A 115,343-nucleotide genomic window follows, 5' to 3' on the forward strand; every position below is an offset into this window, starting at 1 on the left:
CAATGGTGGAGCACTCGGCTGTTAACCGATAGGTTGGAGGTTCGAGTCCTCTTCGCGGAGCCATTTTTTTATAAAAAATGAAAAAATTTTAGTCGAGAAATCGGCTTTTTTTTATTGTATAAAACTCATAAAATAACTATACTATATATAGAAATGAAAAATGTTTTTCAAGGTTAATTTATAGTAGTATAATAACTAAATTCACTAAAATATATGAGGTAGAAAAATGAAGTTTGATAGAAGGAATAATAATAAAATGAAAAATATAAAAAGAGCAAGAACTACTATATTATTTATTATAGTTGCAATATTTGTAATTGTAGGTAGTGCTTTAGCAGCTCAGAAATTTTCAGCGTCAAGACAAGCCGTACAGGCACTTGATGAGGTGAAGGATGATAAAAATCAAAAATTAGACTCAAGTAGTACGCAAGAAGACAAAAATAGTTCAACTGAAACTGCACCTACAAAAGAAAGTAATTCAGGAGTTGAAGATGTTGCATTTGTAGAGAAGTACTTAAATCAGCAAATGAAAGGTCAAAAACCTGATGGAGCGGATGGAAAAAAAGTTGCATATTTAACTTTTGATGATGGCCCATCAGAAACAGTAACTCCTCAAATATTGGATATACTTAAGGCAGAAAATGTGCATGCGACTTTTTTTCTTGTTGGTAAAGAAATAGATGCAAGTGAAACTAATAAAAATTTAGTTAAAAGAGAGTATGCAGAAGGAAATGCTATAGGAAATCATACTTATACACATGATTACAATTATTTGTATCCAAAGAATAAAATAAACGTAAATACTTGTATGTCTGATTTTGAAAAAACAAATCAATCTTTAAAAAATGTTTTAGGGCAAGATTTTTCAACAAGAGCTGTTAGATTCCCTGGAGGACAAATGACTTGGGAGAAAAGTGACCCTCAAGGTACAGTTGCAATAGATAAGGCTTTACATGATAAAGATTATCATCAAATTGATTGGAATGCGCTATCAGGGGATGCAGAAAGTAAAACTAAAAGGACTGCAGAACAGTTAACTCAAGAAGCTATAAAAACTGTAGGTAAAAGAGAAAAAGTTATAATATTAATGCATGATACTTATGGAAAAGAAGAAACCGCAAAGGCTTTACCAGGCATAATAAAATACTTAAAAGATCAAGGGTATGAATTTAAGATATTAAAATAGTTCATGAAATTAATTGTAATAGTTTATAAATAGGCTATGTTATTAACATTAAATAACATAGTCTATTTTTTATTTTAGGATAATAAAAAAATTATGTATAGGTAAAGAATTTAATGGTAAACTGGTAATATATATTAATTTTGATTTTTTATCTTTTTATATATTAGATAGATAAGTTTAATGTAAGGAGGAATTTTATGTTATCAAGAAGTATTGCCCAAGAGGTATTAGAAAAATGTCTAGTAACTGGAGGAGATTTTGCTGAATTATTTGAAGATGATTCAGTTAATAATTCTATAGTTCTAGTTGATGGAAGAGTTGATGATGCAATAGGTGGCAGAAGTTATGGAATAGGAATTAGAATATTTAAGGGATTAAATAGTGTATATGCATATACAAACAATAATAGTTTAAATAGCCTTTTAGATACTGCATATAGAGCAGCTTTAGCCTTAGGAGAAGTAAAAGAAAACAATGGGCTTTCAATTGTTTTAAATGAAAAGAAAATAGAAACTATACATCCAATCCTATATTACCCAAAGGATGTAGCTTATGATAAGAAAATAGCTATATTAAAAAAGGCCTATAAAGGTGCAAAGGAATTTAACACTGATATTTCACAAGTTATTGCTAATTATTCTGATAAAGATCAAAATATTTTAATTGCAAATACTGAGGGTTTATATATTGCAGATAGGAGAATCCGAACAAGACTTGGTGTAAGTGCAATTGCATCAAAAGGAAATGAAAATCAAACTGGTTTTGAAGGACCAGGAAGACATATGGGGATTGAAATGTTTGATAACATAGATCCAGAATATCACGGTAGAGAAGCAGCAAGAGTGGCTCATACTATGTTACATGCTAAGAATTGCCCGGCTGGTAATATGAGTGTTGTAATTGATAATGGATTTGGTGGTGTTATATTCCACGAAGCTTGTGGTCACTCTTTAGAAGCAAGCGCTGTAGCTAAAGGAAATTCGGTTTTTGCTAATAAATTAGGAGAGCAGATTGCATCTACTAAAGTTACCGCAATAGATGATGGTACAATGCCAAATGCTTGGGGATCATTAAACATTGATGATGAAGGAAATAAGACTCGAAAGAATATCTTAATTGAAAATGGTATTTTAAAGGGTTATATGATTGATAAGCTTAATGGTAGACGTATGAACATGGAGGCAACAGGTAGTTCAAGAAGGCAAAGTTATAAATTCCAACCAACTTCAAGAATGACCAATACTTATATAGCAGCTGGTAATGATAATCCGGCAGATATTATTAAATCTGTTGAAGATGGATTATATGCTAAAAAGTTAGGTGGAGGATCTGTTAATCCTGTTACTGGTGAATTTAACTTTGCTGTTCAAGAAGGCTATTTAGTTAAAAATGGTGAAATTCAAGAGCCTGTAAGAGGAGCAAGTCTTATCGGTAAAGGAAGTCAAGTTCTTATGGATATTGATATGGTTGGAAATAATTTAGAGGTGGCTCAAGGGATGTGTGGATCATCCTCAGGAAGTATTCCTACTAATGTAGGTCAGCCTATGATTAGAGTTAAGAAAATGACAGTAGGAGGTAGATAGATATGGATTTTAACTTATTTAAAGAAGAATTATTTAAAGAAGCTAAGAATTCGGGCTTTGAAGAATGTGAAATATATTATTCTGATGCTGAAAGTTTGAGTATAAATATATATGAAGGTGAAGTTGAAAAATATAAATTAAATAATGCTTTTGGATTATCCTTTAGAGGAAAAATAAATGATAAGATGGGATATTCATATACAGAGATTTTAGATGAAGAAGCAATAAAAACTCTGATTACAAATGCTAAAGCTGCAGCACTTTCTATAGAAAATGATGATGTACAATTTATATATGAAGGGGATAAGGAATACAAAGAGATAAATTCCTATAAAAAAGAATTAGATGAAATAAAACCTGATGAACTTATATCCCTTGCTATAGAAATAGAGAAGGAATGTAAAAAGCAATGTGATAAGGTAGTAAGTTTCCAAGGTTGTGGAATAGGATATGGTAAATCTACTTATGGTATCATTAATTCAAAAGGTCTTAATTTACAAAATGAAAGAAATAGCTTAACTGCATATGTTGTTCCAATAGTTGAAGACAATGAGATAAAATATGATGGGACAGGGTACGTGATAGCTAAAAATTTAGGTGAAGTAAAGCCAGAAGTTATAGCTAAACAAGGGCTTGAAGAAGCACTATCAAAAATTGGTGGAAAGAGTATTCCATCAGGAAAATATAAGATGATCATAAATAATGAAGCTATGGTATCTTTACTTGGAACTTTCTCTTCAATATTTAATGCAGAACAAGTACAAAAGGGCTTATCTTTATTAAAGGGAAAAGAAGGAGAAATTATTGCATCAGATATCGTGACTTTAGTAGATGACCCTCATTTAGAAGACGGTCTTGGAACAACTTCTTTTGATGATGAAGGTGTTGCAACTTATAAAAAAGAAATAATCACAAAAGGAAAACTAAATACTTTTTTATATAATTTAAAGACAGCACATAAAGCAGGAGTAAAGTCTACAGGAAATGGATTTAAAAGTTCTTATGCATCTATAGTTGGCATAAGTGCAACAAACTTTTATATAGAGCCAGGAAAGAAATCTTTTGATGAACTTTGTGAAGAAGTTAAAGATGGAGTTATAATAACAGATTTTGCAGGTCTTCATTCAGGGGCTAGTGCAGTTACAGGAGATTTTTCTTTGGCAGCTAAAGGGTTCATGATTGAAGATGGAAAGAAGAGTTTCCCTGTTGAGCAGATAACAGTAGCAGGTAATTTCTTCACTCTATTAAAGGATATAGAAGAAGTGGGCAGTGATTTGAAATTCCCAATGAGCAGTATAGGATGCCCATCTGTAGTTGTAAAGGAACTTTCTGTGGCAGGAAAATAGATAAAAGTATATAGTAATTGAAAAAAATATAATAAGAAATTTATTGAAGAAACTATAATAAATAAGAAGTTTGAAGAAGTGGAGGAAGCATAAGTCCTTCACTTTTTTGATGTTTAAGAAATTAATGATAAATTAGTATGTTATAGGCATTTTTTGTATAAAAACTCTAACAAAATTTAATTATACAGATTATAATAAAGTAGTATGTATGGAACCAATATAAATAAATGCAAGGAGGAAGATGATGAACAAGAACATTTCAATACTTATGTTTATAATGTCATTAATAGGTATACTATACAATATGTTTTTTGTTTCAGATGCTGTTAGTGTGATTATTAGGATAACTTGCATTATAGGAATATTAATTCTTGAATTTTTGAATTATTCTTTTAAGGTAAATGAAAAGATCATTAATTTTCTTCAACTTATTAGTATTTTAATTATTTTAAAGTTAGGGTATTATGAGTTAAATTTCTTTTTGCCCATAATATTGTTTAAAATATTAAATAAGAAGATAAATATATTAGTTAGTATAGGAATTAGCAGTGCAATAATTTTTTACATTTTTAAAGAAAATGTATTTTATATGATAACTTATGCTGTAGTTGTAAATTTGTATTTATTTGAATTAAAAAAACAAAATGAATATAAAGAAAAAATTAAAGAATTTGATAGAGAACAAAGATATGAACATCATTTAATGGAGAGTAAAATTAGAAATCTTGAGCGGTATTTAGAGCAGAATAATGTTGTTACCAGTTTAAGAGAGAGAAATTTTATGGCTCAAAAGCTTCATGATCATTTAGGGCATAGAATAACAAGTTCAATTATGCAGTTAGAAGTAACAAAAGAAACCTTAGGTAAAAATAATGAACTTGCATATAAATATCTAACAACTTCTATGACGAATCTTAGAGAAGGGATGGATGAAATAAGGGAAGTATTAAGGAAGGTAAAGCCAAGGGATAAAGTAATAGGAATTGAAAATATTAAAGAACAATTATTAAAATTTGAATATAGTACAGGAGTAAAAACATCCTTGGTTATTGAAGGTGATACAAGTAGGTTTACTTTAAAATTGTGGATGGCGATACAAGATAATCTTAGTGAAGCATTAACCAATGCTGCAAAATACTCTACAGGGGATGAAATTAGACTAGCTATTTACATATATAATAAAATAGTTAGGATAGAATTCAGAGATAACGGAAAAGGATATAAGACATTAAAAAAAGGACTTGGGCTTAGAGGAATTGATGAAAGAATTCAAAACCTTGGAGGAAGAGTAGAATATTATAATGATAATGGATTTGTAATTAATGCAGTTTTGAATTTGGAGGATAAGCAATGAGTATTAAAATATTAATATGTGATGATGACAGCTTAATTAGAGAAAGTTTAAAAATACTTTTACCTATTAAAGGGGATATAGAAGTGGTTGGGGAGGCTTCAAATGGTAGAGAAGCTATTCAATTTTGTTTAGAAAATCATGTGGATGTAGTATTAATTGATATAAGAATGCCAGAAGTTAATGGTGTTGAAGCTGTTCAGGAAATTGCAAAAAATACTAAAGTTAAATGTTTAATATTAACTACATTTGATGAAGAAGAATATATAAATGAAGCACTCTTAAATGGGGCAAAAGGATACATATTAAAGAATTCTTCGCCAGAGCAGATAGTGAATTCTATAATTTCAGTATATAATAACACAATTGTTATGAATGAAAATATTTTGGACAAGATTCATGGGATGGAGACAGAGCCTGAATTTAAGAGTTATGAATTTACAGACAGAGAAAAAGAAATAATAAAAGCTATAAGCGAAGGTCTAAGTAATAGGGAAATCAGTAATAAATTATTTATTTCAGAGGGTACAATAAAAAATTACATTACAGCAATTTTAGATAAAACAAGTCTTGAACATAGAACGGCATTGGCGGTTAATTATTTAAAGGGAAATTTGTGATTTTACTTAAAATGAGCTTTCAGAGTTAAGGAAAGCTCATTTTTTTATAAGGGTTGTAGTAGAGTTTTAGCAATATCATACAAGAAATATTATTATATTAATGCTATTCTTAGGAAGGATTAAAGCTGTATATCATTTAAATATTACAAATATGGAGGGGGCTAAAATGCGAAAAGAAATTCGAAGTGTATATTTTGATACTGATTTAAATATAGAAGCATATAGTTTAAAGGGAATTGTACAAAAGTTTCCTAATCATTTTCATGATTATTATGTAATTGGCTTTATTGAAAGTGGAAAGCGCCATTTATCTTGCAAAAATAAGTCGTATAATATTGGACCAGGTGATGTGACTATATTTAATCCTAATGATAATCATACTTGTGAACAAATTGACAATTGGCCATTAGATTATCGTAGTATAAACATCAAGTTAGATATAATGAAAAAAGTTGTATATGAGATAACAAACAAAGATTATGTGCCTTACTTTACAGAGAATGTATTGTTTAATAGTGATCTTATAAATTCATTAGGGGAGTTGCATCGCATGATAGTGAAGGAAGAAAAAGAGTTTAAGAAAGAAGAAATTTTTTTCTTTGTCATGGAGCAATTGATAAGTGAATATTCAGATTGCAGCAGAGTCACTAATCTACAAGAGTCAAATATGCAAATAAATGCAATATGTGAATTTTTAGAGGATAATTATACAAGAAATATTACCCTAAATGAGTTAAGTAATTTAACTGGAATTAGTAAATATCATCTATTACGCTCTTTTGCAAAACAAAAAGGCATATCTCCATACAGTTATCTTGAAGCAATTCGTATTAATGAAGCAAAAAAATTTTTAGAGAAGGGCTTTTCACCATTAGAGGTAGCTCTTAAAACAGGATTTACAGATCAAAGCCACTTCACTAATTTCTTTAAAAAATTCATTGGAATTACACCAAAGCAATATATGAAAATATTTTTAGTTAAAGATGAGGAGCAGTTAAATGAAAAATAAACTTATTATAGGTAATTTAATTACTTTATTTACAATGATTATTTGGGGAACTACCTACATTTCTACTAAAATACTGTTGCAGAATCTTCAGCCAATGGAGATATTATTTTATAGATTTATAATTGCTTATTTCATATTGATGCTTATGTATCCTAAATTTAAAAAGATTAGTAGTTTTAAAGAAGAGCTAGTGTTCATGAGCGCTGGAGCTGCAGGAGTTACGTTATATTATTTAATTGAAAATGTAGCATTAAAATATACTCTTGCATCTAATGTAGGCTTATTTAGTGCTATGGCACCCATATTAACTGCGATATTAAGTAATTTTTTTATAGAGCATGAGGACTTTGAAAAAAAGCTATTATATGGATTTGTTATTTCAATAGCAGGTGTGTTTTTAGTTATATTTAATGGGAATTTCATTTTAAAATTAAATCCTTTAGGAGATTTTCTGGCAATATTAGCTTCATTTATTTGGGCAGTTTATTCTATAATCTTAAAAAAACTTAATAACAAATATAAGTATAATTATATATACATCACAAGAAAAATCTTTTTTTATGGAGTAATGTTTATGATACCATTAATGTTTGCATTGAAAGTAAATTTAACACTAGAAAAATTGATCATTCCAAATGTGTTACTCAATATATTATTTCTAAGCCTAATAGCTTCAACACTATGTTTTATTACTTGGAATATAGGTGTGAGTTATATTGGTGCAGTAAAGGCTAGCAACTATATTTATATAGTTCCACTTATAACAACTGTAACATCAATAATAGTATTAAAAGAGCCAATAACTAATATAGTTTTGATAGGAGCAATTCTTATATTATCAGGGTTATACATATCTCAAAATGGTATTAAAAATCCACTTAAGTATTTGAATCCTATCATAAAAAGATAAAAAGGGGTACCATATAGAAACGAAAATCCATTTCCACAGCTTTGGTAATACAAGCAAGTTCTACGCAGCAGTTTAAGCTTAAGATAAATGAAATTTTGTGCAAACCACTTAATGAATTTAAGCTAGAAGATTAATATAAGTCTTTACTTTAATGTATATGTGACAAAAGTAATACGTAAAAGGTGAGTTTTCTAACTATTGGAGACTCATCTTTTTTTATATACTAGTATTATAGAAGATATCAGTTGTGTTGTATTTAATTTTAGAAGAAGATATTTTTTATATATTAATATTATAGAAGAATATGGGAGGTAACAAGAGTGAAAATGCTAGAAATAAAGAAACTTTACAAAGATTATGGAAATCATATAGCTGTTGATGGAATAGATTTAAAAATTGAAAAAGGGCAAATTTATGGAATCCTTGGACCTAATGGAGCTGGAAAGAGTACAACCATAGGGATGATATGTGGGCTTATTAAAAAGACTTCAGGGGAGATAATCTATGAAGAAGAGACAAATAAAATAAGAAAATGGAAAGAAAATATAGGAATAGTTCCTCAAGATTTTGCAGTATATTGGGATTTGACAGCTGAAGATAATATTAGTTTTTTCTGCTCTTTATATGGATTTAAAGGGGAAGAACTTATAAAAAGAACTAATAGAACTTTAGATTTTGTTGGCCTTACAGAGGTGAAAAATAAAAAGGCATCAGAATTTTCGGGTGGTATGAAGCGAAGACTTAATATTGGATGTGCAATAGCTCATTCACCTAAACTCATAATTATGGATGAACCAACTGTTGGTATAGATCCACAATCTAGGAATCATATTTTAGAGTCAGTTAAAAGACTTAGGGAAGAGGGAGCAACAATAATATACACTTCTCACTATATGCAGGAGGTTGATGATATTTGTGATAGGATTGCGGTAATTGATAATGGTCACATTATTGCAGAAGGGACAAGTGAAGAACTTAAAGAATTAATTCAAAATAAAAATAATTTAATTATAAGTGTTGCTAAAAGGATTGATGGATTAGAAGAGAAACTTAAAGAAATTACTGGGGTTGAAAAAGTGATTTTTTTAGATAATGAATATAAGATTTCAACATTGAAGAGTAGTAATTTAATCACGAGTATAGTAGCTGCTATTTCTGAGAATGGTGGAGATATAAAGAATATTATTAATGAAGAACCTAGTCTTGAAACAGTATTCTTAGCATTGACTGGGAAAAACCTTAGGGAAAGTTAGAGGAGGATAGTATGTTTTTTGCAATCGTAAAAAAGGAAATGAAACAGTTACTAATGGCAAAAAAAACTTTAATATTTTTATTCATTTTCCCAATAGTTTTGATTACAACTCTTAGTGTAGGGCTTAAAAATATGATGACATCTGGAGACATTTTTGGTACTGGTAATGAGTATTCAAAGGTATATTATATGCAAAATAAAGATTCAAAGTATAACCAGGGTATTTTAGATTTTAAACAAGGGGTTGAAGGAGCGGTTAATATTAAATTTGAAGAAACTTCTTCAGTGGACAAGGCTAAAGAGGAAGTAGATAAATATGATGCTTTGGCTTATATAGAAGTTACCGATGTGGGGTATAAATTCTACTCATCAAAGAATGGTGAGAAAATGAAGGGAAAGATATTTGAAAGTATTTTTAAATCTATTCTTAATGAGTATGCTTCATATGAAACTATATCTAAATATAATCCAAAGGCTTTTACGAATTTAGTTAAAAATAAGTATGATGACTATGTAGTTAAGAAAGATATTTCTGGTGTAAGAGATATTACGTCTTCTGAATATTATACTTTTACAGAATTGGCTTTAATAATTCTATATATAGCAAGTATTATTGGAGACTCTGTGTATAAAGAAAAGTGGCTTAAAACTACTAATAGGATAAAATTATCTAAGGCTAATGAAAGTACTTTTATATTGGCAAAGATATTTACAGGGATAATTATATCAATATTACAAATTTTAATTGTATATGCGTATTCATCTGTAGTATTAGAGGTCAATTGGGGTGAAAATACACTCAAATTTATAGCTATGTTTTTGGTATTTGGAATTTTTGCTTCAGTATTAGGCGCAGTTTTAGGTATTATAGCAGAAAATTTTGATACAGTATCAGGAATATTAAATTTCGTAACAATAGTGATATGCTTTTTAGGCGGTTGCTATGTGCCACTTCATATGATTATTGGAATATCACCAATAAATAAATTAGTATATTTTAGTCCTATTTACTGGATTAATACAGCTGTAAGCAGTATGCTATGTGGAATAGAATCTAATGCTTTTATGATAGCATTAGGGTTACCAATAGTTTTGTTAGCAATATGTTTTTTAGTATTCATTGGAATATTAAAGAATAAAGGAGGTCTTGCAAATGATTAGTATAATGAAAACTGTAGCTAAAATCTTATTAAAGAGAAGAAGTTTTTTTATTACCACCTTTGTTCTTCCAATAATATTAGTATTTGCTTTTACAGCCTTGAATAATGGCAATTCCACAGTAAAGATATCTATATTAAATAAAGATAAGGGACAATTAGGAAAAGAATTAGAAAATAAGCTATCACAGTTAGATGGAGTAAGTAAAGTAGAAATAAGTAACAAAGACTACATTCAAGATTTAATATATCATCAATATGAAATGGTTATAACTATAGATGATAATTTTACAGAAAGTATATTAAATGATGAGAAGACACAAATCACTTATGAAACTATATCAAATAGTGATCTTGAATATGTTATAAAAGATGTTTTAAATAATGAAGTATCAGCAATGGCTAGAATATGCAATAATGTTGATATTAAATCTGAAGAAATTGACAAGGTTATAAAGACTTTTAGAGATTCACAGCCTCAATATGAAGTGTTAAATAAGATAGATAGAAAACCAAATGTGACTTCATCTTTAGGGATTATATATTTTTTATTATTCATTTCAGCTGCAGGAAGTTGTGGTTTCTTATTAGAAGATGAAAGAGATGGCACTAAAGATAGAATTCTTATGGGAAAAATTACCGAAAGGCAATATTTTGCTGCACAGTGTATCATATTCTTCATATTTACAGCAATACCTTCACTTGAACATTATATTGTATGCAAAGCATTCAATTATGGATTCGGTTTTGAAAATACAATATTGTTGCTTGTTTGTTCCTTACTTATGTCTTTGCTTGCTGTTACCTTTAGCATAATGATTACTTCATTAATAAAGAATAAGTCAACTTTTGCTCTAGTTAATTCAACCTTTACAATACCTATATTTATGTTAAGTGGTGCATACTGGGATTTTGACATGATGAGTTCTGGCTTACAAAAGATAGGAAATGTACTTCCAATAAGGTGGATTATCATGTCAATAAGTAACTTACAAGAGGGAAAAGGAATCGAATCTATAATTCCTATGCTAAGTGGAGTGCTTGCATTATCAATTTTATTTTTACTATTAAGTATATTTTTCACTAGAAATAAAATGGTATTAATTAAACAAAACGATTAATTACATTATTGTAGATAAAAACAAAGAAATTAGAACTCTATGCAGATGCTCTAATTTCTTTTGTTTATGTTTTTATTTAATTTTGATCATGTCTGTAATTTGCACGTATCATCTTATCAGAAATATCTAGAGATTTTTTATAAACTTCTTTTTCTTTATCTGTAAGATTTTCTCCACCTTTAAGAGTTCCATTAGTTATTACAGCAAAGGATTTATTTGTATTTAATAGATTTTTGCCTAAAGCAGTATCTTCATATTTAGATTTATCAACACCTAAGTAATAAAGTAGTGTTGGCATTACATCTATTTGACCATTATACAATTTATCAAATTTCTTTCCTTCTTTAGTAGATGGATCATAAAGGATAAATGGAACTGTTGGATTTCCAGTGTTTAGATACCAATCTTCCTTATGAGATAATTGATTAATACTGTCGTCATAATATTTATGTACGCCTGTATGATCACCCATAATAGCAATTATACTGTTTTGAAGAAGTCCTTCTTTATCAAGCATATCAAGGAAATAACCTATTTGCTTATCAGTGTAATGAACGCTTTCAAAATATCCACCCATTTTGCTATCATTTAATTCTTGATCTAGTCCAAGCTCTCTATATTGTTGTGGAAGATCAAAAGGACCATGACTGCTAATAGTTACAGTTTCAGTATAAAATGGTTGCTTTTGTTCTTTTAACATAGGAACAACTTGTTCAAAGTATCTTTTATCACTGATTCCGAGTCCTATTACTTCATCTACATTGAAGGAATAATAATCAGTGAATTTATCAAAGCCAATTCCAGTTAAGCCAGCTGCATAATTCCAGAATGAACCTTTATCTGGATGAATTGCACGGGTACTATAGCCTTGATCTTCTAATATATTTGGTAGTGAATTATAATTGGTATTTGGATATCTAAAGAAGGTACTTCCTTGTCTTAATGGCAGCATAGAAGTATTAACCATCAAATCTGCATCGGAGCTTGTCCCTTCATTAACTTGCTCAAAGGTATTTGGAAAGTATAAAGAATTCTTAACCAATTTATTTAAGTTAGGTGTTATTTCCTTTCCATTTACTGTTTTATCGATGACAAAGTTTTCTAAGGATTCTACTTGAATATATATTAAATTTTTACCCTTTGCTTTACCGAAGTATTCATTGTTAGGCAAGTTTTCATTTTTAGTTTCAAAATATTCATTAATATCAGCTTTATCTTCAGCAGTTAACTGATAAGGCTTAGAATCACGATATACTGTATACAAATCCATAATATGATATCCAATAGGAGAGAAATATTTCGCTGTATTAGATTTATCGTAATTACTAAATAAATAGGCGTTATGAACATCTGCATTATTGAATACATTTATACTAATAGGGACATAAATTATAAATACTACAGGAAAAATAAATGTACATAAAAAGGTTTTAATAGCTCGTCTATGTTTTTGGGTAAAAGATTTTCTAGCTAAAATAACATATAATGCTAACACTATAAAATCCAATAGAAATATAAAATCTAAATTACTCATCATAGATAATACACTTCCAGTCATATTATCTAAATTAGAAGTTTGTTTTAATACTATTGCTGATGGTACAGTTAAAAAACCTCTGAAGTACCACATGTCGATTATTATTAAAAGCGTTAAAACAAAATTAATAACGAAGGTATATATTATTCTGCCACGCCCCTTAAATAAAAGAGAAAAGCTTAAAAATACTAAAGCAAAAGCTATATAGTAATTTAAAAAAGGATCAGCAGCTTCATAACCGGCAGAAAAACTGAAAACATAAGGATCTTTGCTGGAAGCAAAACCTTGAAACAGAATTCCTTTCAAGACTATAGAAGCTACAGCTATTAAAAAGAAGAGTATTCTTATAACTGAATCTTTTGTTAAGTTATTTTTTAGAAACTTATTTAATATAGAGTTAAAAAAACTCATTTCTTCACCTCAATTCAACATTTCACTACATTATAGTATACATAAATTTATGAAATAAACAAATATAATTGTATCATACATAGCTAGCTAAAAGATAACTGAAAAAATTAAGAAAATATGAAGAAATATATAAAACTTACGTGGTATACTATTAATAGTAAATATAACATTGAAAAGAGGCTATAGGATATGAAAGAGATAGATTGTAGAGGATTATCGTATTTGCAAATAATAAGGGAGATTAAGAAATATTTTAATTCAATTGGTGAGGGTGAAGCAATTGTAAGAGTAAGCAGTGAATTGGAACATGATAATGTCATGAGATATTCAACTCACAAAGGCTATAAGGTGTATGAAAATGATGATGAAAATAAATATATGATAAGAATAGAAAAAAGAGGCTGTTTGGAATTAGAAGAAGAGGAGAATATTTTTTCAATATTAATAACAAATGATAAACTTGGAGATGCTGATGAAACTTTAGGAAAAATTTTAATGAAAGAATACTTTGAAGCCTTAAATGAGTATGATGAACTTCCTAGAGCAATATTATTTTTAAATTCTGGTGTTAAGCTATTTAGCAATGGTTCTAAAGTATCAGAAGATTTAAAGCTGCTATATGATAAAGGAGTAAAAATATTAATAAATGACACTTCTTTAGATTATTATGATATGAGAAAAGATATTACCTTTGGTGAAATAGTAAGTATGTATGATATGATTGTTACTATGAAAAAATCTAAGAGGTTAATTAAGTTATAGTATTTATGGTGGAGGGAATTTTTAATGCCAAAGTATGATTTAATTATTATTGGAGCTGGAATAGCGGGAATGACAGCAGCTATGGGGGCTGCACAGGAAGGAATAGAAAAAATACTTATAATAGAAAGAGAATCAAGGGCTGGGGGAATAATAAATCAATTCATCCATAATGGGTTTGGAGAAAAGTTTTTAGGCCAGCTAGTAACAGGCCCTGAATATATTGATTTTATAGAAAAAAAACTAGATCAATTAGGTATTGAAATTGTATTAAATACGTCTGTATTAGAAATTAGTAAGGAAAAAATAGTTACATATGTAAATGGAGAAACTGGGGTTACTGAAGCATCTGCTGATGCAGTGATATTAGCTATGGGTGCTAAAGAAACTTATTCAGGAAATGTTATCATTCCGGTAAATGGACTTACAGGAATTTTTACGATTGGTGAAGCTCATAGAATGGTTAACCTAGAAGGGTATCTTCCAGGAAAAAGAACTGTAATTATAGCTAAAGATAAGTGGGCATTTCTAGTAGCAAGAAGATTATTAATAGAAGGTGGAAAAATTGAAGGAGTAATCATTGAAAAAAACTTTAGTGAAATAGCAGATGAGCAAATACAAGATATCATTGACGGTTTTGATATTCCTATAATTGAAAATTCTAGAATAGTTCAAATTGAAGGAGAAACTAGAATTGAAAAAGCGAAGATAGAAAATATAAATACTAAAATAATATCAGAAAGAGAATGTGATTCTTTATTATTATCTGTAGGCTTTGTTCCAGATATATCTGTAATTAAAAATTTAAAACTTAATATAAATGCTGAAACATCAGGGCTTGAGGTAGTTGAGTATAAAACTTCTATGGAAGGTTTTTTTGCATGTGGAAACATTATATATGGAGAAAAATCACCACATTTGAGAGAAGTTAATGGAATTGAATGTGGAATAAAAGCAGCTAAATACTTAAGAAAGTAGTAGTTAATAATCAGTAGGGAATAACTAGGTAGAAAAGTTCGAGAAGCAAAGTTTTATATTTTGCTATTCGAGCTTTCTTTGTGAACTTTAAACAGGAATTATTTATCATTCATTAAAAAAAGGCAAAGCTTTTTCATACATAAGTTCATGTCCAGAAGAAGTTAAATGAATTCCATCTAAATATAGAGAACAATCTAATATCAAATCATAAAAGTCTATATATGGTATTTTATAATTTGAACACAATTTAATAAGCTGATCTTTCAACTGCTCAAGGCCATTTTCTGCATATGTATATAAGTGAGAGGGAGAAAAAAGCGAGTTAGCCATAGTACCGATAATTTTAGGTGGAATTCCTAAAATTATTTTTGAATTAGAATTTAATGCATCCTTAATCATTAATTCTATATTATCAATTATTGAAATAATAGGTCTCCCAAGCAAAAGATCATTTGAACCTCCCATAAGAAAAATCTTTTGTGGCTGGTGAATTAAAACATCATTATAGAATCTAGTAAGCATTCCAGTAGTAGTTTCACCATTGCAAGCTTTGTTTAATGAATTGGAAGAAAGTTTGTGTGTGAGTTTATAAACCCAGGAATCTTGTTTTACAACTCCATATCCAAAAGTCAAACTATCTCCAAAGAAAATAATATCTATATTCATGAGTAACTCCTTTTTAAAATAACTTACTAAAGCATTTTTTGCAGATTAAAGTTTTTCCTCCATCAGCTTTGACATAATCATCTGATGGAATAGCTTTATTGCATATATTACATACTTTGACTGTGTTAACTATATGAGAATTTTGAGCATTTTTAGTTTTGGTACTTTTTTCTGCATTAGCGGAATTAGAATTTAATAAGGTTTTTTTTATTGGAGAATACATTTTAGGACGTAATGGCGTAATCTTTTTTGTTATTGTATATCCGAAATCATATTGACTTTCAGCAAATAGTTCTAGTTCAAACCGTGGATTTTCTTTATCATAATATTCTTCAGTAAATATTTTCACTATTTGAGCGTCATTTACAATTAAACCGCTTTTTTCAATTCCGTCAAAAATGCTTTTTGTAATGTTTATAGTATCAGGATGGCGCTTTTGACTTTTATAATATACTTTTAATATGGCTATTAGGCTTTCTGATAAGATAGTATCAGGATTTTGACTTCTTGCTAGTAAGGCAATTTCCTGCTCATATAGAGCATATCTATCATGATATTTTCCAGAACTATGCGGTAAAATAGCTCGACCATTTGTGTTATGTAATTTAAAATTAGATTTTGTAATGGGTGACCCGTTAATTATCACTTTAGCGTAATTTGACATATAAATTCTCCTTGAATAATGCTTATATATGTTCAATTATCAATTATGAATTATTAAATGTCAATCAATGACGAAAGTACTATGAGGCGATAGGAAAATATTTTTATATTAATATAAAGTAGCCTTTGATAATAATTCATATATAAAGTATAATATTTAGGGATTTATGGATAAAAATAATATATCATATATATTAAGAAAATATTAAAATTACAAGTGTATGTAGGAATTTTAATTAAATATAAGATAAAATATATATATTGTCAAAAGAATTGTTCAAAATTTAATGATCTCCAAAGGAAATTAATCTTCAATTGAGTATTGAACATTGATAATCGCAATATATAGATTATAGTTAAATAAAATGTTAATTGGAAGTTTGTCATTAGAAATTAAGAGTTAATGTTTTAGGTGATTTTTAATAAAAAAGAGGTATTAAAAATGGATAAAAAAATAATTTTAGCAATAGAATCAAGCTGTGATGAAACTGCTGCAGCTGTTGTAGTTAATGGTAGAGAAATATTATCAAATGTAATAGCATCTCAAATAGACACACATAAAAAATATGGTGGGGTAGTACCAGAAGTTGCATCTAGAATGCATATTGAAGCCGTGGACAGTGTAGTAAAAGCAGCACTTGCAGAGGCAGAAGTTTCTTTAGAAGAGGTTGACGCTATAGGTGTTACTTATGGTCCTGGGCTTGTTGGTGCTCTTTTAGTTGGACTTCAATATGCAAAAGGCTTGGCTCTTGGTTCAAAAAAGCCATTAATAGGAGTTAATCATATTCAGGGACATATCAGTGCAAACTTTATTGAACATAAAGATTTAAAACCACCTTTTGTATCCTTAGTAGTTTCAGGAGGACATACTTTTATTGTTCATGTTAAAGGTTATAGAGAGTTTGAAGTTATTGGTCAAACAAGGGATGATGCAGCAGGCGAAGCTTATGATAAAGTAGCAAGAGCATTAGATCTTGGCTACCCAGGTGGCCCTAAAATTGATAAGTTAGCAAAAGAAGGAAATGAAGATGCAATAGAATTTCCAAGAGCTAAATTTCAAGACGATACATTAGATTTTTCTTTTAGCGGAGTTAAATCAGCAGTATTAAATTATTTAAATAAAGCTAAGATGAAGGAAGTTGAAGTAAATAAAGCTGATGTTGCAGCATCTTTTCAAAAAGCAATAGTTGATGTTTTAAAGACTAATTTATTTTTGACTTGTGAAAGAAGAGGTATAAATAAAATTGCAGTAGCAGGTGGCGTTGCATCTAACTCATGCTTAAGAGAAACACTTCAAAAAGAAGGTAAAAAGAGAGGTATTGATATTCTTTTCCCATCACCAATACTATGTACAGACAATGCAGCAATGATAGGTAGTGCCGCTTATTTTAACTACCAAGAGGGAATAATATCTGATTTGGACATAAATGCAAGGCCTAACTTAAAATTAGGGGAGATGTAGGATAAAATGAAGTTACTATCGCATTCTAATGGTGTTCATAAATTAGACAGAGAAAAGGTTAGTAAAGCAAAATATTTTAAAGTTGTTGCTTTAGTTATAGTTGGAATAATAGTTTTTGGTTTTGTTGCCCAAGTTATTACTAATATCATTGATAATACAAAATTAAAATCTAAGTTTAAATATGTAACAATTGAAGGCTATAAAATGGAGTATAGACTAAAAACTGGTGGAAACTATACTGTAGTGTTTGATGGATCTATAGGTAATACTATGTTTGAATGGGAAAAGGTATGTAGTTCATTAGAAGAAAAGAAAATCTCTACTTTTATTTATAACAGAAGAGGTTATGGCTTCAATGATGGAGTAGATGCTAGAACTCCAGAAGATCAAGCAAAAGATTTGAAGGTTTTACTTAAAAAAGCTGGGGCTCCACAGCCATATATTTTGGTAGGAGAGGAGTATGGGAGTCTGGTAATGACCAATTTCAGTAAACTTTATCCCGACTCAGTAGCTGGAGTTGTTTTAGTTAACCCACTTTCGGAAGAAAAAATAAAAACTCAAGAGTATAAAGATAAGCTTAAGCCTTTATATTATAAGAGTGAATTTGAAGCAATGGGAACTTATTTTAGTTTAACCTCCTTGTTAAGTAGCATGGGAGTAACTACTGAAAATAAGACTTTTAAGGAAAACATATCTCAAAATGAATTAGAAGAATTTAATAGTTTTGAAAATAAGAAGTATTATAGATCAGCAGTTTCTAATGAATTAGGTAACTTGTATAACGGTGATTCCAATAGTCAAACTGCTGGAATGTTAGGAAATAAACCATTCTATTTAATTACGAATAATGAAGATGACTCTATAAAGAAACTAGGAGGAGAAGAAACTACTACAATATATAAAGAAGAAAAACAAGAAGCTCCTATATCATTATTAGATTCAAATTCAATTGTAAATGGTGTAAATAGTATTATTAAGGATTTAAAGAAATTAGAAAAAAAACAATAATATTTATAGATTCTTGTCATTTGTTTGACACATAATGATTTTATACTAAGACTATAAAGTTGATACCAATACAAGATTAGCAGACATTAGATAATTTAATCACTAGTAAAATAAACATAAGAATATTGAATATGTTTAGAACAGTATTTACTTTTGCTATTTATAATTAATATGTAGGAGGATAAATATATGAATGATAATCAAAAATTTATTGATGTAGAATCATTGCCAGTAGATAAAGGTGAACAAGTTGCATGGGAAAATTGTTTTAAAAATAATAATGGAAATAACGAGCCTAAGAAAAAGAGAAGAGGTCTACGCTTATTAGGAAAAATTGCAGGAATGTTAACTCTTACAATAACAGGTGGAGTAATCGGAGGCGGAGTTACTTATTCTGCAATGAAATCTAATAACACTGTTGCTACACAGCAAATAAGTTATGTTCCACAATCTTTCACAGCAAGCAGTTCTGATGCAATGTCAGCAGCTGACGCATTTAATAAAGTAGCTCCAGCAGTTGTTATTGTTTCAACTAAGAGTCAATCAGGTAATGTGTTTTCTGGTAATGGTGAAGTTGATGGTATGGGATCAGGCTTCATTATAAATCAAGAAGGATATATATTAACTAATTATCATGTAATTGCAGGTGCTAAAGAGATTACAGTTACTTTAAGTGATAATACAGAAGCAAGTGCATCTGTAGTAAACTATGATGATAAGAAAGATATTGCAATGATTAAATTAAAAGAAGGAACTAAGGTTCCAGCTGTTGCAGAACTTGGAGATTCAGATGAAATGTATCCAGGAGCAGAAGTAATAGCAATCGGAACACCTCTTTCAAAGGATTTTGCGCAAACACTTACAAAAGGTGTTATAAGTGGCAGGAACAGAACAATTCCAGGTCAAGACGGCTCAACAAGTGTGAATTTAATTCAAACAGATGCAGCAATTAATCCAGGAAATAGTGGAGGACCATTAGTAAATACTAAGGGTCAGGTTATAGGAATAAATTCTATGAAGATAGGTGCTCAAGCAGCTGGAGAAGCTGGAGTAGAAGGTATAGGGTTTGCAATTCCTATAAATGAAGTAAAGAGTAAAATAGATTCCTTATCTAAACAAATATTAAATTTAGGAATACAAATAAGAGAAATTGATAGTGCCACAGCTAAGAAATATAGTATATCAGAAGGTGTTTATGTCGCTGGAGTAGATGAATTTTCACCAGGTGAAAAAGGCGGACTAAAAATTGGAGATATTATTGTAAAAGCTGATGGAAAAGATGTTAAGACAGTTGATCAATTAAAACAAGTAAAAGAAGGAAAAAATGCTGGTGATACTATTAAATTAGAAGTTGTGCGAGATAAGAAAAATGTCAGTTTATCAGTAGTATTGGAAGCGCAAAAGTAAATAATTCTATTAATAAGGATTGGCTATATCAAAGGATTAGGTCAATCCTTATTTTATTATTCTTTAAAAGTTTATAGAAAAGTAGTAAAATTAAACATTATAGTGGAAAGATCTTTAAGTAGTTTTGCTTTGAATTTTGGCGAAAGAAGGTATAATGTTATGGAAGAGATAATACTTAATATAATAATGCATAGTGGAGAGGCACGAAACTATTCAATGGAAGCGATTTCTCTAGCTAAAGCAGGAGATAGTGAAAAAGCAAGAGAATTACTCATAAAAGCTGATGAGGAATTAGGATATGCGCAAAGTTCTCAAACAGGCTTAATACAAGGAGAATCAGCAAGTAGCAAAGTAGAATTTTCTTTACTTTTAGTGCATGCACAAGATCATCTAATGACAACAATGACTTTTAAAGATTTAGCTTCAGAAATAATAGAAGTTCATGAAAGAATTAACTCAATTACTAATTAGAGGTGTTTATGAAGAATAAAGTAAAATACATTATTATTTTTTCAATATTATTAGTTATAGGGATAATAAGCATTAATTTGTTTCAACCTAATAAAGAGCAACAAGTCAAAGGGACTATAGAAATATTTGCAAGTGAGGATTCGTATGATTATCTAGCTGAATGTGCTAATAATTTTATGAAGCAAAATGAAAAGGCACTTATTACTGTAACAAAATTGGAGGATTATAGTCAAATAACTTCTGGTAAGCAGGATACAAAAGTTAAAAATAAAGTGGTTAATATAACTCAAATTAGCAGATCTAATTTTGAACAATTGAAATTTAATGATTATGTTAATAATGATAAAATTTTAAACGATTATGCTAAGAATTTTTCCAAATATAGGATATCTCAAGTTAAAGATGGTGATAATTATATAGGAATACCGCTAACTTCTAGACCATTAGCCTTGTATGTTAGAGAAGATATGTTAAAAACTTACGGATATAAAAGAGCTGATATGAATACCTGGGATGATTTTATTACAATAGGTAAGGATATTTATAATAAAAGTAATGGAACAGTCAAAATCTTAAATGCAACAGGTCAAGACTATGAGGATATATTAGATTTGCTAACTATGGAAAATATGAATAGCGATAAGAATGTAGAGCAAATAAAATTAGATGTACAAACAATGCTTACAAATTTAAAGAATAACAACATTTTGAATTTAGAAGATGGTGGACAATTTTTATCAAGAATATCATCAATTAATGGTATGAGAGAATTAATGTCTTTAAAGGATGCTTGTGAGTGGAGCACAGGAAATGTGCCTAGTATCAAGGCAGGAACAAATAAGTTTTTTGCTGCCGAAGGCGATAATTTAGTAATAGTAAATCAAGATAGTGATAATGAAAAACTAGTTGAAAAATTTATGACTTATATTATAACCGATAATGATGATACTGTTAAATATGTGAAGCAAGGAAAATTCTTTTCAAGCTATTTAAATACTTATGCTAGTAAGGATATTGAAGAACAAAGGAAAAATTTTGTTGGGAATAGTCCTTTAGTAGTATTGAGTAATATAGAAGAAAAGGCTCCTGAAATAAGCGATTATGATAAATATACTAAGGTAAGGAAAGAACTTAGAGGAAATTAGAGTGAATATCTAATTTAGTAATAAGGAAAGAGGGCAAAAAATTTTGCCCTCTTAAAAGTCTTCATTTTCAACTAGTTCTATGTCTTTGATATCTATCACTAGACTTTCAAATTAGGTTGATTTAAAATCTTCCTTAATAAAGTTTTACGCTCCTTTTAACTTGTAAGTTTCATTATCTAAATAGTATACAAAAGCTCTTTTAGACATTGGAGATACAATTTTGGTATATAATTTTTTCAATTTCTAGCCGTCAATTAGCTGCTAACTTTTCGTATGCCTCTAAGGTATTTTTAGCAGTTTTCCTCCAATTAAATTCAAGGCTTCTTAAATAACCTTTTTGTTTCAAGATAGACTTTAAATTTTCATCATTCAAAAGCTTAACCAAGGCTGCTTCTAATTCACTAATGTTATTTGGATTAATTAAAATAGCATTATCTCCTGTTACTTCAGGAATTGAAGTTAAGCAGGAAGTGATGACGGGTGCTTTACAGCTCATAGCTTCTAGTGGTGGTAGTCCAAAGCCTTCATAGAAAGATGGATAAACAAAGGCATCGCAGCCACTATAGAGAACAGGTAAAATATCATCTTCTAAGTATCCGCAAAAAATAATCTTATCATCTAAATTATTTTCTTTTACAAAAGTAAATAGTTTCTCACCTTCATCTTTTATTGGGCCACCAAGTAGAAGCTTATAAGGTTTATTTAAATCTTTATAAACTTTATGGAAAGCTTTGATTAAACCTAAAACGTTTTTTCTTTGGCTGAAACCACCTATATATAATATATATGGGTCTTCTATTTTATAAGTTTTCTCCACATACAATTTGCAATTATTCTTATTTAGTGGTTTGAAATTAGTATTTGCAGCTAATGGAGTTACGAAGATTTTATCCTCAGGATAAAAGCTGAAGAATTTTAATATATCCTTTTTGGAGTATTCAGAAACAGTCAATATTCCACAGGAATTAGATATTATATCAGGCATATCACGTAGAAATCTTTCTAGATAGCCTTTACCAACAGTCTCAGGCATTATATATGGGATTAAATCATGTATTGTAACAACCGTTGGAATTTTTGTATCAAAATCAAAACCTATCCCATTTTGAGGAATATGGTATAAATCAGCATAAATTTTATTTAGTGCGTTAGGAATATAATACTTCTCATAAAAACCGCCATGTCTACCTGAAGAAAATACTATATTAGTATTGTATCTATCAAAATTTTTATTGAATTTTCCAGTACAGAATAGTGTGAATTCATCTTTTGAATTTAAAGAAATGAGCTCTGATATAACATTAGTTGTATAAGTACCAATTCCAGTTCCTTGGTGTAAAGTTGAACTACGAGCGTCAATGGCAATTTTCATATGAACACCTCAATAAACACATATATAGTACAAGGTATTAATTAATTTTAATTTTTGTGAATATAAATCACAATAAATTCTTTGAAGACATATAATAAAAATAAATAATGGCTGGTAGGAAAGTTTTATGGAGAATAGTAAGGAGATACTTAAAATTAAAGGCTATATTGAAGAAAATTATAGCTTAGATATAGAAAACATAGAAAAGGTGAAGAACAGCTATAAAATCATTACAAAAGATAATAAATATTGTTTAAAGATGATAAAATATGAGTTTCCTCATTTCTATTTTATTTTGTCTGCAATAAAACACCTACAAAGAAATGGATTTATTAATATCCCAAGTTTTATTATGAATAAAGAAAAAAGTGAATATGGTTGTATAAATGGCAAATATGTTTATCTAACAAAATGGATACCTTCTAGGGAAAGTAATTATGATAATCCATTGGAACTAGCTATGGTAGCAAGTGCTTTATCAAAGCTGCATAAGTGCAGTAAAGGTTTTACTCTTGGAAGTGGAATGAAACCTAGAATTGGGTGGTTTTCGTGGTTAAAAGTTTTTGAAACACGTAAGAATGAAATACTTGATTTTAAAAATAGAATAAATCAGAAGGCTTATAAATCTGATTTTGATTTATTATATTTAGATAATATTGAAGCAGAAATTAAACGAGCAGAAAAAAGTATTGCAGGTCTTCAAAAAAATAATTATGTAAAATTAATGGAGAAAGAAGTATTCGAGAGAGGGTTTTGTCATCATGATTATGCTCACCACAATATTTTGATTGACTCGAGCAAGAGGATTAATATTATAGATTTTGACTACTGCATATTGGATTCTCATCTTCATGATTTAGGGTCTCTATTAATAAGAACTATGAAGGAGGGAAAGTGGGAAATGGAAAAAGCAGATTTGATTTTTAAATCCTACAAGGAAAATATGGAGGTTAGTAAGGAAGAGCTTCCTATAATAAGAGAATTCATAAGATTCCCTCAAGCATTTTGGCAGATTGGTTTACAAGTATATTGGGAACAACAGCCATGGGGAGAAGAATTTTTTATAAATAAGCTAGTAAAATACTTGGAGGATCGTGGGCTTAGAGAAAAGTTTATTGATAGTTATTTTGTTGGAGGAAATTAAGGTGGAAGAATTATTAATAAATCAATATTTAAGAAAAAAGGGGATTATAGTTAACGGTAAGTATTTTGGTACAGATAAAAATTTAGAATGGAAGGATGTTATTTCTCAAATTGAAATTATAGTGGAACTTCATAAAACTTTAATAAGGTGTAAATTTGAAGAGATAAGCGGAATTAGAAGCATTATAGGTAAAGAGGTGGAAAGCTATAAAGTACAGATAAAGAAATTACAAATGCATTATGATTATATAGTTAGCAAAGCGTCACCTAATGAAGTTGAAAAATTAATTTTATCAGAGGGTAAGATAATGCTAAGACAAGCTAAAATAGCATTAAAATATATCTATGAACATGATTATTTCGGAGTAATAAAACGTAGCATGAATAGAGAGGAAATTTGTATTGGCAGAGTTGACAGTAGTAATTTGAAAAAAGTCGAAGGTGAATTTAAAATAGGCACTTTAAAAGGTATGTCGTACAATTTAGTTGAAGAGGACTTATATAATTATATTAAGAAACTACAAAGAAAAGGTGCAGATATAGATGAAGTTGAATTAATCAAAAATTTTGTTTATAAATCTCATCTATCTTATAATAGTTTGGATTATTTAAAGGGGTTATGCAGCTACCCTAAAGATTTTTTGAAAGCTTGGAATAGGTACAAGGAAAGGAAAAAGGAAAAAACTGATGATGAGGTAGCATTGGAATTAAAGAAGAGTCTAAGTTATGAAAGTAAAAGTTTCATTATTAATGGTCAATGATAAATTATCAATTGCCGATGATCAATGATCAACTGATAATTAAAGTATTAATTATGAACTTTAATTTGAGAACTCAAAAGATGTGCAAACTGAAGGTTGATAATTGAATTGACAATGCCCAAAGCTTGATTTATTAGGAGGAAGAGTATGAATAAATTAAAGTATTCAGAAAAAAACTATTTATGTGAGTATGATTTGAGTTTAAGATTTTTTGAGGATTTGGGTGTGAAAGTAAATGATATTGTACCACTAAGAAAAGTTTTTGTTATATACACAGAGGAAGGAAATAAAATTTTAAAGAAAGTTAATTGCAATATTGATAGAATTAATTTAATAAGTGATTCCTTAGATTATGTGAAAAAAAGTTACGGAAATGTAGTAACATACAATAAATTCAAAGATGGCTTATGTTATAAGCTTTGGAAGGATCAGATTTATGTTGTTATGGATATCTTAGATGGCAGGGAAGCCTCTTTTACTAATCCAATAGAAATTGACCTTTGTGCAGAAAATATTGCATTAATGCATAAAGGTTCTAAGGGCTTAAGGGAATATTTGAAGAAGAAATATAATAAGGATTTTTTAGATATATCCCTAAAGAATAAGATTCAAAAGGCATATGATGAATTAACTTATATGAAAAAATTAATAAATAGTTTTAAATATCAAAATCAATTTGACAAATTATTTATGGATAATGTAGATAAGTATTTACTTGAAATTAAAGAGGTTCAAGCAGAATTAGAAAATAGTAAGTATGAAACTTTAAGAAGCGATGAGAATATGATTTGCCTTTGTCATAATGATTTAGCCTATCATAATTTTTTGACTAAAAATGATGAAATAAATATAATAGATTTTGATTATATGACTTTAGATTTACGGATAATGGATATAGAAAATTTTATAACGAAATCAATAAAAAATGCTGCTTTCGATATAGAGAAGATGTTAGCCTGCATTAATGGATATGAAAAGATTTTAACATTAAAACAGGAAGAAAAAGAATTGTTATATATACTGATAAAATTTCCAAGAGATTTTTATACTATATCTAGGGCCTATTATTATAAGAGAAAGAAATGGGATTATGAGGTTTATTTAAATAGATTTGAAACAAAATTAAGTAATGAAAAATTTAGATATGAATTTTTGAAATTATATAAAAATCGAGTACTATAGATATTAAATATTTTATAATAAGATCCACTATAAATTAGAAATAGTGGATCTTATATATTAGGAATTAATTGACCAATCTTCACAATTCCAAATATTTGTTACAATGTCCTTATAAAATTCTGGCTCATGACATACAAGGAGTATAGTGCCATCATATGCCTTTAAGGCTCTTTTAAGTTCATTCTTAGCGTAGAGGTCTAGATGATTTGTTGGCTCGTCCAAAACTAAAATATTAGTGGGTTTATTAATGAGCTTACATAAGCGTACTTTTGCTTGTTCCCCTCCACTTAAGCGGTTAATAGGACTATCTATATGTTGTCTTGTTAGACCACATTGTGCTAAGCTTCTTCGTACTTCAGTTTGAGTAAAGTGGGGAAATGCGTCCCAAATTTCAGTTAAAACTGTATTTGTATTAATTTCCATAATTTCTTGTTCAAAATATCCTATTTTATTGTATTCGCTTAAAGTTATGTCTCCATTTAATGGTTTTAATAATCCTAGCAAACTTTTGAGAAGAGTGGTTTTACCCAAACCATTAGCTCCTGTTATTGCGATTTTTTCTCCTCTTCTTAGCTCTAAATTTAATGTGGTGCTTAATGGACTATTATACCCAATTACTAAATTTTCTGCTTGAAATATTATTTTTTCAGGCATTTTTACATTGTGGAAATCAAAATGTGGCTTTATAGTTTCCTTCTTAATTTCTATTCTTTCAATTTTGTTAAGCTTCTTTTCTCTTGATTTGGCTATTCTTGCAGTTGAAGTTTTCACTTTATTTTTTCTTATATAGTCTTCAAGCTTAGCAATTTCATTTTGTTGTTCTTTATATTCAATTAGCAACTGTTGTTTTCTTATCTCATAGAGTCTGAGAAAATAATCATAATTTCCTTGATATCTTGTTAAGATTTTATGCTCAAGATGATATATTACAGTTGAGATGCTATTTAAGAAGCTATTATCATGAGAGATTAATATGAATGCATTTTGATAATTTATAAGATAATTTTTCAACCATTCCACATGTTCTTCATCCAAGTAATTTGTTGGTTCATCTAATAATAATATATCTGGTTTCTCTAAAAGAAGCTTGGTTAGCAAGACTTTAGTTTTTTGACCACCACTTAAAGTAGAAACATCTGCATCTAAAAGCTCTTTAATTCCAAGTCCAGCTGCAGCTGCAAGTATTCTTGAATTAATACTGTAAAAATCACTTTTATCTAAGATTTCTTGAAGATTAGCAATCTTTTTTAAAGCTTTCTCCATTTCATTTTCATCAATAGTACCAAGTTTATCGTATAAATAATTTATCTTATTTTCTATATCAAATAAATTTGAAAAAGCTTCTTTTAAAAAAGATATAGTTGTATTTCCAGCCTTCAAATTAATATGTTGGTCCATATAACCAATACTAAATTTATTATTCCAATCAATATCAGCATTATCAGGTAAAATTTCATTAGTTATTATTTTCATAAAAGTTGATTTGCCTTCACCGTTAGCGCCAACAAGACCAATGTGTTCACCTTGTAATAATCTAAAAGATGTATTATTAAATATTACTTTGTCACCAAATGAGTGACTCATATTTTCAATTGTTAAAATACTCATAGTTTATCTACTTCCTTTGCCTTGTCTTCATAATGAATCATAGCATCGTAGGAGATAAATACCAAGTTCATATATGGTTCTGTAATATTTGTGTTCATAAAAAAAGAAAATGCATTATATAAAATAAATACATTTTCTTTATATGCTAATCATAATTTTTTTGTTTTCTAATTATTCTTCTAATACTGTGCTCAGTTAGAAAATATTGTTGAGACAATATTTTGACAGACAATCCAGAGGAATACTTATTAAAAATCTCGTTATCTCTTATTTTTAAATAGTTTTTTGTTTCAGTATTTTCTCCCCAAGATTTTTTGTTGTCATCTTTTCTGGGGATATAAATATATCCACCATCAGTATAGTTTTGAATTATTTCAATTATTTGCTGAGGCAGTATGTTTTGTGCTTTCTCATATTTCATGATATCTCCGCTCCGATCTACATTTAGTTTGTAAATGAAGAAGCAAAGATTTATTAAATATGAAAAACTAAGTTGTTGTAGATATTCGCTCCAAGCTAAAGTTTTTCATACTTTACAATCTTTGCATGGAGCTAACTGCTATAACTAAAAACATTTTGATTCACTTCCTTATATTATTATCCGATTTTTGTCTTTATATTTAAAATAAGTATAATATAATTATTATTAATATTCAATTATCAATTGTCAATTAATTATTAAGGTTCCATAATAGAAAAAAAGCAGTAGTTGTGGGTAACTACTGCTTTTTTTTATAACAAATTATTATAAGTGGATTATATGTAGTTTAAGCCCAAAAAACTACGACTTTTTTTGCTGTGTTATCCACATATGTCATATATCTAATAGAACTTTCAAACTCGCTTCTAGACATTGATATTAATTCAGAAGTATCCCATGGATTTATTACTACAACTGTGTCTTTAGTTACACTTTGTATTGAATAAGAATGTTCACCATTTCCGAGAATTCCTTTATCTGGATCAGCTATGGCAAAATCACAGGCAGCTGTAATTCCATCACCTGAAGCACATTTTGAAGCCATAGTATTCATTAGATTAGTTTTAGAAGTAGTGCCCCTAACTTGACTTTGTTTAAAGCCTGTAATTGTTGTAAACACATCACAAGCAAAACAGCCATTATAAACATTCATAGCGTTTTGTAATCCAGCTTCTATAACTCTAGCATCAAGATCTCCAGTTATACCTGCATTGTCTACATCTGTTTGTGATACAGATTGTATTCCAGATTTGAAATTAACTGTATAGCTATCATCACCATTAACTGTAATCATTGTGCGTAATAAGCTTCTACCATATTTACTATTAGCTAAAGCTTGTATTCCAGAAACGGCACCACAATCACCAATATCTCCTTGGTAGAAGGTGCTTAATTTACCATCAATCTGATTTGATGGATCACCCATTGTTCTTGCAGAAACAGAAACTGGTGAAAACAAAGAACCTGCCACTAATATTAAAGATAAACCTAATGTAACGATTTTCATTTTAATTTTTTTCATTTTAATTCTCCTCATCATTTTATATTTATTTGAAATTACGACTAAATATAACATAAATATCCAAAACAGTAAACACATATTGCATTAAAAGTCGTATTTTGGGAATTAAAATACAGTATAATTCATTAAAAGTCGTGATTTAGGAACGAAAATCAATACTATATGAATTTATCTTTACATTAGTATTTTCAAAAGGTATAATTGGATTGTAATTTGTAAATATATATAGGTTCCAATTTATAGTGATTGATTAAATCCTTTCAGGATTTCTAAAACTAAGTTTAGAATTTAAATCAAAAGATATATATTATAATTAAAAATGTTTAAGTGTGTTGAAGAAGAAGAGTAAATAGTATTTTAAATTTAAGAGATCTGGGGATGGTGGAAGCCCAGAATTTAGAACTATTGAAGGAAGCTTTGGAGTAATAAATAGAAAGCCGTTTGGCGTAGTATATTTATGGGGTTATTCCCTTAAAGATAATTGAGTGGATTAAGTTATTTTCATAGCTTGGTCAATCTAGGTGGTAACGCGGAAGATGATATGCCTTTCGTCCTAAGTTTTTTAGGATGAGAGGCTTTTTAATGTCTATAAAAGTATATAATTTCAGAAATCTGAGAGGCTTATGAAATCTAGGGTTATCAAAAGTGAATGATGAATGAGAAGGAAAAACTATGGCTTTTCTTAAAAAATTAAAACAAAGTCTAGGACATAATTTCGAATTGGCAATTGATAATTGAAAACCGACAATTAACATTTAATGCTATGTATATATCGCCATGACAAGGGGCCTTTAATACCTTGTGCATAAAAAATAAAGGAGAGATATAAAATGAGTTTTGAAAAATTAGCAGGTATGATATTTGGTAATTTAGAGCATAATACTGAATATTATATTCAAAAATATCCAAAGAGAAATCTTAAAGAAGGTGCAAGAGTTACAAGATATGCACCGAGTCCAACTGGCTTCCAACATATTGGTGGAGTATTTGCTGCATTAATAAATGAAAGATTAGCAAGTCAAAGTGAAGGTGTATTTTATTTAAGAATAGAAGATACTGACCAAAAGAGAGAAGTTGAAGGTGCAATAGAAGATACTATAGCAACTATGCATAATTTTGGTATGGATTTTAATGAAGGTATGACAGGAGAAGATACTTTTAAAGGTGAATATGGTCCATATAGACAAAGTCAAAGAGCTGAAATATATAATACTTTTGCAAAAGAGTTACTTATAAAAGGATTGGCTTACCCAGATTTCTGTACTCCAGAAGAATTGGCAGAACTTAGAGAAAGACAAGTTGCTAATAAGATTACGCCAGGTTACTATGGAGAATATGCTAAATATAGAAATATAACTGAAGAAGAAGCTATAAAGAGAATTGAAAAAGGAGAAAAATATATTATAAGATTAAAATCACCAGGAAACCCTGAAAAGAGAGTTGAGTTCCATGATTTAATTAAAGGTGATATATCTTTCCCAGAAAATAATCAAGATGTAGTACTTATTAAAGGTGATGGACTTCCAACTTATCACTTTGCTCATGCAATAGACGACTTCTTAATGAGAACTACTGATGTAATAAGGGGAGAAGAGTGGTTATCATCACTTCCTATACACGTTCAATTATTTGAAGTTTTAGGTTTTGAAGCACCAAGATATGCTCACATTCCAACAATAATGAAGCAAGATGGTGGATCAAAGAGAAAGCTTTCAAAGAGAAAAGATGCTGAAGCTGCTGTTTCATATTATAAGGAAGTTGGATTCCCAATAGTATCAGTAGTAGAGTATTTACTTAACATAGTAAATTCTACTTATGAAGAATGGAGAGCTGAAAATCCAAAAACTGATTATCATGAATTTGAAGTTCATTTAGAAAAGATGGGTAAAGCTGGAGCTTTATTTGATTTAGTAAAGTTAAATGATGTATCTAAAGATCGTATAGCTGCTATGAAAGCTACTGATGTTTATGATAATTTTGTGGCATGGGCTAAGGAGTATGATGAAGAAATTTTCAAATTAGTTTCAGGAAATGAAGCTATGGCAAAGGAAATCTTCAACATAGATAAAGAAGGTCCAAAGCCAAGAAAAGATTTTGCTAAATGGGATGAAGTAAAAGATAAGATTTTCTATTTCTTTGATGAATTATTTGACAAAGAAGCAGTAGATAAAATTGAACTTCCAAAGGGTGTTACCTTAGAAGCTGCAAAAGAAGTTGTAGAAACTTATAAGAAAGAATTCAAATTTGATGTAGACAGCCAAGAAGCTTGGTTTGAAGATTTAAAAGAAATTGGTCTTAGACTTGGATATTGCGCTAATAGAAAAGACTTTAAAGCAAATCCAGATCAATATAAGGGTATGATTTCTGATGTTGCTGGAGCTGTTAGAGCAGCCTTAACTCATAGAACAAACTCACCTGATATTTACACTATAATGCAAATAATAGGTGAAGAAAATACTAGACACAGATTTGATAAATTTTTAAGTTTATAAGATAAAGAGGCATATAAGCTGATATAGATTTCAGCTTATATGCCTTTTTTATGACCAAAGTCTAGGAATTTTGGAGTTTAGGAGAATGAATGATGAACTATATTGCAAATAAAGTTCTTGCTCTCTTTTTTATTCAAATATAAATTAAAATTACTAAAAATCCATTATTATAGAATTTAACACAATATATTCTATATAAATTATAGATAATGTGGTAAAATATATAACATTGGGGATTAATTGTATGAAGTGTATTAATTCATATAAGAAGTAATATTGAGGTTTTTTAATTAGTATAAAAATCTGAACTATCTAATGGTAAAAAGGGTAGAGTATGAGTTTGTTAGTTGGTTGATAAATATTTTAATTTAGGGGTATTTATCATGATAATTAAACATAATATTAGTGCAAGCAATGCAAATAGAATGCTTGGAATTAACAACAATAATGTGGCCAAATCAATTGAAAAAATAAGTTCAGGCTATAGAATAAATAGAGCAGCAGATGATGCAGCAGGTCTTGCAATATCTGAAAAGATGAGATCACGAATAAGAGGATTAGATCAAGGATCAATAAATTCACAAGATGGGATTTCATTATTACAAACTGCTGATGGAGGAATGCAAGAGATTCAGGATATGCTACAAAGATGTAGAGAATTATCAGTTAAATCGGCTACAGGAACGTATAATGATGAAGATAGAAACTCAATACAAGAGGAAGTCTCACAATTAATAGATGAAATAGATAGAACAGCCAATGAAACTGAGTTTAATGGTTATGCATTACTTTCAGGTAATTTCGATAAAAAGGGCAATACAGGAACATCAGACTCTATAGCTAATTATGTAAGCTATATTACCACTACTGGTGGGGTAACTGATAAATATACATATACCGATGGGACAAAATATGCTAGTGCTGTTATTGATTTTAGCAAAATTAATTCATCTAGTGATGTAGCTAATCTAGTTGGTAAAGGGGTTAATTATACTTGTTGTACTTGCAACAAAGTATATAGTATTAAGTTTGTAAATGGAACTCCAAATACCTCACGTTTAAATGATAGCAATCCAGTTATGGAAGTTGATGTGAGTTCGATTACAAATGGAACTGATTTAGTAAATAAAATAATTGAAACAGGATATGGTCAGCCGGGATTTGTATATAATCCAACAATACCTAATGGTGGGGAACCTACTCCAGGAACAGATGTACCTGCGACTGCCACAAGTTTTGTAACACATTACTCTCAGCTAGCTGCTAGTGGAGCAAAATTATATGTATATGATGATAGAATATCAGAAGCTGGTGGAAGCTGGCCTAGTAGTTCTGGAAGAGGAGCATTTAATCTTAGTGTATACGGAGAAACCCCACAAGAGAAAGGTAAATTTTTTTATGCTGATATACAAGTTGGGGATGAAGCAGGTGAAAGTGTCAGGATAGAGGTTCAAAATGTAACACCTAAAGAACTTGGCGTCGATAAATTGCTTGTAAACACTAAAACGAATGCACAGTCAGCTATTGATAAAATTGATAATGCCATAAGTATTGTGTCAAATTCAAGGTCAATTGTAGGTGCACATGAAAATAGACTAGGAAGTACTATTGCTTCAACTAATAATACATCTGAAAATTTGCAAAGTGCAGAAAGTAGAATAAGAGATGTTGATGTAGCAAAGGAAATGATGAAAATGGCAACAAATAGTATATTGCAACAATCATCGGAAAGTGTATTAAATCAATCTAATAAAATGCTTGAGAGTGTTTTGAACTTAATGAAACAATGGCAACAAAGTTAAGTAGATGTATTTCACATTATAGATAAGTAAGTATATAATAAATATTAATTTTAAGTTTATAAAAAAGAATAGAAGCAGATTTGATAAATTTTTAAGTTTATAAGATAAAGAGGCATAGAAGCTGGAAAGTATTTCAGATTCTATGTCTTTATTATCGTAGTAAAGTATAAAAATAAATCAACTAATAAGGATTAGCAACTTTTATAATTAATAAAATGTAGAAAAATGCAGAACGATTTTGTTGGAAATTTAATATGATTAATTGACACTGTATAATAAGGTGGTATATTATTGAAATATATGGTATAAAATGAGAAATACATAAGAAGGAGGAGTTTTTATGATAGGTCTTGTGGTCAGTACTTGGATAAAAACAAGTGTTAATCTTTATGGTAAAGAAAAAGTTAATATTGCTCTTGATAAGGTAGGAATAAAAACTGATAAGAAATTTAGTCCTATGGAAGTTGTAGATGATGAAAAAATTAATACTATTATTAAAGAATTGGCAGAAGTAAATAATACAACCGTTGAAAAAATATGGGCAGATATTGGAGAGGAAAATTTAAAAGTTTTTACAAAGAGATATCCTCTATTTTTTATTCATAAAAATGCTTATGGTTTACTAAAATCCTTGCAATCAATACATAAAACTATAGTAGAAAGAATGCCAACTTCTAAACCACCATCAGTAGAAGTAACACCTATAGGAGCAAAAACAGCAATGTTTGAATATGCCTCTGAAAGAGGATTAAGTGAGTACATGCTGTCTATGTTAAAATCAGCAATAAGCTACTATAATGAAGAGGTTAAAATTGAAATTGTTGAAAAGAACAGTAAGTATGTAAAAATTAAACTTACATTTAATTATGAAATTTTTACAAAAAGAATTTTTAGATTCAATAAATTTTTATCATTTGGATTTATTAAATCGGTCGAAATTAAGATAGCTATTTTAACATTAATATCATTACTAATAGCACATGTTAGTGTAGAATATATTTTAAAATCCGAAATCTTTTTTTTAGAAGGAATTATAGGGACTATTCTTGTTTCGATAATGTCTTATTTTTTGCTTTCACCATTAAGAGAAGTTAAAAAGCAATTAAGCGATTTGGAGGGTAAGAATTACTTGAGTGATATGAAAATTGAAACTGGAGATTATATTGAAGAATTTTCAGTAGATGTTAGAAATGTGGCAAAAAGTTTTAATGAGACATTAATATCAATGGAAAGTGTTGCAGATGAAGTTAGAGAATATAATGGACAATTTACAGATAGACTGGAAAGTTCTTCTGCCATATTCACTGAAATAAATGGAGCTGTTGAGCAAGTTACACAAGGAGCCATACAGCAAGAGCAAGAAATTGAGAAAACTGTTGAATTTTTAAATGAAAATACTAAATCTTTAAATCATATAATTGAGGAGCAAAATTATAGCCAATCTAAATTAATTAATGTTGTCAGTGAAATTAAGGAAAATCAAAAACTAATAAAATCAACAGCTGATAGTATTCAAAATATTACTGAAAGTTTTGCAGAGCTTGATAGAAAGAGTAATGCGCTTCAAGAAGAAGTAAAGGGAATTTTAAATATTGTTTCAGCAGTAAGCTCTATAGCAGAGGAGACAAGCCTTCTATCATTAAATGCATCAATTGAAGCAGCACGTGCTGGAGAAGCTGGTAAGGGATTTGCAGTAGTTGCCGAAGAAGTAGGTAAGTTATCTATGAGCTCTAAAGATTCAGCATTGGATATAGAGCGATCATTGAGTAAGTTTACAGACAAAATTAAAGAACTTACTGACAGTGTAAATAGCCAATATAATATTCTTAATGATGGTAACTTAAAGCTAAATAATGTTTCTGATTCAACTGAACTTACTACAACTAAAATTGATGATGTAATGAATGATGTGCTTAATGTAGTAGAAAAGGTAAAAACTAGAGCAATTGAAAATGAAAAAATATTTAATAAGGCAGAAAGTTTGGTTGCAATTGGAGAAGAAAATGCGGCAATGGCTGAAGAAGTAAGAAGTAGTGTTACTAGCTACCTTGAGGAGCTTAATGATATAATCAAGAATGTACATGAATTAAAAGATGTCACAAATAAATTTGCTGATGAAATGAATCAATATGTAATTTAAGATAACTTTTGTAAGTATACCCCCTCCGTGTAACACGACAGGGGGTATCTATATTAGAGATATTTATAAATAGGTGTTTTGAGAGGGTTTAGTATTATAAAAGGTGAACAGTATCATAGATAAAGGATAATATGTAAAATTAAAGGATTATATTATGACAAAAGTGACTAGATTTATCCAGTTTACGCAAAAGTATTTACATCGATTAATAATTAAAAGGAGAAAATTACCACTTATAATTATTAATAGTGGTAATTTTCAAATATAAATCTTATATTTGCTAATTATACATAAATTTAATTACAATCTATGTAACAACAATTTACTATAATCAATAGACTGCTGTTGCAGTAATGCAACAACATAGATTAGTAAATTTTGTTTATTTATTTTTATTTTAACCACAACAAACTGGAGTGTTATTCATACACATGATGGTATTACATCCACATTCCATCATGCTCATCATACACTCACAGCATTCATGAATCATTTCACACATCATAGTGTCGCCACTTGACCAAGTTATACACATTCCTTCCTCTGTCATTTCAGACTTACACATTCCCATCAGCATGTTACAATTCATTATCATCATTCCATTCATCATCATGCACATACTTGTCATACCGCCCGAAAGCATTGTACAGAGATTTTGCATCATTGCACAAGTAGCTGTATCTGTTGTCATACACATGACTTTCATGCCATCTTCACATTTGTCCATTTTCATAGTTGCACGAGGAATCATCATCATATTCATTTGATTTGTAGGCATTGACATATTCATTCCCATACATGTATTATTGCCCATCATCATACCTCTTTTTGAATCCATCATTGTAGTTACGTCCATTGTTAAAGCCTCCTCAATTTTTTATATCATCAATTTTTACTTGATGTCCAAAATAAATAATTTTTGAATACCTTATTCATTATAAAAACTATCATAACTATCTTAAGCGTGAGTTTTTGTTCTTTATTTTCCAGGTTAAATACATAAAGTTGTTATAATGAATTAAATCATCTTCAGTTAATCTTTAATTAAATACTTGAGTAATATAATTAGTACTCAATATAAATATGTCCGAACAAGTTTTATTATGACAATAAAAATTTTTATATTTATTCAAAATGCAATGGATACGCTAAAGGCTGGAATAAACGAATATAATACTAAAGTAATATCAATGTACGATAAAGATGGAGATATAATATTTGATAAGATACTAAAATAAATAAGATTAGTGAAAAAATAGATAATGAATACAGGCATGACATGGAATCAATGTTGCATGCATTTGTAGATAAATTTTTGGATGGCAAGGATTTAGAAAGGAAACCCGATTTGTATCCATTTCAATTTAAGAGAGAGATAAGTAGAACTAAATTAGGGGCAATGTTGGTTGAAAAAGGAAAAGAACAACAAGAAACTATAAAGCAATAAAAAAGTGTTATCACTTACTACTGATACGGTGAACCATATCATAAATAAAGGTTAACAATTAAATGTAAGATAAGTTTTTGAATTCAGAATTATTGTTTTAGATTCTGTATGTTATAATTTTATTAATATGTAAATAGAGGAGTTAGAAAGGAGTAATTACTTTGAAAAAACTATTTGATGAAACCTATGAATACAACAGAACGATATGGTATCTGTTTGAGGAAGATGATAATTTTATAAACTATATTTTTAGTGAACCAAACGAATATGGAGGAAGGGTGATTACTCCAAGTGATTATTCGATACTGGTTGACAGTTTAAAAGGTTTGATGGATGATGATTTGAAGGAGAATATTGAAAAGGAGAAGATGGAAACTCACTGGATTTTTTACAGCAGCAGAATTGATGAAGATGCAATCAGCGACAAAGTTAGATTTTCTATATTAGTTAGGTTGAAAGAGGGAATATATTCTTGTAACATAAATGTGAGTGATTATCTATTTTCAACTTCATTTGATGAAATAATAAAAATCAGAAATATAATTGAAGCAACTTTAAATAAGTAAGGGGGAAGAACCAAATCCAGATGGAACTGGAGGCGGTTCTCCTTCTTATTTTGTTTCTAGAAGAAAGTTGAGGCTAAATCCTGTTAACATAACTATATTAGTTGAAAGTTGGGGTAAAAAATGTATATTTTATAATCCCCAAAATTTATTGAAAAGTGGTATGTATATTTTAACTATAAAAGAAAAAGATGGGAAAAACAATAAAGCTTGTAATCTTAATAGAGAAAACACATTTCGTGTTAACTTAGGATTGAGAAAACAAACGTTTAACGACCAAGATATAGCAAATATTATTTCTGTAAACGATTGATATAAACCTCTATTTATTGTATAATTAAGGAATAAATTCTATAAATTGAAAGGTGGTTTTTCTATGAATTTGAAAAAGAAAGTATTTTATTTAGCTTTCTCTAGTTTATTTATATCTTGTATAAGTAGTGAACCTTTAACAGTCACAACTTTTGCTGATACAAGTGTAGCAGAAACAAATTTGAAAGATGCTGGACAACAATTACAATTTACAGGAAGTGGTGTACAAGCTAGTGCTGAGTATGCGGTTCCATATGGTTTTGATACTAATAAACCTAATGTAAAATATGGAAAGCTAGAAGAAGTGTCATATTATTCAAAAACAACTGGAACTACAAGGAAGTGTTATGTCCTATTGCCAGTTAATTACTCGGCCAGCAAAAAATATCCAGTTTTATATTTATTACATGGTATAGGTGGTACAGATTCAGAATGGCTAAATGGAAACCCAACTGCAATAATAGGAAACTTAGTATCTGAAAATAAAGCATCGGATATGATTGTAGTAATGCCTAATGTTCGTGCAGCTGCTGATGATTCAGTGCCTAAAAATATTTATGGTCAAGAGAACATAAATGCTTTTGACAATTTTATAAATGATTTAAATAATGATTTAATGCCTTTTATTAATTCGAAATACTCAGTTAAAAATGGAAGAGAAAATACTGCTATAGCCGGACTTTCAATGGGTGGAAGAGAATCCTTATTTATAGGATTTAAAAATCTAGATAAGTTTGGCTATATAGGTGCATTTTCTCCAGCACCTGGACTACTCCCAGATAGTGCATTAAATTACCCAGGTCAACTAACTAAAGAGCAATTTTCTATTCCAAAAAACTCTGTTAATATACCTAAACTTATAATGATATGTTGTGGAAATAACGATAGTGTTGTTAAAAATACACCTAACACGTATCATCAAACACTAGTTGAAAATAAAGTTAATCATATTTGGTACACAATTGATGGTGATCATAACTTTACTGTTTGGAAGCACGGTCTCTACAACTTTGCAAAGAGGATTTTTAAATAAATTATACCCCCACACAATCGCTGTGGGGGTATTTTACATTATTAATTATGCTGATGTTTTTAATAGTGAAGAAGCAGTATATGCTTGATGAATACCGCCAATAAATAATCTATATTTACTTTAATGCTTATCTTCTCTTTTTGCAAGCAAGCGTTTAATAATTTTATTTGAAGAGGTAAGTAATTCTATAGCTTCATTAATTTTTGGATTAACATTATAAATATTAAAATTAACTTCTTCTTCAACTTCAGAAGAGATGATGTTTATGTTAACTTTCATTTTTACACTCCTAGAATTAAACAGTTATTATCTTTATTTATATATTGTAAAGTTTTAACTTTGATAGGTCTATAATTTTATTTTAATATTTGTGAACCTATGGAACTAAGGGGGGATAATTAAAATAGTTATATTTTATACAGTGATTTAAGAAAAAACAAATAATGATGTTGAAAATCATTATCAATTATGATAGAATAAACAGCATTACGGGATAAAACAACTTAAGGAGGAAACCATTAGTGTTAATATTAATTTCTATTTTAATCGTAGCTATGTTTATTATTCTATTTCATAAGAAAATAAAAAAGCATGCCAATATTTTTTACATAATTTCAGGTCTAATTGCAATAGGATTTGTCCTATATTTCCAATTTAACTTAGGTAATCAAGTACCTAAGGATATAAATAAGTATGTTGTAACAATTTTCTCAAGAAGTGCTGTTTCAACAGCTTTGTTTACTATTGTAATGTATACGGGTGTTCTTGATAAGAAGCTCAATATAACAAAAAAATTATTAAGCGTACGTGGGGAGCTATCAATAATTGCATGTATTTTAACCTTAGGACATAATGTTCTATATGGGAAAACATATTTTGTGACACTATTTGTAGATCACACGGCACTTACATGGGGCAAATTAATAGCAGCTTTAATATCTTTAGTTTTAATTGCTATGATGCTACCATTAATGATAACGTCATTTCCTAGTGTTAGAAAGAAAATTCCATTTAAAAAGTGGAAAGCAATTCAAAGATTAGCATATGTTTTTTATGGATTAATATATGTCCATGTTATGGTTTTGTTTCTTCCTAAAATCCAAAAAGATAAGCTTTTTGACATAGCAATTTATACTGTTATATTTGGCTTATATTTTGTAGCTCGTGTATACAGATATTTGAAAGATAAAGAAATCAAAGCTAATAGAAAATTGAAACTTAGCCCTAGCGTATAAGTTGCTGGTCTTATTAGTTATTACAATAGTTTCTTGCTACTATTCATATTGGGTATATAATAAACAGGTGAGTTGTAATTTTACTTGAAGTTCACATATAATAAACCTTATCATTTACTGTTAAATGATAAGGCTTATTTTGATTTTATTATCGATATCAAAATTAATACTCAAACTTATAAATGTAATAAATGTGTGTTTAATTTCGGTAAGTTCCGCATATGTCTAATTCTTGCTTTGGATATCTATATATTAATAAAAATATACTCATTAAAGTGAAAATAATTATATTTATGATAAAATGAGTATAGTATAAAAGAAAGACAGAAGTTATTGGCAAAGGAAGGAACGCTAAATGGAGAAAACTATGATAAATGAAAGTTTGAGAATTAACTGTGAAAAATGCTTTGGATTTTGCTGTGTTGCACTATATTTTTCAGCTTCTGAAGGTTTTCCAACTAACAAAGAAGCAGGTAAGCCTTGCTTAAATTTAAAATCAGATTTCACATGCAAGATACATAAAAATCTTAGAAAAAAAGGACTTAAGGGCTGTACTGCCTATGACTGCTTTGGCGCAGGGCAAAAGGTTGCTCAAGTTACATATGCTGGACAAGACTGGCAGAAGGCTCCAGCAGTAGCTGAAGAAATGTTTGAAGTGTTTTTGATTATGAGACAGCTTCATGAAATGTTATGGTATTTAACACAAGCAGCTAATGTGCAAACTGAGGAAAAGATTAAAACTAAGCTTAATTCTTTAATAAGTGAGATGAATAATATAACACAGAGCACTCCAGAGGTGATTATTAAATTAGATGTAGAAGCTTATAGAGATAAGGTTAATTATTTACTTAAGCAGACCAGCGAAGCTGTTAGAAGTAAAGTTCTTAAAGGTCAAAAATCTTCATTAAAACATAAAAAAACAATCGCTGGAAGGGCAGATTTTTTTGGAGCAAATCTTAAGAAAATTAGTTTAAGAGGAGCTGATTTGCGAGGAGCCTTTCTTATTGCAGCAAATCTTAGCGAAAATGACTTAACTGGAGCAGATCTTATTGGCGCTGATTTGAGAGATGCTGATCTTAGTGGAACAAACTTAGAAAATGCTATATTTGTTACACAAGCTCAAATCAATACGGCTAAGGGAAATGCTAGTACAAAGTTACCAAAGGGTATAACAAGACCTATGCATTGGGACAAATAATTAGTTATAAGAAGCGAGAATGGCTAAATACGGAGTTTTAATGGGATATGTTATAGAATAAATAATTAATTATAAGAAGCTAAAAGCTATAAATTTATTGGGGAAGAGGAAGAGAAATGGATATTATAATTGAACTAGGTAAGAAAAGTGACATTGATGAATTAGAACAACTGTATAATGATATAAATGACCATTTAGCTAGGGGAATAAATTACCCTGGATGGAGAAAGGATATATATCCTGTTAGAGAAAATGCAGTTAATGGAGTTGCAGCAAACAATTTATATGTGGCAAGACATAATGGGAAAATTGCGGGAACAATTATTTTAAGTCATGAACCTGAGCCTGCATATGATGAAGTTACATGGGGAATAGAAGCTGGTTATTCAGAGATTTTTGTTATACATACTTTTGTTGTACATCCAGATTATTTGAAATGTGGTATTGGTAGAAGGCTAATGGATTTTGCAATAGAACACAGTATTAAAGCTAAGGCAAAAGCCATTCGTTTAGACGTTTATGAAAATAACAAACCTGCAATACATTTATATGAAAAGTGTGGATTTATATACATTGATAGAGTTGACTTAGGATATAGAGAATATGGCTTAGATTGGTTTAAGTTATATGAAAAGTTGTTATAATAGAGTGAAAATCCCACATGCACAGATCTAGAGATAGATTTGTGTATGTGGGATTTTGTATAAGAAATATTAATCAGTCATCATTACTTATTCATTAAGTTACGAACTAAAAAGTGAGAATCCAAATCTTGTATTTGGTTATTCGAACTTTCTCTGTAAGCTTAAACCAAAGTTATTCAGTATTAATTATTACTTATTAATCAATTAGAAAAGCCAATTACGTGTTACAGTCACTTTATTTTGAATATATTAGCTTAATTTAAATGATGATTTTAAAGGCACTATTCTATTAAATACTAATTTATCAGAAGTAGTGTATTTAGTATCAACATTAAAGAAACCATTTCTAACCATTTGGAATTTATCCTGTGGTTTTGCATCCTTAAAGGCAGTTGGCTCAATGAAGCCTTGTAATACTTCCATTGAATGTGGATTTATTTGTTCTAGGAAGTGCTTTCCTTCATTTTCTGGAGCGTCATCTAGAATTAGTGGCTCATATAATCTAAATTCAGCAGGAATGCAAGTTTTTGCATCTACCCAGTGAATAGTTCCTTTAACTTTTCTTCCTGTAAAGCCTGATCCACTCTTAGTTTCTGGATCATAAGTACAGTGAACCTCGATTACTTCACCATTTTCATCTTTGATTATGTCAGTGCATTTAACAAAATATGCACCTTTTAATCTAACTTCATTACCAGGGAATAATCTGAAGTATTTCTTTGGAGGGATCTCCATAAAATCTTCTTTTTCAATATATAATTCTCTAGAAAATGGAACTTCTCTTGTACCTTGAGTTTCATCTTTAGCATTGTTTTCTATAACAAGCATTTCTGATTCATTTTCAGGATAATTAGTTATTACAAGTTTTAAAGGATTTAATACTGCCATAGCAAGTGGTGCTTTAAGCTGTAAATCTTCTCTTATAAAGTAATCTAACATTTGAGAATCAACAATAGAATTAGCCTTAGCTACTCCAATAGCAGTACAGAAGTTCTTTAAAGCTTCAGGAGTGCAGCCCTTTCTTCTTAGACCACAAATAGTAGGCATTCTAGGATCATCCCAGCCATCAACAACATTTTCATCAACTAATTGTTTTAGCTTTCTTTTACTCATAACTGTATTAGTCATGTTTAATCTTGCGAATTCTATTTGTCTTGGAGTAGCTTCCATTTCACATTCACTTACAACCCAATCGTAAAGTGGTCTATGATCTTCAAACTCTAAAGTACAAATAGAGTGAGTTACGTGTTCAATAGCATCTTCTAATGGATGAGCAAAGTCATACATAGGATAGATGCACCATTTGTCACCAGTATTGTGATGAGTTGAATGAGATATTCTGTAAATGATAGGATCTCTCATATTTATATTTGCTGAAGCCATATCGATTTTAGCTCTAAGAACTTTTTCACCATCAGCAAATTCCCCATTCTTCATTCTTTCAAATAAATCTAAGTTTTCTTCGACAGATCTATTTCTGTAAGGACTTTCAATGCCAGGTTTTGTTAATGTTCCCTTATATTCTTTAGATTCTTCAGGGGATAAATCACAAACATAAGCTTTACCTTTTTTAATTAAAAGAATAGCTCTTTTGTACATTTCATCAAAATAATCAGATGCAAAGAATAGCTCATTCCAATTTCCACCAAGCCATTTTACATCTTCTTTTATTGATTCAACATACTCTGTGTCTTCTTTAACGGGATTTGTATCATCAAATCTCAAATGAGTTTTACCTTTGAACTCTTCAGCTAAACCAAAATTTAAAAGAATGGATTTAGCATGACCTATATGTAGGTAACCGTTTGGTTCAGGTGGGAAACGAGTTATTATTTCTTTGTGTTTTCCACTTTCTAAATCTTCAACGACGATGTTTCTTATAAAATTAGAAGAATTAATTTCATTTGACATAATTTTACCTCACTTATTAACAGCATTAATAATTGTCAATTTTCAATTATAACTGACCCTTGAGCAATGACAATTGTTTTTATTGTTATTTTTCACTTAATAATAATTTTAATCTAATATAGAGAAAAAATAAAGATAAATAAGGTTGTTTGATAACTAATTTTTACAAGTTTTATTTATTTAGCAGTCTATAAATAATAAAAGCCTCTATACTATAAGCTTATTTTATTAGGCTTATAATATAGAGAACTCTTATTATTTAGCTAAAAAGGAAAGTATTAAGCTAACTTTCCTTTTTAAGATTTCCAGTTCAATGACAATTGATAATTGAGCATTGATTATATATTTAAAGTAAGAATTTTATGTTTAGGAATGAGCAAATTAATTATCATTTTTTTATTATTTTAAAGGTAAATTATTTTACAGTTGGACTATTTGTTACTGTAGCGCCTGAAAGGTCATTTTTTCCACCGCCTGAAGATGTACAATTATCTATTATAGCTTTAGCAAATGTAACTTGATATCCTAAAGCCGATGGTTTACCTGTAAGAGGCCATTTGTAATTTCCTAAAGCATTATTTATTGCAGTACAACCTGTCATAGTAACAACACCATTTTGATTGTTTCTATCAAAGCCAGCACCTGTGTTTCCGGTTGCTGTACAATTAGTTAGAACATGTTTTAATGGATCTAGATGAGCAGCTTGACCAGGAGTTTTATTATCTACACCTCCAAGTTTAAAGCCATTACCATCACCTTTTATTCCACCACAATTTCCGTTATTTATTGCTTTACAATGGTCAAACTTTACAGCTCCATGAGCAGCATATAAATCATATCCGTCATCTGAATTTCCTTCAGCTGTACAATAATATAATTCATTTCCTACACCTGAATGTAACTTAATAGCAAAACCATCAGCATTTTCACCAGTTGCATCTGCATTGCTGTAAGAGTAAACACGAGTTAAAATGTTGTTTGCAGCTCCATTTGATAATTGAACTCCAGCATCTTTATTATTGTGAACATCTAAATCTGTAAGGTTATTACCAGAACCTTCAATATAGATTCCATTATCAGCTGCACCTGAAATATCTAAATTTTGGATAGTTGATCCATTAGTTTTTATTGATAAGCCTTTTCCTGAGTTCCCAGAGGTTGAAGAAAATACTAATTTATCAGTGTTCTTTCCAGTCTTTCCTTTAAGCGTAATACCAGCAGGTACATTTATTGTGCCTGATTTTATAGTTCCAGAAATAAGAATAGTATCTCCTTTAGTGGCTTTTCCTAAGTCACTTGTTAATTCTGCTGTTGTAGTAGCGGTATAAGTTGTAGCAGCATAAGCAGGTGCACCCTGTAGTAAGCTTCCTCCTGTAACAATAGCTCCTAAAGCTGCGATTAGACATAAATTTTTGATTTTTTTCATTATAAAGATCCCCCTTATATTAATCAGTTTAAATTATTGGTATAATGAATCTAAGAAAAATAATTTTATCAAATGTTAACGTGAACACAAACGTTAACATAGACATGTTCAAGATGACCACCTATACATATATATTCTCATATTATTTATTATTTTAAAAGACCTTTTCCACCAAACGTCGAAAATTTGGTATTAAAAGAAATTTCCAGTTGTAGCATTTGAAAGTTTTGATTTTTATTCCTAAAAATCAACTTTTTATGCAAGAGTATTGATTTTTTTGTAAGAAATATATAAATATTAGTCACATAGAAGTAAATTATTAATTGATATAATAATATTTTCATTAATAGTGAAGTTTGAATAATACTGCATAATATTGTATTATATAAGTGAAAAACATAGTTATTTATCAATTTTAATAAATATTAATTCAAGCGTATTTAAAATTGAAGGAGAGAATGGGATGTGATATCGTGTATTCAATTATCTTAGTAGAAGATGATATTATGCAAAGAGAAATATTAAAAAAAATGATTTTACAAATGCATGAATTTATAAAAATTTATGAAGCGGATAGTGAGAAATCAGCTTTGGATATAATCGAGAATAATGATGTCGATATGTTTTTGATTGATATTAGTTTAAAGGAATCCTCGGGATTAGACCTTGCAATGAATATTAGAAAAATTCCAAAATACGAATTTAGGCAAATTATTTTTCTAACAACTCATATGGAATATATCACACAAGCATTTAAACAAACCCATTGTTATGACTATATATTAAAACCATATGATAAAGATGAAGTTCAAACTATGATTAATAAGATTATTCTTAATGAAACTAATAAACTTAATAGTAAACCAAAGGAAGTTAATGTTGAAGATACTAAGGAAGTAGTTGTAACCCTTAAAAGTGGTGTGTTTTTAGGAATTAAAATAAAAGATATTATTTTTATAGAAGTTAAAGGGAAAAATTGCGAAATAAATACTACTAATGGAATGTATGTTGTTAACAACACAACTTTAAAGAAAATGATGAAATTAATAAACTGTGAATACATAATTCAAAGCCATAGATCTTATGCAATAAATAAAAAATATATATCAGTAATAGAAAAACAAGATTTTAAGCTGAGTAAGGTGTATTTTAATAATTATGAAGGTACAGCATTATTAGGCTATAAATTTAAGGATGATGTTATATCTGAATTTAAAAAAGGGAAAGTGATAATATGTTAAGCAGCATTATTTTAAATGGTTTAGATATGGTGAATATTATCTATTTGTGGGATGTATTAAATAAAAAAGATCGTGATATTTTAAAACTAGTATCAAGCATAATGTTAGCAACGCTATTAACAACAATAGTCCAGCACTTAAATTTGAATTTTGTTTTTGAGTACCTGATGATTGTTATGTCAATAAAGATTATGTATAGAATGAAGTTAAAAGATATTATATTAGCATTTCTTTTAGCTTTGCTTATAATTATGAGTTTACAACTAATACTTACAGTGTTTATTGATAGTTTTATATATAATAATACTGCTAAGATAATTGCTATAGAATTAATTATTTTATTAAGTATAATAATATTCTCAAAAACTAATTTAGGAAGAAATATTACTTTTAAGGATATAGATAATAATATTATATTTAATTTTGTTTTAATATGTAGTATTTATACAATAACTCTTAAAATTATTTGGGATTATGATAAAAATATAATTTTAAATAATATAGCTACTATTTCTGCAATGTTGAGTGCATTAGTAGTTTTTCAAATATTGACTTATTCAAGCATTGTTAAATTAACAAAAGAAAAATTAAAGTTAGAGGTTTCAAATGAGTATAATGAAGTTATTGAAGAGATAGTCCAGGAAATAAAACAAAGACAGCATGACTTTATTAATTATAAAAATACAATAAAAGGTATAGTAGGAGTTGTGGATGAAAAGGATATCAAAGAAGCAATTAATAACTATATTAAAGATGAGGATGTATATGGAGATAAGATAAATGCTCTTATTTATATTGATAATGTAGTTATTAGATCAATAGTATATAGAAATATGTGCAAATTTAAAAAATATAATATTAATTTCGATTATGAAATTGAAAATAACGTCTTAGATGATGTTTTAAGTTATCGTGAATTATCAAATGTGTTGAATAATTTATTAAATAATGCTTTTGAAGAAGTATCTAAAGAAGAGTGCAAAAATAAGAATATTAAAATTAAAATTTTTAATAAGAGTGGAACAGCTAATTTAATAATAGAAAATCAAGTGGTGGATATTAATAATATTAATTTAAATGAAATATTTACAAGAGGATATTCAACTAAAAATACTGGCACAAGAGGGTATGGACTTTACAATGTACAAGCCATAGTAATTTCACATAAAGGGTATATAAAGATTAATGTTGAAGATGGGAAAATTATTTTTAATATAACTTTTAATAGATCAGTAAAATAGTACACATAAGTAATTGTGGCCTGTAAAAAATACAAGCCACAATTTACTGTCAAAAGAAATATTATAATATTAATGTAGAATGTAGAATGAGGAATGTAGAGAATTTTACTTTAATATTTCTTCAGGACATTCTGGTTCTCCATACAATGTAGCACAGCTTACATTTAATCTTACATTAAATACTTTAAGTAAGATGGCTGCTAGAGAGTTTGTGAACTTTTCCATTTGAAACAACTCCTTTTATGTATAAAATGATTAGTTGAATTATTTGAAGAAAAGTACTCATTAATATACAGTTACTAATTTTTGTATCTTGTATTTGAAAAAAGATAATCATCCAAAAGGTAAATGATATTAACGAAAGCACTTTTAACTTGGCTTTATTTTTTATAGGTCTATTTGTATTAACGCAAGGAGCATATAGTCCAATTATAACTAGGGATATTATAAAGAAAATTACATAGTAATAAGTGCTTAGCTTTGGAAATAATACACTAAATATTACTACTATTAAAAAATGCAGAATACTGGACGTTAAACATCCAACAAAAGTTTTAGAATGAATGCCACCAGCTATTGGTCTTGTCGAAAACAGAATAACATAAGAAAATAAGAATAATGAGAACTGATTTAAAGATATAAATATTAACGAGATTATTATAAGCTTTGCTAAATCTCCTAAAATCATCTGTATTGCATAATCAATTTTCATTAAGTCTGTTAGGGACAAAGAAGCATTATTTTTACGTAAGTATCCAGTTATAAAATTTGAAACTGACTTAATCATTTTAACTCCTTTAGTTAAAGAATTAATTTATGTTATATAAGTTATATACATCATGGGACAGAAAAATACAATATAGTTGGAATGAAAAGCAGTTTTTAGGGAATGAAAAGAAGTAATTGGGATAAATAGGATGAAAGAGCGAAATGCTTATCTTTCATTCCATATTTCGTTCGTTTGGAGGAATTTGTATTTACATAGTTTAATTATTGTGCAAATATATAGATGTGGGAGAATTATAATTCAATAATGGTATAAGGGATTGTAATAAAGGATTTTATTTTCTATTCAATGAGGCAGAACTCATTGAATACCAAAATAAAATCTGAAAGAAATGAGAAGGTTGTATACTATATACAGTTATTCTCTAAAACGCATTAATAAACCAAACCCAATAAAATCATATAATACTATCAAATTAGCTATAGTTAAAAAATCACTTGAGATTGGTCATCTTAAGTGATTTTTTATATATTAAGAATTAATTATAGCTTCATAAGCTGAGATAGTATTAAGAGCTGTCTTATTCCAAGAGAAAGTTTTACTTCTAGTAAGGCTTTTTTTTACCATAGTGAGCTTTAATAAACTATTACTTAAAACTCTTTCAATATCATAAGATAATGCATCTATGTCATTAGGATCTATAAAAAGTGCAGATTCATAGCATACTTCTGGAAGAGAAGTGACATTAGATGCAATTACAGGAGTTCCACAAGCCATAGCTTCTATTGGGGGAAGTCCAAAGCCTTCATAAAAAGATGGGTAAACTAAAACCTCTGTAGCATTATAAAATAACGGCATATCTTCAATAGGAATAAAATCTGTAAATACCACATTATTAGAAATGTGCAATTCTTCAGCTCTGTTTTTGTATTTAGAATATGAAGGGCCTTTTCTACCTGTAATAACTAACTTAAAGGTTTCTTTTAATTTATTAGGAAGGGCAGAATAGGCTTCAATTAAACCTAAAATATTTTTTCTTGGACTAAATCCGCCAACATATAATATAAAGTCTTCTTGAATTCCATATTTTTGTGTAATAATGCTTTTAGATTGGCATTTACTCATAGGCCTATAGATATCTTCGGCAGCAAGTGGTGTTACATAAATTTTATCAGCAGGAAATTTGAATTCATTAGCAATATCAGCTTTGGAAAAATTAGAAACTGTAATTATTCCATCGCAGCTATCCAAAATTTTAGGTAATTCATCATTAAATATTTTTAAATATCTATCACTAACGGTTTCAGGCATTTTTAAGGGAATTATATCATGAAGAGTAATAACCTTTTTGCATTGAATATTATCTGAAAGTCCAACGCCATTTTGAGGAACATGGTAAAGCTCTATATCTGCATTGTTTAATATATTTGGAACATTTATATCATCCCAAAAACTTTTAGAAGGAGCTGATTCAACAAGTTCCATTTTAAAATTACTTTGTAAATTATCAATAGAGTCACATTGTGGTATAAAAATTAAATAGTTATTATCACAATCAACTTTGCTTAAACTTTTTATCAATTGATTAGTATATGTGCCTATGCCAGTACCATGATACCACTTTGCAGCCCTACCATCTATTCCTATTTTCATCATTAAATCCTTTCATAGAATTTGTGTTACTGTATTATATTAAAAGAATATAAAAAATGTTAATAAAAGAATTAATATACACATATAAATATACAGGAGGTGAGAAAGATGATGAGGGAATTTGAAATAGAAAGACAATTCAACGTTAAGATAGAAAAAATCAAGGCTAACAAAGGGGTTTACTATCTTAAAACAGATAAGGGCGAAAGATGTTTAAAAAAGATAAATTATGGACCTCAAAAATTATTATTTGTGTATGGTGCTAAAGAGCACTTAAGGAAAAATGGTTTTGATAATTTAGATAAATACTATTTAAACATAAATGGAGAGCCCTTTGCATTAGTAAATGAAGATTTATACACTTTATCAGAATGGCTGGAAGGAAGAGAATGTGACTTTCATAACATAGAGGAAGTTAAATTAGCAGCTAAGACTCTAGCCAATCTTCATGAGGCATCTAAGGGATATGACCCACCTGAAAATTCTAAATTAAAAAGTGACCTTGGAAGATGGACACATTTAATAGAGAAAAGGATTAAATCATTAGATAAAATGAGAGACATGGTGAGGAAAAAAAGTATAAAAAGTGATTTTGACATGCTTTATTTAAAATCTATGGAATTTTATAAGGAAATAGGGAAAGAATCGTTACAAACTTTGAATGAATCAGATTACTATGAATTATGTATGCTTGCAGAAAATGAAAAGAGTTTTTGCCATCATGATTTTACGTATCATAATATAATTTTAAGTGATGATATGGGTGTACATGTTATAGATTTTGATTACTGCAAGAGAGAGGTTAGAACCTTCGATATAAGCAACTTTATGATAAAAGTTTTAAAGAGAGTTGAATGGAATATAGACTTTGCAAATGCCATTATAGATTCATATAATTCAGTATCTCCATTGAAAAAGGAAGAATATAAGGTTTTATATTCTTATCTTCAATTTCCACAAAGATATTGGAGACTTGCTAATAGGTATTATTATAACGAAGTCAATTGGGCACAAAATACCTTTGCAAGTAAGTTAGAAACAATAATAAATGAGAAGGAAAAACAATTAGATTTCTTAGAAAAATTCAAGAATGAATATAATATATAGATATTGTAAAATAAAGCTGCTTAAAAGTGATTAAAAACTATTAAGCAGTTTTTATTTTGAGAATAGGCAAATGCTTTGTTAATTGTAACTTATAATTATTAAAGCCATATTATAAGTTATAAAGGAATATGTAGGAGAAAACTATGGAGATTGGTGATATTGTTGTAAGGAAATCCTATAATAAAGATGTTACCTTTAAGGTTATTGATATAAGAGAAGAGGATGGAGAATATAATATTATTTTAAAGGGGATTAATATAAGAATAATTGCTGATGCAAGTATGGAAGATCTTGAACTTGCAGATGAAAATAGTGGCTCTAAAGATAAAATTTTAAATACAAGAGTGAATGAAGCTATAAAGCAAGCGATGATACTTAGAAGCGATTTTAGGGATAAGGTTGAAAAATCCCCTAAAATAAAAAATAAAAATGAGCTTATGTTTGGAAGGCCAGGGAAAATATTGCATGTAGATGGTGATAGTGAGTATATGGAAACTTGCTTGAAGGTATATAAACAACTGTCCTTGGATGCAGTTGGAAGAGCTATAGCTGAAGCAGACCAACCAAGGGTAATAGTGGATTTAGTTAAGGAAATTAAGCCAGATATAGTAGTGTTGACTGGACATGATAGTGTACTAAAACAACCTAGAGACTATTTGGATTTAGATAATTATAGAAATTCAAAATACTATTTAGAATCAGTAAAAAATTTGAGAAATTATAATTCAAGTTATGATGAATTAGTAATATTTGCGGGGGCCTGTCAAAGCTGCTATGAAAGAATTTTGGATGTAGGTGCTAATTTTGCCTCAAGCCCTAATAGAGTTTTAATCCACTGCTTAGACCCTGTCTTTGTATGTGAGAAGATTGCTTATACTAGAATAGATAAGGTGGTTTCTATAACAGATGTAATTGAAAATACCATAACTGGAATAAGGGGTGTTGGAGGATTGCAGACTAGGGGGAAGTATAGGGAAGGGTATCCTAAGTCGCCGTACATTTAATTTTGGCAGCCTTAATTGGCTGCTTTTTTAGACTGCTAGGCAGAGTGGTGAAACACGAAGCAGGGGGAGTTAACCTGAAGGAGGATATATGTAAAAATTGAGAATATTCTAATATGGTAATATTCCTCACCATATTTAATCTTTAGAATATTACCATAGAAGAATATATATTCTTAAGAATATACTTTAAGAATGTGGCGGAAAGGATTCTAGTATAAAAAATAGGATTTAAATTTGATTGTGTCTAATAGAGAGCACGACGACTACCGACGAGAATAAATATCAAAATTAAATATGTATTAAAACATAAATTAAAGCTGAAAGTTATGGGGTAGATAGTTTTCAGCTTTTATCAAGTTTGGAGATTTTTATAGTGATTTTAATTCTTTTAGCCGTAAATTTAGTTTTATATTTAAGGAATCTCTTAACAGTAGGAATAGATACATTTAAAATTTCAGCACATTGAGCATTAGTATATCCCATTTTATTTTTCCAAGCCTTAAATTTTATAGGTACATCGTTATAGTTTATATATATGACCGTATTGGAGAAATCCAATACGTTTTTTTAGGCAAAAGATTAAGTTTTATAATTAATAAAATAATGTGGCACAAATTGATAAAATCGTGGCGCATGATGATGTTAAAATCTGATGAGATAAATAATATAATCCTAACATAAGATGAAGTTAATTTTGTTTATGCAATAGATAACTATTACATCTATAAAATATAGGAGGGTTATATATGAGTAAAAAAGTAGCACTAATTACAGGTGCATCTTCAGGTATTGGAAAATCAACTGCGATCGAACTTAACAAAAGAGGTTTTATAGTTTATGGAGCAGCTAGGCGAAAAGATATGATGCAAGACCTTGAGGTAAAAGGAATACATACAATTTCTTTAGACGTGACAAATGATGAGTCTATGGTTAAATGTGTTAATGAGATACTTAATAATGAGGGCAGAATTGATGTACTTGTAAATAATGCAGGATATGGTTCATATGGAGCAATAGAGGATGTACCAATGGAAGAAGCACGTCGTCAGGTCGAAGTTAATGTGTTTGGGCTTGCTCGAATGGTACAACTTGTAGTGCCAAGTATGAGAAAAAATAAATCTGGTAGAATTGTCAACATTTCCTCTATGGGTGGAAAAGTATGGACTAAATTTGGTGGCTGGTACCATGCAACCAAGTTCGCAGTAGAAGGTTTTTCGGATTGTTTGCGATTGGAACTAGAACCATTTGGAATTGATGTAGTTGTTGTTGAGCCAGGCGGAATAACAACTGATTGGGGTATTATTGCCGCAGAAAAACTCCGAGATGCATCAGCAAAGGGGGCATATGCACAAGCAGCCAGCAAAACAGCAGATGGTATGATTAAGAATTATACCGGAAATCAAATGTCGAAACCAGAATTGATTGCGAGTTGTATTGGTAAAGCTGTAACTGTAAGAAGGCCTAAAACACGTTATCTAGTAGGTTATTTTGCAAAACCGATGGTAATCATGAAAACAGTTTTTGGGGATCGTGCTTATGATAGGATTATCAAAATGTTCAGTTAGTATAGTTTTAGAATTACGGTGTAGTCCTAATGAAAAAGGATTTAGATGAGAGAAAGATTAAAATAAATATTAGATTTGGAGAGATGATTTATATATGGATAATGTATTGTATATATTTAAAAATAAAACAGATCCCTATAATTTGAATTACACAATCAGTGGATATTTTTATCTGGCAAACTTCATTACCCATATTTTAAAGAAAAGATTGTAAAAATGACGTAAGAAGCAGAAAAGGCATCTATTCAGGCTTTTGCAGAGACAGAGCGAATTGCAGATTCAATTAAGGAACAGGGTGAATCGATGCAGAATTCTGATGCAATTCTTGAACAGCTACTATGTTTGTCAAGAGAATTGTCTGAGCAAAAAGAGATGGTATAATCAGAAGGTTTATTCTTAATAATAGGAGGTTAGAAGTGAAAAAGCTTGTAATATATTACTCTCATGATGGAAATACAAAGTTTATTGCAGAAACGATTGCAAGAGAAATTAATGCAGATATCACTGAATTAAAGACGAAAAAAACTATGAATGCGTCAGGTCTGATGAAGGTTGGATGGGGCGTTAGGCAACTTGTTAGTCAAAGTGAACCTGTTTTATGTGCAATGGAAAAAAATCCAACAGATTATGATTTAATAATTATTGGTTCACCTGTATGGACTTATACATTTGCTCCCCCAATAAGGACTTTTTTAAAAAATTATTCTATGTTAGGAAAAAAAATTGGGCTCTTTTGTTGCCATGGTGGACAGAAGGGTAAAACACTAGAGAACATGAAAAAATTATTGGACGGAAACATGATAATAGGAGAGTGTGAGTTTTTGGAACCACTAAGCTACGAGAAAGAGAATAATAAGAAAAAGGCGATTGTTTGGGCTAAGAAGATAGTGAACGAATAAGACACAATTCTTGGAATAAAGAGAGATGATGTGGCAGAAAAATTAGGATTTAGCAAAATGATGCTTATGGTACACTAATAGTAGCTTATGTAGCTGTATATATTCAACTATATAAGCTGCTTTTTATAATTAATAAGAAATATCGTGGCGCAAATTGACAAAATCATGGCGTATAATGATGTTAAAATTCAATAAAATAGAGAATATAATCTTAACATAGGATTAAGTTAAATTTGTTGATGCAATAGATGACTATTATATCTGTAAAATATAGGAGCATTATTTATGAGTAAAAAATAAGCATTAATTACAGGAGCATCTAGTGGAATAGGAAGAGAATTTTCTCGTATTCACGCAGCAAATGGTGGAGACCTTGTTATAATTGCAAGAAGAGAGGATCAATTAAATTAACTGAAACAAGAATTAGAAAAGAAATATAATATTAAAGTAAAAGTTATTGCAAAGGACTTAACATTGCCACAGGCACCTAGTGAGATTTATAATGAAGTAAAAGATGCAGGCATCGAAGTATCTGATATGAGTAATACACCTTTATTTGCAAAGACAGTAAGCCCACATATTGTTGCAAAAGATGGCTATAATGCAATGTTGCAAGGTAAATTAGATATTATTGCAGGGGTTACAGTTCCTCAAAAAGTTATGATGAGTATGTTACAATTTATGCCTAAAAAATTAATGTTAAAACAAATATATCAAATACAACAATAAAATAAAAATGAATAAATTCAAAAGAGAGATACACTAATCCGTATTTTAAATAAATATCTAATGATAGATATGGAGGGAGTTTAAATGTCTACTAATAAATTTATACTAGATAGAAAATTTGCAGATTTAATCGAAAATCTTGGCATATCAATTGCAGAAGTACTAAAAAAATCTAACTTACCTGAAGATTTATTTAGTCATCAGATGCCTTCTTTAACGGCAATTGAATATATTAATTTTATGGAAATATTAAAAGAGTTATCAAATGATGAGTGTATCCCAATAAGGATTGGTACAATAGAAAATATAGAAACATTTTCTCCACCTATATTTGCAGCTTATTGCAGTAGGAATGTATTGACTTGTATGAAAAGAATATCAACATATAAGAAACTTATATGTCCATTAGTATTCCTAGTTAATGAAAATAAAGATAATATAACATTGGAGATGACTTTTGAAAATACAGAAAATGAATTACCAGAGTTTTTAGTTGCAATAGAAATGGTATTTTTAGTACAACTCATTAGAAATGCTACTAAAACTCGTATTATCCCTAAAGAAGTTGTGACAAAGCATAAGATAGATAACGATAATTATGAAAAGTTTTTTGGAATAAGACCCAAAGTAGGAACCAGAAACATATTGACAATATCAAAAGAAGATGCACTTCGTTCTTTTATAAGTCAAAATGATGCTATGTGGGAATATTTTGAGCCTGAACTAAGAAGACGACTTAGCGAATTGGATATAGATGACACTTATGCAGCTAGAGTTAGAAGTGCACTTATAGAACTTTTACCGGCAGGAGAAGGAAGTATAGATGATGTGTCATCAAAATTAGGCTGTAGCACAAGAACTCTTCAAAGAAAGTTAAAGGAAGAAGATACTACATTCCAAAAACAGCTAAACCATACCAGAGAACTACTTGCAAGGCATTATTTAAAAAATTCAGCTATATCGAGTGATGATATAGCTTACCTATTAGGGTATCAAGATTTAAATTCTTTTGTAAGAGCATTTCATATATGGACTGGCATGACAATAAGTGAGTATAAAAAGAAAACAAATTAATTTAAAAATTCATGTGATAGCTATGGATTTTTATTTGTATCTAATATCACTGCTTATATTTTTGATATTTCTTTTTTTAAGCTATGTACAGAATATGAGATTTTATTTTAGGTTTAATAATATAGTAGCAAATTAATTGAATTTACATAGACGACTAGCTATAATTAACAATATAATGCTTTGCTTTAGGAAATATATACATCACCATCGCCAACCACTATTATTTTGTAACTAGATTTTAATGGCGTTAAGTCATATTTAATAGATTTAGGATTAAGTTTTATAGATTGAAGTGTAGCTAAGTTATCATCTAAAACAATTATTAATGAACTTTTATTTGTAGAGACGTTTTGAATTTCATAAATTTTATCTGTCAAAAGGGCTTCAAAATCACTTAAGTTATAAATACCTTCCTTAAATACATTTGTTGTAATAGGAGTAGTAGCGCCTATTATAACAAATGATAAAATAAGAAATACAAAAATAATTTTTTTCATTTCTAAAACCACCTTTCATACTTATTATGCTATTTTGATTTTATAATATGTATTATTAATTGTTGTTTTTTTAGAGTTTATGTTAACAAAGCCAGTGATAAAAGGGTATGTAATAAATAAACTCAATACAATAATAAAAGCAAGCAAAAACCTTCCATATCCATGAATTTTCTTTTTAAGTTTATTAGTATTGATTTGGTTGTTAATACAAATCTCCCCATTCAATATTATATTTTTTAACTTAAGTTCATTACATAAACGGTATAAATTATTATAAATATTGTATCAACAAAAACTATCCAATTTATGTTTTGAAATATATTTAATTTCTTGATTTTAACAAAAAATAAATGTAGTGAAGAAAATAATATTTAGTTTGACTAAGCCCTTAGAGTTGGATCTATAATTTATGTTTAAATAAATTCAAATATGGTAGAATAAAAGATAAGATTGCTTATAAATAATTAAAGGTAGGTGGTTAGCACATGGATAAAGAGCAAATAATAGATAAATTGAAGTCAAATGAATTTGTTGATTTTATAAATAAATACAACATCATAACTGTGATTTTGTTTGGCAGTATAAATGGAAATGACTTTAATGAAGAATCAGATGTAGATTTAGCCATGATAGCTGATACTGAAATTGAATTGGATAAGGTTTTAGATATAGAATTATTTTTACAAAACCTATTGGATAGAGAAATAGATGTTTTAGACTTAAGAAACGATGAAGTAGATTTATTCGTAAAGATAAACATTTTAAATAACGGTAAGGTAATTTATTCTTTAGATAATAATGAAGCATTGGAAGCTATATATAATGAAACTGATAGAATTTATAAGGAAAATGAAAATTTCATGTATTTTAGAAGAGGAGATGTTCTATATTGAATAAAGAAAGACTAATTAAAATAATAGAAGATATGCAAGAATGTATTGTGGATATAAACGAATGTCTAGAATTATTAGCAACTAGAAAAGATGACAAATTGATCATTAAATTATCAAAATCAAGCTTGCGACAATTATTCGTTAGCTTTCATACAATATTAGAAGACTTGTGTTCTATAGTTCTTAAAGAAATAAAGAAATATAAAATAGGAATTACTCTACATGACAGCTTAATCATTCTAAAAGAAAATGGAATCATAAATGAAGAAACTTATGTATTTCTTGAAAAGTCAAGATTACTTAGAAATAGAATCTCGCATAGATACAAAGAGCCAAAGCATGAAGAATTAATTGAACATATTTTAACTTATAATAATAAATTTGAGGAAATAGTTAAGATAGCAAAAGCGTATTTAAGAGACTAAATTTTGTGACATTTGGTGCTATAAGCTGGGGCTGTGAAATCCGGAGTAGGGATAATAGAAGCAAGATAAAATTGAAAACCTGTAGATCCTTTATTTTAGAGGATTTACAGGTTTATTTGGGTTGTATATTGGGAATTTATGAGATTTAAAGTAGAATTAACCACGACTTAACAGTGATTTAAACTAAAAGGAGTAACTTTTTTATTAGGGACAAATTATTTATTGAGGTGGTAATACTATATGAGAATTAATAAAAATGTTAAATTTATTCTTCCAATTGCTGTAGCTACGGTTATGGCTACATCAGCTTGTATACCTTTCATAACAAATGTTAATGCTGAGATTACAGGTAACTCAGGAATTCAAGGTTTTTCATTACCTAAGGTGACAGGAGCATACAACATTAATTCAGGTGTTGGTTCAGATCCAAAAGAACTTGATTTTGCTTGGTTTACACAAGCTTCTGGAAAAGCACAAATAAAGATTGCACGTACAGCTGATATGAAGGGTACAGACTTTCCTTCATCTGCAACTATTCAAGATGCAGACCAGATGGCTGTAAAAGCAACACAATCCATTGATCAAAAGTATACAGTTCTTGCTGATATTAAAGGAGTAGGTAATCCTGCTAATGAGGGGGATAATGTCTATAATGGGAAAAAGGCATTAAATGCTCCAACTGGTGAATATTCAAACAAAGCTAAAGTAAAAGACTTAGACTCAGACACACAATATTCCTACTCTGTAAGTGATGGACAAGGAAATTGGAGTCCAATTTATACTATTAATACATTGCCAGCAGATAAAGTAACCTTTGCTGCTTTTGGTGATCCACAAATTGGTGCCTTTGATAATTCAAAGGGTACTGCTAAATCAAATGCTACAGGTGGTCATAAGAATTTAAGCGATGACAAAACAGCATGGAAAAATATGCTTAAACTAGTGACTCAAAATAAAGATTTAAACTTCCTTTTTACAATGGGAGATCAAATTAATGACTATAATTACTTGATTCAACCTTCAAATGCATCGGATGGACAATGGTATCAATATAGAGACTTTTTCAATCCTGATGATTCAGTAAATTATATGCAAAGTATGCCTTTAGCTGCTTTCTCAGGTAATCACGATCATCAAATGGGTGAATATTATGGGTACCACTATAATCAACCAAACTTAGGTAAGCTTGGTGCTACTCAATATGGAAATGATGGTGACTATTGGTTTACAGCAGGCCCAGTACTTTTCATGGTATTGAATGCAAATAATTATGGTACTGCTGATCATGATCAATTTATAGCTGAAGCTATTAAGGCTAACCCTAATGCAAAATGGAAAGTGGCTTCATGGCATCAATCAGCATATAGCGAAGCTAATCACAATACTAAAAATGAAATTGATGATCCAGTTTTAACAATACGTAATACTTGGACAAAAATGATGGATAAATATAAGATCGATGTTGTATTACAAGGACACGATCATTATTATACTCGTACTGCACAAATGTTAAACGGAAATGTTGTTGATCCTAGTACTGGAGCTCCTGAAACTTTGAAGAATAATGGAAGCGCTCAAGCACCAGGTACTTCAAATCCAAATGCTACTTACGCAACAAAAGAATATCCAAATAGTGTAACTAACCCTAAAGGAACAGTTTACTTTACTCTTGATACAGGTACAGGAAGTAAATATTATGATGTAAACAAAGGTAATAATGATTCAATTGGCGGAAGTGCTGATCACTCCTTTAGTGTTGTTGGATGGCAAGGATATGTTCCATCTTATTCTGATATAAGTTTTACAAATGATACTTTCACAATTAAAACATATGCAACAAGTGATTTTACAGTTGAAAATCAAACACTAATTGACAGCTACACAATTACAAAGAAATAAAGATATTTTAGTGAAGCACAAGCAGTCAAGTTTATATTCTATAGACTAGGCTGCTTGTTACATAAAATTAAGCTGCATTTTATAAGAGCAGTACATTAAGTAGGAGAAGCAAAATGAAGGTAAATTTAAATTGGAATTCATCTATAAAAATATGTGGTAAAATTATTGGACCTATTGCCGTTTTATTAATTTATATCGTAATGGCTGTGAGTTTTAGTTCACATACGCCGATTTATAATCCATATAGCTCAGGGGCTGGAGGAGAAATGCATTACGAAAAAGGTAAGGTTGTTTCAATCGATGAGCAGGTAATAAACCCTTCAGGTTTCTCCGAACTATATATTGGGAGACAAATTGTTAATGTGCTTATAGAAAGTGGACAATATGAAGGGCAGACTTTTCAAGTTAATAATGCTCTTAATTATGACACTAACTTTGTGCTTCATAAGGGTCAGGATATTGTAGTATCTATTAATACCTCTACTGGAGATAAATCACTGGTAAATGTTTATATGTTTGCTCCATCTAGAGTTGTTCCTTTGCTTGTGCTTATAGGTATTTTTATTGGAGTAATGTGTTTAGTAGGAGGCTGGCGTGGTTTTCATTCTATACTAGGGATTATATTTACTTTGACTACAGTTTTATTTATATTTATTCCACTACTTTTCCATGGAGTATCCGTGGTTTTAGGAACTATTTTACTTGTTATAATAACTTCCTGTGTAACCCTATTTTTAGTTGGAGGTTTTGACCGCAAAAGTATATCTGCAATATTAGGAACAGTAGCAGGTGTAATTGTATCAGTTATCATTATGCTTATTTTCAGTAAGCTTTTAGGCATATCTGGCTATACTTCTACAGATGCAGATGCAATGCTTAATATTGCAAGTCAAACTAAACTTCAAGTGAAGGATCTTCTGTTCACAGGAATTATAATTGCTTCACTGGGAGCTGTAATGGATATTGCTATTTCCATTGCAACATCTATAAATGAGCTTAAGAAGCAAAAGGAAGATGCTACTTTTAAGGAATTATTCAGCTCAGGAATGAATATTGGGCGAGACATGATGGGAACTATGAGTAATACGCTTATTTTAGCATTTTTAGGGGAATCTATTTTCTCTTTCATTTTGATGTATTCTTATCAAGTACAGTTTAGGCAATTGTTTAATTCTAATAGTATTGCAATTGATATTCTTAATGCTATTTGCGGAAGTTTAGCAGTTGTTTTAACAGTGCCAATTGTAGCTGCTATTGCAGCAAAGCTGCTTCAAGGAAGTCAAAGTTCTTATAAAGCGCAAGATGGAGAATTAGCAGAAAATAAGGAAATGACAAGTACTTTGAAAAATGGGTATGCTTTAGAAATGAGCAGAAAGTAATTTAAAAAGTGTTTATTAAAGAATTATATATTGTAAAAAAAGCTGAGAACTATGGGGGTGATAGTATTCAGCTTTTTTTGTTGGGGACTGTCACTTGGAAGTTGTTGGAGACTTGTGGTTTGCTAGAGAGGTGATAATTTTACTATTCATGTTTTTGTTTATGTTTAAAAAAAGCTAAATATGGTAGAATAAAATATATGATGGAATGAGGAAGTGAATTGATATATGAGAAAAAAGTTTAATGTAACGGGAACTTGTATACCTAACAAACATTACATGGTAAATACTTCGAATAAAATGAAAAAAATAATAAGGTTAATTGAAGATGAAGAATATTTTATTATAAATAGACCAAGACAGTACGGAAAGACTACAACATTGTACCTACTTGAAAAACTTTTGAATGAGGATAGTGAATATTTAGTTATATCTATAAGTTTTGAAGGTATTGGAGATTTAATTTTTGAAGAAGAAAAAAGGTTCTCAAAAGGCTTTTTAAATTTAATTGAAAGAACTCTTTTCATGGGTAATGAAGAAATATCAGAATTTGTAAAAAATGAAAAAAATGATGTAGAAACTATGGATGATTTATCGCACTTTTTAACAAAGTTTATATTAAAGTGTAATAGGAAAGTAATTTTAATGATAGATGAAGTTGATAAAAGTAGCAATAATCAATTGTTTTTGAGTTTTTTAGGAATGCTTAGAAATAAGTACTTATTAAGAAACACTGGTAAAGATTATACCTTTTATAGTGTAATACTTGCAGGAGTCCATGATGTAAAAAGTTTAAAACTGAAAATAAGACCAGAGGAAGAAAGTAAATACAATAGTCCATGGAATATAGCTTCTGATTTTAATGTAGATATGAGCTTTTCAGAAGAAGAAATAGGTACAATGCTTGATGATTACACTGAAAATAAAGGTGTAGTTTTAGATAAAGCTTACTTTGCAGAAAGGCTTTATTTTTATACTTCTGGATATCCATTTTTAGTTAGTAAGCTTTGCAAAATTATAGATGAAAAGATAATGGCAGAAGAGGAATTGAAATGGGAAAAAGATTATATGGAGCTGGCAGTTAAAGAAATCTTAAAAGAGAGCAATACTAATTTTGATAGTCTTATTAAGAATATAGAAAATAATAATGATTTAAAAGTATTAGTTAAAAGAATAATTTTAGACGGTACAGATATTACTTATAATCAAGATAATTTAATTATTAATATGGCAATAATGTACGGTATATTCAAAAATAATAATGGAAAAGTTAACATTCATAATAGAATATATGAGCAAAGAATATATAATTATATGAGCTCATTAATAGAAACTTCAACAGAGGTAGGAGCTTATAATCAAAGTGCAAAATTCATAAAAGCAAATGGAGATTTAGATATAGAAAAAATACTTGTAAAGTTTCAGGAATTTTTAAAACATGAGTATTCAGAAAAGCGAGAAGAGTTTCTAGAGGCAGATGGAAGATTGGTTTTTCTAGCGTTTATAAGTCCTGTCATAAATGGAACTGGGTTCGCATTTAAAGAAGTGCAGGGTGGGGAAGAAAAGCGCTTTGATATAGTTATAACTTATAACAAGAAGATGTATATTTTGGAGTTGAAGAAGTGGAATGGAGAAGAATATCATAAAAAGGGTATGCTTCAATTAGCTGAATATCTTGAGCAGTATAGTTTAGAAGAAGGGTATCTCTTAATATTTGATTTCAGAAAACTTAAGGGTGAAGCAGGAAATGTGGCAAGGAGTACTGTGACTTTTGAGGGGAAAAAGAAAGAGATAGTCGAAGTTTATTGTTAAGGTGCTACTAAAAATTTAGGAGAATAGTAAGAAATTAATAATATAATTTACCAGACAAAAAAAGTTTTTGAAGATACATAGAGTTAGATGTGGCAATGGATTAAGGAGTTAGTTTCTATAAATGAAATTATGTAAGGATTACTTGGTAAATTTATTGTGAAGGTATTATACTGATTGGGATATGAGATTTATTTTGATATGGAAATGGGCTTTTTTCTTTGGATTAACATTAACATGGGATGTATTTAAATAGTTAAAAACATAACTGAAAAGCCAAAGTCCAAACGATTAACATTAACATGGGATGTATTTAAATATTTGCTTTTGAATTGCTTTAAATAATTCCATGTTTGATTAACATTAACATGGGATGTATTTAAATTATTGGGTCATTCCTTGATCTTCTCTGAGCTTCTTGATTAACTTTAACATGAGATGTATTTAAATGTTATTCTAAATTCTTCTTCTATGATATTCCAACACGATTAACTTCAACATAAGATGTATTTAAATTAGCTAAAGGTAATTACACTGAAGTCTTGATCCTGGATTAACATTAACATGAGATGTATTAAGTTTATATATAAAAAATTACAGTAAAAATAGTAGAATTGTAACCAAGGTTATTATTTCTTATTAAAACTTAAATTTTATCCCAGGCATAAAGAAAGATAAATTCTATTAATGTAAGTAAAACTGAGGCATTAAGAAGGACTTTTTGAGTGCTAGCTAAAATTCATAAAACGGTTGGTAAATTTTTGCGTGAAAGTTGATTCTAAGAGGGATGAATGGTATTATTTATTTTAAGGAATGGCTATTTTGCTATGGATTAACTTTAACATAAGATGTATTTAAATTCTGTTCTGCAAAAGCGACCATTTCATCATTACCAGAGATTAACTTTAACATAAGATGTATTTAAATGTAAATTGTTTTGCATTAGCTTTTGTAATATAACCGATTAACTTTAACATAAGATGTATTTAAATAGAAAAGAGGATTGTAAATGAGTAAAAAGCAAATGAGATTAACTTTAACATAAGATGTATTTAAATTTATTTACATAAACAAGACTTAAAATATCAGCAGCTGATTAACTTTAACATAAGATGTATTTAAATAGATTCAATTCATTTTTAATTTCTTTTAAACGACGATTAACTTTAACATAAGATGTATTTAAATTAATGATTAGGATATATACTTTGTTTAACTGGATGATTAATTTTAACATAAGATGTATTTAAATAGTCAAATTGTTCTATTCCATCGCCGCTTTGCATTGTGATTAACTTTAACATAAGGTGTATTTAAATGAATCTCCGTCTAAATCATTCCAGTAAGGCATATTAAGATTAACTTTAACATAAGATGTATTTAAATTTTAATCTTGATTTAATCCTAAATCTCCTATCCTGATTAACTTTAACATAAGATGTATTTAAATGATGATAATTTTATATTTGAAATGTGTCCTTCAAGCGATTAACTTCAGCATAAGATGTTTTAAGTTAAAATATAATAAAGTACAGCAAAAAAATAGTGTGCCTGTAACCCAGCATTCTATTTCTTGCTTTTTAATTAATTTTATTAGAATTGAAAATAGAATCCGAATGTTATATAATAATAACAATAAATTTTAGGAGGAAATATTATGAAAGCATTTAATATGAAAATAGTAGATTTCATACATCATCACTAGCAAGACTTGGTCTGTTAAAAAGCAGATGCAAGTCTATAATTCGTAGGCTTGTATCTGCTGGTGATAATGAATTAGATGTTAGTAGTAATTTGTTAAACCATGTAGGATATATGCCTGCATGGTTTTTTGCATATGTAATGTTTAAAGATTAAAGGAAATATGAGGAGGAGAATGAACTATGAAAAATAATAAAATACAACCAAGTATATTACCAGGCTTTATGGAGCTATTACCAAAGGAACAGCAAATATTTAGAGATATGGTAAGAAAGATAACTAATGTATATGAGCAAAATGGATTTTTAGAAATGGACACCCCAATTATTGAAAAATCTGAGGTGCTACTTGCGAAGAGTGCAGGTGAAACTGAAAAACAAGTATATAGATTTAATAGGGGGAGTAATGATCTATCTTTAAGATTTGATTTAACAGTACCATTTGCTAGATTTTCAGCTCAATATTTCAATGAATTAACCTTCCCATTTAAAAGATATCAAATTGGCAAAGTATATAGAGGAGAGAGAAATCAAAGAGGAAGATACAGAGAATTTTATCAATGTGATATAGATATTATAGGAAATAATAAGCTTAGTGTTAATAATGATGCATTGGTAATTAGTATGGTATCTAAGGGGTTTAAGGCTATTGGTTTAAAAGATTATAAATTTCAAATAAGCAATAGAAAAATACTATCAGCTATTTTGGAAAAACTAGAAATTATTAATGCTATTGAAGTCATGGTTTTAATTGATAAGTATGACAAAATAGGAAAGGAAGAGTTTTTAAATTCATTAGTTGAATTAATAGGGCAAGAAAAAGCTGATGATATTAATAAAGCCATTAATATCAATGGAAGTAATGAAGAAATAATGAAACAATTAAGAGAACTAGATATAAATTCAGAGGAGTTTGAAAAGGGACTTGAGGAACTTTCTGTAGTTAGAAATATGCTAAAGATTTTTGGAGTAGAGGAGGATGAGTATGTAATAAATTTAAAAATTATAAGAGGCCTTGATTACTATACAGGAACTGTGTTTGAAACTTTTTTTATAGGAAATGAAAGATATGGTTCAATATGTTCTGGTGGAAGATATGATAATTTGGCTCAAAATTACACAGATAATATTTTACCAGGTGTAGGAATATCTATTGGACTTACAAGATTGTTTTTTGTATTGAAAGAAATAGGGTTCTTAAAGGATTATAAGGTAGAAAAATCAATAGAATATTTAATAATACCAATTGGTGATACGTTAGAATACTGTGCAGAGGTTTATAATAAATTATTAAACAAAGGGAAATATGCTGAAATATATCTTGAGGATGATAAATTAAAGAAAAAACTTAACTATGCTAATAAGTTAGGAATACCAAAGGTAATACTAATTGGTGAAGATGAAGTTTTAAATAAACAAGTGAAAGTTAAAAATATGGTTAATGGAGAAGAAACAATAGTTGGTGCTGAGGATTGATTCTAGGTGAATTTTTAGGAATATCGATGACTTCTTGTTTATGTTTAAATAAACTTAAATATAGTAGAATAAATTATTTTATATAAACAAGCCATGTTTTTTTAATAACATACGTGAATATTATTATGGTTGCTACATAAAATAAAGCTGAAAGGTGGATTGATAATGAAAAAATTTACTATTTTATTCTTAATATTATTATGTTTATCATTTAATATAATGACTATTTTACCTCTAGCACAAACTAGTGGCATTAAAGAAGGCTTATATACAGCATCTGATTTAAAACTTGCACCAAATAGTACTTATGTGATACAAAATCAATCCTCAGCTGATAGTGTCTTTGTACTTGTCTTTAATGAAAATAATGTTGTACAACAATCTTTACGCTTAGAGACTAAATCACCAAAATTTAATTTATTTCCTCTTAAATCAGAGTATAAAATATTGATAATTGGTAATGGCGACGTATCTATCTCTGAAACATAATTTTAGAGAATGTATTTTATATTTTAATAGGACATTTTTCTTTAGTAAATATAATTAAAATATTTATTACACACACTAAAGCGGAAGGTGGAAATTATAGTGAAGAATTTTTTCATTTCATTGCTAATTTTATTATTCTTATCATTTAATATTACTTTAATACCTTTAGCTATAGGCAATATCTTTAAGGAAGGCTTATATACACCATCGGATCTTAATCTATCATCAAAACCTATTTATAATATTCAAAATATTTCTAGTACTGATAATGTCTATGTACTTGTTTTTGATAAAACACATTCTTTATATCAATCTATACGAATGGAACCTAATTCTCCAAAGTATGTGTTATCTTTTGACCCAGACTTCAGAATAGCAGTAATTGGTAAAGGAGAAGTATTTTTCTCTTAAAAGACACTTTTTGAGTGTCTTTTTTATTTTTTCCTTTACCCTAAATTCTACGCGATATCTATAGAATATACATTCCACATGCGAATCATAAGGACACATTAAAATTAAAGTTTATATAAACATATGTTAAGTTTATACTTATACTTATGTCATTGATTTTCAATCGTATTACTTTTATCTAATCCATTATCTACAAGAATCGCATACAACGTACCATCTGCTTTCATCTCATTAATTTTTTCATTTAGATTATTTAATAATGTGATATCGCTTTTTTTAACTGCTATTCCTACAAGTCCATGTATTTCAGGAGTATAATCACTTAATATCTTTAAATAGAAGCTATTGTTTTTTAAAGAATATTCTACCAAAGCAGAATCAGATACACCTGCATCAATTTCCCCATTATTTATAGCATTCAATAAATTAGTATTATCTTCGAAAAACAGCACATTTTTTACTAAGTTATTTTTCTTCCAATCTTGTATTAAATCCGCAAATTTCGTACCTCTTATAGTTCCAACCACTGCATTTTTCAAATCATCCTTAAAATTAATTTTTGAAGCTTTTGGAACAATAACAACTTCTGATTCCTTATATAGCGGCTGAGTAAATGATACTATCTCTTCACGCTCAGGAGTTATATATATTCCATCTGCTGCCAGATCTATACTATCATCAGTATTTAGTTGGTTTAATAGATCTGCAAATTTTATTTTCTTTTCTTCAATTTTATTAATTCCAAGTCGCTTTGCAATTTCAGCTATGATATCAGCATCAATTCCGCTTAGCTTATTTGTTTCAGGATTTATATAAGCAAAAGGCGGGGCATCTGCTGAAACAAAAGTTAGTGTCCCTTTTTCTTTTATTGTTTGTAATCTATCCTTTACTGATGCAATATTGGTTATTGTAATTTTACTACTATTCGTATCACATCCAATTATTGCAATAAGACCTATAATAACAATTAAAGTGAATATTTTTTTCATAAGTAAAAATCTCCTTAAAACGTGAACTATTTTTTATAGTTATTGTTTGAAATTAAAATATGACTTATTCATGTTTTAAAGAATTTCAAATTTAAAAAAGAATGGTTTTATTGTTTGCTACATATAATCTACGATTTATTTTTGCTACGTCAAATCTACATGTTATACAGAGATTAATTTTAATATAAGATGTATTAAGTTTAGATATAGTAGAGAGCAGTAAACAAACAGTATACCTGTAACCAAAGACATTATTTCTTACTCTTGCATGAATTTTATTTCACTAGCTACATCATATCTGGCATTAGATAGAATATAAATTAATAAGTTTTTTATTAGTTTATAATTCAATATTTCTAAATTTTATCCCAGGCATAAAGCAAGATAAATTCCATTAAAGTAAGTAAAAATAAGGACTTAAGAAGAATTTTTTGAATGTTAGCTAAAATTTATAAAACGGCTGGTAAATTTTTTTGTGGAAGTTGATTCTAAGAGGGATGAATGGTATTATTTATTTTAAGGAATGGCTATTTTGCTATAGATTAACTTCAACATGAGATGTATTTAAATAATAGAAACTAGATTATTGGGCATTACAGGCATATTGATTAACTTCAACATGAGATGTATTTAAATTCTGCTTCAAACTCTCTTAAGCTTGTACTTTTTCCGATTAACTTCAACATGAGATGTATTTAAATATCCCACTTGCAATAAGATTATAATCAGTGCTTACGATTAACTTCAACATGAGATGTATTTAAATAGAGAATCAATACAAGAAATGTTATATGATATTGGATTAACTTCAACATTAGATGTATGTAAATCTAACTAGTTAGTACAAGTTATTCTAGTATTACGCAAAAAATCACCCTATTCATTTTTTAGTTGAATAATGTAATTTTTAAATCAGTTATTAAATTTTATATAATCTATAAATTCAAAGTTCTTGCTGATTCATAGAACAAGCTGAAATTTCTGTAATTATTCCCTGATGAATTTTATATCTGAAGAAGGAACACCTACAGCATCGGAAACATATCGCTCAACCTTCATGTGCAGATCATACTTGTTTCTTAAATGTGCAATAGTTGTCATCATTGGTGAAGCATGATGGGCGTCAATTGCATTCTGATCTCTCCAACTATCGATAAGTAAAACTGTTTCAGGATCATTCATCGGAAAGAAATATTCATATTTTTCATTTCCATCTTCGTTACGGATGGCGGTAGCAGTACCGCTGTTTTCCATTTCTTCTGCAAATTTTCTGGCATTTCCGTTTATTCCTGTATAGTATAAATTTACAGTGATACTCACTATATTCACTCCTTCTTCAAGTTATAATGTATATAATAAATTATAACATATTTATAAAATATCTCATTATTCAGTTTTCAAAGAACATATTTATTATTTATTACATCAAACTGCTAATTTAAGCATATTTTTACCAATATAAGGTTTAGGCACTTCCATTTGAAAAAGCCACAGTGCATTTATACAGGACATAGTTTAAAATCAAGTTGATCATGTGATTTAAGGTAATGAATATATTTTGATTGTTATTTTCAAGATAAAAATAAGTTTAACTGAACACCTTATCAATAGTAGAATAAGTGTACATTTGTATATGTAGGTGATATAATATTTATATAGTGAATATTATAATATTTTGTGATATAATGTCATGAAAAGTTGGAAACGATGATGAGTTCTTTTATTTGGGCACCTTAAGAATTCGTAGTTAGTGGTGCAACCCGCCAACAATTAAGTTATTAATTGTTGGCGGGTTTTTTTGAAATTTTAAGTATAAGGATGGGAGAGTAAAAAATGAGATGGCTTAATAATTTAAAGGTAGGTAGAAAATTAACATTACTTATAATATGTTCTTTAATAGGGTTATTTGCAGTAGGCATAACCGGATATTACTTTTTACTATCATCCAGTAAAAGTGTTGATTCTATGTATAATGAAAGGTTATTATCGAGTGAATGGTTGAGCGAATCTAGAGTACATGCAAGAGCTGTTACAGCTGATATCTATAGACTTATGGTAACAACGGACAATGCAGAAAATGAGAGTTTGATTAAAGATATTGATAATCGTGCTGAACAATTTAATAATTATATGAATCAGTATAAAAGTTTAAAGTTGGATTCATTTGAAACAAGTAAAATAAAAGAAATAGAAGATAACTTATCAAAGTATAGAGAAGGTAGAAAAATTGTTATTAGTTTAGCTAAAGAAAATAAAAATCAGGAAGCATATGAGTATTATGGAAGAAATGTTGATACATATGTACAAGCTTTCATGAATAGTTTAGTTGAACTTGGTGAACATAATAGACAAATTGCTGAAGAAATAAATAATACAGATAAATTAAATTTTAAGATTGCAGTAGTAACGTTTTTAATTATAGTTATTACAGCATCAATTTTCATAATTGTATTAGGTGTACTTATAACAAAACGTATTACTAAGAGATTAAATGATTTTGTAATATTTATAGGTGCTTTATCCAAAGGTGATTTTTCATTAAAGATAAAACCAGAGAATCTTGAAGATAAAAGTGAGTTTGGTATAGTATCAAATGCTTTAGATAAGATGACAAATAATATCAGAGAATTAGTTAAGCAATTAGGAGATACATCAAAACAATTAGTATCATCTTCAGAAGAATTAACTGCAAGTGCTGAACAATCAGCAGATGCATCAAATCTTGTTGCTACTGCTGTGACTACTATGGCGAATGGTGCAGATGATCAACTCGCATTTGCTAATAGTACTACTAAAGTAGTTGAAAATATATCTGATAAAATAAATGTAGTATCTGAAAATACAAAATCAGTTTCAACATTAACGGATAATGCTCAAACTTCTGCAAATGCTGGTGAAGAAGCAGTAGAAAAAGCTATTAATCAAATGGAAATAATAGAGAGAAAGACTAATGAAACGTCAATAATTATTAGTGAGCTTGAAGAAAAGTCAGTAAAGATTGGGCAAATTATTGATACAATTGAAGGTATTTCAGAACAAACCAACCTACTTGCATTAAATGCAGCTATAGAATCTGCAAGAGCAGGGGAAGCAGGGAAAGGCTTCAGTGTAGTAGCAGATGAAATTAGAAAATTAGCAGAACAGTCACAAGAAGCCACTAAAGAAATAGCCAAAATTATTAACGATGTTCAAAATAAAACTAACAGTGCAGTTTCAGTTATGAATGAAAACTCAAAAGAGGTTGATACAGGAGCAATGGTTGTAAATGTTGCAGGAACAAGTTTCCGTGAAATACTTCAAATGATAATAGCAATATCTGAACAAATTCACGAAATATCAAAGTCCATCAATGAAATAAGTGTTGGAACTAAAGCATCAGTTACTTCAGTGAATAATATTCAAAACATAAGTATGAAAATAGCAGATGAAACACAAACAGTATCAGCAGCAGCAGAAGAACAATTAGCATCTGTTGAGGAAATAGCTTCATCTAGTAAAATTTTATCTCAGATGTCTGAAGATTTAGGAAGTATTATAACTAAATTTAAAATATAATTTATGGTAGCTTGTTTATAATTATTTAGAAATTTAAATTATAAAGTCAAGTGAGGATGCCGTAGAAAACAACATTATTAAAAATTGAATAGTGAAAAAAGAAATTGTTTTGGAAGTCTAGTAGTAATGAATTTGAATTGATTACTACTAGGCTTTTTTAATTTAATTTTATTTTAATTAGTATTTTCGATTAATAATAACATTTTGATGTATTTAAATGAATCTGCAATCAGAGCTGCATTAATTTTCATTTTGATTAATTTAAATACTAGAAGAAGGACTATAGCATATTCCAAATACAAATGAGCTACATAATAATGGGAGGAGTATATATAATGTATGTGATATTTTGTAAAATATGTTAAGATAAGAGTTGTGTGAAATTATAATCTAAGAAATAATAGTAGTTAGGTGGGAACTGAAGATACTTAATATTTTATGTAGGAGGTTACAGAATGAGTTGTAAAATGTGTGAAAAGCAAAAAAATATTAAAGATGACCCATATTTTATTATGGAACTTGAAACAGGATATGTAATTTTAGGATGGTTCCAGAGGTTCAAGGGTTATACGGTTTTCAATTGTAAAGAGCATGGTCCTGAATTACACAACTTAGAACATTCTTTTAAAATAAAACATCTTGAAGAAATGTCTATAGTAGCAGAGGCTGTTTCTAATATATTTAAGCCTGATAAGATGAATTATGAACTACTTGGAAATGGATGTTCTCATATACATTGGCATTTATATCCGAGAGTGAAAGGTGATACTCCTATAGTTAGCTCAGTATATCAATTGTCAAATGAGGAATTGTTTGATGAATCTACAAGACCGAATGAGGAGCAGAGAGAAGAAATGAAAGAGAAGATTAAAAATGAAATTGTACGTCTACTTTCAAGATAAGTATTAATCGAAAAAAGAATTGTAGAAATGGCTTTAAGAGGGGTAATAAGCGAATATACAATAAAATTAAACTTTGAACTAATTCTATTTTTTAAAGCTTAAATATAGAAATATAGTTATAGTTAATATTCCTATTTCTATCAGGTTACCTTCTGTGACTAAGTATGCCACAATTAATAAAGGAATAAATACTATTATATAAGCAATTATATGTATTGTTTTCAATATAGAATTTTTTTCATATTTAAATTTAAATTCTATTAATCTACTTATATACATCATACTTAAAATAGTAATAGTGAAAACTATTATGAATGGAATCATGCCTATCCCCCCAAGAACTATAATTGCATTAATTATAACACTTATTCAATTTTCAAAGAACATTTTTTAGTGGTTTTACAATTCAATATTCCTAAATTTTATCCCAGCTGTAAAACAAGAAAAATTTCTTGAAAGTCGCTAAAAATAAGGCATCAAGAAGAACTTTTTGAGTGGTAGCTAAAATTCATAAAACAGCTGGTAAATTTCTATGAAAAAGTTGATTCTAAGCGGGATGGATGATATTATTGATTTTAAGGAATGGCTATTTTGCTATGGATTAACTTCAACAATAGATGTATTTAAATAGTATTATTTCTAAGTCAATGTTTGTACATACAATGATTAACTCAAACATTAGATGTATTTAAATCCACACTTTCGGTAGTAGTTCCGTAGGCACTTGTAAGATTAACTTCAACATGAGATGTATTTAAATTCCATTTGAAAATATAAGCATCCAGTTTCATTTCTGAACAACTTTAACATGGGATGTATTTAAATGTTGGTACTGGTGCAAATCCATTTCCTAATCCAACAGATTAACTTTAACATTAGATGTATTTAAATCCCAATAGTTAGTACGTCCTATTATTTTGTAATAAAAAATATCACGATATTCATATATTATTCTGAATATTGTGATATTAAAAATTGTTGTTTACAATTTAGTAACTTATTTAATTTATAGTTAATATTCATTCAAATAAGTCTGTAATAGATCTGCTAACTTTCCGATATGTATTCCATCGACAAATGAATGATGTGCTTGTATGGAAAATGGAAGCATCATTTTTCCATCTTTCTCGGAATATTTTCCCCAATCAAATAATGGTGTGGCATTATCCTTTTTACCAGAATTAGTATGTGAAATATGTGTATAAGATATCCATGGTAAAGGTGAAAATTGAAATATATCATTACCTAATGGACCTGTAAAGTACTCCTTTTGGTTTGAAGCTGCCTTAGTAGCCTCAATTATCCATTTCTTTTACTTTAACTTGATTATGAATCATTTAATTCTTTAATGGAAAATATAAATAAGAATCATTTTATTTATAGTGTTTACTGTTAATTAATAAAACTTATATATTTATATAAAATTAAAGAAAGGGGGATATAAAAGTTTATGAGTATAATATTTAAAATCTATACGAGGGATATAAAAAAAATAATAGCAAATACTCCTCTCATGATTATAATAGTGGGATTACTTTTAGTTCCAGCCTTATATGCTTGGATTAATATAATAGCTTCTTGGGACCCATATGGTAATACCAAAGGTCTGTTAGTGGCAACTGTAAACAATGATAAAGGTGCTGAAATTAAAAATATGGAAATTAATGTAGGTAAGGAAGTAATAGATAAATTAAAAGATAATCAAAGCATTGGCTGGACATTTGTTGAACAAAATGAAGCAGAAAATGGAGTGAGATATGGTAAATATTATGCAAGTATAACCATACCAGAAGATTTTTCAAGCAGCCTTCTTTCTGTTGCAGCAAATGGTGAACCTAATAGAGCTAAACTAATTTATTCTGTTAACGAAAAAATTAATGCCATTGCGCCAAAGATTACAAAAAGCGGACTAACCAGCTTACAAAGTGAAATAACCAAGTCTGTTACTGAAGAGGTAAGTAACACAATACTTAACTATATGAATGCCTATGGTACTGAGTTAGAGCAGATTAAACCTCAGTTGGAGAATTTTATAAATGTGGTAAGTGATATAGATACTAATCTTCCCCAAATTGGAGAAAGCATAAACAATGCTTATAATGGGGCTGTAAATATGAATAATTTTATAAAAAATATTCAAGGAAATATATACAATATAACAAATTCTCTAGATAATGCTCAAAATGTTATTAAAGCTAGTAATGATTTTTTTACTAAATTCAATAGTACCATAAAAAATATCTCTCCATATATCAAATCTGATTTAGCTGGGATAAAAGCTAATGTAAATGGAGCAAAAGACAACCTTAACAGCTTTAAGAATTCTGTAGATACAGATGCTAAAGGAGCGCAGGAGGCTTTAAAGGCAGCTGATGCTAATGTGGAAAACGCAATATCTGTTATTAATAATGATATAAATATACTTCAATCTATAAATGATATTTTACATAGTGATTTACTTTCAAGTTTCATAAACAAAATGCAGAATATTAGAGATCAACTAGTACAAAATAAATTAAATATAGATAATCTTATAAAGACTCTAAGTAACGGTAGTAAAAATTCTTCTGATGCAGTAGCTTATGTAATACAAAATATAGATAAAATATCTCAGTTTATGGATGATTCAATAGGAAATTTTGATAACACTATTTCTCCACAAATTAGTAGGTTGGTAAATAATACTACAGACATGGCAAATAATTCGTTAGGACTTTTAGAAAGTGAAAAAAATACTATGCCTTTAATAAATAATTTACTAAAAGATGCTGACATTGGGACTGCTTTAGGAGAAGAACATATTAAAAGTATTAAAGATAAATTTCCACAGATTGAGGAGAGTATTCATGCTAATACGGAAAAGCTTAAAAATTTGAATGATGATGAAAAATTCAATGAGCTTGCGACTTTTTTGCAGAAGAATACAAAAAACGTAAGCAGCTTTTTAGCAGATCCAATTGAGTTAGTGCAAAATAGAGTATTTCCTATCCCCAATTATGGGTCAGCTATGGCTCCATTTTACAGCACTCTTGCTATTTGGGTGGGAGGATTTACATTACTTTCTATATTATCAGTGTATGTAGAGCCATTTGAGAAGGTTAAAAATTTAGGAGCAACAAAAATGTTTTTTGGGAGATTTTTAACTCTTGCTACGCTCTCAGTGCTTCAAACTATTATCATTATTTTAGGAAATCTTTTTTTCATTAAAACTTATACGGTAAATCCAGCGATGTTGTTAATATTTTCCATATATGTAGGCCTGGTATTTATCATGATTATCTATACACTGGTATCTGTATTTGGAAATGTAGGCAAGGCCTTAGCTTTGATTATAATGGTGCTTCAAGTTTCTGCCTCAGGAGGAACCTTTCCAATACAGCTCACACCTAAATTTTTTCAAAATATAAGTCCAATGCTGCCTTTTACGTATGCTATAGGAGGAATGAGAGAGGCTGAAGGAGGAATTATTTGGAGTTCTTTATATTACAATATAGGAATTTTATCTATATATTTTTTTATTTCAATAATAATTGCTATTTTTCTAAAGGAAAAGGTGAATAAAAAATCTGAAAAGTTCGTTAATAAGATGCGAGAAAGTGGATTAGTTGGAGAATAAATACATGTTTAAATATCATATTATTATATATAAATTTTATAAGAGGTGCTTGCAGAATGTAGGTACATTTTACTATTGTTACATAATTGGAAAAAAAGTATTTAGGATAATTAACTTCAGCAATTTTATACCAGCCATAAAGCAAGAGAAATTATAATGAAAGTCAGTGAAAATAAGGCATTAAGAAGAACTTTTTGAATGGCAGCTAAAATCCATAAAACAGCTGGAAATTTCTATGGAAAAGTTGATTCTAAGTGGGATGGATGGTATTATTGATTTTAAGGAATGGCTATTTTGCTATGAATTAACTTTAACATGAGATGTATTTAAATGTACCTATAGGCATTTTCATAGCCTCGATTATATTGATTAACTTTAACATTAGATGTATTTAAATTCTGTTTTATCATTCGTAAAAAGTTTATAAAATGTGATTAATTTTAACATGAGATGTATTTAAATAAAGTAACATTTTTTAAATTCATATCTTCATAAAGATTAACTTTAACATGAGATGTATTTAAATTTTCTTTCATAGTCATAGATGAACATATGTAAGTTTGATTAACTTCAACATAAGATGTATTTGAATTTTAAGAGTATAATACTGGAAAATAAGTGTATGCTGACAAGAGAGCAATCGATAAAATGTATTTGATTTTTTATCAATTGCTTATTTTAATTAAGGTAGCATGTATTGATGATTATTAGTAAAATTAAGGTTTATCATAAAGTCATATGTTTATTAAAAATAGTTTATAGGATATAATATTAGCAATGAGAAGCAACTTATATTGATATGGAATGAGATAGAATATTTGCATGAAATGGAAGTGACAATATGGATTTTAAGCCATTACCAATAGGAATAGATAATTTTGAAATGCTAATTACTAGAGGGTATTATTTTGTAGATAAAACTTTGTTCATAAAAGATTTATTAGATAATAAAGCAGCAGTTAATTTATTTACAAGACCAAGACGTTTTGGTAAAACTTTAAATATGAGTATGCTTCAGTATTTTTTTGAGAATAGTAATAAGGATAATTCTTATTTATTTGAGAATTTAAATATAATGAAGGCAGGAGATCATTATACGTCACATATGGGAAAATATCCTGTGATTAATTTGTCTTTAAAATCTGCTAAGCAGCCAACCTTTCAAATGGCATATGAATGTATAATTGATGAAATTAGTAAGGAATATACAAGACATATTTATATATTAGAAAATGATAAATTATTAGATAATGAAAAAGAAAATTTTTTAAATATCATGAACAAGAAAGCAAAGGATTCAGATTATGTAAAGGCGATGCAATTTTTATCCAACTGCTTGGAAAAGTATCATGAAAAGAAAGTAATAATACTTATAGATGAATATGATGTTCCTCTTGAAAATGCATTTTTTGAAGGATTTTATGATAGAATGGTCAAATTCATAAGATCATTGTTTGAATCAGCGTTAAAGACAAACTCGTCTTTAGAATTTGCTGTTATAACAGGATGTTTACGAATTTCAAGAGAAAGTATTTTTACAGGATTAAACAATTTGGATATTATATCAATCTTAAACGAATATTATGATGAATATTTTGGATTTACTCAAAATGAAGTAAGAAAAATGCTTAATGATTATGAACTTGAGGAAAAAGAGGAATTAATTAAAAATTGGTATAATGGTTATATTTTTGGTAAGGTACAGGTTTACAATCCATGGAGTGTTGTGAAGTTTGTTAAAGATTTGTATAAAAATAAAAATGTATTACCTACATCATATTGGGCAAATACAAGTTCAAATAGTATAGTTAAAAGTTTAATTGAAAGGTCAGACACGGCAGCTAAAGAGGAAATTGAATTATTAATAGAAGGAAAGACAATTGAAAAGCCAGTTCATGAAGATATAACTTATGATGAAATCTACGATAGTCTTGATAATCTGTGGAATTTTATGTTTTTCACGGGATACTTTAAAAAAATTAGTGAAAGAATGAGTGAAACAAATCAAAAGTATGTAACACTAGAGATTCCGAATGAAGAGATAAAATATATATTTAGAACAAAAATTTTAAAATGGTTCTATGACAAAGTGAAAGCTAGAGATTTAAGCAAAATGTATAGTGCAGTAATAGCTGGAGATGCTGATGTTTTTGAAGCTGAACTTGGAAAATTATTAATAGAAACCATAAGCTTCAATGATGCTTATGAAAACTTCTACCATGGTTTTCTAACTGGTACTTTAGCTAATATGCATGATTATATAGTAAAATCAAATAGAGAAGGTGGATCAGGAAGAAGTGACTTATTCATAAAATCAGTTTCTCTTAGAGGTATTGCAATAGTTATTGAATTAAAAGTGGCGAAGAATATAGATGAACTAGAAGTTAAGGCAGAAGAAGCTATAAAACAGATAGAGGTAAAAGGATATGATTCAGAACTTAGAAGTGAAGGCTATAAAAATATTTTAAAGTATGGAATAAGCTTTTATAGGAAAGATTGTTTTGTTATCAAGAAAGAAGGTTAATTTTCCATTCCTAAATTTTATCTCAGCTATAAGTATGGTAAAAATAAACGAAAGTCAGTAAAAATAAGGCATTAAGAAGAATTTTTTAAGTGGTAGTTAAAATTCATAAACGGCTGGTAAATTTTTGTGCGGAAGTTGATTATAAGAGAGATGGATGGTATTATTGATTTTAGGGAATGGCTATTTTGATATGGGATTAACTTCAACATGGGATGTATTTAAATCTAGGACAAAGCTTTATATATGACACATCATTATTAAGATTAACTTTAACATAGGATGTATTTAAATTCAAATAACCACATATCTAATTCGCCATTGTCATCAAAATTAACTTTAACATGGGATGTATTTAAATGTTGGAATTATTGGATCAAGCCGTAATACTATTTGGATTAACTTCAACATGGGATGTATTTAAATCCATAATCAATATCCATATCTACAAGACAAACTCTTGATTAACTTTAACATTAGATGTATTTAAATGGTAGTGCAGCAGGAATTCAAGCCGAAAGAGATAGATGATTAACTTCAACATAAGATGTATTTAAATTCCTCTGGGGTTAGACCTACATCTGGATTTAAATTGATTAACACTAATAGTTTAAATACTGATAAAATTTCTTTTAATATATTATTTCTGTAATAAAAGGGAATAAACAATTATAAGGATGGATTATTATGTTTAGGCAGTTGATTTTGAGGGTAGAAATAAAATAATGGTACCTAAATATTTCTTATCAATCTTAAATGAATACAAGGTAATTTGCAAAATATGCTATGGTAGTAGGAGGTAAGTATGGGGAATCCTAATTTAAAAACTCTTTTTTATAATTTACAAAATCAAATGAATTCAAGATTAACAACTAACAGAATAAATATTTTACATCCTGGTATAAAAGGGGATGCATCTGAACTAAATTGGATTGAATGGCTGAAAACATATCTTCCTAAGAGATATTGCGTTGATAAAGCGTGTGTAATTGACTGTGAAAATAATATTAGTGATCAAATAGATGTAGTTATTTATGATCAACAGTATTGTCCGTTTGTATTAAATCAAGATTCAGCAATATATATTCCAGCGGAAAGTGTTTATACAGTTTTTGAAGTTAAACAAGAGTTTAATAAGGAATATATAGAGTATGCTGGGGATAAAGCTGAAAGTGTAAGAAGACTTAAAAGGACGTCAGTGCCTATTCCGCATGCTGGAGGGTGCTATCCACCAAAACCTCATAATAAGATATTAGCTGGAATTTTAACGCTTTCAAGTACATGGGTTGACCCATTAGGGGAGAGTTTCGTTAAGTGCATAAAAAATCTTTCTGAAGACCAAAGAATTGATATGGGTTGTGTACTGCAGTCAGGTTCATTTAACATTAAATATTCAGGTAGTGACATAGAAGTTAAAAAAAGTAATTCAGAAGAAGCATTTATTTACTTTTTCCTGACTTTGTTAATAGAACTTCAGAAGTTGGGAACAATACCAGCAATTGATATAGAAGCATATGCTCAAGTACTTGATTCAATATAATAATTTCAATGGCTGAAAATTAAATATTATTAATTATATTAATACCATTATTGTAATAAAACACTAATGGTATTTTTGTTGTTTTTATAGGTAAAATAAGGTATTATAAGGATATATAGGTAAAGAGAATAATATTATTGAAAAATAAAGCATGTTGTGTCTAAAAATTATTTGTGTTTTTGGGGACATTGAATAATACACCAACAGTTTATTATTTTAATGAAGATGAAGAAACTGTTATTGATGGATAAGTGCATTTTGAAAAGGTATTTAAAGATGTAAGATTTAGAAAATATAGAATGGAATATTTTATATGTGTTAAGGTGGGGAAAATTTATGAATGAAGATAAAAGAGAATACAAAAGTCAATTATATCCTTCTGAAGATACTAGCTTATTAAGAAAAGCGGAAGAAAAGAGATGGATGTATAAGGCAAATAAAGAGGAACTTGTTCCAGCTGAATATGATGTTGAGAAAATGTATTACATAATATCAAAGCTTAAAAATGAAACTTTAGAAATTAATGAAATAGAACAACGTTTTAAGGACTATAACAGTGATGAGGTAAAAGACTTTTTAAGGGCAATTTATTTAAATTCTTCAGAAATCGATAAAGAGAAAGAAAAATTTGAGTGGGCACGTGATATTAAAATTGATGTGGTTAAAGGATCAATTTATAAAATAAAAAAATATTTCTTAGAAAACAATAATTTAAAAACTATTCGAGGTGGAAGTGTATTAATTGACTATTTAAATAATGATGTTGTTAAAGAAGAGTTATTGATACAAGGATATTCAGAAAAAAACATAATATATTGTGGTGGTGGAAATATATTCATTGTTGTTTCAGGTGGAGAAGGTCAGAAAGTATGTGAGCATCTTGAAAAAAAGTTTAGAGATATTTCATTAACTGCTATGAATGCCTTTGAAAGTATTACTGTTTCACTACATGAATTTGCTTTTGATTTTAAACATATAACAAATAAGCTAAATGAGAAATTAGAAGAGAGAACAAAGGTTAAATTATACAATATAAATCCAGATAATGTACTAGGTGTTGTCAAAATAAAAGGAGAAAATATTAACTTTGGTAAATACAAAGAAGCTGAAGAATTAAGAGATAGTGGAGTAGTTTGCGAATTATGTGATATTCGTGATGCTAAATATTTAATTGATGAAAGTAAAAACTCAGTTGCAGCGTGTCCATCCTGCTTAAGAAAGCATTTTGCAGGAAAAGAAAAAAGTATGTTTAATGATGAATTTGAGGAATATACGTCTGTAAAACTTGAAGAAAATAATATTAAATCAATTGATGATATTTCAAAAGATATTGCTGTCATTTATGGTGATGGAAATAACATGGGAAAAGTAGTTATGGAAATACAGAACGTTTTTGAGATGATGTATTTTAGTAGAAAAACTGATGAAATAACAAAACGTTCAGTATATGAAGCAATCAATGAAACCATGGGAAAAGATGCAAAATTTGAAGTTATAGCTTTAGGTGGGGATGATATATTTATAATTGTTCCAGCAAAAGATTCTTTTAATATAGCGACAAAAATAATTGATAAATTTGATAAAGGTTTTAATAATAAAATTACTATGTCTGTAGGGGTGGTAATTTCTAAAAGTAACACGCCAATAGCAAGTTTATTTAGCATTGCTCAGCAGAAATTAAAAAGTGCAAAAACTCTTATTAAAAAAGGTGAAAATATTAAAGAAGGCAGTATTGATATAGTTGAAATTTTAGGGAATATGCATATTAATTTTGGAGATAAAGGTTTATTTCCAATGACTAATTCAAAATTTAAAAAAGTATTGAAAGAACTTACAGATAATAATAGTGCAAATTCTCAGTTTCATAAGATTAGTTATGCTAAGAAAACAATGATAGAAGATGAGTTTAATTTATTTTATTACTATCAAGAAAGCAAGAAAAAGAAGGAAGAAAGCATAGATCAGCTTATAAAGCGTATTTATGGAAATTCAGAAGAAAGAGCCTTGCCATATCAAATAAACTGGGATGATTTAATACTGATATCTAAATGGTGCAAAGGAGGGCAATAATATGAGCATTGAAATTTATAAGCTAACAATAAAAACTAAAACGCCCTTTAATATAAGTTCTGGAAACCAAGAAAGTGGAATTGTAAAAAGTACTTCGATTAAAGATGTAAATGGAAACCCATATATATCAGGAAGCACAGTAAAGGGAAAAATAAGAGAACAGTATAGAATGATAACAGATGAAGAAAGAACAAAAGAATTATTCGGAGATGGAGGTTATAAACCATCAAAAGTTATTGTGGATAATTTTTATCTTTCAAATAATGAATATTCAACAAGTATTAGATATGGAAATGCCATTGATAGATATAGAAAAGTAACTATAGATGGTGCACTTTATTCAAAAGAAGTTATAAGTGGAATTTTTGTAGGGGAAATAGAAGTTAACTATGGCAGCGATAATTCAATAAAAGATGATTTGAAATTAGCAATTAAGATGATTTCTTCAATTGGAGGAAGTACAAGTAGTGGACTTGGAAAAGTAGAAATTGATATAGAAGAGGTGGTAGAATGAGGGTTTTATTAGATTTTAAATCACCTTTATTGATAGGAAGTAAAAAGCGTTCTCATAACTTTATTGAAAGTGATGAGGTAATTAAGGGAAGTGTTGTTAGAGCTGCGTTTTCAAAAGTAATTTTAGATAATTGCTATGAAAGAAATGAAGATGATATTGTTGAGGTAAATGGACAAAAGAAAAATAATTGGGTTTATTTTAGAGATAAACAAGGCTGTAATGGATGTCAATTTAATAATATATGTAAGAGTTTTTCTAATATAAAATTCTCATATTTTTATCCAAAGGGAGCAGAAATAATACCTCAAACAGCAATGGTTTGTAAGACAGAAGAAGAACACGGCTTTGTTGACTTACTTGTTGATGATACCAAGAGCGGCTGTAAAGATTGTGATTCAAGAGTGGAATTTCCTAGTGGATTAAGAACTACTGGAGAAAACAAAAAGCCATATAAGGTTATAAAAAGTATAGTAACTAAAAACAAAATTAATCCATATTCAAAGACATCTTCAGATGGAATGCTTTATAGTGTAGAAATGATATCTAGTACACCAATTGAAAAATATGATCTAGAAAATTCAAAGGAAATACAAGTAGATAAAAGCAAACTTCAATATGAGGGCGTTATAGATGGGATAGCTGAAAAAGATTTACTTTTATTTAGGAGATTAAGAGTTGGTGGAGATATTACAACTGGACTTGGAAAATGCAATCTTCTAAAACTAGAAGAAGGAGAAGAGAAAGATCTTAAATCACAAGATGTAGAAAAATTTTCAGAGGCCTATAAAGCAGCTAATAATTATAAAGACTTATTTAATGCGGAAGCAAATTATATTGCAATCAAATTTATAGGAGACTGCATATTAGATTTTGATTTTGACGGGGAAAAGTTTTTAAGTACAGTAGACTTAAAAGAACTTTGGAGGAAACCATTAGAACTTGATGAGAATATTAAGATAGAAAAGATTTATACAGAAGTTGTTAACTACAGAGGCTACGATAATTCAAATGTATCTGAAGATAAAAGGGAAAAAGCAGTGACCTTAATATCTAAAGGAACTGTTATAGTTTTCTCAAGTGAAGAATCTGTTGATTATATATTTTCTTATTTTAAAGCAAAACAAAAATATGGATTTGGGTTTGAAAATGAAAATGGCTTTGGGGCTTTTGAAATTTATTTAGGGAGGTAATTAATGTGGAGATGGTTGATTATAAAAAAGAAATAATAGGAATGGTTAATGAGTTTGGAAAAGACGAAGAATTTTGGAATAAGAAAAATAATAAGGGGAAACTTTTAAAAGGAACTGAAAGCGAGCTTGGTTCTAGTAATATAAGAAGTGTAGCGGCTGCATGTGAAAAAGCTGATTGTTATGAAGAAATAAGACTTTTTATTCAATATAAAATTGGGAAAGGTAATGGATGGGAATATAGATTATCTAACAATGAAGTATTTGGGAAAGTTGTTATAAAAGATATGGATAAGATCTATGAAATGGCAAACAAAAATGATGAAGAAGCACTTAAAATTATTTCATTGTATTTCGGATATCTTTTTTGGAAAAAGACTGCAATAGAAAAAGGTGAGATTTAGGAAAGGGGATGTCTTAATGTATTTGTTAGATAAATTTAATAATAAGTATATTATTAAAGGAATTTTGAGGGCTGAAGCACCAATACATATTGGTACAGGTGAAATGGATTTTTCGCCAACAGCAGTAGACAATTCTGTAATAAAAGATGAAGATGGAAATCCATTTATACCAGGGAGCTCTTTAAAAGGTGTACTAAGGTCTTTTATGGAGAGACTTTTTAATTCTGGAATTTTTGAAGAATATAGAAGTTGCAATGTATTTGATAGAAATTCAGAAATGAAAATGAAACAATGCATCTCCGATGGAGAAGTAGAAATAATAAAACAAAAATATAAAGATGATAGTAGAAAAGAAGAAAAAATTGCTACTGATATTTATAAAAAGCAATGTGATGTATGCAAATTATTTGGTGGACACTATTTTTCATCAAAACTAAATATTTCAGATGCAACCTTAATAGGTGAAAAGGCTTATATTTATCAAAGAGATGGAGTTGCTATTGATAGAGATACATTAACAGCTGCAGATAAGAAAAAGTATACGTTTGAAGCAGTGGCAGCAGGGACAGAATTTAAATTTGAGATGACAATTGATAATTTAGAAGAGGAGCACATAAATTTATTAAAAATAATGTTTAATTTTCTTCAAGAAGGAGAAATGAAGGTTGGAGGTAAAACTTCAGCAGGATTAGGTAATGTAAAATTAATTTCAAAGTCTATCTATTTAATAAATAAAGATAATATGCGAGAGTACTTTGTTAATGGGATTAATGATAGTAATAAAGGTACTTTGGAGGTGAACTTATAATGTTTGGTCAGATAAAAAACGAAGCAGTTTTAACATTTGATATAATTACTCAAGGTCCACTATTTATTCGAGAAGGTGGAGATAATTCATTAGATCCAGCAGCAGTTGATGGAAAATATATTACTTCATATAAAGACGGAAAACTTGAACCTTTTATTCCAGGGACGAGCTTAAAGGGAGCATTTAGAAGTAGGGCTGAAAGAATATTAAGAAATAATGGAGCTTGTGATATTATAAACAAAAAAGATTGTATTCCAAACAATAAATATAAACCTCAAACTGGAATTGAACGTTATAAAAAGAGTTGTCCAATCTGTAGACTATTTGGGTCAAATGTTATTAAAAGCAGAATTACTTTTGGAGATGCACACGTGGTTGGTGAGTATAAAGTTGGTCAAAGAACCTGTGTTGCTATAGATAGAATAACTGGAGCAAGTAAAAACAAAGCACTTTATAGTTTTGAATATCTTGAAAATGCTACATTTAAAGAGAAGATATTGCTTCAAAATTTTGAGCCGTATCAAATAAAATTACTTTTAGAATTAATAAAAGTAATGAATGAAGGATTTTTAACTTTAGGTGGATTAACTTCAAAAGGATTTGGATGTGTAAAGGCAGAAAATTTAGAGCTGAAAATAAAACAATATTGCAAGGAAGATCTTTCGTCTAAGAACTATGAATTTAAAGACTACTATAATATAAAAACTATTAAAGGATTTGATGAGATTCTAAAATTAGTATCTTATATAGATCTTACAAAGCTAAAAAGAGATGGTGATACAGATGAGCAAACCATATAACTTTATTCCGTTTTTAGAAACAAAATATACTGAAATGAATTTGGATAATTGTAGATTAAAAGGGAAAATCGATTTGGAAATAAAGGTGCTTAATGCCATACATATTTCTGAAGATTCTTATGATATGAATGAAGATGAGACTTTATACAAAAAATTTTATACAATTGGAGATAATTATGCAGTCCCTGGGACAAGCTTAAAGGGAATGGTAAGAAATTTAGCAGAAATGGTTTCAAACAGCTGTATATCTGCAACAAAGGAGGAACAAAGGTTTTTACCAAAGGGAAAAGAAAAGTCATGTGGCTTTCTGCAGAAGTGCATAATATGCGATATTTTTGGAGCTATGGGTAAGAGAAGTAAAATTAAGTTTTCTAATTTCGTATGTAACAAAAATAGTGGAGCAGTGGATATAATAGGTCTCCCAGCATTAAGGCCTCCTAATGTAAAAGTATCTAGTATATATTTGGAGTCAGGCGTACTTAGAGGATATAAGATATATAATCATGGAATAGAGTCTATATTAAAAAAAGGTGAGCATAATTGCGAATGTCTAATGAAAAATTCTACATTTAAAGGATCAGTATTATATGAAGATTTAGATGAAGAAGAATTAAGACTACTATGTTACTCATTAGGACTTGCAGGTGATTTTAATCATAAATTGGGCTATGGTAAACCAGCTTATTATGGTTCAATAGAAATAATAGCAAAAGATAATAAATATGTACAATATGCGAAAGATTATATAGTAGAGTGTCCAGATGATATTAAAAAGAATATAGGTTTACTAAGTAAGATATATAGTTTTAAAAATGCTAAAAAAACACCAGATTATGAAGGTTTAGTATATTAGTAGGGGGAGATTTCTTTGAATATAGATAGAAAAAAAGAACTGTTACTATTAGTTGATTCAATTGCAAAAGATATTAGAAATGATAATTGCGGAAATTATACTCCTAAAATAATCAATGCTATAGAGATTGCTAAGAAATATAATGATATAAATAAATTTGAATTTGTGTTAAAAAAGCTAAAAAGTAGCACCTTTGGAGGAAATTCAGAAAAAGAAGGCTATGGGAATTTTGTTGATAATATCGTAAATAAGAGAGAATACAAAATAAATTCTTTAAGCTTTGAAGAATTAGAATTTGTTTTTTCATGGGTTGGAAGAATTATTAAGACTAAAAAAAGTAATGAAAACTACGATAACAAGAATAAAAATTTTAATGCTAGAAATAAAAATAATAATTATCATAATAATAATTTCAATAAATCTAATACAAATAAATATAATAATGAGAAAACTAAATCGTATTCACCTGTAAAAAGTGATAGTAATGAGGGATTAAATAGTGCGCTGGCAGAGCAACTTATGAAGTGGAAAAGTCAATAAGAAAATAGGTAGATTAAATAGAAAATTACCAAGTGATAATTACAGTTATCCTACATTGGCAAATCTAGATACCGTAGGCATAGGGATATAAATTAAATAGGGCTAATTTGTATATTCACTTGGTAAAATTTTATGAATGTGTTATTAGTGCATACGTGTAGAGATTGTTTTGTTACAATAATGACTGATTTTTGTAGGATTAATATTAACATGTAATGCATTTAAACTGGAATATGATAACTGCCTGTCTTGTTTCTTATCCAAGATGAACTCTAACATAGGATGTATTTAAATATGAATGTACCATTATCTTGTATTTTTCCAATTACGAGCAACTTTAAAATGAAAAGTATTTAAATTTTTGTAAATCAAAGATATAATTGCAATCATTAACAGATTAACATTAACATGAGATGTATTTAAAGGTGTGAACATCTGCTCCATTTTCAACAAGATATTGATTAATTGTAATATTGGACATAAGAAAGGTGAAATAAAAATGAAAGTATTCGAAATCCTATTAAAAGTATATCTACTAGAAGATATAGAATTAAATGATTCTCAGAATAAAATTCTAAAATTAATTGATAAGACATTAGCACAAGAAGAAAGAACTTTAGAATTACATAATAAAAATGATTTTAAAAATTATTGTTTTAATTCCTTTTATCCATTAGAGAAAGATGGGGTATATAAGGAAGGAAACATTTATACAATAACTATAAGAACAGTTGATAAATACTTAGTGACTTATTTTAATAATAAGCTTCCTAATGCATATACATCTTCAATAAAAGGCTTAAAATCAGAACTAAGAGTAATCCCCATAAAGAAATTAAAAAAGATTTATTCTATTACTCCATTGATAATAAAAAATGATGATGGATATTGGAAAGACTTAATAAGTTTAGATAATTTTCAAAGGAGAATTAAAGAAAATCTAATAAAGAAGCATAATAACATTTTTCAAGAAAAAATAGATGAAAGTTTTAAATTATATTCATCTATAGAATTAAGAAATAATAAGCCAATAGGAACTCCATATAAAGGTAGAACATTATTAGGAGATAAAATTTTATTGGATATTTTAGAAGATGATATTTCGCAATATGTGGCGTATATGGCATTAGGAGTTGGTATGGGGGAAATGAACGCTAGAGGCTTTGGTTTTATGGGATATCGCTGGGTATAGTAAAAAATTGTTATTAAAATATAAATGTCTTTTTTTATTCCAGCCATAGAACTGGTAAAACTTGATGAAAGTCAGTAAAAGTAAGGACTTAAGAAGAACTTTTTTAGTGTTAGCTAAAATTCATAAAACAGCTGATAAATTTTTATGAGAAAGTTGATTATAAGAGGGCTGGATGATATTATTGACTTTAAGGAATATGGATTAACTTTAACATGAGATGTATTTAAATACTGCTTCTATACCTCTGACTTCGGAAACAACAGGCGATTAATTTTAACATTGGATGTATTTAAATACCATAGCTGGTGTTACAAGAGCTGTTGGACGCTTATGATTAACTTTAACATGTGATGTATTAAATTTGTATGTGATTAAGTACAGTACAAATTAGTGAACTTGTTATCAAGTCTATTATTTCTTGATTGAGATTGAATTTTTTCCCAGGCATAAGGTGATTTGAATTTCATGAAAGTAAGTAAAAATAAAGCTTTAAGAAGAAAGTTTTTAGTATTACCTAAAACTTATAAAACGGTTGGTAAATTTTTATGCAAAAGTTGATTCTAAAAGAGATGAATGATATTATTGATTTTAAGGAATGGCTATTTTGCTATGGATTAACTTTAACATTGGATGTATTTAAATTAATTTTTATTTGTTATACCTTCAGGATAGATTCGGATTAACTTTAACATTGGATGTATTTAAATTCAGTTCCAAATGCAACACTTATATTGCTATTCCGGATTAACTTTAACATTTGATGTATTTAAATGCTAATGATAAAAAGGCTTCTGAAGTTTTTATATTTGATTAACTTCAACATGAGATGTATTTAATAAAATGAGAGTTACCAATAAGCTACATTTAATAATCTTAATAAGAACTATAAAATTGAATAATCTTTAAAACTCTAAGCCAACCTAAAATCTATATTTAAGTTGGCTTAGAGTTTTCCATTATCTAAATGAAATCACAAATGATCAATCTGAGTTCTAATAATTCTTTTGATACCTTGAGTTCAATTGCAACTTAAACTAAAGTTTTTCCTGCAAGCATATCTTCGGTGATAATAGGTGTTTCAAAGAGTGATGAAAAAATATCTGTTTGTTTTTCTAGTTCATTTACATTTGTATAAGTGCTAGTTTTAAGATAAGCACAATTGTAATTTTTATGAATAAGAGCATGTCCTAACTCGTGATCACATGTAATAAGCTTATCATTTCCATTTAATTTTCCTAAAGGATATATGGCCAAATTTCAGTTGTTGCATAAATTGATAAAAATAAATTAACGTTGCGGGTATTATTTGCTATAATTTTCATGTGGAGAAGAATTTTGGAGGGAAATAAATAATGATGAGTGAATTAATCATTAACGTATAGGAGGGGAAAAGGTGAAATCACTACTAAATGTATTTATTCTTTTAGCACTTATATTAGCGTTACTCTTGGCCATTATTGCTATAATACGAGGATATAAAGGAATGAAGATGAGTAAAAACTTTGATACAGCTGATAAAAAGATAAAATTTGCTTATTGGCTACTTTCAGCTATACATATGTGGGTTGGCATTGTAGTAACTTTGTGTTATGTGATTGCCGGAATGTTAATCTTGAATAGATTATAAGGAGGAGATTTGATGGGCATTATACTTTTACCATTTATTGCTGCTATAATTGGAATTATCATTTTTCTTATTTGCTTTATAGGAGCATGTCTGATAATTATCGGTGGTACAGGCATGGCAATGAATAAAATATACTTTAAACAAATAAAAACAAATAATGTTTTATTAAAACCTCAATTTAATATAAGTTCGATAATTTTAGGAATTATATTTATAATATTTCCGTTAGGATGTGTTTTATCTGGGGTTATTTATTCATTAACATAATCTTTATATTATGAGAAGACTTTTAATACAATATTTAATTAATAAAAATAGCTACACTGTTTATAAGAAAGGTGTAGCTATTTTATATGCATTTAATTTTTAAAACTACTTTACCTGTCGTAGTAATTGTGTTGTACTTTACTACCGATAGATGAAGTAATCTTTTAATAAGGAGGAATATATTTGATTAGTAGCGATGTTATAAGAGGTTACAATGACACCATTATACTGAGTATACTTTTGGAAGGGGATTCCTATGGATACGAGATTTCAAAAATAAATTTGCTATTATAATTGGAGTTTGTTTTTGTGTTTTATCTCCTGTAGCTGCTGTTATTGGCAGTATGTTTGGAGTTAGGGGATAAAACTATGGTTCAGTTATTCTACTATTAATAATTGCAGCTGCAGTTTCTATATTTATTAGATTCGGTTCAGAGAATGATGCTTATAAAAAATTACTAATGATAAATAGATACTATTATTCAGTAAATAGAAAAAATAATAGAGTTATTGGTGCCGTATCTCATATTGTATTTCCTCTTGCAACTTGTGTATTTCTAGTATGGGGCTTTCTTTTCCATGGATGGAGGATATGCTGGATTGTCTACCCTATAACTGGAATTTTGTTCAGTGCTTTTGCTAGAACTTACAGTTTAATGAATGGTGCTAATAAATAGTTTTTTAAATAACAGCTTCAAGGTGAAGAGTAACCTTGAAGCTGTTTGACTTTTATAAATGATAGATGTTTCAAATAATAATGCATTAAGCTATATTAATCAACTACAAAAAGATAAGCTTCTACAGCATTCACAGTTTCTTCTAATAGACGCTTTCGGGAAATTTTATTTTTTGAAAAGACTATTTGATCTACAATGGAATTGATTAATGAAAAAGTAATTGAGGTAGCCGCCTCGATGTCGTGTACCTTGATTTTATCTTTGATTTTTTGAAAATAGCGAAGTACGGCATTTTCAACATGTGTCTGCTGAGTTTCAAGAATTTCTGCAACTTTAGGATTTGAAAAGCTGAGAATTTGTATTTCTTGGTTAAGTGCTTTTGACTCTTCATGATTTTTAATGATAACTTCCATTAACTTCATGAGAAAATCTCTAAAATTATCATTCAAATTTTCCATTTCGCTTAAAAAAGTTTCATGGATAGCCAAGAAAGATTGATGATACCTATCTAATATTTCAAGAAATATAGTTTCTTTGTTAGGAAAATAGAAATAGAGATTTCCTATGGATATATTTGCACAAGTTGCAATTTCATTTGTGGTAGTTTTATAGTAGCCCTTCTGGCAAAATAGTTCCAAGGCAGTATCTAAAATTTTACTTCTAGTAAGTTCACTTCTTTTTTGTCTTGGTGCATGTGTTTCCTGTTCCTGGTTCATATAATCAATCCTCACTTTTTAAGTCTGTGTATATAAATACTATTAAATATTTTAAATGGTAGCAATAGTTTTTTCAATCCAGTTAAATATACGATCGTTAGCGTAAATACGGCATCCTACTTGGCAATGGTATCCTGCACCTTCATTATTGGTGAAAAATAAATAATCTTTTGGACATTCCAATTTATCATAAAGAATTTTTGACTGAGTATTCCAAGCTTTTTTATCACTTTCATTCCCTATAACAAGAACTGGACAGGATATTTTTGAAGTTACACCATCTAAGCAGAAATTTTTATAACTAAGCACATATTCGGCTGGAGTATCAACTCCAAATGTTAAAAAACCATGTCTAAATCTCCAATCAAGAGCTACACTCATTTTCATAAGCATACGAGATATTAGGTTAAAAGTTGTTGCATGTTTATGAATTTTGTTTAATGTAGCCTCACGCTTTTTAGGATTTAAACTAAGGCAGTCATATAAGCCTCCATTTGCAATGCAGGCTGAAATTCTTTTTTCAAAGGCTGCTGCACGAGGTGCAAAATAACCGCCAAGGCTTTCTCCCCATAAAATTATTCGGTCATGGTCTACAGATAAATCTTTAAGAACAAAGTCAACTGCAGGGGAAATAGCTGTTTCATAATTATATCGGAAGGGGATATTACGTCTACGGATACTTTCTCCTTGTCCTGGTCCGTCAAAAGCTAAGCAATTCATACCACGTTTAATTGCAGCAATACCAATAGCATATAATTCTTCCTTAGTGCCGTCATTTCCAGATATGACTATGATAGTTGGAGCAGGTCCTTTGGTGTCTGCATGATAAAAATGACCTGGTAGGCTAATCCCTTCGAAGGGTATTTCTACTGGTTCTATATGATAAGGTCCATACTTAATTGCAAGGTTAAAGCACTGTGTGCTTAACGTATTTATTTTATCCATATATTCTTTGTTACTTCCGTAGTTGAGATAAAATTCTGCTGTTCTGTAATAGTTGGAAGCACGAAGAAAAGATTCAGAGGCACTTGTTTCCAAGCCTTCTTTTAAACACTCTTCTCCAAATTTACGAACTCGATCAGCTGTTTTTTCCCATTCGGTACACCAACTGGAGCAGCTTCCATTCTTTATTTTTTGGCTTGTAGCTGTAACTTCAGAGATATCTGCTTGGCCTACAGGTGTAGTTCCAAGAGTACGGAGAGCTTGATAATCAAAATGTTTGTTTTTAAATAAAAATCCCATAGAATTAAACCTTCTTTTTGTAAAATTAGGGCTCTTACTCTAAAAATAATACTTTTGGAATACCTTGTCAATATATTTAGAGTAAATACTCTAAATATATTGATGGAATACTTTACAGTTGATTATGAATTAATGTATATAATTCTATAAGGTATAACATGTTTGATTATTTTGAGAATTTCCTGAATAATTAAAGAGTGGAGAACTTAATTCAAATTCAAAAGTTTCTCTATTAACTAGTCCAATTACTTCATTGCTATCATATAATTTAAGTAAAAAATCAGCCATTTGTTTGCTAGTATGGTAAGTACTAAAAGACTTATCATAATCATATTTTTGTACATTATTGGCTATGTTTCCGAAGTTTGTTTTAGTGGCAGCTGGTGCAAGTACTTTTGCTTGCAGTTTAGCATTGCAGGCTTTTAATTCTCTTGCTAAGCCTTCAGTAAAGGTGCTTACGAAAAATTTGCTAGCACAGTAGGTAACAGCATTTGGAACAATAATATATCCACCACTTGAAGAAATATTTATAAGCTGTGAACCAGTCACATCTTTATAGTCACGCACGAATAGTGAGGATAATATTACTAAAGCATCTATATTCAAGCGAAGCATAGTTTCAATTTTTTCCATATCTTGATCAGCTACACTAGAATAATTACCAAAACCAGCATTATTAATTAAAGTCTCTATACAATAGGGTTTCAATTCTTCGTAAAGTTGATGTACATTCGATGTTATAGATAAATCAACACATTTAATTATTACATCTAATGATGGATTCTCCTGTAAGATTTCTTCTTTCAATTTTTCTAAATTCTCTTTACTGCGAGCAACAATAACTAAATTCTTATTGCGTTTTGCAAAGGCTTTTGCAGTCTCATATCCTATCCCTGAACTTGCACCTGTAATAACTATATATTTTTGTTTTTCCTTCATTTGAATCACTCCCATTTTTATGATATATTGAAATTGTACAATGTGGAGTTAACTCCAGGTCAAGCAATTTTGGAGCTTATCGTTAGAGCTTAAAAGGAGAATCTAAAAATGAATTATTCAATAGGAGAATTTTCAAAACTTACTAATCTGAGTATAGATACCTTACGTTACTATGAAAAAGAAGGTTTAATTGCTCCAGAGCGTAAAGAAAATGGAAGGCGTTATTATAGTGAAAAAGATGTAACTTGGATAGCGTTTATAAAAAGATTAAAAGAAACAAGAATGCCTATTAAGGAGATTCAGGAATATGCAAAGCTACGAGCTATTGGGGATAAAACTATGGCTGAAAGAATGGAGATGCTTATAAGACATAGAACTGCCTTAGAGGAAGAAATCATGAGAGCTAATGAAAATCTTCAAAAATTAAATGAAAAAATTGATTTTTATAGATCAGCTATTGATGAAAAATTAATATTATGATAAAATTAGCCTACAGTTTTAAACTTGTAAAAAGTAAATTAATTATATATTTAAGTTTTCTAGGGTTCCGCAGTTTGTAACTGGCAGGTCCGAGAGAAAACACACGGATAACTGTGGACACGGAAGGATAAAAGCCTGGGAGATATTTAATGATATCTCCCAGGCTTTTTTTATTTTTAAGGAGGAAAAAGTGATGAATAATTTTAGTTACAAAGATATTTATATGGAAGATGGGAGAAGGGTGTTGGAAGTTAATGTACTTCCAGAAAACATTGTAATTTCGATTGTATATTTTGTCCAATTGGAAGGTCGCAAAATAAAGTGGATACACAAAAATCCTTTGATGGAATAGATAGTTCATTGGTTGAATTAGAAAGCAAAATAGAGAATGGAAAAGCGGAATTAATATTTATTAATTCAAAGGGAGAAGCATTAGTAAATGATAAAATTGATGATATTATTGATTTTGTTAAAGCTAAAGGCCTGCAAGTAAGACTGCTTTCTAATGGATATTTATTAAGCAGGGAGGAATATATAGAAATTGCTAATAAATGTGATGAAGTGGTTGGAGAGATAAAAGTAATAACAGAAGAAGATTTTCAAAAAGTTCAAAGACCAATTGAAGGATATACCTTAGCAGAATATATTTCTAATATGGCTTCTTTTAATAAGCAATACAAAGGGAAATTTATATTTGAAATTACTATAATTAAAGGCTACAATGATGATGAAAAATCAATTGAGAAGATAAAAGCTGTAATTAAGGAAATATCTCCTGATGAGATAATTGTTGCAAGAATGGAAGAGGATAGATTTAAGAAAAAACTTGGTATAACTGATGAAAGATATGGGGAAATTTCAAGGGCATTACTAGATGATGCATGGAAGTTTTAAATCATATTGTAAAAGTAATGCTAAAGTAATAAAATAAGATAATTACAAAGATAAATTATAGCATGGGGAGGAAAACATTATGTTAGAATATAGATATGATACACAATTGCTAATTGAGGGAGAAAATCTCGATGAGGATAAAATTAATGAGTATTTCACAAAGAATTTCAAAGGAGATTGCTTACTTGCTGTAGGAGATGAGGAATTAATTAAGATTCATTACCATACTAATGAGCCATGGAAGGTATTAGAGTATTGTGCTTCTTTAGGAGAAATCTATGATATTGTAATTGAAGATATGGAACGTCAATCAAAGGGACTTAAAGGTTAATAATTGTATAATAATAGCAGTTTTAAAATTTATTTTTTGGAACTGCTATTTTTTTATAACTATTGACTTTAACGTAACGTGATAGTGTATTTTATAAATATACTTTAGAAAAGAGGTGAAGAAATGAAAATTAATGAAGTAGCAAAATTAACGGGGATAACTACAAGAACTCTCCATTACTATGATGAAATAGGACTACTTAAACCTAGTCAAATTACAGATGCTGGTTATCGTTTATATGATGAAAATAGTCTATCTGAATTACAGCAGATATTATTTTTTAGAGAATTGAATTTTCCCCTTAATGAAATCAAAGAAATAATGACTAATTCTGAATATGATAAGACTGAAGCATTAAAAAAGCACAAAGAGTTATTGCTAAAAAAGCGTGAACGTATTGATAAATTGGTAACTCTTGTTGAAAATACAATAAAAGGAGATGGAGAAATGAGTTTTAAAGAATTTGATATGACTGAAATTGAAAGTGCTAAAAAGAAGTATGCAAAAGAAGTTAAGGAACGTTTTGGTAATACTGAGGCTTATGCTGAAAGTGAAGAAAAAGCAAAAAATTATGGTAAGGAGCAATGGCGTGAAATAGATGCTGAAAGTAAAAAGCTATTAAAAGCTTTTGCTGATAATATGGATAAAACACCTGATAGTGAAGATGTACAGAAGTTGGTTAAGGAGTGGCAGAATTTCATTACTAAGAGCTTTTATAAATGTACAAATGAGATTTTACAAGGTTTAGGCATGATGTATGTTGAAGATGAAAGGTTTAAGAAAAATATTGATAGTAATGGTGAGGGAACAGCAGAATTTATTTCAAAAGCAATTGAAATTTACTGCCTAAATAACAAGATAAAATAATTGCTGACAATTTATGCTATAATTAATCTATGATGGAAAATAAAATAGTATAGAGGTATAAGTTAGTATGAAGGATTTTGAAAGTATAATTAATTACTATAAAAATGAATTGAAGTGGAATCCACCATTTGCTGAAGCACTTTCTAAGTATTCTCCAGATGGGTTAAAAGGATATTTGGTAATGCGTGAGTCAATTGAAAATGGACATTTACCTAAAAAGACTAGAGAATTAATTTTTACTATATTAGATAGTTTGGATGATGAAGTGAGCGGTGCAAAGGCACATGCTGTTGCAGCTATAGAAGCAGGATTAACTATGGAAGAATTAGTAGAAGCCTTTGTAATTGTAACTATTGTTAAAGGTATCAATGTATTATGTAAAGCAGGGGTTGAAGCAATCAATGCAGCAGAAAAAAAGGCTCAGGAGATGAATTTAAATAAATAAATTTATATATGTTACAAAAAGAATTATTCAAGATATAAAGATCTCAGAAGGAAATCAACATTCATTGAGTGTTGTTAATTGAAATATACAAATTTTATGGAGGAGATATGAAATTATTATTGATAAGACACGGAGAAACCGAATGGAATATAAAAGGGAAGATACAGGGAAGTTGCGATATTGAACTTAATGCTACTGGCATCAGACAAGCAGAAGAATTGAGTAGTAAGATGTTGGAAAACAAATATAACTTCTCAAAGATTTACTCAAGTAAACAAAAAAGAGCAAGTAAGACAGCAGAAATTTTAAGTAAAGCTACTAATGTAGAGTATGCAGTAATAGAAGGATTAGAAGAAATGAATCTAGGAGTATGGGAAGGCTTATCTTGGGCAGAAGTCAAAGAAAAATATCCGACTGAATATGAGGAATGGTACATAAATCGAAGATACACTAAAACTCCTAAAGGAGAATCCTATGAGGATATGTTAAAGCGTGTTTTTGCTGCAATAAAGAATATTATTAAGGAAAATTGTGAGGATGTTGTAATTGTAACTCATAGTGCTGTAATCATGAGTATACAATGCTTCTTAACTAACACTCCATTTGATGAAATGACTAAATTCAAAACAGAGAATACTTCAATTACAGAGGTAGATAGTGATTTGTTGCTGCAATTGCAATCTAACATATAAATACTTTAAGTTTATTTAGTATATTGTAAGCATTGTGTTCAGTAGAAAATAAGGGGATAAGATTATGATAAAAAACTTTTCGAAGAAAATTATGGTTCTAGCAATACTTATTGCATTAATTATTTGTTATGCAGCTAAAGATGTAATTTGTAATTATTACCATACAAATTTTAGTGAAGCATATGCAGATCCAATAAGTAGCGAAGCAGATTTTAAATTTGATTCGAAAACAGGAGAAATAATAAAATATATAGGGAAGCAAACTAAAGTAGTTATACCAGATACAATTAATGGCGAAGCAGTGACAGGTATAAGGAAAAATGCATTTGCAGATTGCAGTAAATTAGAAAAGATAACAATTTCTGATAGCATAAAGAATATAGGGATTAATGCCTTTGGAAACTGTGTTAATTTAAAGAATATACTTGTGAAATATAATAATAAATATTATACGAGCATTGATGGGGTGTTGTTCAATAAGCTGAAGATTGAAATAATAAAATATCCTGAAGGAAAAAAAGAGACAAACTATACAATTCCGAAAAGTGTTGTAAGTATTGGAGATGGGACATTTATATCCTCTCATAATCTAACCAGTATAACAATTCCTAATAGTGTAACAAGTATTGGAGAAAAAGCCTTTAATGGTTGTAATGGCTTAGCAAGTATAAATATACCTGATGGTGTGACTAATATAGGCAATAATGCCTTTGGTCATTGTAATAAATTGATAAACATAAAAATTCCGAGTGGTGTAACGGATATAAGCAGTAGTGAATTTGCAGATTGTATTAGCTTAGAAAGTGTAACAATTTCTAATAGTGTAGTAAGTATAGGGGATAGTGCGTTTTATGGTTGTATTGGCTTAAAAAGCATTGAAATTCCGGACAGCGTTACAAGTATTGGAAGTGGCGCATTTTATGGCTGCAGTAATCTGGAAAAGGTAACTATTCCAAATGGATTAGTGAGTATAGAAAAATATGCGTTTTATGAATGTGTTAGTTTAGCAGATGTAACAATCCCAAGTAGTGTAACAAGTATAGGGAAAAATGCATTTTTGGGCTGTGTTAATACTATATTTTATTTGGAAAATGAAAAAACTAAAGAATTGCTCCTTCAGCTAGAGGATAATTCAGCTACATATATGGATAGTAGTAAGATAGTAATAAAATAATATAAATATTGCTATATCTTTAATAGTTATTTCTATCGTGACGAATAAGCTCAAGAACTGCTAGAATAATCATTACAGGTATTATAATCCAATACATAAAATCACAACCCTTCATTATTATTGGTAAAATATAGAGTATTTTATATAATTATAACACCTATTCGGAAAAATACAATTTGCTTATTAGTTGTAATGCGTATATCATAACTAGTAAGCAAATTGCATTTGTATTAAAAATCTAATGAGGTGAAAATAAATGTGGATAGTATGGATAATTATAGTTATGGTTTTAATATTTGCAGCGTTTAAAGCATTAAAGACCCATTTTGTGTGCACTAAATGTGGAAAGAATTTCAAAATAGGTATTATGAAATATATATTTACTATACATATATTAGGAAAGCGTCTAGTTAAGTGTCCAGAGTGTGGACATATTGAACTTCTATTGCCTGAATGGGATAAAGAGCAGTAGAAAGAGGAACTTAAAAAAAGAATAAATGAACTTTATAAAGATGACATATAGGTGTCATCTTTTTAGTTATACAATACTTTAAGAAAGGAAGGGTTACAATTTGTTCTTGAATTATAAATCAGAAGAAAAAATTGATGAATGGTATAATTTTAATAAGATGGGTTTTTATAAACGGTAGAACGGGATATCAAATATATTATGTAGGAGATGAGTGAAATTATGGCTTATAAATTAAAAGAAGTAACAATAAGAACTAATAATTCTGAAGAAGGAATGAAAGGGATTGGTGAGCTGTGGGAAGCTATTGTGAGTGGAGAACTTCCACTACTATTTGATAGCCAGCATGAGTTTCAGCAAGGTGTATCGCCAGTTTCGAGATATAGTAATTATTCTAGTGATGAAAGTGGAGATTATGATCTTACTGTGATGGCTGTAACTGCAGACTTCTTTGAAAAAATTGAGGTGGCAGTAATCAAAGGTTTGTATAAAAAATATGATGAAAAAGACGAAAATGGAGACATAGGTGCGTGTACAAGAAAAGCTTGGGAAAAAGTATGGCGGCAGCAAAAAGCAGGGGATATAAATAGATCTTTTACAGAGGATTATGAAAGTACAGTTCCTGTTGAATATACTAAAGATGGAAAGGCACATTGTTATTTATACATTGCTATTCAGTAGAACGAAAATAAAATTCTAGCTTGTCACATCATTGCCATAAATATCTTATATTATAAATGTATAAGATATTTAAATATTATTTACCCCTTATTAAATAAATAATAATTAGTAGTGAGAATGATCTATTACCCCTTAGTAGATCATTCTTTTTTTGTTATTTGTTATTATATGAGAGAAAATATTTTTATTTACGTTATATAATATGTAAGAGCTTTTACGAAACTAATTGATTGGAGAAATTTTAATGAGGTGTACCGAAAAAAATTATATTAGTAGATTAAAAAGAGGGAAAGAAGATGCACTAGAATTTATAGTAGATAAATATTTAGGACTAGTTAAATCGGCTGTATATAAAGTGTTAGCAAGTATTGATAAGAATGAGCTTATTGAAGAATGTATAAATGATGTTTTTCTTTCAATATGGAACAATTCGGATAAATTTACTGGTGAAGAGGTTGATTTTAAGAAATGGATATTTAAAATAGCAAAATTTAAAGCTATTGATTATTACAGAAGAGAAGTTAAAAATATAGATTTAAGTATAGAAGATAGAGAAATTAGTTCAAATGAATTAGTTGAAGAAGAAATTATTAAGGCAGAGGAGAGAAGTGAACTATTAAATTTAATCAATGCTCTTGAGCCTATGGATAGAGATATATTTGTTATGAAGTTTTTTCTAGGAATAAAGTCTGAGGATATTGCTAAGAAGTTAGGACTTACAAGAGCAGCAATAGATAATAGAATTTATAGAGGAAAGAAGAAGCTTGGTGAGAAAATAACCAGATTAAATTTGGAGGTAGTGTAGTATGAAGGACATTTATGAAATATTAAATGAAGTTGATATAGAGGAAGCTGAAATGGAAATGATGAATGTATCTGATATTGAAAAAGCAAAGGTGAAAAAATATTTAAAGAAGTCTATAAATAAAAAGAAAACATGGAAAAGGAAGTGGATGGCTGCAGCGGTTTTAGTTTTTTCTTTAATTAGCGGTACAGGAATCTTTGGAATTGCATATCCATCCTATGCGGCAGAAGTTCCAATAGTTGGAGATATATTTAGGTTTATAGATAATGGGAGAACAGGGGCTTATGATAAATATAAGGAATATTCAGATATAGTAGGAGCTACACAAGAAAGCAATGGTATTAAAGTTACTATAAAAGAAGCGATTTTTGATGGAAGAACTTTGACTTACACTTATGAAATAATAAGTGATAAGGATTTGGGGGATAATCCATTCTTCAACATGAATGGACCAAGAATTAATATAAAAGATTATAGTGGCGGATCAGGAGGCAGTTCTGGAGTAAAGAAAGTTGCTAAGAATACTTATGTAGGCCAAGATACTGTTACCATTAATGAAGAAAGAAAGGCCATAAGCTTTGAACTAAACTTTACGGATATAGGAGATATGAGTTCAGAGAATTCTAAAGAAACAAAGGGAGAGTGGAAGTTTAAAATTAATTTGAAAGCATTAAATAGTGTCAATCAATTAATTAATAAGACAACTGAAAAAGATGGGGTTAAATTAAACCTAGAAAGCATTTCTAAAACTCCCGTATCCTTTACTTTAAACTATTCTCAAGAAGTGTCAAAAGAGCTACAGGAAAAATATTTTGTTGTGGATATTCCAATAGAAGAAGTAAAAGATGATTTTGGGAATGTTTATAAAGCAACCAATATTTTAACAAATGAAGGTAGTGAAGGAAGAAATTCTGGAAAATCAATGTCAAGTTTTGGAGTGTTAAATCCTAATGCAACTAAACTAATAATAACTCCTAAAGTGCATTTATCAAATAATGTTCATCAAGAATCGAGTGATGGAGAGGGACATGTAGTTAATACAAGTCCTATTATAGATAAGGAACATCCTATAAGTGGCGGAATTACATTGGACGATATTGTTATTGATCTAGAAAAATAATTATAACTTGTCACATTATTGCCACAAATATCTTATATTATAAGTGTATAAGATATATATACATTATTTACCCCTTATTAAATAAATAATAGTTAGTAGTTAGAATGATCTATTACCCCTAGTAGATCATTCTTTTTTTGTTTAAAAAGTTAAAGATAAAAAAAGACTTCAAATAAAGAAGAAGTTTCTTTACTTAAAGCCTTTGTTATTAATCTAACTTTATATGACAGTAACCATTTGGATTCTTCTTAAGGTATTTTTGGTGATATTCTTCAGCAGCATAGAAACCTTTCAAGGGCATTACTTCAGTTACTATATCTTTAGTATAGTTTTTTTGAAGAGACGTTTTGCTTTGCATAATTAAGTCTTTATCATTTTCGTCAATATAATAAATTCCTGTTCTGTATTGGCTGCCTATATCATTTCCTTGTTTATTAAAACTTGTAGGGTCTATTATTTCCCAATATTTATCTAGTAAAGTGGTTAAACTTATTTTAGTTTCATCATAAGTTATATAACAAGCTTCAGTATGGCCAGTGCTTCCGCTACAAACTTCTTCGTATGTAGGATTTGCTGTGGTTCCATTTGCATAACCAACTTTGGTTTCGACTATGCCATCTATTCTAGAAATAAATTCCTCTACACCCCAAAAACATCCGCCTGCTAATACTATTTTTTTCATTTCAAATCACCTCTTTATTAAATTATTATGAGATTTTATAAATAAGATTATTCTTAATTCCAATATAGTATAAAGTCAATACTATTTTCAAGAGCAAAATATATTTTTTTGTTATGTAGAATAATAATGTTTATTTTTGTAGTGTATGTTAATTGAAAGGATAACATTAATAAGCTAACGGGCGGAAGGATAATGTTTCTTTTGTAGAATATTAAATTTTATAGTATAATAATGTTGAAGAGCAAAGTTAGTTCTAAATATGGGAATTAAATATTATTTCCTATTGTGTATATAAATATAGTGATAATGACAACATAAATAAGTAATGGATTGTTACTGATAATGCAGGCGATACCTAAGTGATATAGAATAAATATTTTATCTATATTCCTTGGGTATTTTTTATAAAAAAATATAAAATTTAGGAGGAATTATTATGGCAATTAAGTTTCCAGAAGGATTTTTATGGGGAGGAGCTACTGCTGCTAACCAATTTGAAGGTGCATATAATGAAGATGGTAAGGGATTATCAACTCAAGATATAGCTCCAAAAGGATTAATGGGTCCGTTAACAGATGAACCTACAGAAGATAATATGAAGCTTATAGGAATTGATTTTTATCACAGATACAAGGAAGACATCAAATTATTTGCTGAAATGGGCTTCAAGACTTTTAGATTATCTATAGCATGGTCAAGAATATTCCCAAATGGTGATGATAAAGAACCAAATGAAAAGGGATTACAATTCTATGATAACGTATTTGATGAATTAGCTAAGTATGGAATTGAACCTTTAGTTACAATTTCGCATTATGAAACTCCACTTGCTTTAGCTAAGAATTATGATGGATGGGCTAACAGAAAGCTTGTTGGATTTTTTGAAAACTATGTTAGAACAATTTTTACAAGATATAAAGATAAAGTAAAGTATTGGCTTACTTTTAATGAAATTAACTCAGCAATCCATGCACCTTATATGAGCGCTGGTATATGGACTCCAAAAGAAAAATTAAGTAAGCAGGATTTATATCAAGCAATGCATCATGAATTAGTTGCAAGTGCTTTAGCAGTTAAAATTGGACATGAAATAAATCCAGGATTTAAAATTGGATGTATGATTCTTGGAGTACCAAATTATCCATTAACTCCAATGCCAAGTGATGTACTTAAGGCAATGGAGAAGGATAGAGAAAATCTTTTCTTTGCAGATATTCATGCAAGAGGAGAATATCCAAAATATATGAATAGATTCTTTAAAGAAAATAATATAGAAATAAAAATGGAGCCAGAAGATAAAGAAATTTTAAAGAATACAGTTGATTTTATTTCTTTTAGTTATTATGTAAGTTCATGTGCAACAGCAGATCCAGAGAAGAATAAAGCTGGGGAAGGTAATCTTATATTTGGAGTACCAAATCCATATTTAAAAGCTTCAGAATGGGGATGGCAAATAGATCCTGAAGGATTAAGATATATTCTTAACCAATTCTATGATAGATATCAAAAACCATTATTTATAGTTGAAAATGGACTAGGTGCAGTGGATGAATTAATAACTGATGAAAATGGTAATAAGACAGTAAATGATGATTACAGAATTAAGTATTTAAATGACCACTTAGTTCAAGTTGCAGAAGCTATTGAAGATGGTGTTGAGCTTATGGGGTATACTACATGGGGTTGTATAGACTTAGTTAGCGCATCAACAGCTGAACTTAAGAAGAGATATGGTTTTATATATGTTGATAGACATGATGATGGAAGTGGAACTTTAGAAAGATATAAGAAGAAGAGCTTTAATTGGTATAAAGAAGTTATATCTACTAATGGAGCAAGTTTAAAAAAATAAAAAATATAAAATTAAGGTACTGAATAATTTTTCAGTGCCTTAATTTTGGTTATAAAAAATTTGAGAAGCATATTTACTAATTCATTAATTGTTACTTATTTATAAAAAAAGAGAATAATAATTTTGAAAATACAAATAATATAATGAAGTAAATTAAAAAAATGATATAAATACGAAGTTTATCTTGACAATATATATATGTAAATGATAAAATATATGTTTTGCTTGACAAAAATAAGTAGGTGGTATATAATATACAGTGAAAGAGGGTGTTTACGTGGAAAAAGTAAAAACTATTGCTTCCATAAAAAATGACATAGAGAGACATGTTGGTCAGAAGGTCACTCTAAAGGCTAATGGTGGAAGGAAAAAGATTTTAGTTAATGATGGTATCATTGAAAGTGTGTATCCAAGTATTTTCGTCATAAGATTAAAAGATGACACCCAAAGGACTGTGACTTATAGTTATTCAGATGTATTAACAAAGACTGTACAATTGGTATTTCCAACTATAATATAAACTTCGATTAAATCGGGGTTTTTTTTATTTTCTAGGAAAATACATGATTTTTGAAGTATGAAAGGCTGATGGTATAAAGGGCTTTAACAATTAATAATAAACTCCCCTAAAGGAGTTTATTATTATATTTTCAAAGAAATAACTTTAATGTTTAAATATATATGTTTTACTTCAAATATAAGGAGTATAATTAAATGAATATAGAGAATTACAAAATAAGGTGATTTTAAAGGAGGATGATTCAATGATAGTTGTTACAACAGAAAACATTGTAGGGTATAAGGTAAAGGAAGTAAAGGGGCAGGCTTTTGGATTGATAGTAAGAAGTCGTGGACTAGGTGGAAACATAGTTGCTAGCTTAAGAAGTATTGTTGGCGGTGAAATTCATGAGTATACAGAAATGCTTGAAGATGCACGTAAACAAGCTGTTGACCGTCTAGTTAAAAACGCATCTGCAATGGGAGCAAATGCAGTGGTAATGATGAGATTTGACTCTAGTGAGATTGGCCAGAATATGAGTGAAGTATTAGCATTTGGTACTGCAGTAGTAATTGAGAAGGAATAGATAACATGTACAAAATGTTTGATATTTATGTTTTAGTTGAAGTGGGAATTGTGATATTTGCTGTTGTTTCATTCGTATTTTTAGATAAGAGATATAAAAAAAATCATGGCTCAAAAGTTCCAAATGGGTTTAAGAGGACTGAGGAGGTAACAATAGATCCTACAACTAATAAAAGACTTAGGGTTTATTATAATTCTGCTACTGGAGAAAGATTTTATCATGAAGAAGAGGATGAAGGTTAAATTTTGAAGCTTACCTCTAAGAAAAGGCAAGATATTATATCATCTTTCTTCTAAAAGATGGATTAAAAAAATTTTTTGATTACTTTTTAAAATGTAATGTATTATTAAAATCTTTTTTAACAAAGTTTTTTTATAAAATAAAAAAGAAAGATGGTGGGTTTCCATCTTTCAACTATGGTATAAAAGGGTATTGAGAATTTATGAGAGGTTATATGGTCAATAACCACTTCCTATATTACGACATATTGAATCATATGTCAAGCAAAAAAATAAAAAAAAATAAAAGAATTTTGAAATATGTAAAATAAATATGTATATTAGTAGCTATGAAGCTGGTAAATGTCAGTTATTAAGCCATTTTAGGGAAATATTATTAAAAATAAGAAAAATGCATTTGGCATAATTTTTAATTACAAAGTATATAAATGAATAGTAGGAATTTTATGGAGGTAAAAATATGGCAGATATAGATGTTATAAAGGAAAATGTTCAATGTGAACAATTGCTCAGAGAAAATAATACGAATACATTACTAAAAGATGAATATTTAATCCCAGATACACATCCTGATGTACAAGAAATATTAACTGTTGAAGCAAGACCAATGATAATGAGTAAAGATTTAATTGGAGATAAGATAGTAATAGAAGGAAAGGTTGAATATACTGTAATATATTTAGCAAGAGAAGATGGACTTATTGCTAATTCGGTTAACTATACTCAAAATTTTTCAAATAATATTGATTTGAAGCAAGGCGAAAATAGAGTTATTTGTGAGGCTGAATGTAATGTTGATCACATTGATGCCAATATAATGAATGAAAGGAAAATAGCTATTCAAGGGATTATCAACATAGATTGGGAACTTTATAAGAGCAATGAGTTTGAATTTGTAAAAGATATAGAAGGCAATGATGATGTGGAAGTTTTAAAAAATACTGAAACAATAAATAAGATTAATGCAGCACAAGATATAGAGATGACTGGTAAATCTATGATTAGAGTTGGCATGGATAAACCTCAGATAAATAAAATATTAAAATGTTCTATGTTATTGCATAAGAAGGAAGCAAAGATTGTAGATGATAAAATTCAACTTGGCTGTTACTGCAAGCTAAATATTTTGTATAAGGGTGAAGACTCAAAAGACATACTTCCATTAGAAGATGATGTGTACTTATCAAAGGAAGAAGCAATAAGTGGTATTACATCAGATATGTTCCCAACAGCTACTTATGAAATTACTAATAATAATTTGATGTTAGAAGAAGATGATTTGGGAGAAGTCAGGATTATAAATGATGAAATTGTAGTCAAGGTAAATGTTAAAATATTCTCTAAAGAAAACATAGATACAATTAAAGATGCATATTCACCAAAGTGTTTACTAGGGCTTCAAAAAGAAGATCATGACATTGGAATTCTTCAAGGAATGAATAATACAGAAGCAATAGTTAAGCATAACATTCAATTGAAGGAGAATGATTTAAGACCAGAACATATTATAGCAGTTAATGGAAATATTATTTTAACTGATAAGCAGATAATGAGAGATAGAGTAGCTGTAGAAGGAATTATTAAGGTGGACATACTGTATAAAACTACTGATGAAGACAGGTATATGGCAAGTATTAAAGCAGAAGTGCCATTTTCTGCTATGATTGATATTTCAGGTGCTGATGAAAATATGAAATCTATTGTTAAGGCATATTTAGATAATATAGATGCATTTATTGAAGGCAATAGCATAGCAATAAAAGCGAACATAATATTAAATGGTAAAATTTTATACGAAATGAATAAAGAGTTTATTTCAGATATAATCGAAGAAGAAGGAAATGTTCCAGAAAAGAAGGCAAGCATAACTATCTATGTCTTAGGCGAAGGTGATAACCTTTGGAATTTGGCAAAAAGATATAATACAACTGTAGGTGATTTGATTAAAGTCAATAAGATAGAAGAACCAGAACATATGGTACCGGGTCAAAAAATAATAATTCCGGGACGAGCAATTTTTTAAGATAGAATAGTCAATTATCAATTAGAAACTTAGAGATTCATTAAAATAAATTTTAGTTTATTTTAATGAATCTTTTTTTTGAATAATTATTTGATAGTGGGTCATAATATGTAATGCATGATATGAGGTGATAATTTTTGGAAAACATATTAAGTGGAAATTTAATAATAATCGGGGGGGCTGAAGATAAAGAAGGAAAAAAAGAAATATTAAAACGAGTGTGTGATTCAATTGATAAGGAAAAGGATATATTAGTAATTGCAACAATTGCAACTGAATATCCTAAAGAGGTAGCAGCAAAATATAAAGAGGTTTTTGGAAACCTTAATGTCAGAAATATCAAAGTGTTGGATATTGCTGAAAGATGTGATGCTTATGAAGAGGGAAATGTAAATATAATCAGAGAGTCTGCATTAATTTTTTTTACTGGTGGAGATCAATTGAGAATAACTAGTTTAATTGGTGGGACACCTATTTATGATGAATTGAAAGAGGCATGCAATAAAGGAAAATTTATAGTTGGAACATCCGCTGGAGCATCAGTTATGAGCGATACTATGGTGGTTCAAGGTGATGATGATGATTCTCCTAGAAAGTGTACTTTAAAGATGTCGCCTGGGTTTGGATTGATTAAAGGTGTTATTATTGATCAGCATTTTGCTCAAAGAGGAAGGATAGGAAGACTTTTGGCTGGAATTGCTCAAAATCCTGAAATTTTGGGGATAGGAATAGATGAAAATACAGGAATAATAGTTAATCAGACTGGCACTATTGAGGTTATAGGAGAAGGTGCAGTTTATTTTATTGATGGCAGTACAATTACATATACAAATGTATCAGAATTGCATGCAGATGAAATCTTGAGCATGCATAACGTAAAATTACATGTTTTAACGAATGGCAATAAGTTTGATTTTATAAAAAAGTCACCTTTTGAGGAGGAAAAAATTAATCATGAAGATAATACAAAAGAGAATATATGAAGGGCAAAATATCTATTCTCATAAAAAGTGTATAAGAATCGATGTTGATTTAGAAGGATATTCAGAAATTTCAAGTGCTGAAATACCTAACTTTAATATTAATCTTATTAAAATCATTCCAGAACTTAAAAAGCATAGATGTGGAATTGATGAAAATGGTGGTTTTGTTAAAAGACTTGAGGAAGGGACATATTTAGCTCATATTTGTGAACATATAATGATAGCAATACAAAACAATTTAGGCATAGATGTATCTTATGGTAAGGCAAGAGAGGTTAGTGGAGACATATACTATGTTATAGTACAATACGAATATAAAAATACTGTGCATGAAGTAGCTAATTTAGCAATTGATTTAATAAATTCTTTAATTAGGCAAATGCCTTTAAATTATGAGCAGAGAATAAAAATAATTAAAGGAATATTGCAAAAAGAGCATATGGGGACCACTACAAAGGCAATTTGTGATGCAGCTAAAGAATATAAACTTCCAGTTATGCAGCTTGGGGATAGTAACATATACCAGATTGGATATGGTAAAAAGGCTAAAATAATTGAAGCATCCATAGGTGATAAAACAAGCTGTGTGGGGGTAGATATATCCTGTGATAAGCTTTTGACTAAAGAGTTGCTTAGAAATCAAAATATCCCAGTGGCAGAGGGGCATAAAGTGCATAATTTATTTTCGTTATTACAGGAGGCAGAAAAAATTGGATATCCTGTGGTATTGAAGCCTCAATGTGGTAATAAAGGAAATGGAGTGATCCTAAATATTAAAAATCATAAACAGTTAGTTGATGCGTATATTAACTTACAAAAAATTCATAAAGATATTATTATAGAAAAATATTATCAAGGAAAAGACTATAGGGTTTGTGTAGTTAATTATAAAGTTGAAGCAGTGGCATTGAGAATAGCTCCTTTTGTTATTGGAAATGGAAAAGATAATTTGAAAATGCTTATTGATATTATAAATGAAGATCCATTAAGAGGGGAGGATCATGAAAAAGCATTAACTAAGATAAAAATTGATTCTGAATTAATTTCATGTCTTTTAAAGAGAGGTTTTGAATTAGATTATATTCCTAAGAAGGGTGAAAAAATAGTATTACGAGAAAATGCGAATCTTTCAACTGGTGGTATGGCAATTGATTGTACTGAGAAAATTTGTGATAAAAATATAGAATATTGCATAAATGCAGCTAAAATATTGGGATTAGATATATGTGGAATAGATATTTGTACAAAAGATATAAGTATCCCTCTTGATGAAGGTAATGGGATAATATTAGAAGTAAATGCAGCTCCAGGAATACGAATGCATCATTATCCTTCAAAGGGGAAAAGGCGTGATGTAGGAAAAGCAATATTTGAAATGCTTTATGATGAAGAACCAAGCAACATATCTGTAATCTCTATTACTGGTACTAATGGAAAAACAACAACAACAAGATTGATAAGTCATGTTTTAAAGAAAATAGGAAATGATGTAGGAATGACATCAACTGATGGTGTTTATTTAAATGATAAGTGCATCCATAAAGGTGATGATACAGGCTTTGATAGTGCAAGAACAATACTAATGAATAAAGATGTAGATATAGCTGTTTTAGAAACTGCAAGAGGGGGATTGGTTAAGAGAGGTTTAGCATATGATCTAGCTGATGTTGCAATCATAACCAATATAACCAATGATCACTTGGGATTAGATGGTATTGATTCTATGGAGCAATTGTGTTTCGTAAAAGCACTAGTTGGAGAAGCTGTAAAAGAAAATGGATTTGTTGTTATAAATGCTGATGATGAATATAGTAAGACCATAATAAATAGATTCACGGCAGAAAAAATATATTTTTCGAAATTTAAAGATAATCCATTGGTACAAGAAAATATAGCTACAGGTAAAATAGCAATATTTATTGAAAATGATAAGATAATTGTAGTTAATAATAAGAGAAAATATGAGATCGTTTCTATTAAGGACTTGCCAATAACTTATGATGGAAACTTAGAATATAATATAGAAAATGCAATGGCAGCGTGTGGAGGATTAGTTGCTCTAGAAGTTGATTATTGTATGATTACAAAAGGATTCATGGAGTTTGGATTAGGCAATAACTCTAATGTAGGAAGATTTAATGTGTATGACTACAAAAATAGAAAAATAATTTTAGATTATGCACATAACATTGAGGGTTATAAAGCTGTAATATCATCGTTAATAGGTATGAAAAAAGAAAATGATTTGATTGGGGTGATTGGGATACCAGGAGATAGACAAAATGAAATTGGATATGCAATTGGTGAAATATGTGCAAATACTTTAGATAAAATAGTTATAAAGGAAGATAGGGATAAGCGAGGAAGGAAACCAGGAGAAATAGCAGAACTTTTAAAAGAAGCAGTTTTGAAGGTTAATAAAAATGCAAATTTAATGATATGTTTAGAAGAGGTGGAAGCCTTAAATAATGCAATTAATATAAGCAATCCTGGAGATACAATTGTAGTATTCTATGAAAAATTGGAGCCGCTTTTAGAGTTTGTAAGTAAAGAAAAAATAAATGAAATAAATACTTTTGAAAAATGTAAAACAGTATAAAGTAGATGTAAATTAATTTGAAAATAGAAATGCTTTTATATTATTTAATAAAGAATATAGCCTTTTAAAGCTAAACATAATTAGACAAGATTTTTTACCTATGATAAAATGTTGTTAAAATGTTTGGGAAAGGATATATGAAAATGAAGATTAAGGCTTATGCAAAAATTAATATTGCCTTAGATGTTGTTGGTAAAAGAGAAGACGGATACCATTTACTAAGAATGATAATGCAAACAATAGATTTGTATGACATAATTGAAGTTAAAAAGAGCGATTTTGGAATAAATATAAAATGCAATAAGCATTACGTACCTACAGATGAAAGAAATTTAGCATATAAAGCAGCAAAACTTTTTAAAGAAACCTATTCTATAAGTGATGGTGTTGATATTGATATAACTAAATATATACCAGTTTCAGCTGGATTAGCAGGTGGAAGTACTGATGGAGCGGCTGTTTTGAAACTTATGAATAAAATATTTAATATAAATGCTAGTGATGATGATCTAAAGGCATTAGGGTTAAAGTTAGGAGCAGATGTACCTTATTGTATTAATGGTGGAACTGCATTGTGTGAAGGCATTGGTGAAAAAATTACTGAACTAAAAAGATTTAAAGATAAAATTTTAGTTTTAATTAAACCACCCTTTGGAGTTTCAACCAAGGAAGTGTATAAGGAGTTTGATTTATCAAAAGTTATAATTCATCCAAAGATAGAAGAGCTCATAAAGAATATGGAAAAGGATGATATATATTTTGTAGCAAATAACATGAAAAATTTATTAGAAAATGTTACTTTAAGAAAGCATAGAATTATATCAAGAATTAAGGAAGATACTACTATAGATGGTGCTATAGGAACTATGATGAGTGGTAGTGGACCTACAGTTTTTGCTTTTTTTGATGATATGCTAAAGGCTCAAACGTGTTACGATAATATGAAGAAAAAATATAAAGATGTATTTATAACAAGAACTATTTAAAGTAGAGCATATGAAAGTGTAAGGCGAGTTAATCATATAGGTCATATATTGAAATAATAATATATTTTTTATATGCTTAAAAACATAACGTATAAAAAACCTCCAAGTGGTAATACTTTCAACTACAAGGGGGTTTGTTTATGAAAAAAAAATTAAAATTAGGAAAGATAATTTTTATAATTACAATAATATTTGGTACTCATATACTTACAGGATGTACAAGCTTAAAAGGTAACTTTAAGGATAATTATAGAAGTGTAAGTACAGAGAGTAGGAATGCAACTGATGAAAATGCTAATAATAAAGAAAAGAGTGAAATTCTGAATTATGATGAAGTAAAAGATTCATTAATTAGATTTCATGTTATTGCTAATAGCGATAGTGATGAAGATCAAAAACTAAAGCTAAAAGTTAGAGACGAAGTTATAGACTATTTATATCCTTATTTAAGTAATTCGCAGTCTCTGGATGAATCTAGACAGATAATTAAGAGAAATATGGACAAGGTTCATGAAATTGCAGAGCAAGTAATTAAGCAAAATAATTATTCTTATAGCGTGGCTACACAATTATCCAGAGAAAATTTTCCGGAAAAGTCTTATGGAAATATCATTTTACCTCAAGGAAATTATGAAGCTTTTAGAGTAATAATAGGAAGTGGACAGGGCAAAAATTGGTGGTGTGTTATGTTTCCGCCATTATGTTTTGTAGATGAATCAAAGGCACAAGTAGAATATGATAAGACAGAAGCTAGAATTAAAGCAAATGAAAAACAAGCTGATTTAAAATCAGAATTAAACATAGATGGAGCTGACACTAATAAAGTGGATGATGAAGAAAATAAAGAAAATAAGGTACAAGTGAAATTTAAGATATTAGAAATATTTAATGATTTATTTAATTAGGAGGAACAAAATGACAAAAGCATTAGCTATGATTTCAGGTGGATTAGATAGTATCTTAGCTGCAAAGTTGATCAAAGAACAGGGAATAGAAGTAATAGGTATTTGTTTTAAATCATATTTTTTTAATGAAGAAAATGCCAAAAGAATGACTGCACAAATAGGAATAAGATTAGAAGTTGTAGATTTCTCGAAAGAACATTTTGAAATGGTTAAAAACCCAAAGCATGGTTGGGGTAAAAATATAAATCCTTGTATAGATTGTCATTCAATGATGATGAGATATTCAGGTGAATTATTAGAAAAGTTTGGTGCAGATTTTATTATTACTGGTGAAGTATTAAATCAAAGACCTATGTCACAAAATAGGTCTGCACTTGATGTAGTAAAAAAGCAATCTGGATTTAGTGATAAAATCTTAAGACCTTTATGTGCAAAAAATTTAAAAGAAACTCAAATGGAAATAGATGGACTAGTTGATAGAGAAAAGCTATTAGATATTTCGGGAAGAAATAGAAAACCTCAAATGGAACTTGCAGAGAAATGGGGAATAAAAGATTATCCATCTCCAGCTGGAGGTTGTAAATTAACTGAGCCAGGTTATGCTGTTAGATTGAAAGAAATTTTAAGTAGAAAAGAAGAAGTTACAGAAAAGGATATTCATTTACTTAAATATGGAAGACATTTTATTAGTAATAATACTAAAATAATAGTTTCAAGAACAGCTGAAGAAGGTCAACAAATAAAAGCAGTGTTAAATAAGAAGGATATAATGTTTTTGACAACAAAGTTTAGTGGTGCAATGGTAATAATTCCAGAAGGAAATAACCCAACAGACGAGGATTTGACCTTGGCATGCAGATTGTCTGCAAGATATAGCAAAGGTAAAGATGAAAAATTAGTTGAAGTTAGGTATGGGAAATTCTCAACAAAATTTAGTGAAGCTAAAGAAGTTGAACCTATTACTCAAGAAGAATTAGAGAAATACAATATTAATTAAATTGGAGTGAGATAATGAATAAAAAAGCAATTATTGCTGTTAATAGT

Annotated in this window: 110 protein-coding genes, 2 pseudogenes, 2 CRISPR repeat arrays, 2 riboswitches and 1 other annotated feature (1 of these 117 running past the window's edge); of the genes and pseudogenes, 88 read left to right on the top strand and 24 right to left on the bottom strand. The window is 29.0% G+C overall.

The window, feature by feature from the left end:
• The first annotated feature begins 226 nt into the window (after nucleotides 1–226).
• The 10 genes from L3B98_RS18565 to L3B98_RS18610 all read left to right on the top strand — a co-directional run bounded on the left by L3B98_RS18565 (nucleotide 227) and on the right by L3B98_RS18610 (nucleotide 11,535).
• Nucleotides 227–1,186: a polysaccharide deacetylase family protein gene (locus tag L3B98_RS18565; protein WP_238917807.1), complete on the top strand. Its 960-nt coding sequence runs from the start codon at nucleotides 227–229 to the stop codon at nucleotides 1,184–1,186.
• A gap of 197 nt (nucleotides 1,187–1,383) precedes the next feature.
• Nucleotides 1,384–2,769 carry a TldD/PmbA family protein gene (locus tag L3B98_RS18570; protein WP_238917808.1) on the top strand — a complete coding sequence of 462 codons (1,386 nt, stop codon included), beginning with the start codon at nucleotides 1,384–1,386 and terminating at the stop codon, nucleotides 2,767–2,769.
• 2 nt (nucleotides 2,770–2,771) lie between these two features.
• Nucleotides 2,772–4,115 (top strand): TldD/PmbA family protein, encoded by a 1,344-nt coding sequence (locus L3B98_RS18575; RefSeq protein WP_015390631.1) that lies wholly within the window; start codon nucleotides 2,772–2,774, stop codon nucleotides 4,113–4,115.
• 244 nt (nucleotides 4,116–4,359) lie between these two features.
• Nucleotides 4,360–5,469, top strand: a complete 1,110-nt coding sequence (locus L3B98_RS18580) for a histidine kinase (RefSeq protein WP_238917809.1) — start codon at nucleotides 4,360–4,362, stop codon at nucleotides 5,467–5,469.
• A complete protein-coding gene (locus L3B98_RS18585) occupies nucleotides 5,466–6,086 on the top strand; it encodes a response regulator transcription factor (protein ID WP_238917810.1) in 621 nt (206 codons plus the stop codon). The genes L3B98_RS18580 and L3B98_RS18585 overlap by 4 nt, the downstream gene beginning before the upstream one ends.
• 166 nt (nucleotides 6,087–6,252) lie before the next feature.
• Nucleotides 6,253–7,095: an AraC family transcriptional regulator gene (locus tag L3B98_RS18590; protein WP_238917811.1), complete on the top strand. Its 843-nt coding sequence runs from the start codon at nucleotides 6,253–6,255 to the stop codon at nucleotides 7,093–7,095.
• Nucleotides 7,085–8,005, top strand: coding sequence for a DMT family transporter (locus tag L3B98_RS18595; protein ID WP_238917812.1), 921 nt, complete (start codon nucleotides 7,085–7,087; stop codon nucleotides 8,003–8,005). Before L3B98_RS18590 ends, L3B98_RS18595 begins: the two co-directional genes overlap by 11 nt.
• 320 nt (nucleotides 8,006–8,325) lie before the next feature.
• On the top strand, nucleotides 8,326–9,258 hold the full coding sequence (locus L3B98_RS18600) for an ABC transporter ATP-binding protein (RefSeq protein WP_238917813.1): 933 nt from the start codon (nucleotides 8,326–8,328) through the stop codon (nucleotides 9,256–9,258).
• 11 nt (nucleotides 9,259–9,269) lie between these two features.
• On the top strand, nucleotides 9,270–10,418 hold the full coding sequence (locus L3B98_RS18605; RefSeq protein ID WP_238917814.1) for an ABC transporter permease: 1,149 nt from the start codon (nucleotides 9,270–9,272) through the stop codon (nucleotides 10,416–10,418).
• Nucleotides 10,411–11,535, top strand: a complete 1,125-nt coding sequence (locus tag L3B98_RS18610; protein WP_238917815.1) for an ABC transporter permease — start codon at nucleotides 10,411–10,413, stop codon at nucleotides 11,533–11,535. The genes L3B98_RS18605 and L3B98_RS18610 overlap by 8 nt, the downstream gene beginning before the upstream one ends.
• Nucleotides 11,536–11,611: 76 nt before the next feature.
• Here the strand turns inward: L3B98_RS18610 and L3B98_RS18615 are convergent, their stop codons facing one another.
• Nucleotides 11,612–13,483 carry an LTA synthase family protein gene (locus L3B98_RS18615; protein ID WP_238917816.1) on the bottom strand — a complete coding sequence of 624 codons (1,872 nt, stop codon included), beginning with the start codon at nucleotides 13,481–13,483 and terminating at the stop codon, nucleotides 11,612–11,614.
• Between the two features lie 189 nt (nucleotides 13,484–13,672).
• Between L3B98_RS18615 and yedF the strand changes: the two genes are divergently transcribed.
• Together yedF and L3B98_RS18625 are read left to right on the top strand one after the other, a co-directional pair.
• Nucleotides 13,673–14,245, top strand: a complete 573-nt coding sequence (gene yedF, locus L3B98_RS18620) for a sulfurtransferase-like selenium metabolism protein YedF (protein WP_015390640.1) — start codon at nucleotides 13,673–13,675, stop codon at nucleotides 14,243–14,245.
• 24 nt (nucleotides 14,246–14,269) lie between these two features.
• Entirely contained in the window at nucleotides 14,270–15,220 is a 951-nt protein-coding gene (locus L3B98_RS18625; protein WP_015390641.1) for an FAD-dependent oxidoreductase, read from the top strand.
• Nucleotides 15,221–15,325: 105 nt separating this feature from the next.
• Here the strand turns inward: L3B98_RS18625 and L3B98_RS18630 are convergent, their stop codons facing one another.
• Nucleotides 15,326–15,886 (bottom strand): GDSL-type esterase/lipase family protein, encoded by a 561-nt coding sequence (locus L3B98_RS18630; RefSeq protein ID WP_238917817.1) that lies wholly within the window; start codon nucleotides 15,884–15,886, stop codon nucleotides 15,326–15,328.
• A 13-nt stretch (nucleotides 15,887–15,899) separates the two neighbouring features.
• Entirely contained in the window at nucleotides 15,900–16,550 is a 651-nt protein-coding gene (locus tag L3B98_RS18635) for a RusA family crossover junction endodeoxyribonuclease (RefSeq protein WP_015390643.1), read from the bottom strand.
• 441 nt (nucleotides 16,551–16,991) lie between these two features.
• On the opposite strand from L3B98_RS18635, the gene tsaD reads away from it, so the two are divergent.
• The 5 genes from tsaD to L3B98_RS18660 all read left to right on the top strand — a co-directional run bounded on the left by tsaD (nucleotide 16,992) and on the right by L3B98_RS18660 (nucleotide 22,042).
• Nucleotides 16,992–18,011 (top strand): tRNA (adenosine(37)-N6)-threonylcarbamoyltransferase complex transferase subunit TsaD, encoded by a 1,020-nt coding sequence (gene tsaD / locus L3B98_RS18640; RefSeq protein ID WP_015390644.1) that lies wholly within the window; start codon nucleotides 16,992–16,994, stop codon nucleotides 18,009–18,011.
• Between the two features lie 6 nt (nucleotides 18,012–18,017).
• Nucleotides 18,018–19,019 (top strand): alpha/beta hydrolase, encoded by a 1,002-nt coding sequence (locus tag L3B98_RS18645; protein WP_238917818.1) that lies wholly within the window; start codon nucleotides 18,018–18,020, stop codon nucleotides 19,017–19,019.
• A gap of 189 nt (nucleotides 19,020–19,208) precedes the next feature.
• Complete coding sequence (locus L3B98_RS18650) at nucleotides 19,209–20,426, top strand: trypsin-like peptidase domain-containing protein (RefSeq protein ID WP_077360188.1); 1,218 nt, start codon at nucleotides 19,209–19,211, stop codon at nucleotides 20,424–20,426.
• A 159-nt stretch (nucleotides 20,427–20,585) separates the two neighbouring features.
• Nucleotides 20,586–20,897: a PTS lactose/cellobiose transporter subunit IIA gene (locus L3B98_RS18655; protein ID WP_238917819.1), complete on the top strand. Its 312-nt coding sequence runs from the start codon at nucleotides 20,586–20,588 to the stop codon at nucleotides 20,895–20,897.
• Between the two features lie 8 nt (nucleotides 20,898–20,905).
• Complete coding sequence (locus L3B98_RS18660) at nucleotides 20,906–22,042, top strand: ABC transporter substrate-binding protein (RefSeq protein WP_238917820.1); 1,137 nt, start codon at nucleotides 20,906–20,908, stop codon at nucleotides 22,040–22,042.
• Nucleotides 22,043–22,292: 250 nt separating this feature from the next.
• Here L3B98_RS18660 and L3B98_RS18665 read toward each other — a convergent pair whose 3' ends face one another.
• The gene (locus L3B98_RS18665; protein ID WP_015390649.1) at nucleotides 22,293–23,414 is read right to left on the bottom strand and encodes a glycosyltransferase family 1 protein; all 1,122 of its coding nucleotides are present in this window, start codon (nucleotides 23,412–23,414) and stop codon (nucleotides 22,293–22,295) included.
• Between the two features lie 127 nt (nucleotides 23,415–23,541).
• Between L3B98_RS18665 and L3B98_RS18670 the strand changes: the two genes are divergently transcribed.
• From L3B98_RS18670 to L3B98_RS18680, 3 genes are all read left to right on the top strand, one after another.
• On the top strand, nucleotides 23,542–24,558 hold the full coding sequence (locus tag L3B98_RS18670; RefSeq protein WP_238917821.1) for a CotS family spore coat protein: 1,017 nt from the start codon (nucleotides 23,542–23,544) through the stop codon (nucleotides 24,556–24,558).
• A gap of 1 nt (nucleotide 24,559) precedes the next feature.
• A complete protein-coding gene (locus L3B98_RS18675) occupies nucleotides 24,560–25,318 on the top strand; it encodes a spore coat protein (RefSeq protein WP_238917822.1) in 759 nt (252 codons plus the stop codon).
• Nucleotides 25,319–25,465: 147 nt separating this feature from the next.
• Nucleotides 25,466–26,500, top strand: a complete 1,035-nt coding sequence (locus tag L3B98_RS18680; protein WP_238917823.1) for a CotS family spore coat protein — start codon at nucleotides 25,466–25,468, stop codon at nucleotides 26,498–26,500.
• 57 nt (nucleotides 26,501–26,557) lie between these two features.
• On the opposite strand, the gene L3B98_RS18685 is transcribed toward L3B98_RS18680, so the two are convergent.
• The 3 genes from L3B98_RS18685 to L3B98_RS18695 all read right to left on the bottom strand — a co-directional run bounded on the left by L3B98_RS18685 (nucleotide 26,558) and on the right by L3B98_RS18695 (nucleotide 29,610).
• The gene (locus L3B98_RS18685; protein WP_238917824.1) at nucleotides 26,558–28,108 is read right to left on the bottom strand and encodes an ABC-F family ATP-binding cassette domain-containing protein; all 1,551 of its coding nucleotides are present in this window, start codon (nucleotides 28,106–28,108) and stop codon (nucleotides 26,558–26,560) included.
• A gap of 145 nt (nucleotides 28,109–28,253) precedes the next feature.
• On the bottom strand, nucleotides 28,254–28,529 hold the full coding sequence (locus tag L3B98_RS18690; RefSeq protein ID WP_015390654.1) for a CD3324 family protein: 276 nt from the start codon (nucleotides 28,527–28,529) through the stop codon (nucleotides 28,254–28,256).
• A 346-nt stretch (nucleotides 28,530–28,875) separates the two neighbouring features.
• Nucleotides 28,876–29,610 (bottom strand): hypothetical protein, encoded by a 735-nt coding sequence (locus L3B98_RS18695; RefSeq protein ID WP_077360204.1) that lies wholly within the window; start codon nucleotides 29,608–29,610, stop codon nucleotides 28,876–28,878.
• A gap of 323 nt (nucleotides 29,611–29,933) precedes the next feature.
• Nucleotides 29,934–30,169, top strand: a binding site (T-box leader).
• A gap of 271 nt (nucleotides 30,170–30,440) precedes the next feature.
• Between L3B98_RS18695 and gltX the strand changes: the two genes are divergently transcribed.
• The 3 genes from gltX (at nucleotide 30,441) to L3B98_RS18710 (ending at nucleotide 36,044) form a co-directional block, all read left to right on the top strand.
• Nucleotides 30,441–32,102, top strand: a complete 1,662-nt coding sequence (gene gltX / locus L3B98_RS18700) for a glutamate--tRNA ligase (RefSeq protein ID WP_238917825.1) — start codon at nucleotides 30,441–30,443, stop codon at nucleotides 32,100–32,102.
• 383 nt (nucleotides 32,103–32,485) lie between these two features.
• Entirely contained in the window at nucleotides 32,486–33,904 is a 1,419-nt protein-coding gene (locus L3B98_RS18705) for a flagellin (RefSeq protein WP_017810842.1), read from the top strand.
• A 340-nt stretch (nucleotides 33,905–34,244) separates the two neighbouring features.
• Nucleotides 34,245–36,044, top strand: coding sequence for a heme NO-binding domain-containing protein (locus L3B98_RS18710; RefSeq protein ID WP_238917826.1), 1,800 nt, complete (start codon nucleotides 34,245–34,247; stop codon nucleotides 36,042–36,044).
• Between the two features lie 397 nt (nucleotides 36,045–36,441).
• On the opposite strand, the gene L3B98_RS18715 is transcribed toward L3B98_RS18710, so the two are convergent.
• Nucleotides 36,442–36,900 (bottom strand): hypothetical protein, encoded by a 459-nt coding sequence (locus L3B98_RS18715; protein ID WP_238917827.1) that lies wholly within the window; start codon nucleotides 36,898–36,900, stop codon nucleotides 36,442–36,444.
• 247 nt (nucleotides 36,901–37,147) lie between these two features.
• Here L3B98_RS18715 and L3B98_RS28980 point away from each other — a divergent pair, with 247 nt between their 5' ends.
• From L3B98_RS28980 to L3B98_RS18735, 5 genes are all read left to right on the top strand, one after another.
• Nucleotides 37,148–37,282, top strand: coding sequence for a hypothetical protein (locus L3B98_RS28980; protein ID WP_275298456.1), 135 nt, complete (start codon nucleotides 37,148–37,150; stop codon nucleotides 37,280–37,282).
• 41 nt (nucleotides 37,283–37,323) lie between these two features.
• A complete protein-coding gene (locus L3B98_RS18720; protein ID WP_238917828.1) occupies nucleotides 37,324–37,491 on the top strand; it encodes a hypothetical protein in 168 nt (55 codons plus the stop codon).
• Between the two features lie 161 nt (nucleotides 37,492–37,652).
• Nucleotides 37,653–38,057, top strand: a complete 405-nt coding sequence (locus tag L3B98_RS18725) for a hypothetical protein (protein WP_238917829.1) — start codon at nucleotides 37,653–37,655, stop codon at nucleotides 38,055–38,057.
• 67 nt (nucleotides 38,058–38,124) lie between these two features.
• Entirely contained in the window at nucleotides 38,125–38,367 is a 243-nt protein-coding gene (locus L3B98_RS18730) for a DUF6194 family protein (protein ID WP_238917830.1), read from the top strand.
• A gap of 63 nt (nucleotides 38,368–38,430) precedes the next feature.
• The gene (locus L3B98_RS18735) at nucleotides 38,431–39,399 is read left to right on the top strand and encodes an alpha/beta hydrolase-fold protein (RefSeq protein WP_238917831.1); all 969 of its coding nucleotides are present in this window, start codon (nucleotides 38,431–38,433) and stop codon (nucleotides 39,397–39,399) included.
• 120 nt (nucleotides 39,400–39,519) lie between these two features.
• Here L3B98_RS18735 and L3B98_RS18740 read toward each other — a convergent pair whose 3' ends face one another.
• Nucleotides 39,520–39,678 (bottom strand): hypothetical protein, encoded by a 159-nt coding sequence (locus L3B98_RS18740; protein WP_015390661.1) that lies wholly within the window; start codon nucleotides 39,676–39,678, stop codon nucleotides 39,520–39,522.
• A gap of 242 nt (nucleotides 39,679–39,920) precedes the next feature.
• Here L3B98_RS18740 and L3B98_RS18745 point away from each other — a divergent pair, with 242 nt between their 5' ends.
• The 3 genes from L3B98_RS18745 (at nucleotide 39,921) to L3B98_RS18755 (ending at nucleotide 42,476) form a co-directional block, all read left to right on the top strand.
• Entirely contained in the window at nucleotides 39,921–40,634 is a 714-nt protein-coding gene (locus L3B98_RS18745; RefSeq protein WP_238917832.1) for a ferric reductase-like transmembrane domain-containing protein, read from the top strand.
• A gap of 355 nt (nucleotides 40,635–40,989) precedes the next feature.
• Entirely contained in the window at nucleotides 40,990–41,832 is an 843-nt protein-coding gene (locus L3B98_RS18750; RefSeq protein WP_238917833.1) for a pentapeptide repeat-containing protein, read from the top strand.
• Between the two features lie 116 nt (nucleotides 41,833–41,948).
• Nucleotides 41,949–42,476: a GNAT family N-acetyltransferase gene (locus tag L3B98_RS18755; protein ID WP_238917834.1), complete on the top strand. Its 528-nt coding sequence runs from the start codon at nucleotides 41,949–41,951 to the stop codon at nucleotides 42,474–42,476.
• Between the two features lie 249 nt (nucleotides 42,477–42,725).
• On the opposite strand, the gene L3B98_RS18760 is transcribed toward L3B98_RS18755, so the two are convergent.
• Nucleotides 42,726–44,387: a glutamine--tRNA ligase/YqeY domain fusion protein gene (locus tag L3B98_RS18760; RefSeq protein ID WP_238917835.1), complete on the bottom strand. Its 1,662-nt coding sequence runs from the start codon at nucleotides 44,385–44,387 to the stop codon at nucleotides 42,726–42,728.
• 415 nt (nucleotides 44,388–44,802) lie between these two features.
• Entirely contained in the window at nucleotides 44,803–45,813 is a 1,011-nt protein-coding gene (locus L3B98_RS18765) for a right-handed parallel beta-helix repeat-containing protein (RefSeq protein WP_015390666.1), read from the bottom strand.
• 458 nt (nucleotides 45,814–46,271) lie between these two features.
• On the opposite strand from L3B98_RS18765, the gene L3B98_RS18770 reads away from it, so the two are divergent.
• Both L3B98_RS18770 and L3B98_RS18775 read left to right on the top strand, forming a co-directional pair.
• Nucleotides 46,272–47,054, top strand: a complete 783-nt coding sequence (locus tag L3B98_RS18770; protein WP_015390667.1) for a LytTR family DNA-binding domain-containing protein — start codon at nucleotides 46,272–46,274, stop codon at nucleotides 47,052–47,054.
• Complete coding sequence (locus L3B98_RS18775) at nucleotides 47,048–48,295, top strand: GHKL domain-containing protein (protein ID WP_077360222.1); 1,248 nt, start codon at nucleotides 47,048–47,050, stop codon at nucleotides 48,293–48,295. The genes L3B98_RS18770 and L3B98_RS18775 overlap by 7 nt, the downstream gene beginning before the upstream one ends.
• Before the next feature lie 105 nt (nucleotides 48,296–48,400).
• Here L3B98_RS18775 and L3B98_RS18780 read toward each other — a convergent pair whose 3' ends face one another.
• The 3 genes from L3B98_RS18780 to L3B98_RS18790 form a co-directional block, all read right to left on the bottom strand.
• On the bottom strand, nucleotides 48,401–48,520 hold the full coding sequence (locus L3B98_RS18780; protein ID WP_156875886.1) for a cyclic lactone autoinducer peptide: 120 nt from the start codon (nucleotides 48,518–48,520) through the stop codon (nucleotides 48,401–48,403).
• Nucleotides 48,480–49,082 carry an accessory gene regulator B family protein gene (locus L3B98_RS18785; protein ID WP_275298457.1) on the bottom strand — a complete coding sequence of 201 codons (603 nt, stop codon included), beginning with the start codon at nucleotides 49,080–49,082 and terminating at the stop codon, nucleotides 48,480–48,482. The genes L3B98_RS18780 and L3B98_RS18785 overlap by 41 nt, the downstream gene beginning before the upstream one ends.
• 471 nt (nucleotides 49,083–49,553) lie before the next feature.
• Nucleotides 49,554–50,675, bottom strand: coding sequence for a glycosyltransferase family 1 protein (locus tag L3B98_RS18790; RefSeq protein ID WP_077360224.1), 1,122 nt, complete (start codon nucleotides 50,673–50,675; stop codon nucleotides 49,554–49,556).
• 108 nt (nucleotides 50,676–50,783) lie between these two features.
• Between L3B98_RS18790 and L3B98_RS18795 the strand changes: the two genes are divergently transcribed.
• From L3B98_RS18795 to L3B98_RS18820, 7 genes are all read left to right on the top strand, one after another.
• Complete coding sequence (locus L3B98_RS18795; RefSeq protein ID WP_015390672.1) at nucleotides 50,784–51,782, top strand: CotS family spore coat protein; 999 nt, start codon at nucleotides 50,784–50,786, stop codon at nucleotides 51,780–51,782.
• A gap of 143 nt (nucleotides 51,783–51,925) precedes the next feature.
• Nucleotides 51,926–52,786 (top strand): sporulation peptidase YabG, encoded by an 861-nt coding sequence (gene yabG, locus L3B98_RS18800; protein ID WP_238917836.1) that lies wholly within the window; start codon nucleotides 51,926–51,928, stop codon nucleotides 52,784–52,786.
• A 746-nt stretch (nucleotides 52,787–53,532) separates the two neighbouring features.
• The gene (locus L3B98_RS18805; protein WP_238917837.1) at nucleotides 53,533–54,351 is read left to right on the top strand and encodes an oxidoreductase; all 819 of its coding nucleotides are present in this window, start codon (nucleotides 53,533–53,535) and stop codon (nucleotides 54,349–54,351) included.
• Between the two features lie 416 nt (nucleotides 54,352–54,767).
• Nucleotides 54,768–55,250, top strand: a complete 483-nt coding sequence (locus tag L3B98_RS18810) for a flavodoxin (protein ID WP_015390675.1) — start codon at nucleotides 54,768–54,770, stop codon at nucleotides 55,248–55,250.
• A gap of 306 nt (nucleotides 55,251–55,556) precedes the next feature.
• Nucleotides 55,557–55,661 carry a hypothetical protein gene (locus L3B98_RS29150; protein ID WP_343073695.1) on the top strand — a complete coding sequence of 35 codons (105 nt, stop codon included), beginning with the start codon at nucleotides 55,557–55,559 and terminating at the stop codon, nucleotides 55,659–55,661.
• A 63-nt stretch (nucleotides 55,662–55,724) separates the two neighbouring features.
• The gene (locus tag L3B98_RS18815) at nucleotides 55,725–55,979 is read left to right on the top strand and encodes a hypothetical protein (RefSeq protein WP_238917838.1); all 255 of its coding nucleotides are present in this window, start codon (nucleotides 55,725–55,727) and stop codon (nucleotides 55,977–55,979) included.
• A gap of 84 nt (nucleotides 55,980–56,063) precedes the next feature.
• A complete protein-coding gene (locus L3B98_RS18820) occupies nucleotides 56,064–57,053 on the top strand; it encodes an AraC family transcriptional regulator (protein WP_238917839.1) in 990 nt (329 codons plus the stop codon).
• 185 nt (nucleotides 57,054–57,238) lie between these two features.
• Here the strand turns inward: L3B98_RS18820 and L3B98_RS18825 are convergent, their stop codons facing one another.
• Complete coding sequence (locus tag L3B98_RS18825) at nucleotides 57,239–57,550, bottom strand: hypothetical protein (protein WP_238917840.1); 312 nt, start codon at nucleotides 57,548–57,550, stop codon at nucleotides 57,239–57,241.
• 485 nt (nucleotides 57,551–58,035) lie between these two features.
• Between L3B98_RS18825 and L3B98_RS18830 the strand changes: the two genes are divergently transcribed.
• From L3B98_RS18830 to L3B98_RS18865, 8 genes are all read left to right on the top strand, one after another.
• On the top strand, nucleotides 58,036–58,443 hold the full coding sequence (locus tag L3B98_RS18830; protein WP_238917841.1) for a nucleotidyltransferase domain-containing protein: 408 nt from the start codon (nucleotides 58,036–58,038) through the stop codon (nucleotides 58,441–58,443).
• A complete protein-coding gene (locus L3B98_RS18835) occupies nucleotides 58,440–58,868 on the top strand; it encodes a HepT-like ribonuclease domain-containing protein (RefSeq protein ID WP_015390680.1) in 429 nt (142 codons plus the stop codon). The genes L3B98_RS18830 and L3B98_RS18835 overlap by 4 nt, the downstream gene beginning before the upstream one ends.
• A 240-nt stretch (nucleotides 58,869–59,108) precedes the next feature.
• Nucleotides 59,109–60,767, top strand: a complete 1,659-nt coding sequence (locus tag L3B98_RS18840; protein WP_238917842.1) for a metallophosphoesterase family protein — start codon at nucleotides 59,109–59,111, stop codon at nucleotides 60,765–60,767.
• A 113-nt stretch (nucleotides 60,768–60,880) separates the two neighbouring features.
• The gene (locus L3B98_RS18845; protein ID WP_077360238.1) at nucleotides 60,881–62,146 is read left to right on the top strand and encodes a YibE/F family protein; all 1,266 of its coding nucleotides are present in this window, start codon (nucleotides 60,881–60,883) and stop codon (nucleotides 62,144–62,146) included.
• Nucleotides 62,147–62,371: 225 nt separating this feature from the next.
• Nucleotides 62,372–63,955, top strand: a complete 1,584-nt coding sequence (locus tag L3B98_RS18850) for an AAA family ATPase (protein ID WP_238917843.1) — start codon at nucleotides 62,372–62,374, stop codon at nucleotides 63,953–63,955.
• Between the two features lie 827 nt (nucleotides 63,956–64,782).
• Nucleotides 64,783–65,468: a CRISPR direct-repeat array (repeat unit 30 nt; unit sequence GATTAACTTTAACATAAGATGTATTTAAAT).
• A 367-nt stretch (nucleotides 65,469–65,835) separates the two neighbouring features.
• On the top strand, nucleotides 65,836–67,128 hold the full coding sequence (gene hisS / locus L3B98_RS18855; protein WP_238917844.1) for a histidine--tRNA ligase: 1,293 nt from the start codon (nucleotides 65,836–65,838) through the stop codon (nucleotides 67,126–67,128).
• 165 nt (nucleotides 67,129–67,293) lie between these two features.
• Complete coding sequence (locus L3B98_RS18860; RefSeq protein ID WP_238917845.1) at nucleotides 67,294–67,617, top strand: hypothetical protein; 324 nt, start codon at nucleotides 67,294–67,296, stop codon at nucleotides 67,615–67,617.
• A gap of 99 nt (nucleotides 67,618–67,716) precedes the next feature.
• Nucleotides 67,717–68,028, top strand: coding sequence for a hypothetical protein (locus L3B98_RS18865; RefSeq protein WP_238917846.1), 312 nt, complete (start codon nucleotides 67,717–67,719; stop codon nucleotides 68,026–68,028).
• 149 nt (nucleotides 68,029–68,177) lie between these two features.
• Here the strand turns inward: L3B98_RS18865 and L3B98_RS18870 are convergent, their stop codons facing one another.
• Both L3B98_RS18870 and L3B98_RS18875 read right to left on the bottom strand, forming a co-directional pair.
• The gene (locus L3B98_RS18870) at nucleotides 68,178–69,017 is read right to left on the bottom strand and encodes an ABC transporter substrate-binding protein (protein ID WP_238917847.1); all 840 of its coding nucleotides are present in this window, start codon (nucleotides 69,015–69,017) and stop codon (nucleotides 68,178–68,180) included.
• A 540-nt stretch (nucleotides 69,018–69,557) separates the two neighbouring features.
• Nucleotides 69,558–69,847: a CRISPR direct-repeat array (repeat unit 30 nt; unit sequence GATTAACTTCAACATGAGATGTATTTAAAT).
• 157 nt (nucleotides 69,848–70,004) lie between these two features.
• Nucleotides 70,005–70,337 (bottom strand): antibiotic biosynthesis monooxygenase family protein, encoded by a 333-nt coding sequence (locus L3B98_RS18875; protein WP_238917848.1) that lies wholly within the window; start codon nucleotides 70,335–70,337, stop codon nucleotides 70,005–70,007.
• A 371-nt stretch (nucleotides 70,338–70,708) separates the two neighbouring features.
• A riboswitch (cyclic di-GMP riboswitch) is annotated at nucleotides 70,709–70,791 on the top strand.
• A 59-nt stretch (nucleotides 70,792–70,850) separates the two neighbouring features.
• Between L3B98_RS18875 and L3B98_RS18880 the strand changes: the two genes are divergently transcribed.
• Entirely contained in the window at nucleotides 70,851–72,572 is a 1,722-nt protein-coding gene (locus tag L3B98_RS18880) for a methyl-accepting chemotaxis protein (RefSeq protein WP_238917849.1), read from the top strand.
• A gap of 455 nt (nucleotides 72,573–73,027) precedes the next feature.
• Nucleotides 73,028–73,474 carry an HIT family protein gene (locus tag L3B98_RS18885; protein ID WP_015390690.1) on the top strand — a complete coding sequence of 149 codons (447 nt, stop codon included), beginning with the start codon at nucleotides 73,028–73,030 and terminating at the stop codon, nucleotides 73,472–73,474.
• Nucleotides 73,475–73,558: 84 nt separating this feature from the next.
• Here L3B98_RS18885 and L3B98_RS18890 read toward each other — a convergent pair whose 3' ends face one another.
• On the bottom strand, nucleotides 73,559–73,798 hold the full coding sequence (locus L3B98_RS18890) for a hypothetical protein (protein WP_238917850.1): 240 nt from the start codon (nucleotides 73,796–73,798) through the stop codon (nucleotides 73,559–73,561).
• 688 nt (nucleotides 73,799–74,486) lie between these two features.
• Entirely contained in the window at nucleotides 74,487–74,777 is a 291-nt protein-coding gene (locus tag L3B98_RS18895) for a CatA-like O-acetyltransferase (RefSeq protein ID WP_343073696.1), read from the bottom strand.
• 147 nt (nucleotides 74,778–74,924) lie between these two features.
• Between L3B98_RS18895 and L3B98_RS18900 the strand changes: the two genes are divergently transcribed.
• The 12 genes from L3B98_RS18900 to cas6 all read left to right on the top strand — a co-directional run bounded on the left by L3B98_RS18900 (nucleotide 74,925) and on the right by cas6 (nucleotide 89,519).
• Nucleotides 74,925–77,090, top strand: coding sequence for a YhgE/Pip domain-containing protein (locus L3B98_RS18900; protein WP_238917851.1), 2,166 nt, complete (start codon nucleotides 74,925–74,927; stop codon nucleotides 77,088–77,090).
• 841 nt (nucleotides 77,091–77,931) lie between these two features.
• Nucleotides 77,932–79,614, top strand: coding sequence for an AAA family ATPase (locus L3B98_RS18905; RefSeq protein ID WP_238917852.1), 1,683 nt, complete (start codon nucleotides 77,932–77,934; stop codon nucleotides 79,612–79,614).
• An 802-nt stretch (nucleotides 79,615–80,416) separates the two neighbouring features.
• A complete protein-coding gene (locus L3B98_RS18910; RefSeq protein ID WP_238917853.1) occupies nucleotides 80,417–81,151 on the top strand; it encodes a DUF6602 domain-containing protein in 735 nt (244 codons plus the stop codon).
• A gap of 336 nt (nucleotides 81,152–81,487) precedes the next feature.
• On the top strand, nucleotides 81,488–83,221 hold the full coding sequence (locus L3B98_RS18915) for a hypothetical protein (RefSeq protein ID WP_238917854.1): 1,734 nt from the start codon (nucleotides 81,488–81,490) through the stop codon (nucleotides 83,219–83,221).
• Between the two features lies 1 nt (nucleotide 83,222).
• Complete coding sequence (locus L3B98_RS18920; protein WP_238917855.1) at nucleotides 83,223–83,735, top strand: RAMP superfamily CRISPR-associated protein; 513 nt, start codon at nucleotides 83,223–83,225, stop codon at nucleotides 83,733–83,735.
• Entirely contained in the window at nucleotides 83,732–84,925 is a 1,194-nt protein-coding gene (locus tag L3B98_RS18925; protein WP_238917856.1) for a hypothetical protein, read from the top strand. Before L3B98_RS18920 ends, L3B98_RS18925 begins: the two co-directional genes overlap by 4 nt.
• 11 nt (nucleotides 84,926–84,936) lie before the next feature.
• The gene (locus tag L3B98_RS18930) at nucleotides 84,937–85,326 is read left to right on the top strand and encodes a hypothetical protein (RefSeq protein WP_238917892.1); all 390 of its coding nucleotides are present in this window, start codon (nucleotides 84,937–84,939) and stop codon (nucleotides 85,324–85,326) included.
• 16 nt (nucleotides 85,327–85,342) lie between these two features.
• Nucleotides 85,343–86,134 (top strand): CRISPR-associated RAMP protein Csx7, encoded by a 792-nt coding sequence (gene csx7 / locus L3B98_RS18935; RefSeq protein ID WP_238917857.1) that lies wholly within the window; start codon nucleotides 85,343–85,345, stop codon nucleotides 86,132–86,134.
• Nucleotides 86,134–86,934: a CRISPR-associated RAMP protein Csx7 gene (gene csx7 / locus L3B98_RS18940; protein WP_238917858.1), complete on the top strand. Its 801-nt coding sequence runs from the start codon at nucleotides 86,134–86,136 to the stop codon at nucleotides 86,932–86,934. Before csx7 (L3B98_RS18935) ends, csx7 (L3B98_RS18940) begins: the two co-directional genes overlap by 1 nt.
• The gene (locus tag L3B98_RS18945) at nucleotides 86,918–87,787 is read left to right on the top strand and encodes an RAMP superfamily CRISPR-associated protein (protein WP_238917859.1); all 870 of its coding nucleotides are present in this window, start codon (nucleotides 86,918–86,920) and stop codon (nucleotides 87,785–87,787) included. Before csx7 (L3B98_RS18940) ends, L3B98_RS18945 begins: the two co-directional genes overlap by 17 nt.
• Before the next feature lie 15 nt (nucleotides 87,788–87,802).
• Nucleotides 87,803–88,327: a hypothetical protein gene (locus tag L3B98_RS18950; protein ID WP_238917860.1), complete on the top strand. Its 525-nt coding sequence runs from the start codon at nucleotides 87,803–87,805 to the stop codon at nucleotides 88,325–88,327.
• Nucleotides 88,328–88,826: 499 nt separating this feature from the next.
• Entirely contained in the window at nucleotides 88,827–89,519 is a 693-nt protein-coding gene (gene cas6 / locus L3B98_RS18955; protein ID WP_238917861.1) for a CRISPR-associated endoribonuclease Cas6, read from the top strand.
• A 1,029-nt stretch (nucleotides 89,520–90,548) separates the two neighbouring features.
• Here cas6 and L3B98_RS18960 read toward each other — a convergent pair.
• Nucleotides 90,549–90,773 (bottom strand): hypothetical protein, encoded by a 225-nt coding sequence (locus L3B98_RS18960; RefSeq protein WP_238917862.1) that lies wholly within the window; start codon nucleotides 90,771–90,773, stop codon nucleotides 90,549–90,551.
• A gap of 139 nt (nucleotides 90,774–90,912) precedes the next feature.
• Between L3B98_RS18960 and L3B98_RS18965 the strand changes: the two genes are divergently transcribed.
• The 4 genes and pseudogenes from L3B98_RS18965 (at nucleotide 90,913) to L3B98_RS18975 (ending at nucleotide 92,090) form a co-directional block, all read left to right on the top strand.
• Complete coding sequence (locus tag L3B98_RS18965) at nucleotides 90,913–91,146, top strand: hypothetical protein (RefSeq protein WP_238917863.1); 234 nt, start codon at nucleotides 90,913–90,915, stop codon at nucleotides 91,144–91,146.
• 12 nt (nucleotides 91,147–91,158) lie between these two features.
• Entirely contained in the window at nucleotides 91,159–91,413 is a 255-nt protein-coding gene (locus L3B98_RS18970; protein WP_238917864.1) for a hypothetical protein, read from the top strand.
• 183 nt (nucleotides 91,414–91,596) lie between these two features.
• Nucleotides 91,597–91,689 (top strand): annotated as a pseudogene (locus L3B98_RS29155) (PadR family transcriptional regulator); the annotation flags it as partial.
• Between the two features lie 185 nt (nucleotides 91,690–91,874).
• Nucleotides 91,875–92,090 carry a hypothetical protein gene (locus tag L3B98_RS18975; RefSeq protein ID WP_238917865.1) on the top strand — a complete coding sequence of 72 codons (216 nt, stop codon included), beginning with the start codon at nucleotides 91,875–91,877 and terminating at the stop codon, nucleotides 92,088–92,090.
• A gap of 95 nt (nucleotides 92,091–92,185) precedes the next feature.
• Here L3B98_RS18975 and L3B98_RS18980 read toward each other — a convergent pair whose 3' ends face one another.
• The 3 genes from L3B98_RS18980 to L3B98_RS18990 form a co-directional block, all read right to left on the bottom strand.
• Complete coding sequence (locus L3B98_RS18980; protein WP_015390696.1) at nucleotides 92,186–92,806, bottom strand: TetR/AcrR family transcriptional regulator; 621 nt, start codon at nucleotides 92,804–92,806, stop codon at nucleotides 92,186–92,188.
• Nucleotides 92,807–92,857: 51 nt separating this feature from the next.
• On the bottom strand, nucleotides 92,858–94,048 hold the full coding sequence (locus tag L3B98_RS18985) for an alpha/beta fold hydrolase (RefSeq protein WP_238917866.1): 1,191 nt from the start codon (nucleotides 94,046–94,048) through the stop codon (nucleotides 92,858–92,860).
• 144 nt (nucleotides 94,049–94,192) lie between these two features.
• Nucleotides 94,193–94,987 (bottom strand): SDR family NAD(P)-dependent oxidoreductase, encoded by a 795-nt coding sequence (locus L3B98_RS18990; protein WP_238917867.1) that lies wholly within the window; start codon nucleotides 94,985–94,987, stop codon nucleotides 94,193–94,195.
• A gap of 108 nt (nucleotides 94,988–95,095) precedes the next feature.
• Between L3B98_RS18990 and L3B98_RS18995 the strand changes: the two genes are divergently transcribed.
• The 11 genes and pseudogenes from L3B98_RS18995 (at nucleotide 95,096) to L3B98_RS19045 (ending at nucleotide 102,945) form a co-directional block, all read left to right on the top strand.
• Entirely contained in the window at nucleotides 95,096–95,467 is a 372-nt protein-coding gene (locus L3B98_RS18995) for a MerR family transcriptional regulator (RefSeq protein ID WP_238917868.1), read from the top strand.
• A gap of 48 nt (nucleotides 95,468–95,515) precedes the next feature.
• Nucleotides 95,516–95,611, top strand: a riboswitch (guanidine-I (ykkC/yxkD leader).
• Nucleotides 95,612–95,660: 49 nt separating this feature from the next.
• Nucleotides 95,661–96,361 (top strand): annotated as a pseudogene (locus L3B98_RS19000) (radical SAM protein).
• A gap of 79 nt (nucleotides 96,362–96,440) precedes the next feature.
• Entirely contained in the window at nucleotides 96,441–96,692 is a 252-nt protein-coding gene (locus L3B98_RS19005; protein WP_015390701.1) for a hypothetical protein, read from the top strand.
• A gap of 123 nt (nucleotides 96,693–96,815) precedes the next feature.
• Nucleotides 96,816–97,559 carry a MerR family transcriptional regulator gene (locus tag L3B98_RS19010; RefSeq protein ID WP_238917869.1) on the top strand — a complete coding sequence of 248 codons (744 nt, stop codon included), beginning with the start codon at nucleotides 96,816–96,818 and terminating at the stop codon, nucleotides 97,557–97,559.
• Between the two features lie 67 nt (nucleotides 97,560–97,626).
• Nucleotides 97,627–98,004 (top strand): carboxymuconolactone decarboxylase family protein, encoded by a 378-nt coding sequence (locus tag L3B98_RS19015; RefSeq protein ID WP_238917870.1) that lies wholly within the window; start codon nucleotides 97,627–97,629, stop codon nucleotides 98,002–98,004.
• Nucleotides 98,005–98,111: 107 nt separating this feature from the next.
• On the top strand, nucleotides 98,112–98,696 hold the full coding sequence (gene cobC, locus L3B98_RS19020; protein WP_238917871.1) for an alpha-ribazole phosphatase: 585 nt from the start codon (nucleotides 98,112–98,114) through the stop codon (nucleotides 98,694–98,696).
• 64 nt (nucleotides 98,697–98,760) lie between these two features.
• Nucleotides 98,761–99,870, top strand: coding sequence for a leucine-rich repeat domain-containing protein (locus L3B98_RS19025; protein ID WP_238917872.1), 1,110 nt, complete (start codon nucleotides 98,761–98,763; stop codon nucleotides 99,868–99,870).
• A 256-nt stretch (nucleotides 99,871–100,126) separates the two neighbouring features.
• Complete coding sequence (locus tag L3B98_RS19030) at nucleotides 100,127–100,342, top strand: hypothetical protein (protein WP_015390705.1); 216 nt, start codon at nucleotides 100,127–100,129, stop codon at nucleotides 100,340–100,342.
• A 219-nt stretch (nucleotides 100,343–100,561) separates the two neighbouring features.
• The gene (locus L3B98_RS19035; protein WP_238917873.1) at nucleotides 100,562–101,020 is read left to right on the top strand and encodes an AraC family transcriptional regulator; all 459 of its coding nucleotides are present in this window, start codon (nucleotides 100,562–100,564) and stop codon (nucleotides 101,018–101,020) included.
• Between the two features lie 244 nt (nucleotides 101,021–101,264).
• Nucleotides 101,265–101,825: a sigma-70 family RNA polymerase sigma factor gene (locus L3B98_RS19040; RefSeq protein WP_238917874.1), complete on the top strand. Its 561-nt coding sequence runs from the start codon at nucleotides 101,265–101,267 to the stop codon at nucleotides 101,823–101,825.
• Between the two features lies 1 nt (nucleotide 101,826).
• A complete protein-coding gene (locus tag L3B98_RS19045; protein ID WP_238917875.1) occupies nucleotides 101,827–102,945 on the top strand; it encodes a DUF4179 domain-containing protein in 1,119 nt (372 codons plus the stop codon).
• Between the two features lie 208 nt (nucleotides 102,946–103,153).
• On the opposite strand, the gene msrA is transcribed toward L3B98_RS19045, so the two are convergent.
• Nucleotides 103,154–103,627, bottom strand: coding sequence for a peptide-methionine (S)-S-oxide reductase MsrA (gene msrA / locus L3B98_RS19050; RefSeq protein ID WP_238917876.1), 474 nt, complete (start codon nucleotides 103,625–103,627; stop codon nucleotides 103,154–103,156).
• A gap of 436 nt (nucleotides 103,628–104,063) precedes the next feature.
• On the opposite strand from msrA, the gene L3B98_RS19055 reads away from it, so the two are divergent.
• The 11 genes from L3B98_RS19055 to L3B98_RS19105 all read left to right on the top strand — a co-directional run.
• Nucleotides 104,064–105,479: a glycoside hydrolase family 1 protein gene (locus tag L3B98_RS19055; protein ID WP_077360283.1), complete on the top strand. Its 1,416-nt coding sequence runs from the start codon at nucleotides 104,064–104,066 to the stop codon at nucleotides 105,477–105,479.
• A gap of 277 nt (nucleotides 105,480–105,756) precedes the next feature.
• The gene (locus tag L3B98_RS19060; RefSeq protein WP_015390712.1) at nucleotides 105,757–105,999 is read left to right on the top strand and encodes a Veg family protein; all 243 of its coding nucleotides are present in this window, start codon (nucleotides 105,757–105,759) and stop codon (nucleotides 105,997–105,999) included.
• Nucleotides 106,000–106,243: 244 nt separating this feature from the next.
• Nucleotides 106,244–106,564 (top strand): heavy metal-binding domain-containing protein, encoded by a 321-nt coding sequence (locus L3B98_RS19065; RefSeq protein ID WP_015390713.1) that lies wholly within the window; start codon nucleotides 106,244–106,246, stop codon nucleotides 106,562–106,564.
• 5 nt (nucleotides 106,565–106,569) lie between these two features.
• Complete coding sequence (locus L3B98_RS19070) at nucleotides 106,570–106,806, top strand: hypothetical protein (protein WP_015390714.1); 237 nt, start codon at nucleotides 106,570–106,572, stop codon at nucleotides 106,804–106,806.
• A 457-nt stretch (nucleotides 106,807–107,263) separates the two neighbouring features.
• Complete coding sequence (locus L3B98_RS19075) at nucleotides 107,264–108,826, top strand: SPOCS domain-containing protein (RefSeq protein WP_015390715.1); 1,563 nt, start codon at nucleotides 107,264–107,266, stop codon at nucleotides 108,824–108,826.
• A gap of 137 nt (nucleotides 108,827–108,963) precedes the next feature.
• Complete coding sequence (locus L3B98_RS19080) at nucleotides 108,964–109,809, top strand: cyanophycinase (RefSeq protein WP_015390716.1); 846 nt, start codon at nucleotides 108,964–108,966, stop codon at nucleotides 109,807–109,809.
• Nucleotides 109,781–112,408, top strand: a complete 2,628-nt coding sequence (cphA, locus tag L3B98_RS19085) for a cyanophycin synthetase (RefSeq protein ID WP_238917877.1) — start codon at nucleotides 109,781–109,783, stop codon at nucleotides 112,406–112,408. Before L3B98_RS19080 ends, cphA begins: the two co-directional genes overlap by 29 nt.
• A gap of 143 nt (nucleotides 112,409–112,551) precedes the next feature.
• Nucleotides 112,552–113,394, top strand: coding sequence for a 4-(cytidine 5'-diphospho)-2-C-methyl-D-erythritol kinase (gene ispE, locus L3B98_RS19090; protein ID WP_015390718.1), 843 nt, complete (start codon nucleotides 112,552–112,554; stop codon nucleotides 113,392–113,394).
• A gap of 140 nt (nucleotides 113,395–113,534) precedes the next feature.
• Complete coding sequence (spoIIR, locus tag L3B98_RS19095) at nucleotides 113,535–114,299, top strand: stage II sporulation protein R (protein WP_238917878.1); 765 nt, start codon at nucleotides 113,535–113,537, stop codon at nucleotides 114,297–114,299.
• A 10-nt stretch (nucleotides 114,300–114,309) separates the two neighbouring features.
• Entirely contained in the window at nucleotides 114,310–115,296 is a 987-nt protein-coding gene (locus L3B98_RS19100) for a tRNA 4-thiouridine(8) synthase ThiI (protein WP_238917879.1), read from the top strand.
• 14 nt (nucleotides 115,297–115,310) lie between these two features.
• Nucleotides 115,311–115,343, top strand: partial view of a DUF1934 domain-containing protein gene (locus tag L3B98_RS19105; protein WP_015390721.1) — the start only. 384 nt of this gene lie beyond the right edge of the window; the window shows 33 of its 417 coding nt (coding positions 1–33); it begins with the start codon at nucleotides 115,311–115,313; its stop codon lies beyond the right edge, outside the window.

Source organism: Clostridium sp. YIM B02555, assembly GCF_022320955.1.
Taxonomy (GTDB): domain Bacteria; phylum Bacillota; class Clostridia; order Clostridiales; family Clostridiaceae; genus Clostridium; species Clostridium saccharoperbutylacetonicum.

What these genes read in the sequence shown, in the direction of transcription:
- L3B98_RS18750 (WP_238917833.1), top strand. Translation starts at nt 40,990, where the DNA reads ATGGAGAAAACTATGATAAATGAAAGTTTGAGAATTAACTGTGAAAAA.
- L3B98_RS18770 (WP_015390667.1), top strand. Translation starts at nt 46,272, where the DNA reads ATGGGATGTGATATCGTGTATTCAATTATCTTAGTAGAAGATGATATT.
- L3B98_RS18780 (WP_156875886.1), bottom strand. Translation starts at nt 48,520, where the DNA reads ATGGAAAAGTTCACAAACTCTCTAGCAGCCATCTTACTTAAAGTATTT.
- L3B98_RS18735 (WP_238917831.1), top strand. Translation starts at nt 38,431, where the DNA reads ATGAATTTGAAAAAGAAAGTATTTTATTTAGCTTTCTCTAGTTTATTT.
- L3B98_RS18585 (WP_238917810.1), top strand. Translation starts at nt 5,466, where the DNA reads ATGAGTATTAAAATATTAATATGTGATGATGACAGCTTAATTAGAGAA.
- L3B98_RS18630 (WP_238917817.1), bottom strand. Translation starts at nt 15,886, where the DNA reads ATGAATATAGATATTATTTTCTTTGGAGATAGTTTGACTTTTGGATAT.
- L3B98_RS18765 (WP_015390666.1), bottom strand. Translation starts at nt 45,813, where the DNA reads ATGAAAAAAATCAAAAATTTATGTCTAATCGCAGCTTTAGGAGCTATT.
- cobC (WP_238917871.1), top strand. Translation starts at nt 98,112, where the DNA reads ATGAAATTATTATTGATAAGACACGGAGAAACCGAATGGAATATAAAA.
- L3B98_RS18685 (WP_238917824.1), bottom strand. Translation starts at nt 28,108, where the DNA reads ATGAGTATTTTAACAATTGAAAATATGAGTCACTCATTTGGTGACAAA.
- tsaD (WP_015390644.1), top strand. Translation starts at nt 16,992, where the DNA reads ATGGATAAAAAAATAATTTTAGCAATAGAATCAAGCTGTGATGAAACT.
- L3B98_RS18890 (WP_238917850.1), bottom strand. Translation starts at nt 73,798, where the DNA reads ATGATTCCATTCATAATAGTTTTCACTATTACTATTTTAAGTATGATG.
- L3B98_RS19065 (WP_015390713.1), top strand. Translation starts at nt 106,244, where the DNA reads ATGATAGTTGTTACAACAGAAAACATTGTAGGGTATAAGGTAAAGGAA.
- L3B98_RS18975 (WP_238917865.1), top strand. Translation starts at nt 91,875, where the DNA reads ATGATAAATAGATACTATTATTCAGTAAATAGAAAAAATAATAGAGTT.
- yabG (WP_238917836.1), top strand. Translation starts at nt 51,926, where the DNA reads ATGGAGATTGGTGATATTGTTGTAAGGAAATCCTATAATAAAGATGTT.
- L3B98_RS18670 (WP_238917821.1), top strand. Translation starts at nt 23,542, where the DNA reads ATGGAGAATAGTAAGGAGATACTTAAAATTAAAGGCTATATTGAAGAA.
- L3B98_RS18760 (WP_238917835.1), bottom strand. Translation starts at nt 44,387, where the DNA reads ATGTCAAATGAAATTAATTCTTCTAATTTTATAAGAAACATCGTCGTT.
- L3B98_RS18755 (WP_238917834.1), top strand. Translation starts at nt 41,949, where the DNA reads ATGGATATTATAATTGAACTAGGTAAGAAAAGTGACATTGATGAATTA.
- L3B98_RS18990 (WP_238917867.1), bottom strand. Translation starts at nt 94,987, where the DNA reads ATGAAGGAAAAACAAAAATATATAGTTATTACAGGTGCAAGTTCAGGG.
- msrA (WP_238917876.1), bottom strand. Translation starts at nt 103,627, where the DNA reads ATGAAAAAAATAGTATTAGCAGGCGGATGTTTTTGGGGTGTAGAGGAA.
- L3B98_RS18945 (WP_238917859.1), top strand. Translation starts at nt 86,918, where the DNA reads ATGAGCAAACCATATAACTTTATTCCGTTTTTAGAAACAAAATATACT.
- L3B98_RS18820 (WP_238917839.1), top strand. Translation starts at nt 56,064, where the DNA reads ATGTCTACTAATAAATTTATACTAGATAGAAAATTTGCAGATTTAATC.
- L3B98_RS18790 (WP_077360224.1), bottom strand. Translation starts at nt 50,675, where the DNA reads ATGAAAATAGGAATAGATGGTAGGGCTGCAAAGTGGTATCATGGTACT.
- L3B98_RS19025 (WP_238917872.1), top strand. Translation starts at nt 98,761, where the DNA reads ATGATAAAAAACTTTTCGAAGAAAATTATGGTTCTAGCAATACTTATT.
- yedF (WP_015390640.1), top strand. Translation starts at nt 13,673, where the DNA reads ATGAAAGAGATAGATTGTAGAGGATTATCGTATTTGCAAATAATAAGG.
- L3B98_RS18840 (WP_238917842.1), top strand. Translation starts at nt 59,109, where the DNA reads ATGAGAATTAATAAAAATGTTAAATTTATTCTTCCAATTGCTGTAGCT.
- L3B98_RS18570 (WP_238917808.1), top strand. Translation starts at nt 1,384, where the DNA reads ATGTTATCAAGAAGTATTGCCCAAGAGGTATTAGAAAAATGTCTAGTA.
- L3B98_RS18905 (WP_238917852.1), top strand. Translation starts at nt 77,932, where the DNA reads ATGGATTTTAAGCCATTACCAATAGGAATAGATAATTTTGAAATGCTA.
- L3B98_RS18985 (WP_238917866.1), bottom strand. Translation starts at nt 94,048, where the DNA reads ATGGGATTTTTATTTAAAAACAAACATTTTGATTATCAAGCTCTCCGT.
- L3B98_RS19035 (WP_238917873.1), top strand. Translation starts at nt 100,562, where the DNA reads ATGGCTTATAAATTAAAAGAAGTAACAATAAGAACTAATAATTCTGAA.
- csx7 (WP_238917858.1), top strand. Translation starts at nt 86,134, where the DNA reads ATGTTTGGTCAGATAAAAAACGAAGCAGTTTTAACATTTGATATAATT.
- L3B98_RS18910 (WP_238917853.1), top strand. Translation starts at nt 80,417, where the DNA reads ATGGGGAATCCTAATTTAAAAACTCTTTTTTATAATTTACAAAATCAA.
- L3B98_RS18920 (WP_238917855.1), top strand. Translation starts at nt 83,223, where the DNA reads ATGAGCATTGAAATTTATAAGCTAACAATAAAAACTAAAACGCCCTTT.
- L3B98_RS18805 (WP_238917837.1), top strand. Translation starts at nt 53,533, where the DNA reads ATGAGTAAAAAAGTAGCACTAATTACAGGTGCATCTTCAGGTATTGGA.
- L3B98_RS19030 (WP_015390705.1), top strand. Translation starts at nt 100,127, where the DNA reads ATGTGGATAGTATGGATAATTATAGTTATGGTTTTAATATTTGCAGCG.
- L3B98_RS18720 (WP_238917828.1), top strand. Translation starts at nt 37,324, where the DNA reads ATGGAATCAATGTTGCATGCATTTGTAGATAAATTTTTGGATGGCAAG.
- L3B98_RS18885 (WP_015390690.1), top strand. Translation starts at nt 73,028, where the DNA reads ATGAGTTGTAAAATGTGTGAAAAGCAAAAAAATATTAAAGATGACCCA.
- L3B98_RS18580 (WP_238917809.1), top strand. Translation starts at nt 4,360, where the DNA reads ATGAACAAGAACATTTCAATACTTATGTTTATAATGTCATTAATAGGT.
- L3B98_RS18590 (WP_238917811.1), top strand. Translation starts at nt 6,253, where the DNA reads ATGCGAAAAGAAATTCGAAGTGTATATTTTGATACTGATTTAAATATA.
- L3B98_RS18625 (WP_015390641.1), top strand. Translation starts at nt 14,270, where the DNA reads ATGCCAAAGTATGATTTAATTATTATTGGAGCTGGAATAGCGGGAATG.
- L3B98_RS18740 (WP_015390661.1), bottom strand. Translation starts at nt 39,678, where the DNA reads ATGAAAGTTAACATAAACATCATCTCTTCTGAAGTTGAAGAAGAAGTT.
- ispE (WP_015390718.1), top strand. Translation starts at nt 112,552, where the DNA reads ATGAAGATTAAGGCTTATGCAAAAATTAATATTGCCTTAGATGTTGTT.
- L3B98_RS18650 (WP_077360188.1), top strand. Translation starts at nt 19,209, where the DNA reads ATGAATGATAATCAAAAATTTATTGATGTAGAATCATTGCCAGTAGAT.
- L3B98_RS18930 (WP_238917892.1), top strand. Translation starts at nt 84,937, where the DNA reads ATGGTTGATTATAAAAAAGAAATAATAGGAATGGTTAATGAGTTTGGA.
- L3B98_RS18710 (WP_238917826.1), top strand. Translation starts at nt 34,245, where the DNA reads ATGATAGGTCTTGTGGTCAGTACTTGGATAAAAACAAGTGTTAATCTT.
- L3B98_RS18615 (WP_238917816.1), bottom strand. Translation starts at nt 13,483, where the DNA reads ATGAGTTTTTTTAACTCTATATTAAATAAGTTTCTAAAAAATAACTTA.
- L3B98_RS18610 (WP_238917815.1), top strand. Translation starts at nt 10,411, where the DNA reads ATGATTAGTATAATGAAAACTGTAGCTAAAATCTTATTAAAGAGAAGA.
- L3B98_RS18705 (WP_017810842.1), top strand. Translation starts at nt 32,486, where the DNA reads ATGATAATTAAACATAATATTAGTGCAAGCAATGCAAATAGAATGCTT.
- L3B98_RS18915 (WP_238917854.1), top strand. Translation starts at nt 81,488, where the DNA reads ATGAATGAAGATAAAAGAGAATACAAAAGTCAATTATATCCTTCTGAA.
- L3B98_RS19075 (WP_015390715.1), top strand. Translation starts at nt 107,264, where the DNA reads ATGGCAGATATAGATGTTATAAAGGAAAATGTTCAATGTGAACAATTG.
- L3B98_RS19005 (WP_015390701.1), top strand. Translation starts at nt 96,441, where the DNA reads ATGTTAGAATATAGATATGATACACAATTGCTAATTGAGGGAGAAAAT.
- L3B98_RS18980 (WP_015390696.1), bottom strand. Translation starts at nt 92,806, where the DNA reads ATGAACCAGGAACAGGAAACACATGCACCAAGACAAAAAAGAAGTGAA.
- L3B98_RS18665 (WP_015390649.1), bottom strand. Translation starts at nt 23,414, where the DNA reads ATGAAAATTGCCATTGACGCTCGTAGTTCAACTTTACACCAAGGAACT.
- gltX (WP_238917825.1), top strand. Translation starts at nt 30,441, where the DNA reads ATGAGTTTTGAAAAATTAGCAGGTATGATATTTGGTAATTTAGAGCAT.
- L3B98_RS18715 (WP_238917827.1), bottom strand. Translation starts at nt 36,900, where the DNA reads ATGGACGTAACTACAATGATGGATTCAAAAAGAGGTATGATGATGGGC.
- L3B98_RS19010 (WP_238917869.1), top strand. Translation starts at nt 96,816, where the DNA reads ATGAAAATTAATGAAGTAGCAAAATTAACGGGGATAACTACAAGAACT.
- L3B98_RS18695 (WP_077360204.1), bottom strand. Translation starts at nt 29,610, where the DNA reads ATGAAAAAAATTAAAATGAAAATCGTTACATTAGGTTTATCTTTAATA.
- L3B98_RS19040 (WP_238917874.1), top strand. Translation starts at nt 101,265, where the DNA reads ATGAGGTGTACCGAAAAAAATTATATTAGTAGATTAAAAAGAGGGAAA.
- L3B98_RS18860 (WP_238917845.1), top strand. Translation starts at nt 67,294, where the DNA reads ATGAAAAAATTTACTATTTTATTCTTAATATTATTATGTTTATCATTT.
- L3B98_RS18995 (WP_238917868.1), top strand. Translation starts at nt 95,096, where the DNA reads ATGAATTATTCAATAGGAGAATTTTCAAAACTTACTAATCTGAGTATA.
- L3B98_RS19045 (WP_238917875.1), top strand. Translation starts at nt 101,827, where the DNA reads ATGAAGGACATTTATGAAATATTAAATGAAGTTGATATAGAGGAAGCT.
- cphA (WP_238917877.1), top strand. Translation starts at nt 109,781, where the DNA reads ATGAAGATAATACAAAAGAGAATATATGAAGGGCAAAATATCTATTCT.
- spoIIR (WP_238917878.1), top strand. Translation starts at nt 113,535, where the DNA reads ATGAAAAAAAAATTAAAATTAGGAAAGATAATTTTTATAATTACAATA.
- L3B98_RS18970 (WP_238917864.1), top strand. Translation starts at nt 91,159, where the DNA reads ATGGGCATTATACTTTTACCATTTATTGCTGCTATAATTGGAATTATC.
- L3B98_RS18655 (WP_238917819.1), top strand. Translation starts at nt 20,586, where the DNA reads ATGGAAGAGATAATACTTAATATAATAATGCATAGTGGAGAGGCACGA.
- L3B98_RS18775 (WP_077360222.1), top strand. Translation starts at nt 47,048, where the DNA reads ATGTTAAGCAGCATTATTTTAAATGGTTTAGATATGGTGAATATTATC.
- L3B98_RS18870 (WP_238917847.1), bottom strand. Translation starts at nt 69,017, where the DNA reads ATGAAAAAAATATTCACTTTAATTGTTATTATAGGTCTTATTGCAATA.
- L3B98_RS19055 (WP_077360283.1), top strand. Translation starts at nt 104,064, where the DNA reads ATGGCAATTAAGTTTCCAGAAGGATTTTTATGGGGAGGAGCTACTGCT.
- L3B98_RS18565 (WP_238917807.1), top strand. Translation starts at nt 227, where the DNA reads ATGAAGTTTGATAGAAGGAATAATAATAAAATGAAAAATATAAAAAGA.
- L3B98_RS18690 (WP_015390654.1), bottom strand. Translation starts at nt 28,529, where the DNA reads ATGAAATATGAGAAAGCACAAAACATACTGCCTCAGCAAATAATTGAA.
- L3B98_RS18680 (WP_238917823.1), top strand. Translation starts at nt 25,466, where the DNA reads ATGAATAAATTAAAGTATTCAGAAAAAAACTATTTATGTGAGTATGAT.
- L3B98_RS18925 (WP_238917856.1), top strand. Translation starts at nt 83,732, where the DNA reads ATGAGGGTTTTATTAGATTTTAAATCACCTTTATTGATAGGAAGTAAA.
- L3B98_RS18575 (WP_015390631.1), top strand. Translation starts at nt 2,772, where the DNA reads ATGGATTTTAACTTATTTAAAGAAGAATTATTTAAAGAAGCTAAGAAT.
- hisS (WP_238917844.1), top strand. Translation starts at nt 65,836, where the DNA reads ATGAAAAATAATAAAATACAACCAAGTATATTACCAGGCTTTATGGAG.
- L3B98_RS18635 (WP_015390643.1), bottom strand. Translation starts at nt 16,550, where the DNA reads ATGTCAAATTACGCTAAAGTGATAATTAACGGGTCACCCATTACAAAA.
- L3B98_RS19070 (WP_015390714.1), top strand. Translation starts at nt 106,570, where the DNA reads ATGTACAAAATGTTTGATATTTATGTTTTAGTTGAAGTGGGAATTGTG.
- L3B98_RS19015 (WP_238917870.1), top strand. Translation starts at nt 97,627, where the DNA reads ATGAAGGATTTTGAAAGTATAATTAATTACTATAAAAATGAATTGAAG.
- L3B98_RS18825 (WP_238917840.1), bottom strand. Translation starts at nt 57,550, where the DNA reads ATGAAAAAAATTATTTTTGTATTTCTTATTTTATCATTTGTTATAATA.
- L3B98_RS18795 (WP_015390672.1), top strand. Translation starts at nt 50,784, where the DNA reads ATGATGAGGGAATTTGAAATAGAAAGACAATTCAACGTTAAGATAGAA.
- L3B98_RS18845 (WP_077360238.1), top strand. Translation starts at nt 60,881, where the DNA reads ATGAAGGTAAATTTAAATTGGAATTCATCTATAAAAATATGTGGTAAA.
- L3B98_RS18830 (WP_238917841.1), top strand. Translation starts at nt 58,036, where the DNA reads ATGGATAAAGAGCAAATAATAGATAAATTGAAGTCAAATGAATTTGTT.
- L3B98_RS18595 (WP_238917812.1), top strand. Translation starts at nt 7,085, where the DNA reads ATGAAAAATAAACTTATTATAGGTAATTTAATTACTTTATTTACAATG.
- csx7 (WP_238917857.1), top strand. Translation starts at nt 85,343, where the DNA reads ATGTATTTGTTAGATAAATTTAATAATAAGTATATTATTAAAGGAATT.
- L3B98_RS28980 (WP_275298456.1), top strand. Translation starts at nt 37,148, where the DNA reads ATGACAATAAAAATTTTTATATTTATTCAAAATGCAATGGATACGCTA.
- cas6 (WP_238917861.1), top strand. Translation starts at nt 88,827, where the DNA reads ATGAAAGTATTCGAAATCCTATTAAAAGTATATCTACTAGAAGATATA.
- L3B98_RS18660 (WP_238917820.1), top strand. Translation starts at nt 20,906, where the DNA reads ATGAAGAATAAAGTAAAATACATTATTATTTTTTCAATATTATTAGTT.
- L3B98_RS18850 (WP_238917843.1), top strand. Translation starts at nt 62,372, where the DNA reads ATGAGAAAAAAGTTTAATGTAACGGGAACTTGTATACCTAACAAACAT.
- L3B98_RS18645 (WP_238917818.1), top strand. Translation starts at nt 18,018, where the DNA reads ATGAAGTTACTATCGCATTCTAATGGTGTTCATAAATTAGACAGAGAA.
- L3B98_RS19100 (WP_238917879.1), top strand. Translation starts at nt 114,310, where the DNA reads ATGACAAAAGCATTAGCTATGATTTCAGGTGGATTAGATAGTATCTTA.
- L3B98_RS18880 (WP_238917849.1), top strand. Translation starts at nt 70,851, where the DNA reads ATGAGATGGCTTAATAATTTAAAGGTAGGTAGAAAATTAACATTACTT.
- L3B98_RS18900 (WP_238917851.1), top strand. Translation starts at nt 74,925, where the DNA reads ATGAGTATAATATTTAAAATCTATACGAGGGATATAAAAAAAATAATA.
- L3B98_RS18605 (WP_238917814.1), top strand. Translation starts at nt 9,270, where the DNA reads ATGTTTTTTGCAATCGTAAAAAAGGAAATGAAACAGTTACTAATGGCA.
- L3B98_RS18785 (WP_275298457.1), bottom strand. Translation starts at nt 49,082, where the DNA reads ATGATTAAGTCAGTTTCAAATTTTATAACTGGATACTTACGTAAAAAT.